Origin of the sequence: Helicobacter pylori (genome assembly GCF_006439795.1) — a bacterium.
GTDB classification, from domain to species: Bacteria; Campylobacterota; Campylobacteria; order Campylobacterales; family Helicobacteraceae; genus Helicobacter; species Helicobacter pylori_CR.
Genome location: NZ_VEYL01000004.1, coordinates 1 through 114,636, shown reverse-complemented (window position 1 = coordinate 114,636; position 114,636 = coordinate 1). Strand labels below are relative to the sequence as shown.

The window sequence follows — 114,636 nt, the reverse complement described above, 5'->3', positions numbered from 1 at the left end:
AAATACAACCCCCCTTTAGCGATCCCCCCACCCAAAACAATATCCAATTCGCTTTGAGTGGAAGAAAATTTCACCACTTCTTCATGCTCAATTTCAGCGATAGAAACGCTTTTTTGCGCTTTTTGAAGCGGGTTTTTAAGCGTGCTTAAAACTTCCTTTTGGGTTTGGTTCAATTCTATAAAACTCTCCCATGCGTTGCATTGAACGCACTTGCCCAACCACTTAGGGCTTGTAAAACCGCAATGCTGACACTCAAATAAAGAAGTTTTTTTAGCCAAAATACCACTCTTTTTTAAAATCACACAGCTAAAGACTAGATAAAAACAAGGTTTCGGTTTTGCTCTATAGCAAAACTCGTAAAGCTACACTAAAAACAAGTTAAAAAATTATCAAGCGCCATTTTGCTCTATTTTTCTTAAAGCCTTCAAAATATAGCGTTTGATATAAGATCCCACGCTTTCTTCTTCTTCGTTAGCCATTTTTTCTAGTTTTTGGTATTGCTCATCAGAAAAATACAAGCTTACAGCGCGAGTTTTTTTATTAGCGTCTGCTTTTGGTTTGCGTCCTAGTTTATTTTTAGTTCCCCTCAAGCGAGTTTCATCTGTGTTTTCTGTCTTTTCCATCAAGTTCCTTCAATCATCATCGCAAATCGCTTCAAAATAGCATGTTAGCATAAAAGTAGCGTATAATGAATAATGTTGCAAGCGCTAATCATTCCTCATTTTGAGTTTATTAGCGTTCGCTTGAAAAAAGCCTCCACCCCTTAAAAAGTTCAAAACAAATCAAATCGGTAACACCCTGATACTGCGATCCAATAATTCCTGCAAGGCGTTTTCAATGGCAAATAAAGTCCCGGTAGTCGCGCTCATGCACCCATCGCATGCCCCCATGTAGCGGATATACACATCAATGTAATCATCGCTTTCTTTAATGTCTAAAATCTCTAAATCCCCCCCGTCCATCATAAGCATCGGGCGGATATTTTCATCAATGACTTTATCCACCGCTTTAATCTTTTGAACCATAGTCATTTCCCTGAAAGCCAATTCCCCATTTTGAGATTTATCAGCGGTGGCTTTAAGTTTTTCAGCTTCCATTTCTTCGCGCACTTCTTTAAGAATATCCACCAAGTAATAATCCCTTTTTTCATGCCCTCCAGGCCTCACACAGCTTTTACAAAAAGCGCCGGCTTTGGTGTAGTTAGTGATTTCTTCAACGCTTTTTAAATCATTGAGCCTGATCACTTCTTTAATCGTGCCTAAACTCACCCTAGCGCACTCGCACACGATGATTTCTTCTTCAAAATCTTCAGCGTTTTTGCCTAAATACATGCCGGCGGCTTTTTTGATCACATCATACGCCATCACGGAGCAGTGCATTTTTTGCCCAGGGACAGCCGGCGTGTCCGGATCGTCTCTCAAGCCTCTTTCCACATCTAAATTCGTGATTTTTACCGCCTCTTGGACTCTTTTATTCAAACACAATTCCACCATCATGTCCGAGCTTGCGATCGCTGTTCCGCAACCAAAGCTTTTAAACTTCGCATCAACAATCTTATCCGTGCTTTCATCTACAAGCCAATACAGCCTCACCGCATCACCGCATGCCTCTGCGCCATAATCCGCCACAATGAGCTTAGCGTTTTTGGCTTTAGCCTGCTCTTCGGTGATGACCCCTAAATGCGTAGGGTTATCCATGCGCCTTTGAACTTCTTTAGAATACGCGTCCCAAAGGACTGATCCCACTAAATCATGTTTTGCCATTTTGATTCCTTTATCTTCTTTTTAATAAGAGCTTGAAATGTTTCTCAATCTTGTAGCCGCTTGAGAGAAAACTTCAATCGTTTTATCAATTTCAGCTTCCGTGTTAAAACGACTCAATGAAAGCCTGATAGCGGTATGAGCTAATTCCTTACTCGCTCCAATCGCCACCATAACAGGATTAGCCTCTAAATCCTCACTCGCGCATGCGCTCCCTGTGGAAGCGGCGATATTAGAGCGGTTTAAATCCCACAGCATGGCCTCTCCTTCAATCCCTCTCACGCTGATTAAAGTCGTGTTAGGCACACGATGGATTCGATCCCCCACCACCATCACATCAGGGATTTTCAAAAGCGCTTCTTCTAATTTATCGCGCAATTTCCCTACCACTTCTTTTTCATAGTCTAAATGCTCTACGGCTAATTTCATCGCTTCGCCCATGCCCACAATATAAGGCACATTCAAAGTCCCGCTGCGCCTGCCATTCATATGCTCCCCGCCATGAAAAAGAGGGGTCAATCCCACCCCACTTCTAATATACAACCCCCCAATGCCTTTAGGCCCATGAAACTTGTGCGCGCTAAAAGAAAGAAAATCCGCATTCGCTTTTAACACATCTACAGGGATTTTACCAATCGCTTGCACCGCATCGGTATGGAACAACACGCCCTTTTCTTTACAAATAGCCCCAATTTCTTCAATAGGGAAAATGAGACCGGTTTCATTATTCGCCCACATCACGCTCACCAGAGCGGTTTTTTCTGTGATCGCTTCTTTGACTTGATCTGCGGTGATGCTCCCATGCTCATTAATGGGCAAGTAAGTAACTTCCACCCCCAAGCTTTCTAAAAAATTACAAGTGGATCGCACCGCCGGATGCTCTGCAACCGTAGTTATAATGTGGTTTTTGCCTTTTTTCAAGCATTCATCAAAATACACGCCCTTTAAAACCCAATTATTGCTTTCTGTCGCGCAAGAAGTGATGATCACATCATCTACATCCCTAGCGTTAATGCCCTTATAAAGCTTATCCAGCGCTTCTGCAATGGCCGGGTGGGTTTCTGTGCCAAACTGGTGCAACGAGCTAGGGTTCCCGTAATGATCCCTTAAAAAAGGATCCATGATCTCTTTAACTTTAGGGTCAATCCTCGTTGTAGCGTTATTGTCTAAATAAATTCGTTGTAACAAGGTTAATATTCTCCTTAAAAATTTTACATAGATTTTCTTATCTAAGTCTAAATTATGATTAAATACAAGATATTTTCTTAATTTTAACTTAAAATAAGATGAATTTTTGAAAACATTTTGAGAAATGCGAACATCCTCCTATCAAAAACCAACAACAGCCGCTACCAACCCGCTTAAGGTTTTTTAAGGGGTCTCCCACGCCTGTCTTTTAAAGCGTCTATCCCCCCTTGTTGGTAACGCTTCTCCCACACATAGAGTTTTTGCAATTGCTTCGCTACTTCTTTTTTAGTGGGCTTAATGCCCCTAAGGTTATAAAGAGCGGTAATGATAATGGGCTTTGGGACATTAAACCTTTGGATAAATTCCAAACAATCTTTTTTGAGCTGGGAGTCTTGCTTGTTTTTAGTAATATCCACATGGCTTAAATATTGCAACACGTAAAGGCGTTTTTCTTCATCTTCTTGTGCGATTTCTGGGGCTAACTCCATCCCTTGACTAACGCCTTTAAAAAACTTATTGGAAGCCTCTTGGGTGGGATAAACGCTCAAATAAGTTTCTAGTAAAGAAATCACTCTTTTTTGCTGTTCCAATAGCGCGTCTATTTTGGCGCTCAAACGATTTATTTTACTTTCCATGCGTTCAATGGTAACTAGTAAAAATAAATAACTATTTAATCATTAAAAAGGATTATTCTAATACCATGCTCCAAATTAAGATGTATTTTGATGATCATGCTACAATAAGAAAACGCAAAACGATTTCAAAGAAAAAAGGCTTAAAATGAAAACTTTTGAAGTGATGATTCAAACCGATTCGAAAGGGTATTTGGACGCTAAATTTGGCGGTAACGCCCCTAAAGCGTTTCTCAACCCAAACGGCTTACCCACTTATTCGCCTAAAATCTCATGGCAAAAAGTGGAAGGCGCTCAAAGCTATGCGTTAGAACTCATCGATCATGACGCTCAAAAAGTGTGTGGCATGCCGTTTGTCCATTGGGTCGTAGGCAATATCTCTCATAATGTTTTAGAAGAAAACGCTTCCATGATGGATAAAAGGATTACTCAAGGGGTCAATTCGCTCACTCAAGGCTTTATCCGTTCACCGCTCAATGAAAGCGAAAAACAACAATCCAACCTCAATAACAGCGTCTATATCGGCCCCATGCCCCCTAATAGCGATCACCATTACTTAATTCAGGTGTATGCCCTAGACATTCCTAAACTCGCCTTAAAAGCCCCTTTTTTCTTAGGCGATTTGCATGACAAGATGCGCAACCATATCATCGCCATAGGGAGAAAGGAATTTTTATACAAGCAGTTTGTGAGGAAATAAACTGCTTGTTTGTAGGTTTAATTCAATGAACCTAGTAAATAGAGCATGGAAGCAAAAATGATGATTGGTTACAAGCGGAATTTTTGATACATCTCTAAAATCCTCTTTTCATCTAGCATGCTTTCTTCAATCCTTGTGCCTATCAAGTCGGCATGGTGCTTTTTAAATTCTTGTAAAGGGATCAAATCGTCATAAACGATAGCGTTTCGTCTCTTTTTAGCTAAAGGGAAGTGCCATTGCACCATTTCCTTATCTCTAATATGGTGTTTGTCTTTAAGCTTTAGGACTTCATAACTTTCATCATTGTAGCGCCAAATTTCAAAAGGCTCGCAATCGTTATACAATAACCAATGATCCCCCCATGCGTCTAAAAAACCAAAATCCCCATCATTACGAACAAACACTTCAAAATCTTGCACCACAAAATTAATGCGCGAATACATCACAACCTCTTTAATATTCTTAGGGATATAAAAACTTTCATAAAGCTTTTTAGCGTCATAGATATGATCAACATCAATTTTTACTACCCACTCATTTTTAGGGATAAAAGAAAGCGTATAATTATAGTAATGATAAAGTTGGTGCCACAAACTCGGGCAATCCTTTAGTATGACTTCATAAGGATAGCTGATAGGGATAAATGAGGGGAACTTTTGACAAAACTCTAAAACCACTTCTTTAGAGCCATCATCGCAATCATTAAAACCAATGACCCCCCCTTTGAATGGCAGGAAGCATAGAAAACAAACTCTCTTCTAAAGTAACGATTTCATTTTTGACTCTAATAAAAGCCCATGGGTTTAGAGGGCTTTTAGGGTTTTGACTTTTTTTATCATAGTCAAAATAACCCGAATGCGTGGGATTGGGTAAAGTTAAAGTGGGATGGATAACCCTATCTTCTAAATGCCCCCCATAATTATAATTAAGAGAACTATTTTTATAAATACTCCTATTGCGTTCCATGAAGCTTTCATTATTTAAAGAAGCGATAGCTAAAAACACGCTTTCTTGATAATCATGGTTGAATAAAGCTTCTTCTTGAAGAGAACGAAGTTTTTTAGCCTCTAACATTTCCTTAATTTCATGATTGATTCCACAATAAGCGTCCCTATCATGGGCGTTTTCATGGGTGTTTTTTGCCTCTTTTAAACCACGAACGCACCTCATTACAAAAGGCATTCTCTCTTTAACAAAACCCTTGATTTTATTTTTTAACCCCATAAAAACTCCTAATTGAAATAAAACGCTATTAAAAAGCGAAATCTTATTATACTACACTCTCGCTACACTTCCAAAACGCTCCCTAACTTCTTTGTCTAATTCTAGCACTTCATCTAAAGTAGAGAGCTTGAAAGATTTTTTAGCGTACAATTCTAAGGCTTGAGAAATGATTTGAATAAAGCCACCAAAGGCGATTTCTTGATTTAAAAACTTCTTCATCGCCACTTCATTGCTCGCATTCAGCACCACGCCAAGCTTGGGGTTTTCTAATAACAAGTCTTTATAGCGCCACAAAGTGTAGCGCTCCATGCTAACGGGTTCAAATTTAATCGCGCTTAAAGCGTATAGATCTAGTGGCTTGATAGACGCGCTCAAAGAGGCCAACTTCGGATCGATCGCATAGCTTATGGGCAATTGCATGTCCGCGCTCGCTAAATGCGCGATGACAGAGTTGTCTTCAAACTCCACCAAAGCATGCACGATAGAGCTTCTTTCAATCAGCGCATCAATCTTTAAAGACGCCCCAAAAAGCCAATAAGTTTCTAAAATTTCAAAAAGCTTATTGACCATGCTCGCTGAATCAATGGTGATTTTAGATCCCATGCTCCAGTTAGGGTGCTTGAGCGCGTTTTGCGCGTTTTGAATAGGAATGAGTTCTAAAGGCGTGTCCCTGAAAGCCCCCCCACTCGCGCTAATGATTAAAGATTTAGGCTTTAAAGTCTTGTTTTGCAACAACGCCCACAAACCAAAATGCTCGCTATCAATGGGCGTGATTTTGGAAATGTCTAATAAATGCCCCGCGCTCACTAAGCTTTCTTTATTCGCTAGGGCTAGTTTTTTGTTCCTTTGTAAGCTTTTAAAGCTCGCTTTCAATCCTGCCACGCCCACAATGGCGTTAAGGACTAAATTGGAAACGCACTCTTCTATCATCGCATCAATGCCCTCTAACCCTACAAACACTTTCGCACCCAAAGGCTCTAAATTATTCAAATCGTTAGGATCTAAAATCGCTACTTTTTTGGGTTTGAAAACTTGGATTTGCTCATTGATTAAAGCGATATTTTTCCCACAGCTTAAGGCTTCTATTTCTACACCAAATTTTTTTGCGATTTTTAAGGCGTTTTTCCCAATAGAGCCGGTGCTTCCTAAAACAACCATTCAATCCCCTAAAAACACCGCCGTTTCTTTCCAAACTTCTAAAAAATACAACAACGCATGCAAGCCTAAAGCCCCAAAAAGCATGGAATCCAATCTATCTAAAACGCCCCCATGCCCAGGTAAAATCTTACCGCTATCTTTGATCCCGGCCTTTCTTTTCAAATAGCTTTCATACAAATCCCCAAACACCGCCATAAGAGCGATTAAAAAACTAAATAGAAGCGCCATAAGAAAGCCTCCGCTCAATTTCCCCATGCCCACAAACGATCCTAAAACGCTCGCCAAAACAACGCCAATCAACGCACCCTCTAAGGTTTTATTCGGCGAAGTGGGCGTGAAAGGGGTTTTGCCTAAAAGCTTGCCTCCAAAAAACGCCCCCACATCGCTTGCGACCACCACGACTAAAAGCCAAATGATCGCTACTGCACCAAAATCCTTATAAACCCCAAAAAGTGCAAAAAACCCAACGCCCGGGTATAAAAAGGGTAAAATGGCTTCGCTATGGTGCGCTTTTTGATAAGCAATGACGCTAGCCATAACCATCGCGCTGATAAGAGCACATTCTATGGGGCGCCCGTTAAAATACGCCGCTACCCATGACAACACTAAAATAAGATACAGACTAAAGCTCGCTTTAACTTGAAACAACCTTAACGCTTCAGAAAACCCTACCGCATAAATCCCCCCTAAAACCGCCCAAAACAACAACAAATTGTCCGCATACAAAATCAAGCCTGCTACAATGATTAAAACAAACCCTGTAATGTAACGAGACTTTTCTTTAAATAACTCTTCTTTCACTTTTTTCCTTAATCAATTAAATACCAGCGGAACTAAAAAATAGCTGAACACGCTAATCAAAACAACGCCCACCAAATTAAGCCACAAACCGGCTTTAATCATGTCCGTTATTTTAACATACCCAGAGCCATAAGCTATTGCATTCGGTGGGGTGGCCACAGGGAGCATGAACGCGCAAGTCGCGCTCAAGGCTACAGGAATGGTCAATAACAAGCTCTGATAATTTTCATAACCCATGCCCATCGCCACTCCCCCAATCACCGGTAAAAACGCGGCAGCAGTAGCGGTGTTAGAAGTGATTTCGGTTAAGAAAATGACCATTAAAGTGACCATGACAATGATGAATAAAATCGGTAAATGCGAAAAGCCAGAGACTAAATGCCCGATCCACAAACTCAACCCGGTTTTAGAAAATTGCGCGCTCAAGGCTAACCCGCCGCCAAATAAAAGCAACACATCCCAAGGGAGTCTTTTAGCAACACCCCAATCAATGAGCCTATCGCCCTGATGGTTAGCGGGCAAAATGAATAAAAGCACAGAAACCCCCATAGCGATCACTGAATCAATTTTATCTATCTTAACACCCCAAGATTTTAAAATCGTATCTAAAAAAATCCACCCTAAAGACGCCAAGATAAAAATAACGCCCACAGAGATTTCCGCCTGACTCAAACGGCCTAATTTTTTTAACTCTACCCTAATGACTTCCTTACCCCCTGGGATTTCTTTAATCTTTAAAGGGAAGATCACATAAGTGAGCAAGAGCCACGCTAAAATGAGCATGATGAAAGCTAACGGCGTCCCAAACACCATCCACTGAGCGAAATCAATTTCAATATTGAAAGCGGTTTTCATATAGCCGGCTAATAAAGCGTTAGGCGGCGTGCCAATAAGAGTGCCTAAAGAGCCAATAGAAGCCGCATAAGCGATGCCAAGCATCAAGCAAATACTGAAATTCGTGCGATAAATGATGGTCTTTTCTTGAATGACTTGGGTAATATCTTTGCCCTTATGCACGATATTTCCCATAATACCCCCATGCGCTTTGGTGATTTCTTCTTTTTGATGCCATGAATTAGAGGCGTTTTCTTTGCCCACAAGTTTAGCGACTAATTGCAAAACGCTCATGCCAATAGGGAGCATCATCACCGCCGTTGCGGTATTACTCACCCACATAGACAGAAAGCCTGTAGCTATCATGAAACCTAAAATCAACCTCCTAGGGCTTGTGCCTACTAATAAAATAATGCTTAAAGCGATGCGCGTGTGCAAGTTCCATTTTTGCATGCTTAAAGCTAAAATAAACCCTCCCATAAAAAGAAAGATAATCGGCGATGCGTAAGAAGAGCTGATATTAGCGAATTGATCCACGCTAAAGACGCTAAAAAGCACCAAAGGTAAAAGCGCGGTTGCAGGCAAGTCAATGGCTTCAGTCATCCACCATACCCCCATTAAAACAGCCACCCCAGCCACAACAGGCATCGCCTTATAATTTAAGGAACTAATCTTGGGGATTTCTTCTACAATATGAGGCAGTTGGGAATTGAGCACATAATAGATAATAAGCGCGATTAACGCTCCCCCTATTAACCCCAACAAGCGCACGATCTTAGTGCTTTTATCATCGGTGCGCGTATCTGTATGCGTATTGGCATGCGAATGATTTTCCATTTTATTTTACCCTTTAAAATTATTAACCTCCATGCTACAATAAAACTTTTTCAAAACTAAGGTTTTAGAAAAATCATATCAAAACAGGAAAAAGAGTGGTAAAAGAAAGTGATATTTTAGTGATTGGTGGGGGGCATGCAGGCATTGAAGCGAGCTTGATTGCGGCTAAAATGGGGGCTAGGGTGCATTTAATCACCATGCTCATAGACACGATCGGTTTAGCGAGCTGTAATCCGGCCATTGGGGGCTTGGGTAAAGGGCATTTGACTAAAGAAGTGGATGTTTTAGGGGGGGCTATGGGGATTATTACGGATCATAGCGGTTTGCAATATCGTGTGTTAAACGCTTCTAAAGGGCCGGCGGTTAGGGGGACTAGAGCGCAAATTGATATGGATACTTACCGCATTTTTGCAAGAAATCTCGTTTTAAACACCCCTAATTTGAGCGTCTCTCAAGAAATGACCGAAAGTTTAATCCTTGAAAACGATGAGGTAGTGGGCGTAACCACGAACATTAACAACACTTATAGAGCTAAAAAAGTGATCATCACCACAGGCACTTTTTTAAAAGGGGTGGTGCATATTGGCGAGCACCAAAACCAAAACGGGCGCTTTGGGGAAAACGCCTCTAATTCTTTAGCCTTGAATTTAAGGGAGCTTGGCTTTAAGGTGGAGAGGTTAAAAACCGGCACTTGCCCAAGAGTGGCGGGCAATAGCATTGATTTTGAAGGCTTAGAAGAGCATTTTGGGGACACAAACCCTCCCTATTTCAGCTATAAAACCAAAGATTTTAACCCCACCCAACTCTCATGCTTTATCACTTACACCAACCCCATTACCCACCAAATCATTAGGGATAATTTCCACCGAGCCCCCCTTTTTAGCGGTCAAATTGAAGGCATAGGCCCAAGGTATTGCCCTAGCATTGAAGATAAAATCAACCGCTTCAGCGAAAAAGAACGCCACCAGCTGTTTTTAGAGCCTCAAACCATTAACAAAAGCGAATATTATATCAACGGCTTAAGCACCTCTTTGCCCCTAGATGTGCAAGAAAAGGTCATTCACTCTATCAAAGGCTTAGAAAACGCCCTCATCACGCGCTATGGCTATGCGATAGAGTATGATTTTATCCAGCCCACAGAATTGACCCACACTTTAGAAACCAAAAAAATCAAAGGGCTTTATTTGGCCGGGCAAATCAATGGGACTACCGGCTATGAAGAAGCGGCGGCTCAAGGGCTTATAGCTGGGATTAATGCGGTATTAGCCCTAAAGAATCAAGCCCCCTTTATTTTAAAGCGCAATGAAGCCTATATCGGTGTTTTGATTGATGATTTGGTTACTAAAGGCACGAATGAGCCTTACAGAATGTTTACCAGCCGAGCCGAATACCGCTTGCTTTTAAGAGAGGACAACACGCTTTTTAGGTTAGGCGAACATGCCTATCGTTTAGGGCTTATGGAACAGGATTTTTATAAGGAATTAAAAAAAGACCAACAAGAGATACAAGACAATCTCAAACGCCTTAAAGAATGCGTCCTTACCCCTAGCAAAGAAATGTTAAAACGCTTGAATGAATTAGGCGAAAACCCTATCAATGATAAGGTTAATGGTATTAGCCTTTTAGCGCGCGATAGTTTTAATTCAGAAAAAATGCGCTCCTTTTTCAGCTTTTTAGCCCCCTTGAGTGAGCGGGTTTTAGAGCAGATTAAAATTGAATGCAAGTATAATATTTATATTGAAAAGCAACACGAAAATATCGCTAAAATGGATAGCATGCTCAAAGTTTCTATCCCTAAAGATTTTGTGTTTAAAGGCATTCCAGGCCTAAGCCTAGAAGCGGTAGAAAAGTTAGAAAAATTCCGCCCCAAAAGCCTTTTTGAAGCCTCAGAAATCAGCGGGATCACTCCAACGAATTTAGACGTTTTGCATTTATACATCCATTTGCGAAAAAACTCTTAAAGGATTTTTAATGAACGCTTTAGAAATCACCCAAAAACTCATCAGTTACCCCACCATTACGCCCAAAGAATGCGGTATTTTTGAATACATCAAATCGCTTTTTCCTGCTTTTAAAACCCTAGAATGTGGGGAAAATGGCGTGAAAAACCTTTTTTTATACCGCATTTTTAACCCCCTCCAAAAGCATGCAGAAGAAAAGCATATAAAGGGAAAGCATGCAAAAGAAAAGGTTAAGCCCTTGCATTTTTGCTTTGCAGGGCATATTGATGTCGTGCCTCCTGGAGATAATTGGCAAAGCGATCCCTTTAAACCCATTATTAAAGAGGGGTTTTTATACGGCCGTGGGGCGCAAGACATGAAAGGGGGCGTGGGGGCGTTTTTGAGCGCAAGTTTAAATTTTAACCCTAAAACCCCTTTTTTGCTTTCTATTTTACTCACAAGCGATGAAGAAGGGCCAGGGATTTTTGGCACTAGGCTCATGTTAGAAAAACTCAAAGAAAAAGATTTGTTGCCCCATATGGCCATTGTGGCTGAACCCACTTGCGAAAAAGTCCTAGGCGATAGCATCAAAATTGGCCGAAGAGGCTCTATTAATGGCAAACTCATTTTAAAAGGCGTTCAAGGGCATGTAGCTTACCCGCAAAAATGCCAAAACCCCATTGACGCGCTCGCTTCTGTTTTGCCCTTGATTTCAGGAGTTAATTTAAACGATGGCGATGAGTATTTTGACCCTTCAAAATTGGTTATCACTAACTTGCATGCAGGGTTAGGGGCGAATAATGTTACTCCCGCAAGCGTAGAAATCATCTTTAATGCGCGCCATTCTTTAAAAACCACCAAAGAAAGTTTGAAAGAATATTTAGAAAAAGTTTTAAAAAGCGTGCCTCACACTTTAGAATTAGAATCAAGCAGTTCGCCTTTCATCACGGCTTCTCATTCAAAGCTTATTAGCGTTTTAAAAGAAAATATTTTAAAGGCATGCCATGCCACCCCCCTTTTAAACACCAAAGGCGGCACGAGCGATGCGCGGTTTTTTAGCGCTCATGGTATAGAAGTGGTGGAATTTGGCGTGATTAATGACAGGATCCATGCCATTGATGAAAGGGTGAGCTTGAAAGAATTAGAGCTTTTAGAAAAAGTGTTTTTAGGGGTTTTAGAGGATTTGAGCGAGAAATAAATGGGTATAACAATAGTTTTGGCGTGAGGGATTTTTCTTTTAATACCAACGCCTTTTTCGCTGATACAAACCACCAAAACAGCTCAAGCCTTAGCGTGCTTGCAATCCATTTGTTGTAGCCTTTATAAGAGCGCATGCAATGCTTGACAAAATAACCAAAGCTTGCTACAATTCTTTCGCCCCTTTGTTAAAGATTTTTAATGCTCCTTTTGTTTTTAGTTAAAATTCTTAAGGCTCTTACCAAAGCCGCTCTTAAAAGGGTGGCGGTTCAATCAACTTTTTAAGACAAACTCTTTTAAGCCTTATCTTTAGAAGTATCCCTTTTAGCATAGCAATTAAGCTCAAACAACACGCAGTTAAAAGAAAAATAATTTTTTCTTTATCTCATCAATAAAGGTTCAATAAGGCTTTAATCGTCAATATTTGGTTACAATTATAAGGGATCACATTTTTTTAATAGGAGATATACCATGCTAGGAAGCGTTAAAAAAACCCTTTTTGGGGTCTTGTGTTTGGGTGCGTTGTGTTTGAAAGGTTTAATGGCAGAGCCAGACGCTAAAGAGCTTGTAAATTTAGGCATAGAGAGCGCGAAGAAGCAAGATTTCGCTCAAGCTAAAGTGCATTTTGAAAAAGCGTGTGAGTTAAAAGAGGGTTTTGGGTGTGTTTTTTTAGGGGCGTTCTATGAAGAAGGGAAAGGAGTGGGAAAAGACTTGAAAAAAGCCATTCAATTTTACACTAAAGGTTGTGAATTAAATGATAGTTATGGGTGCCGCCTGCTAGGCAATTTATACTATAACGGACAAGGCGTTTCTAAAGACGCCAAAAAAGCCTCACAATATTACTCTAAATCTTGTGAATTGAACCATGCTGAAGGGTGCACGGTATTAGGGACCTTATACCATCATGGCGTAGGCACGCCTAAGGATTTAAGAAAGGCTCTTGATTTGTATGAAAAAGCTTGCGATTTAAAAGACAGCCCAGGGTGTATTAATGCAGGATATATATATAGTGTAACAAAGAATTTTAAGGAAACTATCGCTCGTTATTCTAATGCATGCGAGTTGAATGATGGTAGAGGGTGTTATAATTTAGGGGTTATGCAATATAATGGACAAGGCACAGCAAAGGATGAAAAACAAGCGGTAGAAAACTTTAAAAAAGGTTGTAAATCAGGCGTTAAAGAAGCATGCGACGCTCTCAAGGAATTGAAAATAGAACTTTAGTTTCAATAAAGTTAAGCCAAACGCCGTGTTTAGCTGGCTTCTACGCTTTTTAATGTTTTAATGGAAGCATAAACCCCACGAACTAATCTTTTAATCATGATAAAGTTTTTATCGCACCCATTCATTGCCGTTTTTAGATTGGTATTTGAAGGGTTTAAAGCATTTTTATTCAAACCCTTAAAAAGGGTTTTTTCCTACAACGCTTTTAACAGCACGCTATTTAAACGCTCATTAAAACTTTTAGCGTCTTTCAAAGCCCCTTTTTCTAAAAGCTTCGCCCCATCATAAAGCAACCAGATAAAAGCGCTCAACTGCTCTTTATCTTCGCATTTTAAGAGTTTTTGTAAAATCGCATGGTTAGGGTTTAATTCTAAAGTTTTCTTGCTTTCAGGCACGCTTTGGCCCATTTGACGCATAAAATTAGCCATCATCGCATTTTGTTCATCGCCTATTAAAGCCACCGCTGAAGTGAGATGACTAGAAAGCTCTACGCCTTTAATCTCATCTTTAAGATTTTCTTCAAACGCTTTCATCAAATCTTTAAACTGATCTTTTACCTCATCATTGATTTCTTCCAAACCAAGCTCTTTCAAACTCTCGCTATGGCTAGCGTCTCTAAAGGGCGTTTTATCGTATTCATTCACGCCTGGCATCACAAACGCATCAATTTCATCGCTCAATAACAAAACATCATAGCCTTTTTGAGCGTATTTTTCCAAAATGGGGGACGCCTTTAATAAGTCTAAATTTTCGCCTAAAAGGTAGTAAATGCTTTTTTGATTTTCTTTTAAACTTTCTTTGTATTCTTTTAAAGAAACTAATTTTTCTTTGTCTTTAGAATAGAATCTTAACAATTCTAAAAGTTTTTCTTTGTTTTCAAAATCCCCATACAAGCCTTCTTTCAACACTTTCCCGAAAGGCTCATAGAATTTATGGTAATTCTTATTATCCTTGCTCAAGCGTTCAATCTCGCCTAAAATCTTTTTCACTGAAGCCGAACGGATATTGGCTAAAATCTTATTCTGTTGCAAGATTTCACGGCTCACGTTCAAGGGTAAATCTTCGCTGTCAATCACGCCTTTAACAAACCTCAAATAAGAGGGCAACAATTCTTTGTCATCATCAGTGATAAACACCCTTTTAACATAAAGTTTGACCCCGCTTTTATAATCCACCCTAAACAAATCAAAGGGCGCTTTGCTAGGGATGTAAAAAAGCGTTGTGTATTCTAAAGAGCCTTCCACTTTATTATGGATATAGCTCAAAGGCTCGCTGTTATCATGCGCAAACGATTGGTAAAACTCTTTGTAATCTTTGTCTTTTAACTCGCTCTTATTCATTTTCCATAAAGCGCTCGCTTGATTGATCTGCTCGCATTTTTCTTCTTTAATTTCTTTTTGATTATCCCCTTCGCCCTCATATTTCGTATCGGTGTAAGTTAAAAAAATAGGGAAAGGGATATGCTCAGAATACTTTTTAACAACGCCATCAATCTCCCAACGGCTCGCAAAATGAGAATCTTCATCTTTTAAAAAGAGGGTGATTTCTGTGCCTTGCTCCTCTTTGACGCATTCGCTGATTTCAAACTTGCCCTTACCATCGCTCACCCATGCATAAGCTTGATTGTTATTTACCTTTTTGGTTTGAACGACAATCTTACTCGCTACCATGAACGCCGAATAAAAACCCACGCCAAACTGACCAATCAGTGCACTATCTTTTTTCTTATCCCCGCTCAAAGCGCTTAAAAAACTCTTCGTGCCTGATTTAGCGATCGTGCCTAAATGCTCAATGAGATCGTTTTTATCCATGCCTATACCATTATCTTTAATCGTTAAGGTCTTTTTCTGGCTATCAAAACTCAAATGAATGCTGGGCGTGGTGTTCAGCCCTTTTAATTTCTCATCGGTCAGCATCAAATAATTCAGCTTGTCCAAAGCGTCGCTCGCGTTAGAAATCAACTCTCTTAAAAAAATCTCTTTATTGGAATACAAAGAGTGGATCATCAAATCCAAAAGCTGGTTGATTTCGGTTTGGAAGGTGTATTCTTGATTAGACATTGATCTTTTCCTTTAATAAAATTTTTAAGATTATACAATAAAAGCACGCTTAAAAGGGGTATGCTATGGCTTAAAAAAATAACATGAAAGAATGTTTAATTTTTTAAAAACGATAACTCATAGAACTCATCAAATAGCTTCTGTTTTGAATGGTTTGAGCGAAATCAGGGTTGTAACCGCTTGTAAAAAACCCTACCTTATAACCCTTATGCATCGTAACTTGATAGCCATTAAACATGAGCATTAAATAGATATGTTTTTTAAAGTTATATTTAAAAGTAACCCCTAAACTTTGCGAATCAGCCCTTGGGGAATAGGTCAATTTCCCATACAATTGCACCAAAAGATTCTTAACGCTCTTTCCTATAAAAGCGTTAATGGTTATGGAATTAGCGTTGTAAAAATTGGAATAAGCGTCTTCATAAGGGGTGTCATCTTTAGTGTCATAAAAAGGATCCACTGGTGAGCCGTTCCAGCCTAATTGAACGCTCCCGTTCCCAAAATTCTTATACACGCTCCAGCCAAAACGATAAGAGCGGAAATTGATTCTTTGAAACACAAACAAACTCGCTGCTTTTTTACCCACTAAAGCGGCTCTGTAATAATCTTTAGACAAATAATCGCTATAAAGGGGGAACCATGCGTAAAAAGTCGTTTGGATGCGCCAACCAGATTTCCAATAAGACTTTGTATCATGGGTGATTTCAAATCCGGGAGCGTTAAAATTCTTAGGGTAAAACCAAATAAAAGGCGCGACCCTAATGTATTTATTTTCGTAAATGAGATTGAAATTGTGCATGCCGTAGTTGGTTTTTTGCTTGTAATTGACAGGGGCGTAAAAATCCCTAATGTATTGTTCATTAGCTAAAGCCCTTCCAAAGGTGCTAAACCACTCTATCTTAAACTTTTTCCACCGGTAAAAAAGCTCAAACCCTTGATTAAACCCGCTCAAAAACAAAGCCTTAGAGGGGTAACGCCCTAATTTAATCCCAAAAATATCCTTATATTGATAATCTAAATACAAATTGTATAACACATAAGGCCTGGCGTTTTGAGCCTTTTGCTCTCTGGTCCAATTTTGGCTGTGTTGCATCAAATAGCCCTCCCATCGCCCCATGTAATACCAGTTCGCCGGCTGAAACCCTGCCTTAGGATTGGCTTCATCAATCAAAAATTTCGTAGAATCATAAGCCAACGCCCCGATCTCACCCCCCACCCCAAAACCCAATTTGTGGTTTTCAATCCCTTTAGGGAGCAAACTAGAATCAACTTGTAAAGCCCCGGTAGTGGTTACATAACTCCCTGTAGGGTAAATCCCTTTTTTGGAATTGATAACCGATTGATTCAAAGCGATGCGCGAAAACGATCCCACTCTCGCACTCACTTGATACTCAAAAGCGTTGAGAAAAACCCCATGCAAAGCTAAAAGCCCTAGCCAAACTTTTTGATTAAGCACTCTTTTATTAAGCACCTTTTTTATTGAATTCTGATATTATACAATAAAACAAACTCGCTCGCTCATTATAGTTTTGAAAAAAAAAAAACGATAAAATCACAGATATCCCCCCCTTTTTTACAAAAAGCGGGTTCAATTTAAAGATTTAAGGATTGTGCATGCAAGAGATTATCCCCATTGTGGTGGCTTTTGATAATAATTATTGTATCCCTGCTGGCGTGAGCTTGTATTCCATGTTAGCCAACGCCAAACGAGAGAGAGAGAGAGAGAGAGAGAGTAAAACTCTTTTATCAAATCCATTGTTTAGTGGAGGGTTTAAGCCTAGAGGATATAGCCACATTAGAAGAAACGATCGCTCCTTTTAGCGCTTTTTCTAGTATAGAGTTTTTGGATATTTCTGATGAAGAATCAAAACCACGCCATAATTATTACAAACTTGATCCTTTAATAGCTGGTGGAATTAAAAAATTGTATTTAAAACTCAATTCTTTTTCGCAAAAACGCTTTTCTAAAATGATCATGTGCCGCTTCTTTTTTACCTCCCTTTTCCCCCAATACGATAAGATGATCATGTTTGATGTGGATACTTTGTTTGTGGGCGATATTAGCGAGAGTTTTTTTATCCCCCTTGGTGATCATTATTTTGGGGCTGTGAGAGAAAAAGATTTGATCGCTATGAACAGGAATTCGGCTAAGGATTTATACGAATTACGCCAAATGCGCGCAAAAACGATTGGCGTCGCTGACGCTTTCCCTGATTTAAAAGAAGCTCAAATCCTTTTTGACAACTACTTTAATGCTGGGTTTTTAGCCTTAAATTTAAAATTATGGCGTAAAGAAAATTTGGAAAACCAATTGATTGCATTTTTCCTTTTGAAAAATGAAAAACTTTTATTTAGCGATCAAGATACTTTGTGTTTTGTGTGCCGTGGTAGGATTTTAGAATTACCTTATTCATACAACGCCCACCCTAGTTTCCTTGATACGCCCTCATTCCCTAGCATCAAAGAAGTGCGCATGTTGCATTTTTGGGGCAATAAACCCTGGAAACTCTTCAGTGTCATTGGCGCGAAAAAATGGCATGAAGCGTTGGTTCAAACGCCTTTTAAAGACGCCTATTTTAACGCTCCCTTTTTAGATCATCTCTTTGAATCCCTTCAAAACAAGGATAAAGAAACCCAAGAAATCCACGCTCTTAATAAAATCCTGTCTTTTTCAGACAAACGGCATTCTTTTGAATTTCTTCTGCCCAGGCTTTCTTCTAAACTCCTTATAGAATTTTTGCTTTTTAAAGCCAAACAAAAAGCGAAACGATTGATTAAAAGGGTTTTTTAAAACCCCTTTCAAAACTAATGCGAGCAGGCATGCGTTTGTGTGGGCTGAATGTCCTTATTATCGGCTAATTTCTCTTTTTCCACTTTGTCTAAAAAAGCGTTCAAATCCTTTGCCATTTTTTCAAAAATCTTAGCGCTCACGCTATCAGGGTGAGAAATCACAATCGGTTCGCCCTTATCCCCCCCTAAACGCACTTTAGGCTCTAAAGGGAGCTTGGCTAAAATCTGCGTGTTATAAGCCTCTAATAATCCACTCATGGAGTTTGAGCCAAAAATCTCACTCTCTTTCTTGCAATGCTCACACACAAAACTCCCCATATTTTCCACAATCCCTGCAATAGGAATGTGTAATTTCTTAAACATGTCCAAACTCCGTTTAGCGTCATCTAAACTCACTATTTGAGGCGTCGTAACGGTGATTCCTGCGCTGAGTGGCACGGCTTGGGCTAGCGTGAGTTGCGCATCGCCTGTTCCTGGGGGCATATCCACCACCAGCACGTCTAAATCCCCCCAAATAATATCGCTTAGCATCTGCTCAATCGCTCGCATAAGCATAGGCCCTCTCCAAATGAGACTCTGCCCTTCATCATACAAAAGCCCCATGCTCATCACAGAAACGCCAAAAGCCTTTAAAGGAATGAGTTTTTTACCGCTAGGATCCATGATCACATCAGCGTTTTGCAAGCCCATCATTCTAGGGATATTAGGGCCATACACATCAGCGTCCAATAACCCCACTTTTTGGTTTAAATTCGCTAAAGCGATGCTTAAATTCACGCTGGTGGTGCTTTTACCCACACCGCCCTTACCTGAGCTTATCATGACCACATGCTTGATATTTTTAGCCAAATTTTTAGTGGTGGGCTTTGGGGCTTGGGGCTTTGGCGGGGTTTTAATATCCAAATTCAAAGCTTTTACGCCCTTTTCTTGCATCGCTTTGGAGATTTTCTCTCTCAAAATTTCGCTCGTTTCTTCAGAGCTTGAGGGGATTTCTATTAAAAGCCCTAACTGATCGTCATGCAAGGTGATGTTTTTAACAAAACCAAAGCTGACAATATCCTTTTCAAAATTAGGGTAGATGATCGTTTTTAACGCGTTTAAGACGTCTTCTTGGGTGAGCATTTTAATCCTTAAAATGATAGTATTTGAATTTTCTTTATAGCATGTTTTGTTTAATTTTGCATTATAAATTAAATTTGCGTTTTTAAAGGATAAGGCATGGAATTTTATAAGCGTGTTTTGAAATTGCACCATTTTAGGAATTTGGGTAGAAAATCGCCCACAGAATTGCCTTTAAATTCAAGTTTTGAAAAACATGGGGGGTTGGTGATCTTAGTGGGGGAAAATAATGTCGGCAAAAGCAATGTTTTAGAAGCTTTAAAAATCTTTAATGATGCGGATGTTAAACTTTGTAGTGAAGAATATTATTTTAAAAACCATAAAAAAGATTCCCTTTTAAGCTTGGAAGAAGAAACAATCCTTGATCACAAAATCACAGATTTTTCTTGCGTGGATTTGAGGATCCAAACTAAAGGAGTTAGCGAAGAATTAAAAGAATTATCAAAAATATTAATCAGCTATCCTTTTGAAAAACATGTAGAAGCTTTAGGGGAACAATGTAACAACAGCGTTTATATTCCCACTAACAATAACGACTATTCAAATATTTGCACTCTTGTGAGTAATTTTATAAATCTTATAACTTCTTACAATTCATTAGGATTATTTTTACATTTTTACAAAGAAAAATTAAAATTGAGCGAGTTTGTAACTGAATATGCCAACGCAACCAACAATCTGTTTTTCAAAGAATTAATCAAACATGTAAGCGGTAATAGCGAAGGGATTAAAAATTTTTGTCAGTGCATCAAAGAAATCATAAAGTGCAATACGCCTAATAAAAGATACAACACAGATGAATTTTTTGTCATGGGGCAACACAAACAAAATCAATTGGAAAAAATTTATTCTCATTTTAAAAAACTTAGTGAAAAAGAAATCAAACCAAAAGATGTGGAATATATCTTAAAAAAGCTAGAAGCTTTAGATGAAATTTTTAAGACTACCGACTTTACAAAATTCACACCAGAAACTGAAGTGAAAGACATTATTAAAGAAATTGAAGTGAAAGACATTATTAAAGAAATAGATGAAAAATACCCTATCAATGAAAATTTTAAACAGCAATTTAGAACATTCCGGTTAAATATAGGCAACCTTAAAAAGAAAATTAAAAATTCTTTAAAAGACCTTGAAAAAACAAGAGAGGATTTTGAGCGAAAAAAAGAGCGATTGATCCGAGAAATTGAAAATTACTGCAAAAATCAAAAAACGCTAGAGTTTAATGATGATGTTTTGTTGGATAATATCCAACAAATATGCAAAAATTATATAGCAAGTCATGCTGTTAATGATGCGTCTAAAGATGTGAAATACATGATGTGCCAGTTTTATTTGGAAAAAATGGAATTGTTATCAAATTCAAAAATTAGGCGATACCAATACGATAATCTTTTGAAATCAGCAAGAATATCTCTGTGGGAAGACATAAAGATTTTAGACAATGAGAGTGGCGCTCGTTTGTTCCCTAAAATTGATGAAATCAAGCAAAAATTTGAAGCGAACAAGGAAAAATTCAAACAAAGCAAAAACTATTCTGAGTTCGCAGAATATTGCCGAGAGTGTAACCCTTATACAGCGTTTCAAAACTTAAGAAATAAAGTTCAATTCCCTTTAAGCGGTGGTTTATCTTATAAGTCTTACAAACTCGTGCCAACCATGAAAGAATACAAAGAGCCAAAAATCACAGACAATGACCTTAAGACTGCATTATTTACTTGCATTGATTATTCTTCCCCTTCTGAATTTGACCAATGGGATTGGTTCTTTAGAAATTCATTGTTTAGGAAAATGGACTTTCACCCTAATGCAATTTGGAATTTTTTTGGGAGCATTTTAAAAGATGGTCAAGCGTTACAAATAATAATGTTTGATAAAAATAATGATTTAGTAATCTATGATTCTGAAAAATCGTTCAATATCCCTGAAAAATACTTGCAAGAAATAGACCAAGAATTACTAAAAGAGATCAGACAATCAAAACATCTTTTTCCAATTGAAGTAAAACGCAAATACAATAATAATGTATGTCAATTTGAATTTTTTAAAAAAGACACAAGCCATCTTTTATTTAAGGTAAATTTTACAGAAATATTAGAAAATCTTGCAGAAATCTTGGAATACAACATGCAATTAAAAATAGATTCTTTGATTACAAAAGAATTTAACAGGCTTTTAGCGATCGCTGAAGATAGCCCTCAAGATAGTTACCAATTAAAAATTCATGTCCGACACAATAATAAGCTTTCTGAAGAGAAGGAATATACGGCATATGAAATAAAACTTGAAATTCATGATTGCAGAAAATCTGATAATCAAAATGAGCCAATTATCTTAAGCCAGCAAAGCACCGGCTTCCAATGGGCGTTTAATTTCATGTTTGGTTTTCTTTATAATTGGGGATCATATTTTAGCCTTAACAAGAATATTATCTATATCATGGACGAGCCAGCCACTCATTTGAGCGTGCCAGCCAGAAAGGAATTCAGGAAGTTTTTAAAAGAATACGCTCATAAAAATCATGTTACTTTTGTTTTAGCCACCCATGACCCCTTTTTAGTGGATACGGATCATTTAGATGAAATAAGGATTGTAGAAAAAGAAACAGAAGACTCTGTAATTAAGAATCACTTTAACTATCCCCTAAATAATGCGGGCAAAGACTCCGACGCCCTAGATAAAATCAAACGCTCTTTAGGGGTGGGTCAGCATGTTTTCCATAACCCTCAAAAACACCGAATCATTTTTGTAGAAGGCATCACGGATTATTGTTATTTGAGCACTTTTAAATTGTATTTCAATGAGCGAGAATACAAAGACAACCCCATTCCTTTCACTTTCTTACCCATTTCAGGGCTTAAAAACAATCCAAACGATATGAAAGAAACCATTCAAAAACTTTGCGAGTTAGACAATAACCCTATTGTTTTGATAGACGATGACAGAAAATGCGTTTTCAACCAAAAAGCAACGAGCGAACGATTTAAAAGAGCTAATAAGTATTTGGGTAATCCTATCACCATCTTGCAACTCTCAGATTGTGATAGGCATTTCAAACAAATTGAAGATTGTTTCAGCGCAAACGATAGAAACAAATACGCTAAAAATAAGCGAATGGAATTGGCCATGGCGTTCAAAACAAGGCTTTTGTATGGCGGAGAAGATGCGATAGAAAAACAAACAAAAAGAAATTTTTTAAAATTATTCAAATGGATTGCATGGGCTACAAACTTGATCAAAAACTAAACGCAACAAACGATTAAAAAAGAATATATCAAATTTGATTATAATACCCTACAAATACTATTATTGAAAGGATTTTGATGTTTAAAAAAATGTGTTTGAGCTTGCTAGTTATAAGCGGTGTTTGTGTGGGGGCAAAGGATTTGGATTTCAAGCTGGATTATCGCGCGACTGGGGGGAAATTCATGGGGAAAATGACGGACTCTAGTCTTTTAAGCATCACTTCTATGAACGATGAACCGGTGGTGATTAAAAACCTGATTGTCAATAGGGGAAATTCATGCGAAGCGACTAAAAAAGTAGAACCCAAATTTGGCGATAAGTTTAAAAAAGAAAAACTCTTTGATCATGAGTTAAAGTATTCGCAACAGATATTTTACCGCCTGGATTGCAAGCCTAACCAATTGTTAGAAGTTAAAATCATCACGGACAAGGGCGAGTATTACCATAAATTTTCCAAATAAAATTTGGTTTTTGTTCTAATGGGGTGTTGGGGATAAAATTTAAAAACGCTAAAAGTATTTTTTAATATAAAAGTTTTCGTAGCAAACGATAGCTTCTTGTAATGCGGTATTATGGGGTTAGGGGGGATTTAGTTGGGGGTTAAAGGGATATTAAAGTGCAAAATATCCCCCTATCCCTTTAAAAGTTTGCCATAAAATAAAGCAACCAAAACCCCCTTTTTTAAAAAAACAGACTAAAGAATATTAATTTCTATATTAGGTTCTCAATTGGTTGTTGGTTGAGTTTTTGGTTGAGACGCTACTAATCACTGGAAGAATTGGATTCAAAAAAATAAAAAATAATAAAATCATAGATATAACTAATTATAACAATAGTAATATTATGACAATAACTAGACCAATTATATAAGGAAAAAATATTATTATAGTAACTAGAATAGAGCCGAGATATTCAACGAATTATATTCTACTAAAAAACCCATCACTCTCAACGCTGTTAATACTAACCCAATAATAACTATGGGCATCAAAATAACTACGATACTTCTAAAGATTATTTGTCTTTTATTTTAAAAATAATTTCTGCTATAAGAAATAAAATCCCTAAAGAAACACCTTTTATGGAGTCCCTTTTTGAGCTTGCTCTAAAGCCATTTGCGCATGCTTGCAATCCTTTTTAAAAGACTTCGTAATAAAATTAACCTTAAGCGTCGAGTCAAAGGCTTTGTGGCATTTTTCAAGCTTGTGATCGCGCTCTTGCGGATCTTGCAAGTAATATTTCACTGAATGCACAAAACTGAAATGAAACCCCATAGGAGGGATACGGCTATCTGGCGTGCCTTCGCAATGATCGCTGCAATAATCGCTTTGCGACTTTAACCCCCCCAACACCACTAAGAATAAAAAAATCATCTTTTTCATCAATACTCCTTCAATCCTTTTTATCCTCCAAAATACACCAACGCTGAACCCCAAGTCAATCCCCCACCAAAAGCGTCTAAAAGCATTAAATCGCCCTTTTTCAAACGCCCCTCTTCATAAGCTTCGCACATGGCCATAGGGATACTGGCTGCTGAAGTGTTGCCGTATTTATGGACGGTTAAAACCACTTGCTCATCTTTAAAATCCAAATGCTCCCGCACCGCTTGAATGATCCTAAAATTAGCTTGATGCGGGATAAACAAACGCACATCTTCAGGTTTGAGAGCGTTTTTTTCTAAGATCATTTCCACATCTTTTAAAAGCGTTTTCACCGCTAGTTTAAACACTTCATTGCCTTTCATGCACAAAAAAGGCTCTAAAGCTTCTTCTTTAGAGTTAAAGGGCGTGGGTTTTAGAGTCCTTGGCGTATAAAGATAATTAGAAAAATTCCCGTTCGCTGAAATTTGCACGTCTAAAACGCTCTCTTTTAAACGCTTGGTCCTGCCTATCACGCACGCCCCAGCCCCATCGCCAAATAAAATACAAGTCCCCCTATCTTTAAAATCTAACACGCTGCTCGTTTTTTCTGCCCCCACAATCAGCACATTTTCATACATCCCGCTCTCAACATAAGCCTTAGCCACCGATAATAAATAAATAAAACCCGTGCAAGCGGCTGAAATATCAAACGCCGGCTTGTTTTCAATGCCTAATTTCGCGCTCAACACGCAAGCGGTTGAAGGCATGGCCAAAAAATCAGGGCTTAAAGTCGCCACGACCACCAAATCAATGTCTTGTGGGGTTAAATGCGCTCTCTCTATGGCCTGTTTAGCCGCTATTACCCCTAAATCGCTGCTTTTTTCTTCATCGTTAGCGAAACGGCGCTCTTTGATACCAGTCCTTTTTTCTATCCATTCATCGCTAGTATCCAAAAATTGCTGAAACTCTGCATTTTTCACACGCTCGCTTGGAACATGCATCGCAATGGATTTAAGAGAGGCGTAAAATTCCATTCAATCCCCTTAACATAGTCATCTTTAAGCGTCTTGCTGATCACTTTGATGCGCAGAAACGCTAGGCTTCAAACTCTCAAACGCTTGAGTAATCCTCAAACAAACCTGACTTTCAACAGCGCTAATAGCCTGATAAATCGCGCATTCAACCGCTCTAGCGTTGCTCTTGCCATGGCTGATGATCACGCTTTTATTCACGCCTAAAAGCGGTGCTCCCCCATATTCAGCGTAATCGGTTTTTTGTTTTAAAATACCAAACGCGTTCTTAAGCATCAAAGCCCCCATTTTAGATTTAAAAGAGCTTTTAATTTCATCTCTAAAAATAGAGCCTATCGCACTAGCGACCCCTTCAGTTGTCTTTAAGACCACATTCCCCATAAAGCCATCGCAAACCACTACATCCACAACCCCTTTGAAAATATCGCTCCCCTCCACATTGCCATAAAAGAAGTCATAAGCTTTCAGCATTTTATGCGTTTCTTTAACGAGCATATTCCCTTTAATATCTTCTTCGCCATTACTCAAAAGACCCACTTTAGGGCTGTCATAATGCAACACGCTTTTAGCGTATTCATACCCCATAAGAGCAAAATCAATCAAATATTCAGGCTTGCAATCCGTGTTCGCTCCTGCGTCTAACAGCACGCTAGGGCGTTTGCCAACGCTAGGCATTAAAGTGCAAATAGCAGGCCTTTCAACCCCCTTGATACGCCCTAAACGCAAGGTCGCTAAACCCATAGTCGCTCCGCTATGCCCCGCTGAAATCAAAGCGTCAGCCCCATTTTTTAGAATATCCATGCCCAAGTAAATGGAAGATTCCTTACGCTTAATCGCCTCAGTGGCGGCTTCTTCCATTTTAATATAATCTTGCGTGTGGATCATTTCCACTTTGCTGGCTAACTCTTTAGAAATAAAAGGGGTCGCTTTGTCTTTATCCCCCACTAAAACCGCACTAAAACTCTTATTCTCTAAAGCCCTTGAAACTCCCTCAATAATGGGTAAAACCCCATGGTCAGCCCCCATTAAGTCTATTACAATTTTCATCATGCGTCCTTAAAAGGCTTGTTGCAATCCTTTAAATACTTTCTATCACTAAAGATAGCTTTTATATTAGTATTCTTTAGTAAATTTGTTAATATGGTGGGGAAGCTTCCAAGTGCCATCTTTGGCTTTCACAGGTTTAGCTAACTTAACGTTATAATGCGTGCGCCTTTTTGCCGCTCTTGTCTTACTCACTCTTCTATCAGGTACTGCCATAAATTCTCCTTCATTTCAATCTGCATAATGGTAGTCTAATTTAATAGACTCCACTTCAGAGCGTAAAATTTCGCTCAAATCAATAAAACCATTGAAAGATTCAATAACATCTAAATTATCAAAATCCAAACTTTGGCTTTGCGTATCCCACAACCCGTCTGAAATATGCAAAACCAACGACTCATCAAGGCTTTTTTTAAACTCTTTACCGCTTGTATCGCAAATAAGCATCAATTCACCCTTAAGGCACGCTTCCAAACGAAACAATTTCGCCCCCACCCGCACAACTTCGCCCTCTAAAACCACTCCCTCATGCTCTAAAGAAAACGCTTTAGGTGCATTAAAAGCGATTTTACGCATTTCAAATTGCATGCTTACTTAAAAACGCCCTTAAACCTTAAAGATCTCTAGCGGCAAAAAAGAAAGCGATTTCATTGTGCGCATTTTCCAAGCTATCGCTCCCATGCACCGCATTAGCGTCAATGCTTTCAGCAAAATCCGCTCTGATAGTGCCTTTTTGGGCGAGTTTGGGATCAGTCGCTCCCATAAGATCTCTGTTTTTAGCCACGGCATCTTCGCCCTCTAAAACCATAACCACCACCGGACCACTGACCATAAATTCTATTAAATCTTTAAAAAAAGATCTCTCTCTGTGGATCGCATAAAAGTTTTCAGCGTCTTTAACGCTTAAATGCAAGCGTTTCATAGCAATCACTTCCAAGCCGTTACTCTCAAAGCGATCAATGATTTTGCCTACCACTTTTTTCTTAAGTGCATCCGGTTTAATAATAGACAGCGTTCTTTGTTTCAATTTAAACTCCTTGTGAATTGTTGATTATACAAAAATTTTTTAAAATATTACCCTTAAAATATTTTTTAACGCTTAAAGAACGCTTTAATCTCCTCAGCTTTGTTGGTTTTTTCCCAAGTGAATTCCTCTAATTCGCGCCCAAAATGCCCATAAACTGAAGTGAGCGAATAAATGGGTCTTAATAAATCCAAGCTTTCAATAATGCCTTTTGGCGTGAGTTTGAAAACCGATTTCACGCATTTTTCCAACTCCGTGCTTGAATACTTGCTCGTGTTATGCGTGTTCACATAAATAGACACTGGCTCTATCACCCCAATCGCATAAGCAAGCTGCACGGTCGCTTTATCGCAAACCCCACTCGCTACCAAATTTTTAGCCACATAGCGGGCCGCATAAGCCGCACTCCTATCCACTTTGCTAGGGTCTTTCCCGCTAAACGCTCCCCCACCATGCGGGCAACTCCCCCCATAAGTGTCCACGATGATTTTTCTGCCCGTCAAACCCGCATCGCCTTGCGGCCCACCGATAACGAATTTTCCTGTGGGATTGACAAAAAACTTGATATTGTCATGCAAATATTCTTTAGGTAAAACCTTATACACGATCTCTTCAATCACGGCCTCTTTTAAATGTTTTTGCGAAACTTCTGGGGAGTGTTGGGTAGAAACAACAATCGTATCAACGCTTACAGGCTTGTTGTTTTCATAACGCACGCTCACTTGAGACTTGCCATCGGGCCTTAAAAAAGGCAGAGTGTTGTCTTTTCTTTTTTGAGCCAGAGCGAAAGTGAGTTGGTGCGCTAAATGAATGGGTAAGGGCATGAGCGTTTCAGTCTCTTTGCACGCATAACCAAACATAAGCCCTTGATCCCCTGCCCCAATCTCGCCATCTTCTCTATCCACGCCTTGATTAATATCAGGGCTTTGCTCGCCAACGCCATTCAAAACCGCCGCGCTCCTGTAATCAAAGCCATAAAGAGCGTCTGTATAGCCAATCTTTTTAACCACTTCTCTTGCAATCTCTTGCATAGGGGCATAAACAGAAGTTTTTAACTCGCCAGTGATCATGCAAAACCCGTTAGAAACTAAAGTCTCGCATGCGACTTTGGCTTTTTGATCGCGCTCAATGATGTAATCTAAAACCGCATCGCTGATTTGATCAGCCATTTTATCAGGATGCCCCTCGGTTACTGATTCAGAAGTGAAAAGAAAACTATCTTTCATTGATTGTCCTTATTAAAATAATCATTCGTATTCAAAATGGGCTTATTATAGCTTATTTCATTCTTTAAGACTTGAAAAACCCTTTAGCTTTTTGCAACAAACTCGTTTTTTGCTGTTTCCTGAAATTCGTTCGTAAATGAGCCAGGAAATGGTGCCATTCATGGATTTCCATAGCAGGGATCGCTCCGGCAAAATTAGTGTTAGGGGGCAAGTCTTTGCCCACCGCACTTTTACCCCCAATTTGAGTGAATTCACCCACATGCAAATGCCCCCCAATGCCCACTTGACCGCCAAAAACCACATTACGGCCTGTGGTTGTAGAGCCGCTCAAGCCCACTTGAGAAACGACGATGCTGTGCTCGCCTAAAACGCAATTATGCCCGATTTGAACCAGGTTATCAATCTTAACGCCCTCTTTAATCAAAGTCTCGCCAAACACCGCCCTATCAATCGCCGTGTTAGCACCAATTTCTACATTTTTTTGAATCCTAACAATCCCCACATGCTCAATTTTGACATGCTCTCCTAAAGCGGTGTGCGCATAACCAAAGCCATCGCCTCCGATCACGCTGCCCGCATGGATAGTAACATTGTCCTCTAAAATCGTGTTTTGATACAAAATCACACGAGGATACAAAACGCAATTTTTACCGATTTTGACTCCATCAGCGATCACCACACCCGGATAAATCAAAGAGTTTTCGCCAATTTCTACGCCCTCTCCAATCATCACATTAGGCATGATCGTTACTCTTTCAAAATGTTTAGGCTCATTGACGCTTTCTGGGTTTTTAAAAAAAGGGATTTTAAAGGCATGCGAAGCTTTAGCAAAGGCTAAATGCGGGTTATCCACGATTAAAGCTTGCATGCGTTTTGGCACTTTAGAAGATTCTTTTTTGCGGATAAACACCGCCCCGGCTTTGGAATCTTTTAAAAGTTTAAGGTAACGCGCTTGATCAACATAGCTAATATCATTAGGCGTAGCCTTATCTAATTCCGCTAAGGCATGCACTTCAAAGTCGTTTGAAAATTCCGTTTCAATAGAATAGGCGCTTAACAATTCGCTTAATTTCATCAATACCCCTTATTGTTCTGCAAATCCCACAACAGCGTAGCTTTATTATCTTTTTCTTCCACAGCCCCCATGCCCATCACATGATAGCCAGCATCCACAAAATGCACTTCCCCACTCACGCCACTAGACAAGCTAGAAAGCAAATACATCCCGGCATTGCCCACTTCTTCTAAACTCACATTTTTTCTTAAAGGGGCGTTGATTTCATTCCATTTTAAAATCATTCTAAAATCAGCGATCCCGCTAGAAGCGAGAGTCCTAATGGGCCCGGCTGATAGGGCATTCACCCTTATATGGTGTTTGCCTAAATCCACCGCTAAATAACGCACCGCGCTCTCTAGGGCCGCTTTAGCCAACCCCATCACGTTGTAATGCGCCATGTATTTGGTGCTGCCCAAATAGCTTAGAGTCAAAACAGACGCTCCGTTATTCAATAAAGGTTTTAGGGTGTTTGTCAGCTCTATTAAAGAATAAACAGAAATTTCCATAGCGGTGTTAAACGCGCTTTTAGAAGTTTCTAACAAGCTCCCCTCTAAAGCCTCTTTAGGGGCAAAGGCCACGCTATGAACGATAAAATCCAATGAGCCTAAATCCTCTTTAACGCTATTGTATAGCGACTTGAAATGCTCTTCTTTACTCACATCCAATTCATACACATAGGGGCTATTCAATTCCTGCGCGATAGGCCTCACGCGCTTTTCTAAGTTCTCATTCAAATAAGTGAAAGCCAAAGTAGCCCCTTGATTGAAGCAAGATTGAGCGATCCCATAAGCGATGGATTTATTGTTTGCCACCCCCACAATAAGCCCTTTTTTACCTTTTAAAAATCCCATGATTTTCCTTTATAAAAATGAAATGATTGTTTTAAAATTTTCTAATTCCAAAGACGCACTCCCAATCAACAAGCCATCCACGCTATCAATCCCTAAAATTTCTTTAGCGTTTTGTATATTCACGCTCCCCCCATACAATAAAGGCGTTCTTTGATTTAAGATTTGCTTTAAAAAACCATGCGTGAGGTAAATATCTTCTAAAGAAGCGCTTTTTTTGGTGCCAATCGCCCAAATAGGCTCATAAGCCACAATCAAATTGGAATAACTGAGATCGATAGTCTCTAATTGCTCGCTTAAAAATTCCTTTACAGCCCTAAAACCCTTTTCTCTGGTCGTTAAATCTTCGCCAATACAATAGACAATTTTAAAATTTTTATCTTTAAAAAAATCAAACTTTTCTTTCAAAAAGCTAGGGCTTTCCTTTAAAAGCACTCGCCTCTCGCTATGCCCTATTAAAAGCGTGTGGATTTTGAGTTCTTCTAAATGCTTTGAAGTGATTTCACCGGTAAAAGCCCCACAATCTCTAGGGTAAGCGTTTTGTGCTCCTAAAGTGAAATGCAAAAACGCATTAGGCAATAACCCCAAAAAATCAGGGAATACAAACACCCTATCAAAATGCTGCGGTTTTAAAGTTTTTTCTAATTCTTTTAAATACGCATGGCTTTTAAAAATAGGCATAGCGGATTTAAAATTAGCCATGGCAATTTTTGTCATTGAATGATCCTTATTTTTAGGTGGTCTATCCCTTAATTATAGCATTCAAAAAATGTAAATTTTAAACAATAGCCCCTTTGAATTGAATTTTTCCTCAATTTAGGTTTTGTTTATAAGAAAAATTATTTCAAATGTAGTAAAATTAAGGCAGTGTTTTTGCGTCAAGCGATTCAGGTTAAATTTGAGTTTTTAGGAGCAGTTTTTATGCAACAAGAAGAGATTATAGAGGGTTATTATGGCGCTAGTAAAGGGCTTAAAAAGAGCGGTATTTATGCTAAGCTGGATTTTTTACAGAGCGCTACGGGCTTGGTTTTAGCACTCTTTATGATAGCACACATGTTTTTGGTCTCAAGCATCTTGATTAGCGATGAAGCCATGTATAAAGTGGCGAAATTTTTTGAAGGGAGCTTGTTTTTAAAAGCGGGCGAGCCGGCTATTGTGAGCGTGGTTGCAGCAGGAGTTATTCTTATTTTAGTCGTGCATGCGTTTTTAGCGTTGAGAAAATTCCCTATCAATTACAGGCAATACAAGGTTTTTAAAACCCACAAGCATTTGATGAAACATGGCGATACGAGTTTGTGGTTTATTCAAGCCTTAACCGGGTTTGCGATGTTTTTCTTAGCGAGTATCCACCTATTTGTCATGCTCACAGAGCCTGAAAGCATCGGGCCTCATGGCTCAAGCTATCGTTTTGTAACGCAAAACTTTTGGCTTTTGTATATTTTCTTATTGTTTGCCGTAGAACTGCATGGCTCTATTGGGTTGTATCGCTTAGTGATTAAATGGGGGTGGTTTAAGAATGTGAGCATTCAAGGTTTGAGAAAAGTCAAATGGGCGATGAGCGTGTTTTTCATTGTTTTAGGGCTTTGCACCTATGGGGCTTACATTAAAAAAGGTTTAGAAAATAAGGACAATGGCATTAAAACCATGCAAGAAGCCATAGAAGCTGATGGGAAATTCCACAAAGAATAAAGGTAGAAAATGAAAATAACATATTGTGATGCGCTAATTATTGGAGGCGGACTGGCCGGGTTAAGGGCTAGTATCGCATGCAAACAAAAGGGTTTAAACACCATCGTTTTAAGCCTAGTGCCTGTCAGGCGTTCGCACTCTGCAGCCGCTCAAGGGGGCATGCAAGCGAGCCTTGCGAACGCTAAAAAAAGCGAAGGCGATAATGAAGATTTGCACTTTTTAGACACGGTTAAGGGGAGCGATTGGGGGTGCGATCAGCAAGTGGCTAGAATGTTTGTAACCACTGCTCCTAAAGCCATTAGGGAATTGGCCAGTTGGGGGGTGCCTTGGACTAGGATTAAAAAAGGCGATAGGCCTGCGGTCGTCAATGGTGAGCATGTAACTATCACTGAAAGAGACGATAGGCATGGTTATATCTTAAGCCGTGATTTTGGCGGCACTAAAAAATGGCGCACATGCTTTACGGCTGACGCCACAGGGCATACCATGCTTTATGCGGTCGCTAATGAAGCCTTACACCACAAGGTGGATATTCAAGACAGAAAGGACATGCTCGCTTTCATTCATCATGATAATAAATGCTACGGAGCGGTGGTAAGGGATTTGATCACCGGCGAAATTTCAGCGTATGTTTCTAAAGGCACGCTTTTAGCTACTGGAGGTTATGGGCGCGTGTATAAACACACCACTAACGCCGTGATTTGCGACGGAGCCGGGGCTGCAAGTGCGTTAGAAACCGGCGTAGCTAAATTAGGCAACATGGAAGCGGTGCAATTCCACCCTACCGCTTTAGTGCCTAGCGGGATTTTAATGACCGAAGGTTGTAGGGGTGATGGCGGGGTTTTAAGAGACAAGTTTGGCAGACGCTTCATGCCCGCTTATGAGCCGGAAAAAAAAGAGCTTGCGAGTAGGGATGTGGTCTCAAGGCGGATTTTAGAGCATATCCAAAAAGGCTATGGAGCCAAATCGCCCTATGGGGATCATGTGTGGTTGGATATTGCTATTTTAGGGCGTAACCATGTGGAAAAAAACTTAAGAGATGTGCGCGATATTGCCATGACTTTTGCCGGCATTGATCCGGCTGATAGCGAAGAGCAAACCAAAGACAACATGCAAGGAGTGCCCGCCAATGAGCCTGAATACGGCCAAGCAATGGCTAAGCAAAAAGGCTGGATCCCCATAAAGCCCATGCAACACTATTCTATGGGTGGGGTTAGGACAAACCCTAAAGGCGAAACCCATTTAAAAGGCTTGTTTTGCGCGGGTGAAGCGGCATGCTGGGATTTGCATGGGTTTAACCGCTTGGGGGGTAATTCCGTGAGTGAAGCGGTGGTCGCTGGCATGATCATAGGGGATTATTTCGCCTCGCATTGTTTGGAAGCGCAAATTGAAATCAACACGCAAAAGGTTGAAGCTTTCATTAAAGAAAGCCAGGATTATATGCATTTTTTATTGCATAATGAAGGCAAGGAAGATGTGTATGAGATTAGAGAACGCATGAAAGAAGTCATGGATGAAAAGGTGGGCGTTTTTAGGGAAGGCAAAAAATTAGAAGAAGCCCTTAAAGAATTGCAAGAGCTTTATGCGTGCTCCAAAAACATTTGCGTGAAAAACAAGGTTTTACACAATAACCCTGAATTAGAAGACGCTTACCGCACCAAAAAAATGCTCAAACTCGCGCTTTGTATCACTCAAGGGGCGTTACTGCGCACCGAAAGCAGAGGGGCTCACACAAGGATTGATTACCCTAAAAGAGATGATGAAAAATGGCTTAATCGGACTTTAGCGAGCTGGCCTAGCACTGAGCAAGACATGCCCACGATTGAATACGAAGAATTAGATGTGATGAAAATGGAAATCAGCCCTGATTTTAGGGGCTATGGCAAAAAGGGCAATTTCATCCCCCACCCCAAAAAAGAAGAACGCGACGCTGAGATTTTGAAAACGATTTTAGAACTAGAAAAGCTTGGAAAAGACAGGATAGAAGTCCAGCATGCGCTCATGCCTTTTGAATTGCAGGAAAAATACAAAGCCAGGAACATGCGTTTAGAAGATGAAGAAGTGAGGGCTAGGGGGGAACATTTGTATTCTTTCAATGTCCATGATTTATTAGACAAACACAACGCTAACCTAAAAGGAGAACACCATGAGTGATAATGAACGAACGATTGTAGTTAGAGTGCTAAAATTTGACCCTCAAAGCGCGGTGAGTAAGCCGCATTTTAAAGAGTATCAATTGAAAGAAACGCCATCCATGACGCTCTTTATCGCTTTAAACCTCATTAGAGAGCATCAAGATCCGGATTTGAGCTTTGATTTTGTGTGCCGTGCTGGGATTTGTGGCTCTTGCGCGATGATGGTTAATGGGAGACCGAGATTGGCTTGTAAAACCCTAACTTCTAGCTTTGAAAGTGGGGTGATCACGCTCATGCCCATGCCCAGTTTTACGCTCATTAAAGATTTAAGCGTGAACACCGGCGATTGGTTTTTAGATATGACTAAAAGGGTGGAGAGTTGGGCACATTCTAAAGAAGAAGTGGACATTACCCAGCCAGAAAAAAGGATTGAGCCTGATGAAGCCCAAGAAGTCTTTGAACTAGACAGGTGTATTGAATGCGGGTGCTGTATCGCTTCTTGCGGGACTAAACTCATGCGCCCTAATTTCATTGGAGCTGCTGGCATGAACAGAGCCATGCGTTTCATGATTGACAGCCACGATGAAAGAAGCGATGACGATTTTTATGAATTAGTCGGCGATGATGATGGCGTTTTTGGGTGCATGAGCTTGATTGCTTGCCATGATACTTGCCCTAAAGAATTACCCTTGCAAAGCAGTATCGCTACTTTGCGTAATAGGATGTTGAAAGTGGGTAAAAGCCGCTAATTTCTTTTTAGTGGGTCGTTTTTGAAAATCTTTTTAGTTTTTTTAAGCGTCTTTTTTTTTAATGGGTGTTTTGGGTTAGTCTATAAGACTCCCATTTCAAGCCCACCTATCTCTTATGATCCCTACACTACCACCATTGGGAGCTTATACGCCAAAAATTTAAAAGAAAACCCTAACCATAGTGCAGCCATTCTTTTAGAAGACGGCTTTGATGCCTTATTGCATAGAGTGGGTCTTATTAGAATGAGCCAAAAAAGCATTGACATGCAAACTTATATTTATAAGAACGATCTTTCCTCTCAAGTGATCGCTAAAGAACTTTTAAATGCGGCCAATCGTGGGGTGAAAGTGCGCATCCTTTTAGATGATAACGGGTTGGATTCAGATTTTTCAGATATCATGCTCTTAAATTTCCATAAAAACATTGAAGTGAAAATTTTTAACCCCTACTATATCCGCAATAAAGGCCTGCGTTATTTTGAAATGCTTGCGGATTATGAGCGCATTAAAAAACGCATGCACAACAAGCTTTTCATCGTGGATAATTTCGCTGTCATTATAGGAGGGCGCAATATTGGGGACAATTATTTTGATAACGATTTAGACACGAATTTTTTAGATTTAGACGCTTTGTTTTTTGGGGGGGTTGCTTCAAAAGCCAAAGAAAGCTTTGAACGCTATTGGAGGTTCCACCGCTCTATCCCTGTTTCATTACTAAGAACCCATAAAAGACTCAAAAACAACGCTAAAGAAATCGCTAAACTCCATGAAAAAATCCCTATCAGCGCTGAAGACAAAAACCAGTTTGAAAAAAAAGTCAATGATTTTATAGAACGCTTCCAAAAATACCAATACCCCATTTATTATGGGAATGCCATTTTTTTAGCCGATTCACCCAAAAAAATTGACACGCCCTTGTATTCGCCTATCAAAATCGCTTTTGAGAAAGCCCTTAAAGACGCTAAAGACTCCGTTTTTATCGCTTCATCGTATTTTATTCCAGGCAAAAAGATGATGAAAATCTTTAAAAATCAAATTTCTAAGGGGATTGAATTGAATATCCTTACCAATTCCCTTTCATCAACGGACGCCATCGTGGTCTATGGGGCGTGGGAAAGGTATCGCAACCAATTAGTGCGAATGGGCGCGAATGTCTATGAAATACGAAACGATTTTTTCAACCGCCAGATTAAAGGGCGCTTTAGCACCAAACATTCCTTGCATGGCAAGACGATTGTTTTTGATGACAATTTAACGCTTCTAGGGAGTTTCAATATTGATCCGCGCTCTGCATACATCAACACTGAAAGCGCGGTTTTGTTTGACAACCCGTCTTTTGCTAAAAGGGTGCGCTTGTCGCTTAAAGATCATGCCCAACAAGCATGGCATTTGGTGGTGTATCGGCATAGAGTGATTTGGGAAGCGGTGGAAGAAGGGATTTTAATCCATGAAAAAACTTCGCCTGACACTTCCTTCTTTTTGCGCTTGATTAAAGAATGGTCTAAAGTCCTTCCTGAAAGAGAGCTTTAAAACTTTTAATGCCCTTTATTTTGCGAAAAAGCGATGTTATTGGTAACAGCGGCTAACAGCGCTGAACACACAAACACCAAATGGATCACCACTTGCCAAAAAATAGGGTTATGCGATAAGGGCGTGTCTTTAGGAATGCTGGATAGAACGTCTTCTAAACTCATGTAGCGTTTGAGCAAAAAAATCGCCGAAATGGCTACAATGGAGAGCGAAACCTTTAATTTTAAAGCGTTAAAATCCGTGTGTTTTAGCCAAGTGATTTCGCTGGCATCCACCTTGTCTAATTTAGAAACAAAGCTTTCATAACTGGCGAGCAACACCATTAAAACAAGTCCGGCCATAAACAACAAATCCACTAAACCTAAGGCTGATAAAACCAAATCCGTTTCACTAATGGTGTCTAAATGGCTGAGCATGTGCCACAATTCTTTCATGAACACATAGCCTAAAACCACCAACACTAACGACATGGCAATGCACAAAGGGGCTAGCAACCAACGAGTGGCAAACAACACTCTTTCAATCAACTTTTCTAGCATGTTCAAACTCTTTTAATTATGGCTTTTTGAAGCCTTGATTATAGCTAATAAAACGCCCCGAGTGGCTAACAGAACGCCTTGATGGAGTGAAACCTCAGATCATTCTTATGATATTTATGGTATAAATTTGACTACTGCATGCAACAAAGGAGAAGTGAATGAAAACCACTATAAAAGAGATCTTTCAAGAGGAAGGATACAGCATCCCCAACTATCAGAGGGATTACGCTTGGAAGGACAAGAATTTTAGGGATCTGTGGGAAGATCTAGAAGAAGCGATAGAATACAACAAAAATGGTTATGCACATTTTATAGGCACCATGGTTGTCGCTAAGAATGAAGACAACAAAAAATTGTATGACATCATTGACAGCCAACAACGAACGACCACCATCTTCATGCTCTTGCATGTCTTGGCAAGCAAACAAAACGAGAAAGACAAGCAAGAGACAAGAAAATATCTATACCAAAAGGGGGAATTAAAATTAGAAGTCGCCCCTCAAAACCAAAGATTCTTCAAAACGCTCTTGGAAGCGGCAGAAAAAGGGAGTATTAGCCATTGCGAAAAAGATGCAGACACCGAGGGCAAGCAAAATCTTTTTGAGGTTTTGAAGGCCATCTTGGATAATGTCAGCAAATTGAGTGAAGAAGAAGTGAATGAGCGTTTGGAGGCACTGTTGAAAATGGTTTTGATGCGGTTTGAAGAGCCTAATCCTGGAAACACCATCAGAACCTTTCAAAGCGTGAATGACAGAGGCGTGCCTCTTCTTTTACTAGACAAATTAAAATCCCTTTTAATTTATTACTCCAACACTTTTTGCGATGGGAAAGGGGGGCTAGACCAATTTATCAACGATCATTTTGGGGAGATCTTTAAGATCTTTGCAAAGATCAAAAAGAGCGACCATATCTCTAGCGTTGTAGCCACAAAGTTTGATGAAGGCGATATCTTCCGCTACCACGCAAGGGAGCCAAAGATTTGATGGAATCGAGTTTTTAGGGCAATACAAAGCAAGCACGGACAAAACCTACGAGAAACTCAAAGATGAACTAAAAAAAATCAAAAGCACCAAAAGCACATTGGAAAGTTTCATCCGATCCTATGTCAGCGATTTGAAAAATTTCTATCAGGCTTTCCTTGATCTATTGATCGAGATTGACACCAACCCAACCACCCTTAAGGTCATGCTCATCAACAGAATCAACCCGCTTTTTTTCAATTCGCTCATCCGCCTGAAAATCAACAACGAACTAGACGCTGAAACGCTGAAACTCTTTGCCAAAACCGATATTGTGTTTTTCAAAGCTACTAGAGATAGGAAATCAGCGGTCTACAACCTGATTAATGCGTATCTTGAAAAGGGCAAAGAGAGATTGAAGAGCGAGATGATTGCTCAATGCAGAAATGATATAGAGCTGGCTTCTTTGAAGCTTGTAAAGAACGCGTCCAACCCATCATGCTTCCACTATGTCTTCTTTGAAAAGAACTGCCAGGAGATGAGTCTTGCCGATCTCAAAAAATTGATCCCTGGGAAGCGATTCTCCCAAGACATAGAACACATCATCCCCATCAATTTATTAAAATTAGATAATGAAATTGAGATCCAAAAACTTGGTTTTGAAGACAAGAAAGATCTTGAAAACTACATTGACACATACGGCAACCTCATCTCCTTAGAAAGTTCGCTCAAGTCTAAGGCAAGCGATAAGGATCTGTATGAAAAAGATGAAATCTACAAAAGTAGTGAGATTCCTTTCAACAGGCACTTTAATGTAAAAGATTTCAACAAAGAGGTTTTGATAGAAAGGAATGATGAAATGCGAGAATGGCTGATCGACACCTTTTTTAAGGATTTCGCCACCCACTAAAGAGAGTGAAGCTTAAAAGAGCGTGAGCGTACCTACTCTCTTGCTTCTAGCCCCACAACCACACCCATAAAGCTAGTTCCAAAACGCTCTCTTCTTTGGAGGGTTAGGGGTTATCAAACAGCAAGCAATAACTTCATAAAATTTAAATGCACCGTAGTTTTCAAACAACAAACAAATACTTTTAACAAATGAATGCTCTTTAAGGCTGAATTCAAACGCAAGAATTATCTGAATTTCTCAAAGACCAAATAGGTATATTGATCAAAAAAATCTGTTTATCTTCATTCTCTGTTAAAATTATCCGAGCCGATGGAGTAAAGCTACCCCATCGTTTTAGAGCTTGGGCGATCCACTAAAAACGCCCAAGAAAAAAATAAGAATTTTTAGCCCAAACCCCTACCGCGCTTCTATAACAACCGGTTTAGTCATTTTTTTACTGACTTCATCGGTATGCATTAAGGCTTCTTGCTTGCTCTTATAAGGGCCTATGAGATAGCGCTTCGTTGCTCCCCTATCTTCAATCTTATGGGGGAATTGGTTAAACGCTTGCAAAAAGGCTTTATTGGGCGTGTGCACAAAAACCCCCACTTGCAAATAATGCCCCTTAGTAAGATTGGTTTTAGAATTGGCTTTTTTAGGGACTTCTTTATGAGCTTCTTTTTTGACTTTTGGCTCTTTAGCCACATGCTTAGTTTTATGTGCTTCTTTATCTTTAGGCGTTGCTTTAGGCTTTTTATGAGGGGTTTCTTTTTTAGTCGCAGCTTGAGATTCTTTTTGAGTGCTAGTGTGCTCAACAGCTTTTAATTCTTTTTTAGCTTCTTGCGTTTCTTCTGCTGTTTTCATCTCCGTTTGAGTTTGATCGGTTTGAGTGGGCATGTTAAACGCATCATTTTCTTGTTTTTTAACATTATCCGCCACTTTGTCTAGCTTGTCTTCTTGCTTGGAAGGATCTAAATTCAAGCTTTCAAACTCATCGTCTTTTTTCTCATCTTTAGTGTTGCCTATTTTTTGCATGCCACTATCGGTTTGTAAAAAAGTCTCTTTAGGAGCGACTCTCGTGCTTTTCCAAAACACCATTAAAAGCACCGCTAAAATGATAATGGCTATAGCCACGATCAAAAACACCTTTTTAGTGCCGCCCCCATTATTTTCTTCTTCTAAGATCACTTCATTCAGTCTTTCTTTTTCTGACATCAAAAATCCTTTCAAAAATGGTTATAAATGCTTCGCCCAAGAGCTCCCTCGCTCTTTTGCAAACACCTCATAAGGTAAGGCTAAAATATTAAATTCCTTAGGCCATTCATTGCTAGGGAAGACCTTCCATTCTTTAGGCAACCCTTGCGCTAATTTCATGGACAAAGTTTTAACTAGCCTTTCACCCTCGCCTAATTCCGTATGCCCCTTATGCACATACAAATGCAAATGCCCTGGCGTCTTCGTGTTATAAGCGGTAAAATTCATAAAACCTTCCTCACGAAGCAATAACTGCGCCTTATGGTAAAAACGCTCTGGGTTCCTCCCGTTATAATCAAACACAATGTTTTCCACCTTATCGTTACGCAAGATGAGGTTGTGCGCAATTTCTATTTCTTTTTTCAAATGCTTTTGAATGAGCGAGCTTGTGAGCATGGCATTCACTCTCTGGAATTTATTATAATAGCAACGCCCCGCATAATCCACCCTCTCCCCCAAGCCTGGTTTTTTTTCAAAATAATGGCTTGTGTCTATCTTAATGAGCTTTAATTCCATTTCTGTCATCTTGACTCCCTTAAAAAATGGGTTGGTGGTACACAGGGAATTGATTAGCCATCGCCTTCAATTCTTCTTTCACATGCAATTGCAAACTAACATTATTAATATCATTCAAAATATCTGATATTTTATTCCCTATGATTTCAAATTCCTTAGCTCCCATGCCCCTTGCGCTCAATGCTGCTGAGCCAATCCTTATCCCGCTCGTTACAAAAGGGCTGCGCGTTTCGCCAGGAATGGTGTTTTTATTCACAGTGATTCCAGCATTCCCTAATGCAATATCAGCGTCTTTCCCGCTATAAGGCTTATCTAAGAAATCCATTAAAAGCAAATGGTTAGAAGTGCCACCGCTCACTAACTTGTGGTTTTTTTCTTTTAATGTTTTAGCGAGAACTTGCATGTTAGATTTCACCAATTTTGCGTAAGCTTTAAATTCTGGTTTTAAGTTCTCTTTAAACCCCACCGCTTTAGCAGCAATCGCATGCATCAAAGGCCCGCCTTGAGTCCCTGGAAAAATCGCTTTATCAATCTTAGCCGCTATTTCTTCGTCATTGGTTAAAATAAGCCCCCCTCTAGGCCCTCTTAAAGTCTTATGAGTGGTGCTTGAAACCACATGGCAATGCGGGAAAGGATGGGCATGCTCATTAGCGACCACAAGCCCTGCCACATGGGCTATATCGCCTAATAATAACGCCCCCACTTCATCAGCGATTTCTCTAAATTTCTTAAAATCAATCTCCCTTGGATAGGCTGAAAACCCGCACACAATGATTTCTGGTTTAACGCTCTGAGCGATTTTTAGCGCTTCTTCATAATCAATATAGCCATCCAAATTCACGCCATAAGAAAAGCTCTGATAATGCTTGCCGGTCAAACTCACTTTAGCGCCATGCGTTAAATGCCCTCCACAGCTTAAATCCATGCCTAAAATCTTGTCATAAGGCTTTAAAAGAGCGTGATAGACAGCGTTATTGGCTTGTGAGCCTGAATGCGCTTGCACGTTAGCGAACTGGCAATTGAAAAGCTTTTTAACCCTTTCTATGGCCAAGCTTTCTATTTTATCCACCACTTCACAGCCCCCATAGTAGCGTTTGTTAGGATAGCCCTCAGCGTATTTATTCGTTAAAATACTCCCCATAGCCTCCATGACACTGGGAAAAGTGTAATTCTCGCTCGCTATCATTTCTAAATGTTCATTTTGGCGTTTAAATTCCTCAACAATAAACTCAAAGATTTCACTATCCGTTTGTTCTAAAAAATAAGCCATTACTCTTCACCCTCAACATTAAAATCGTTTTTAACAGGACGCATCGCTGGGAATAAAATCACATCTTTAATGCTTTTAGCCCCAGTGAGCAGCATCACTAATCGGTCAATGCCTATGCCTTGCCCTGCAGTGGGGGGCATTCCATGGGCTAGGGCCCACACGTAATCTTCATCCATGTATTGGGCTTCTTCATCGCCTTTTTCTTTCTCAGCCACTTGGTTTTTAAAGCGCTCTAATTGATCTAATGGGTCATTCAATTCGCTAAAGCCATTAGCGATTTCTTTACCTGCAATGAACAATTCAAACCTGTCAGCAATATTAGGGTTACTATCGTTGCGTCTGGCTAAGGGGCTAATCTCAATGGGGTATTGGGTTACAAAAGTGGGGTTAATGAGTTGGTGCTCTACAAAATGATCAAACGCTTCAGCGAGCAATTTATCATAAGTGAGATTTGGCTCTACTTTGATGCCCTGCTCTAACAAATAAGCCAAAAGCCTGTCTTCTTTTTCTAAAATATCCTTACTAATGCCCCCTATTGTTTCTAACGCGTCCAAATAGGAAATCACGCTCGTTTGATTGAAATCCACTTCCATATCGTTATAAATGATTTTTGAATCTAAATTTAAAGTCTTTAGCAAGTAGTCAAACAGCCTCTTACTGAGTTCAATCAAATCTTCATAAGTGTGATACGCCCAATAAAACTCAATCATCGTGAATTCGGGATTATGGCTGTGATCCATGCCCTCATTCCTGAAATTACGATTGATTTCAAACACCGCTTCAAACCCCCCTACAATCAAGCGTTTGAGGTATAATTCTGGGGCAATTCTTAAATACCTCTCCACCTCCAAAGCGTTATGATAAGTGATGAAAGGCCTTGCGTTCGCCCCGCCAGGAATGGGGTGCATCATAGGGGTTTCCACTTCTAAAAACCCTTCCATTTCAAAGAATTTCCGCACGCTAGAGACAATCAAACTGCGCTTTTTAAACACGTCTTTAACGCTAGGATTGACGATCAAATCCAAGTAGCGTTGGCGGTAACGCAATTCTATATCGCTCAGTCCATGAAACTTTTCAGGTAAAGGCACAATGGTCTTGCTTAAAATATGAAATTCTAGGGCATGAATGCTTAATTCACCGGTTTTGGTAGCAAAAGGGAAGCCTTTCACCAACACAATATCGCCCACTTCTAAATGCTTTTTCAAGCTTTTAAATTCATCATTCAATTCATTTTGCGAAACATAAGCTTGCAAAATCGCGCTTTCATCTTCAACTTTAATAAAACATGCCTTACCCATTAAGCGCAAAAGCTTGACCCTCCCTACAATACTCTCGCGTTTTTCTTTGTCTTTAGGCTCTTCTAAATCCTTAACATAAGCGTATTTTTCTAAAAAAGCGGCGTTGGTGAGGCTTCGTTTCAAGCCATTTTTATAAGGGTTTTTCCCTTCTTCTCTCAAGCTATTGGCTTTATGGATGCGTTGTTGGATGTATTGGTTAGAAAACATGTGATGCCTTTATAGGGGTTCTTTATTAGATGGTATGGAGTTTGGTGGGGTTTGGTTGGATTTATTGTGTTTTGGCTCTAGCATGTTTTTAGGCAAATCTTTAGCCTTTTCTTTTAAAGATTCCACGCCCTTATCCGTAGCCTTATTAAAAGATTCTTTGGCGTTATCAACAGATCCTTTATTTTTAACTTCATCGCTCATTTCTTCAAGGTTGTCTTTAAGGTTTTTCTCCACATGTTTGACGCCATCAAGGCGCATGATCTTACTAGCGATGCTTTTCATGGTAGAAAAAAAAGTGCTCTTTTCTTGCAAATAGGCGTTAGCGTCTTTCATGACTTCCATTTTAGAGAGCACATAAAGGATGAAAGAAAGCACTAAAAAAGTCTTTAAACATGAAAAAATAAACCCTAACGCTTTGTCTATAATGCCTAACCCACTAAAGACTAACACCTTGCCTAGCAACACTCCAAAAGCTAAAAAAAACACCCAAATAGACGCTAACACCAATAAAAAACCGATGAGATTCGTCATGGTTTCATTTCTTAAATCATACAAATGCTCTGAGAATAAATTCCCAACAGCCACAGAATAGCGAGACGCTAAATACACGCCAAGCACAATCCCTAAAGTCCCCGCCACTTCACTCACGAAGCCATGATAAAATCCTCTAATCCCAAAGGCTACCACCACCACAAGTAACGCCAAATCAATATAATTCAAACCCTAAACCCAAACCTTTCTCTCATATATCTCGCATAAAGATAGTCATAGCGTCTTAAAACAAACACCCATTACTCTTAAATCATGCCAATTCACGCTCTTTAGACTTGAAATTTGAAAATAATAACACAACTTAAAAAAAACTACCCTTAAAAAAATCAATCTAAAATCTTAAATTAAAATATAGCTATAATACACTAAAACAATCTCAAGGTTTCAAAATTTAGCCATGCGTCTTCTTCTATTCAATCAAAACGCTTTTTTATTAGCGTGCATGTTTGTTTCAAGCGTGTATGTGAACGCTGTTTTGGACGCTTATGCAATTGAAAACCCCTATATCACTATCACACTCACAAGCCTATTAGCCCCTTTAAGCATGCTGGCGTTTTTAAAAACCCCTAGAAATAGCGCTTTTGCTTTGGGGTTTTTTGTGGGGGCGTTATTGTTTTATTGGTGCGCTTTAAGCTTTCGCTACTCGGATTTCACTTATTTATTACCCTTAATCATTATTTTAATAGCGTTAGTTTATGGGGTTTTATTTTATTTGTTGCTCTATTTTGAAAACCCCTATTTCAGGCTTTTGAGTTTTTTAGGCTCTAGTTTTATCCACCCTTTTGGATTTGATTGGTTAGTCCCGGATAGCTTTTTTTCTTATAGCGTGTTTAGGGTGGATAAATTATCGCTAGGGCTTGTTTTTTTGGCTTGCATTTTTTTGAGCGCTAAACCCTTTAAAAAATATAGGATCATAGGGGTTTTATTGTTACTTGGCGCGTTGGATTTTAATGGTTTCAAAACAAGCGATTTAAAAAAGGTTGGAAATATTGAATTAGTCTCTACAAAAACGCCCCAAGATGTGAAATTTGACTCAAATTACCTTAATAATATTGAAAACAACATCCTTAAAGAAATCAAGCTCGCTCAAAGCAAGCAAAAAACCTTGATTGTTTTTCCAGAGACCGCCTACCCCATCGCTTTAGAAAACTCCCCCTTTAAAGCTAAACTAGAAGATTTAAGCGATAATATTGCTATTTTAATAGGGACATTGCACACCCAAGGCTATAGCCTTTATAACAGCTCGTTTTTATTTTCTAAAGAGAGCGTTCAGATCGCTGATAAAGTGATCTTAGCCCCCTTTGGCGAGATAATGCCTTTACCCAAGTTTCTTCAAAAACCCCTTGAAAAGCTCTTTTTTGGCGAGAGCGCTTATTTATACCGCAACGCTTCTAGTTTCAGCGATTTTACATTAGACGATTTTACTTTCCGCCCCCTGATTTGCTATGAAGGCACTTCCAAAGCCGCTTATTCAAACAGCCCTTCAAAAATTTTTATCGTGATGAGCAATAACGCATGGTTTATCCCAAGCATTGAACCCACCTTACAAAGAACGCTTTTAAAATACTACGCAAGGCGTTATGATAAAATCATCTTGCACAGCGCGAATTTTTCAACTTCTTACATTTTAAGCCCTAGCTTATTGGGCGATATTCTTTTTAGGAAACGATCATGATTAAAGCCGTTAATATTTCTCATGCTTTTGAAAAACCTCTTTATAATGGCGTGAATTTGCACATTAAACCCAAAGAAAGCCTAGCGATTTTAGGCGTGAGCGGGAGCGGTAAAAGCACACTTTTAAGCCATCTAGCCACCATGCTAAAACCGGATAGCGGAACAGTTAGCTTGTTAGAACACCAGGATATTTATGCCTTAAACTCCAAAAAGCTTTTGGAATTACGGCGCTTAAAAGTGGGCATCGTTTTTCAATCGCATTACCTTTTTAAGGGTTTTAGCGCTTTAGAAAACTTGCAAGTCGCTTCCATCCTAGCCAAGCAAGAAATAAATCATTCCCTTTTAGAACAATTAGGCATAGCCCACACCCTAAAACAAGGCGTGGGTGAATTGAGCGGTGGCCAGCAACAACGCTTAAGCATCGCCAGAGTGCTTTCTAAAAAACCCCAAATCATTATCGCTGATGAACCCACCGGGAATTTAGACACCATTAGCGCTAATCAAGTCATCAGCATGCTGCAAAATTACATCACAGAAAACGAAGGGGCATTAGTTTTAGCCACGCATGATGAGCATTTAGCCTTCACTTGCTCTCAAGTCTATCGCTTAGAAAAAGAAGTTTTGATTAAGGAAAAATAAGAAATGTTACAACGCCCTAAAATTGTCGCTGAATTGAGCGCTAACCATAACCAGGATTTAAACCTAGCCAAAGAAAGCCTTCATGCCATTAAGGAAAGCGGCGCGGATTTTGTCAAGCTCCAAACCTACACGCCAAGCTGCATGACTTTAGATTCTAAAGAAGATCCTTTCATCATTCAAGGCACTTTATGGGATAAAGAAAATCTGTATGGATTGTATCAAAAGGCTTCTACCCCCCTAGAATGGCATGCTGAATTGTTTGAGTTGGCTAGAAAGCTTGATTTAGGCATTTTTAGCTCGCCCTTTAGCTCAAAAGCTTTAGAGCTTTTGGAGAGCCTAAATTGCCCCATGTATAAAATCGCTAGTTTTGAAATCGTTGATTTAGACTTGATTGAAAAGGCCGCTCGCACACAAAAGCCCATTATCCTTTCTAGCGGTATCGCCACACACGCCGAATTACAAGACGCTATTTCTTTGTGCAGAGGAGTGAATAATTTTGACATCACCCTTTTAAAATGCGTGAGCGCTTATCCCAGTAAAATAGAAGACGCTAATTTATTGAGCATGGTTAAATTAGGCGAAACCTTTGGCGTTAAATTTGGCTTGAGCGATCACACGATTGGCTCTCTTTGCCCCATTCTAGCCACCACTTTAGGAGCGAGCATGATAGAAAAGCATTTCATTTTAAACAAATCCTTACAAACCCCAGACAGCGCTTTTAGCATGGATTTTAACGAATTTAAAAGCATGGTTGAAGCCATCAAGCAAAGCGTTTTAGCCTTAGGCGAAGAAGAGCCAAAAATCAATCCAAAGACTTTAGGGGAGCGAAGATTTTTTGCGCGCTCTTTATTCGTCATTAAGGACATTCAAAAAGGCGAAGCATTGACTGAAAACAATATCAAAGCCTTACGCCCCAACCTTGGCTTACACCCTAAATTCTATAAAGAAATTTTAGGTCAAAAGGCATCAAAATTTTTAAAAGCCAACACCCCTTTAAGCGCTGATGATATAGAACGCTCACTGTAGGTTTGTTTCGATTAAAAAATGGGGGTTTTTTAATTTTGTTTTATGGTTTTAGATTTTGTTTTAGATTAAAATTTTTAAAAATTATATTTTAGTTTCTTCCACATTTTTTGCTAGTAACTTTAAAAGATCATTAGATTTCTTATTATAATTTTGCATTAAAAATTTAGTGTCTATTAAAATTTCTTGTATCTTTTCATATTGCTTTAGATTGTCTTTCCACTCTCCATTTGCAAAGCCTATATTTTCAAAAATATTACTCAATTTTAGTGGGTTGTTAAAACTGTTGAATGGCATTAGAAAGATATTGTAAATCTCTTTTTCTGGTTCTCGTTTTGCCGCATATTCGCCATAAACAATCTGTTTTATGATGGATGTGCTATTGGGTAAATCGCTTGCAACCCCACTTATACCATATTTGTAATATTTTGCATCTAATATGTAAATTTTATCGTCAAACAGCATTACACTATCTGGTTGCAATAAATAATCAGGTTTTTGATTGGAACAGCACAAATTCCATTTTGTTTTAGGAAAATAAACTTCTTTATTTTTTATACCAAATGCTCTGTCTATCATTCTTTCCCAAACAACATAAAAATTATATGTTCCAAATTTAAAATCAGTCTTGTCTAAAATATTATCATCTTGTAAAAGAATATTTTTCATAGATTGAAAAAGGATTTTCTTGTCATCATTAAATGTGCTGTTTAGCCTGTTTTCAAGCAGATAAATGCAATAATTTTTATCAGTAGATAGTTTGAATTTTGGTGGCATAAACGAGCTAAACACAAAACCAAATTTAGAAAACGCTTCATGCACACAATATTTGTTTATCGTTGTTATCAATTCATTTTCATTAATCATTTCCTTTTTAACTTGAAAACGAGTGTAGATAAAAGAGTTTTTATTGTTAAGATTTTGAATAATGGGTCTATTGTTCTTAATCGTTTTGGAAAAATTTATCTTACCTTTTGCACTGTTTTCATAATAGCTTTTATTTTCTGTATAATAACCATGCGATAAAAAATATTCTATGACATTTTTATACGCTGTGAGTGGAAAATTTGATCTTATAATCTCATTTTTATTATTTAAAAAATTTTCACATGCAATTGTTTTACTATATTCTAAAAGAATAGAAATAAGCTTTTTTATATCTGCTCTAATATTCTTATCATCGCTTGTACCAAATCCTAGCGGAAAACAAATTTGTAAATCATTATTGATACTTCTAATACCTACAAAATTGTCGTTCAATTCATTGTCTGTAAAACAGCACTCTTTTAAATTAAGCATAGAATAAAAGTTCTTTTATATCATCGCTAAAAATATCAAATTGGGTTCTACCTTTTTCTTTGGTAAAATTCTTTACAATAGCTTCAAGTGTATTAAATTTTGTAGTATCAAATATTATATTTCTATCAAATTTAAAGACATCGTCCCAAAGGTATTTGATGACTTTATGCGCAAAATTTTCTTTGCTCTTTAGATCATCAATATTTACAAAATAAACGCCAAATCGCTTATCCTCCATAGAACTCAACCCCTCGTTATTTTGAGCTATTTTTTCATTGATGGTGGTGCAAAATTTTTGCCAAGTAATATCAGTATCTAAAATTTTCATATTTTTAAACTCATCATCAACATTTTCAAAGGAATTTTCAATAAGTTGCATAGAAAATCTACGCTGAAAAGCAGTATCTAGCGTGAATACATTTTGATCGCTCGTATTCATTGTAGCGATTATCCATAAATTTGATGGGATTCTTATACTTGCATTTTTATCATTATGGATAATATTTGCAATATCCACATTATTGATAGCATACTCACTAGAACCTTTCTTAAAGCCATCCTTGTCATGTTTAAGCCTATCAAGAAGTTGAAAAATTTCTCCAAATATGGCAGGCGCGTTACCACGATTGATCTCATCAATCACTAGAACATGCTTAGTTTGTGGGTTATGATACGCTTTTTTTAGGATGTTTGTGAAAGGTCCAGGATTAAATTTATAACTAACTACACCGCTCTCATCTACACTTGGCATAATCTGTCCCACAAAATCACTATAAGAATAATCAGGATGGAACACTATCTTTTCTACCACGCTATTATCATTGCAATAATCTCTTTGTAAAGCGTAGCTTTTGCCACTACCAGGAACGCCATAAAGGATGATATTTTTTCCCCCATCTATTCTAACGCTTTCATCTATTTTACCCTCATCTAAAGAACTCGTTTCATTCTCACTAAAAACCAATAAATGCTTGCTATTACTGATTAAGCCATTTAAAACATTGTATCTTGTATCAATGGGTAAGATGATTTCTAATGTGTATTCTTTATAAGATATATAAGTAAAAAGCAGAATATCATCAATTTTTAACTCATAACCCGATCGGTTTTCTTTTATTTTATCAACTTCTGCACTGATGATTTTCTTAATTCCTCCACCAAGTCTAGGGTCTGTTGCTAAGAGAATACTAACTTTATCGTTATAATTAGATAAAATACCCCTCATATCTACTTCATCTTGGTTGTTAGCTTTATCAAAAAAATGTTCTAAAATACCTCTTGTAATACTAATTTGTTTGTTGATGCATTGATTATCAATTTTCCTCAAATAAACTTTCATTTTTCACCTTTTTAAACACCTCATTTTTTACAAACTCCCCCCACTGCTCTGCCATTGCCTTTGCAAACCCTGGAAATGTTTTGCTCCTCCAAATTTGACGCTCTTTGGCTGATTTTGTTTTAGTCAGTCCATCGCTATACCATTTTGCTATTTTTTTACCGCTTTTAAATTCTATAAACTCGCCAGGATCAACGATGTTTGTATATTTTAATGGTGGTAAGTTTTTAAGCCACAAACAAGTCTTTTTTGATGCGCTATCGCCAAAGTGGTAAGGTTGGACTATTTGATTGGGTTTTTTGTATCTTGTATTCATTATGCCAATGGGGTTTTCTATTGCAATATAAGGGATTTTTGCATCCGCTAAGTCCATAAAGAATTTTAAAGCTTCTTCTCTATCTTTTGCGCGGTTTGGGAATTTGGGGTGGGGTCTTTTTTGTTCTATGGGCAAATCTTTATCTTTAGGGTGGTAATACCACTTTGCTCCACTAACAGCTAAAAAAGTGCAAGGTGGGTGCGCTATCATCATATCCCATTGCGAAACTTTTGCATGTTTGCCATTTTGCAAAACACCGCCTTTATTTTCAATCACTTCAAAAACATCGCAATTAAAATGCCACTCAGGATGCCCGCCACTACACTCTAATAAATCACAACTATAAGCGTTGAAACCAAGCTTTCTAAACTCGTTACACACTCTTTGGCTTTCTTCACAAGCCACTAAAATATTTATATTAGTTTTTTTCATCTAAAACCTTTGCCACTGCTAAAGCTATATTTTTGGCAAAATTGACTGGCACTGCATTGCCTATCATTTTAAAACAAGCCGCTTGCGATCCGATAAATTCAAAATCATTAGGGAAAGTCTGTAAAATCGCTGCTTCTCTTATGGTGATTGAGCGGCTTTGATGGGCTTCTGGGTGTATAAACATAAAACCATCTTTTTGCAAATGCGCCACTAAGGTTGGCGATGGCTTATCCCATTCTAAATTTCTGTATTTGTTATGGTTTGAGACTTTTCCCGTAATCTTAGTGTAAAAGTCAAGCTTTTCTTTTGTGGAAGCGTTATTCATATTGTTTTCAATCCAAAATTCCATCGCTTTTAAATCTCGTAAATTATTATATCGTGGAAAATTTTGTGTCAAATTATTTGTGCCAATAAGTTCGTGAGAAATGTTTTTATTGTTGATCTTTAAGGGCGTTTTGAGCGGTCTAAACTTGGGTAAATGACCAATAGCGTCTTTAACGGTAAGCGGTGGTTTTTTTGATTTGAGATTGTCTAGGTTTTGATAAAATTTGAATAACCACTCTTTATTGCCTTTACGAACGCCAAATACGATCACTCGTTTTCTGGTTTGTGGGACTTCATAATCATCGCTAGAATAGATTATCTCTTTCATTTCATTTGGTTTTTTAATTTCATACCCTATTTTTGAAAAAGCTTCATAAATCCTATTCTTTACAAATTGATTACCCGGTTTTGCGCTAAGCATGCCAGGAACATTTTCAAACACAAAGCATTGTGGTTGGTAGTAATCAACTATCTTAACAAAACTTTCAAAAAGATAATTCCTATAATCATATTTCATAGAGTGTCTATCTTGTGCTCTACCTGCAAGAGAATAAGCTTGACAAGGAGGACCGCCAAAGATAACATCTATTTTTTTACCACTAATTACGCCATTTAGTCCAAATTGGCTAACGCTTTCATCATTATCAGATCCATAAATTTTAAGAGTTTCATCACTCCAAGAGCCATTTATCAATTCATCAGTTTTTTGAATATCAAATTTGATAACTCTTTTTTTTGTTTCTTTTTCACTAATCTTGAAGCGTTTAATTAAAGCATTTCTCAGTGTAGTAACCATAGGTTCTTCCCACTCAATGTGGGCTAAAATATTAAATCTATTTATATCCGCAAAACCCAATGATAAACCGCCAGCCCCACTAAATAAATCTATGCAATTATATTTGTTCATTCAAGTTCTTAATACCATTAGTAGCGTTGTAAAGTCTGTTTGATAATTTATTCCTTGTTTCATTTTACCCACCAACCATCTTCTGCTTTAAAAGCGATTGCAACAAAATAAAAAGCTCAAGATAAATCAAGCGTATTTTTTCGTATCCATTTCAATAAAGCTTGGTGCAAGTTCTTCTTATACCTAAACTCACACTCTTCTAAATGGGGTAAATTCTCTCTCTTTTATTTCCTAACCCCAAAAGACAACTTTATTTAAGAGATTATTGGCTTGGTTAAATCAAGCTCTTTTTAGATTGTAAAAAATACTAAAGCATTTTTTACATTTTATAATCAATTCCAAACGAGAACAGAGAAAAGAAATTCTAAATAATTTTTAACCACAGATTCCACATGCACTTTAAACAAAGCTCAAATAAGGGGGCTGATAATACCCCTTATGACAAAAAAGCTGTGTCTAAAGCACTAGATCAATAAAAAGATAATCTCATTTCACCTTTTCAAGATACTCTTCTGTTTCCGTATTGACTTTAATCACCTCACCTTCTAAAACATGGAAAGGCACTTGCACGACCGCACCGGTTTCTAAAGTCGCTGGTTTTTTGCTCGCACTTGAAGTATCGCCCTTAAAATTAGGGGCTGTTTCTACAATCTTTAGAGCCACAACTTGCGGCACATCCACTGAAATCGCCTTGTCATTATGCAATAAAACCTGCACTTGCATGCCGTCTAGCATCCATTTAGAAGCCTCACCCACTTGAGAGTCGTTTAAAGCGATTTGCTCATAGCTCTCTATGTCCATGAATTGGTATGTGTCGCCATCATGATAAAGGTATTGCATCGTTTTTTCAACCAAATTAGGCTCTTCGCACTTATCCCCCGCATGGAAAGTCTTTTCAATCACCTTACCATCTAAAAACGACTTGATTTTCGCGCGTACAAAAGCCGCACCCTTGCCGGGCTTGACATGTTGGTATTCTACGATCCTATAAGGCACACCACCCAATTCAATTTTCAAGCCCTTTTTGAGCTCACTCATCCCAATTGCCATGTTACACTCTTTTCCTTGTTGATTAAATTTTATTAGCACTACCCAAAAGTTTCATGCGCTCTTTGACCACATTTTTAAGCGCTAATTGGGCCGGAGAAAAAAACTTCCTCAAATCAAATTGGCTCTTATCTTCATTAGCCACCTTGCGCACTTCTGCGATGAAAGCGATCCTTAAATCCGTGTCAGTATTGACCTTATTGATCCCCCCTTTTACGGATTCTTGCAAAAATTCAAAAGGCACACCCTTAGAGCCTTTCAAATCGCCTCCAGCGTCCAAATAAGATTTCCTCACATTATCTGGTATCGCGCTCGCTCCATGCAAGACTAAAGGGATATTAGTGAGCCTTTTGACTTCTTGCAAGCGTTCAAAATCCAATTTGGGCTCGCCCTTAAACTTAAACGCTCCATGGCTTGTGCCAATGGCTGGGGCTAAGTAATCCACTTGAGATTCTTTGACAAACCGCTCCGCTTCTTTAGGATTCACCAACACAGCATCTTTTTCATCCACCGAAATATTGTCTTCAATCCCCATTAAACGCCCCAACTCCGCTTCCACGCTCACTCCAGCGTTATGCGCCATTTTAACCACTTTAGAAGTCAATTCCAAATTTTCTTCAAAAGCATGGTGAGACGCATCAATCATCACAGAAGTGAAACCCGCTTTCACGGCTTTTTCGCAGCTTTCAAAAGTCGTGCCATGATCTAGGTGTAAGGCTACAGGAATGTGCGGGTAGCGTTCGCACATGATTTTCACCATGCCTACCGCCATATCAATCCCCATGTATTTGATCGCTCCTTCACTCGCTTGAATGAAAAGCGGGGAATTTTCCTCGTTTCCTGCTTCAAAAATAGCGTTTAGCATTTCAAAATTCACGAAATTAAACGCCCCTACCCCATAACCTTCTTTATGGGCTTTCAATAAGATTTCATTGCCTTTAACTAACATGATAACACCTCATCAATTACTTGTTGATAACAATTTTAGCGTGCTTCCTTAATTCCTCGATTCGTTGATTCATGCGTTCTTGGAAAAGCTTTTCTTGTAACATCCCCTTAATGGTGGGTTTAGCTTGCTCATAAGTATAAGTTACAGGGCTATCTTTAGAAATCAAATAGATAATATGATAACCAAACTCTGTTTTAACAGGGGTTTTAGTGTAATTCCCAGGAGTTAAAGCGAAAGCGGCTTTAGAAAAATCCGGAGCCATTTGGTTTTTTTGGAATTTCCCCAAATCACCGCCATTTTGCGCGTTCTTGCTGTTAGGATCAATCGTATCCCGATTGGCTAACTCAATGAATTTGGCTTCTTTTTTAGTCTTTGGCTGTTTGTCAATCTCAGAAATAATCCGTTTAGCTTCATCTTCGGTTTTCACTAAAATATGCCTAGCATGGGCTTCTTGCTTGACAAAAAGCTGATCTTTATTAGCGTTGTAAAAATCCTGCATTTCTTTTTCTGGGATTTGGATTTTTTTCACTTCTTCAGCCTGTTTTTTAGCCCAAAATTCCACTAAAGCCTGTTTTTTAACCGCTTCCATCATCGCTTTAAATTCTGGAGTCTGATTAAGCTTTTCTGCCTTAGCCTCATTTTCTACAAGTGCGGTGCGGATAGCTTGCTCAATCAAGGCTTCTTTTTCTTTCTCTTTAAGCTTGTCAAAATCAAAATTGGGGTTTCGTTGCTTAATCATGTCAAAATCGCTTTTGGTGATGGGTCTGCCATCCACTGTCGCTAACACGCCTGCTGAAGCATCAGTCGTTTCTTTCGTGTTATGCGTAGAGTTATTCGCATTATGAGCCGGCTTAGCCATCAAAAACGACGCGCTCAACGCGCCAACTAACGCTAAATTTAAGATATTTTTTTTCATTGTGTGTTCTCCACTCTAAACTAATTTTCATCATTAAATCTACATTATAGCAAATTTAAAACAAAATCAGCTATCATGATTGTAGAAAACTCACATTGAGGGGTAAGAAATGCTTAAAGTTATTCATTCCATTCAAAGCGGGTAAAAATGTTTTCTTCCGCAGGTGTTACAATATTTATTATCTTTTGTTTTGTTGTTTTATCCTTTTTTGGAGGTGTTGTTTTATTCTTTTTTGGAAAGGAAAAGACAATCCTCGATGCAATGATGAATATAATATTCGTAATTATTGTTGTATGTATTCTCTTTCCTTGGTTACCAGGGTTACTATTCTATGTATTTGGTTTTTTAGCATTGCATGTTATTCCATATTAAGTAACTTCTACACTCCTTTAATCAATCTCATATTGATAAGCTTACTATATAAGTATATAAGATTAAGGGACTTTGCGCTTAAATTACCCTATCAAAGTGAGAAGGATTTCAGGCTATGGTTTTGTCTTTATCTATCCTTAAAAAAAGCTTTAATGATTTTTTAAGCGCTAGAATGATTTTAATCAATCTTGGCCCTATCCTTTTGAGTTTGGCGTTTTTTGGAGCTATCTTTTATTACAATGGCGGGAGTATTGTGGGTTATTGCCAAACTTTATTACCGCAATCTTTAAGCGATTACTCTCATTCTCAAGGCTTTTTTGCTGGTGTGTTCGCATGGGTTTTTAAGGCGTTAGTGTATTTTTTTATTTTTTGGATTGTGATTCTTTTGAGTTTAGTCATCAATATTTTTGCGTCCATTTTTTACACCCCTTTAGTGGTCTCTTATTTGCACCAAAAATATTATCCCCATGTCGTTTTAGAAGAATTTGGCTCTATTCTTTTTTCTATTAAATATTTTTTAAAAGCGCTCCTTTTTATGCTTGTATTCTTAGCGCTTTTAACACCCTTTTATTTCATTCCCTTTATAGGGGTCTTTGGGGTCTTTTTTTCTATAATTCCGCATTTCCTTTTTTTCAAAAACACCATGAGTTTGGATATAGCTAGCATGATTTTTAATCATCAAAGCTATCAAAACCTACTCAAACAACACCGATTGAAGCATTATCGTTTTTCGTTTTTTTGCTATCTTTTTTCCTTAATCCCTTTTTTTAATTTTTTTGCCACCTTATTGCAAACCCTCATGCTAGCGCACTACTTTTTTATCCTTAAAGAAAAAGAATGCTAGATTTTATTCAAGAGCTTAGCACCCCCCATGTTAGGGATTTTTTCTTGTTGTTTTTAAGGGTTAGTGGGGTGTTATCTTTTTTCCCTTTTTTTGAAAACCATTTAGTGCCTTTGTCGGTGCGTGGGGCTTTGAGCTTGTATGTGAGCGTGATTTTTTACCCCACTTTAGAATTTTCAAACGCTGCTTACACGCCAGAGGGTTTTATCATCGCATGCTTATGCGAATTGTTTTTAGGGGTGTGCGCGTCTGTCTTTTTACAAATCGTCTTTGCAAGCTTAGTGTTTGCCACCGATAGCATCAGCTTTTCTATGGGGCTTACGATGGCGAGTGCGTATGATCCCATTTCAGGATCGCAAAAACCCATTGTGGGGCAAGCCCTTTTATTGTTAGCGATTTTAATTTTATTGGATTTATCATTCCACCATCAAATCATTTTGTTTGTGGATCACAGCTTAAAAGCCGTCCCTTTAGGGCAATTTGTCTTTGAGCCAGCGTTAGCTAAAAACATTGTCAAAGCCTTTTCGCATTTGTTTGTCATAGGGTTTTCTATGGCGTTCCCTATTTTATGCTTGGTGTTATTGAGCGATATTATTTTTGGCATGATCATGAAAACCCACCCTCAATTCAACCTGCTCGCTATCGGGTTTCCGGTTAAAATTGCGATCGGGTTTGTGGGCATTATTTTAATCGCTTCGGCTATCATGGGGCGTTTTAAAGAAGAAATCAGCCTGGCCTTTAGCGCCATTAGCAAAATCTTTTAAAGGATAAACATGATTAGTTTTAAAGAAGCTCTAAAAATCCATTCTAGCATTCCCTTAAAACCCTTAGAAATAGAGGTTGTCTCTTTGTTTGAAAGCATAGGGCGCATTCTGGCAGAAGATATTGTTTGCATTCACGCCTTGCCTAAATTCAATCAAAGCGCAATGGATGGCTATGGGTTTAAAATGTAAGATTTAGGCCAAAAAACTCAAGTCATCCAACACATTTTTGCCGGAGATGATGTGAGCGCTTTAGAAGTTAGAGAAAATGAATGCGTTAAAATCATGACTGGAGCGATGGTACCAAAAGGAATAGAAACGATTGTCCCTATAGAGTGCATGCTAGAAAGCCATAAAAATTCCGCCCTAGCTCCCAAAGATTTTAAAATAAACGCCAATATCCGTCAAAAGGGCGAAAACGCTTCTTTAAACAGCGTGTTAGTCCCTAAAAATACCCGTTTGAATTACGGACATATCGCGCTCATTGCCTCTCAAGGGTTAAAAGAAATCAAAGCGTTTAGGAAATTAAAAATCGCTCTCTTTAGCAGCGGCGATGAATTAGTGCCTTTAGGGCAGAACGCCCTAGAATGCCAGGTTTATGATGTGAATTCAGTGGGTGTTTTTAACATGCTTAAAAACTACAACACGCATTTTCTAGGGGTTTTAAAAGATGATAAAAATTTACAGCTTAAAATATTTGAATTGCAAGACTATGATGTCATCCTTTCAAGTGCGGGGGTGAGCGTGGGGGATAAAGACTTTTTTAAAGACGCCTTGAAAGAAAAAAACGCCCTTTTTTATTATGAAAAAGTCAATCTCAAACCGGGAAAACCGGTAACTTTAGCCCAACTCGATCAAAGTATTATTATAGGTTTGCCGGGTAATCCTTTAAGTTGCTTATTGGTTTTACGGGTTTTGATTCTACCCTTACTAGAGCGCTTATCTTTAAATAAAGATTTTAAACCAAAACCCTTTAAGGCTCAAATCAATGCCCCCTTAAAGCTTAAAGACAAACGCGCGCATTTAATTTTGGGCAACTATTCAAACCACCAATTCATTCCTTATAATAACAACCGCTATGAATCAGGAGCGATTCAAGCCCTTGCGCGAGTGGATTCTATCGCTTTAATTGATGAAGGAGTGGGATTGGTTCAGGGCGAAATTGAAATTTTAAGGTTTGAAAATTAAAATGGCTTTCAACAATGCTATAATGACAAGTTCAAAACCCCACTCATAAAGGTTCTGTTTGTGGATAACTACACCTATAGCGAATTGTTAAAAAGCTTGCAAAACAAATGCGATAATATCGCTTTAATCATCAAGCCTGAAAAGATCAAGCAAGAATTAGAACGCATTGAAAAAGAGCAAGAAGATCCTAATTTTTGGCAAGATGTCTTAAAGGCTAGAGACACCAATAAAGAAAAAGTGCGCCTAAACCGCTTGCTAGAAACCTATCAAAAAACGAAAAATTCTTTAGATGAAAGCGTGGAATTGTTTGAACTCGCTCAAAACGATAACGATGAGGTTACTTTATCCTTACTCTATGAAGAGGCTCCTACTTTAGAACACAGCGTGCAAAAAGTGGAAATTGAAATCATGTTAAGCGGTGAGAATGATGCCTCAAACGCTATTATCACCATTCAGCCTGGAGCTGGAGGGACTGAAAGCCAGGATTGGGCGAGTATTTTGTATCGCATGTATTTGAGATGGGCGGAAAGAAGAGGCTTTAAAAGCGAGATTTTAGACTATCAAGATGGCGAAGAAGCGGGCATTAAAGGGGCCGCCTTTATCATTAAGGGCGAAAACGCTTATGGCTATTTGAAAAATGAAAACGGGGTGCATAGGCTTGTAAGGATTTCGCCCTTTGATGCGAACGCCAAACGGCACACGAGTTTTGCGAGCGTGCAAATTAGCCCTGAATTAGACGATGATATTGATATAGAAATTGATGAAAAAGATGTCCGTTATGATTATTACAGAGCCAGTGGGGCAGGCGGTCAGCATGTCAATAAAACAGAAAGCGCGGTCAGGATCACGCATTTCCCTACCGGTATTGTGGTGCAATGCCAAAACGACAGGAGCCAGCATAAAAACAAAGCGAGCGCGTTAAAAATGCTTAAATCCAAACTTTATGAATTGGAATTAGAAAAGCAGCAAAGCAGTGCCAAAAATGAAGAAAAAAGCGAGATCGGCTGGGGGCATCAAATAAGAAGTTATGTCCTAGCCCCCTACCAGCAAGTCAAAGACGCACGCTCCAACACCGCTTATAGCAATGTGGAAGCGATACTAGACGGCGATATTGATGCGATTTTAGAGGGCGTTTTGATTGCTAAAGCTTAAGTGCGCTAAAATGACAGCTAGGAATTATGGTTAAAAACGCTTTTTAAAACCAATTGGCAAGGAACAACAATGACACAAGAAGAATTAGACGCTTTGATGAATGGTGGCGATTTAGAAAATTTGGAAGCCTTAGAGGCTAAAGAAGAAACTAATGAAGAGCCTAAAGAGGGTAAAGAAAATTCCAGTTATAATGAAAAAATGACCGTCAAAAAAGAAGACGCTGAAAAATACGGCAAAATTAGCCCCAATGAATGGCCTCCCCCTCCCCCCACTGAAGAGCATAAAGTCGTGCATCAATTAGATGATGTTACAAGAGATTCTGAAGTGAAAGCCACGCAAATTTTTGATCAATTGGATTTGATCGGAGCTAGTGCTGAAAAAATCTCTAAAATGGTTAAAAAAATCCAAGAACCTTTACAAAAACACCAAGAAATTTTTGACAATTTGCATGGCCATTTCCCCCATGTTGAATCTTTTAAAACCGCGCTCAATGAGCAACAAGAAATCCTAAACGCCCTTAAAAGCATTGAAGAAGAAGCCGCTAATTGCTCTGATAGCTCCATGCAAGCGATGGATATTATGCAGTTTCAAGACATCCACCGCCAAAAAATTGAACGAGTGGTCAATGTCATGCGAGCGCTCAGCCAATACATGAATTCGCTTTTTGAAGGCAAAATTGATGATTCTAAGCGCGTGAGTTCAGCGACTTTTATCACCGGCGATGACGATAAAGATTTAGCCAGCGCTGATGATATTGAAGCCTTGATCGCTTCTTTTGGAGCCAAGTAGTTTTGAACCAAGTTGAATTACTCTCTCCAGCTGGTAATTTAAAAAAACTTAAAATCGCTCTCAACTATGGGGCTGATGCAGTTTATGGGGGGGTGAGCCATTTTTCTTTACGCAATCGTGCAGGCAAGGAATTCACTCTAAAAACCTTTAAAGAAGGGATTGACTACGCCCATGCGCTAAATAAAAAAGTCTATGCCACGATCAATGGTTTCCCTTTCAATTCACAGCTCAAACTTTTAGAAGAACATATTAATAAAATGGCAGAATTAGAGCCAGACGCTTTTATTATCGCTGCGCCTGGGGTGGTGAAACTCGCTTCAAAAATCGCCCCGCATATCCCTGTCCATTTATCCACGCAAGCGAATGTCTTAAATTTGCTAGATGCGCAAGTGTTTTATGATTTAGGGGTTAAACGCATTGTGTGCGCTAGGGAATTGAGCCTGAATGATGCGATTGAAATTAAAAAAGCCTTACCCGATTTGGAATTAGAAATCTTTGTGCATGGGAGCATGTGCTTTGCCTTTTCAGGGCGTTGCTTGATTTCGGCTTTACAAAAGGGGCGCGTGCCTAATAGAGGGAGTTGCGCGAACGATTGCCGGTTTGATTATGAATATTATGTGAAAAACCCTGATAATGGCGTGATGATGAGGTTGGTTGAAGAAGAGGGCGTAGGCACGCATATTTTTAACGCTAAAGATTTGAACCTTTCTGGCCATATCGCTGAAATTTTAAGTTCAAACGCCATTAGTGCACTCAAGATTGAAGGGCGCACCAAGTCCAGTTATTATGCCGCGCAAACCACGCGCATCTATCGTTTAGCGGTTGATGATTTTTACCATAACACCTTAAAGCCGAGTTTTTATGCTAGCGAATTGAACACGCTTAAAAATAGGGGTTTTACGGACGGCTATTTGATGCGAAGGCCTTTTGAAAGATTGGATACTCAAAACCACCAAACAGCCATTAGCGAAGGGGATTTTCAAGTCAATGGTGAAATAACAGAAGACGGGCGTTTTTTTGCATGCAAATTCACCACCACCACTAACATAGCTTATGAAATCATCGCCCCCAAAAATGCCGCTATCACGCCCATAGTCAATGAAATTGGCAAGATTTATACTTTTGACAAACGCTCTTATTTAGTGCTGTATAAAATCCTTTTAGAAAATAACACCGAATTAGAAACTATCCATAGCGGGAACGTGAATTTGGTGCGGCTGCCCGCACCCTTACCGGCTTTTAGTTTTTTACGCACTCAAGTAGAGTCTAAAAATGGCGTTTAGAGATTAGGTATTAAAAATAATTAAGAGAAACGCATGCCCTTAGAAACCATCACGCTCGCTCATATTTACGAAGAACAAGGGTTTTTTGAAGAAGCGTTGCAAATTTATACTAATATTTTAAACAAAACCCCTGACCATGCAGAGGCGTTAAAACAAATAAAACGTTTGGAAAAAATCCAAAAAAATGGCACTCTTTTCAAGCACGACGCAATACTAGAGCGGCACTATTTGAATTTTATCAAAGGGGATTTTTTGAGCGTTGAAAATTTAGAACAATGGCTGGTAGAATGGAATTGAAAAACATTATTTCAGAAACCCTTAATGAAATTGAAAAAATGGCTAAAACGATTGACAATGGCTTTGATGTGGCGCAAAAAACGCCCTCTTTTTTCAAAACGCCTCCCTATTTGCAAAACACCCCTTTAGGGCCAAAAAACGCTGCTAAAATAGAAACCCAAGAAAAAATCGCAGAAGAAAATACAGAAGAAAAAGAAGAAGAAGCAAAAGGAATCACTATAGAAGAAATCACGCCAAAAACCCCCACGCAAGCGCCAATTTCAAGCGAGAGGGTTTTTTTAAAAAACTTACTGGAAAGAACTTTAGTGTTATTGAAAGGCATGCAGGCTTTAGAAGAAAAGGAAGCCCTAGAGCGATTGGATTTAGTGGCGCGTTTCTTGCAATACCAATTGAGCGTGCTTGAAAAACGATTGGAATCTTTGGAGCGAGAAAACACAAAGTAGCATGCAAAAATAAAGTTTTGTTTTAATTAAATACTGACGCTGAAATTTTATTTTAATTTTAAAAAATGGGGTTTTAGTTACTTTATTTTAAACCCATTTCCTTAAGGGAATAGGGGTATTTTGAAATCATTCTCCCCCTTTTAACCCCTTAAAATAAGAAATTGTCGCTTGCTTACGCAGGCTCTTTTGAGGGTAAAAAACACTCAAAGCGCTTTTTAATTTTCAATATTCCATGAAAACAAAGCCTTAAATTCCCATTAATAACTATGATAATGTTTTGAATTTTTATTTTTAAGACATCTTTAAGGTATCTTTAGTAATAAAATGCTAAAATCAAGCCCTTAAAACATTAACAGAGTTAATCGTTTTTAAAGTTGCAGAAATCATTGAAGGAGTTAATTGAAGTATGATAGAAGTTTTAATGATAGAAGATGATATAGAATTAGCCGAGTTTTTGAGCGAGTTTTTGCTCCAACATGGCATTCATGTAACCAATTACGATGAGCCATATACCGGCATTAGTGCGGCTAACACACAAAATTATGATTTGTTGTTGTTGGATTTGACTTTGCCTAATTTAGACGGGCTTGAAGTGTGTAGGCGCATTTCCAAACAAAAACATATCCCTATTATTATTTCTTCAGCAAGAAGCGATGTGGAAGATAAGATTAAAGCACTGGATTATGGGGCTGATGACTACCTCCCTAAACCCTATGATCCTAAGGAATTGTTAGCTCGTATCCAATCCTTGCTCAGGCGTTCTCATAAAAAAGAAGAAGTGAGTGAGCCAGGCGATGCGAATATCTTTAGGGTAGATAAGGATAGCCGAGAAGTGTATATGCATGAAAAAAAGCTAGACTTAACTAGGGCTGAATATGAAATCCTTTCGCTTCTCATTAGCAAAAAAGGTTATGTGTTTAGCCGTGAAAGCATTGCGATTGAGAGCGAGAGCATCAACCCTGAAAGCTCTAATAAAAGCATTGATGTGATCATTGGCCGTTTGCGATCTAAGATTGAAAAAAATCCTAAACAACCGCAATATATCATCTCTGTTAGAGGGATTGGTTATAAATTAAAATACTGATATTCTAATAAGGAGTTAAGGGGTTTTGCGTTTCTCTATCTTTTTTAAAGTTGTCGCTTTGTTTATGATAACGCTCTTTAGTTTTGGAGCGTTCGCTTACTATTTCATGTATTCTCAAATCAGTCACGAAAACTATCAAAACGAAATGCGCCATTATCAGTTTGTTACCACCATCAATGAAATTTTAAACAACTACTCTGATTATAGAGCCATAGAAGATTACCTCTATAAAATTGGTTTTAGAGAAACCACAATAGAAAATTTAGAAAAGGTTTTAGCCAAAAGACGCCACCAGTTGCACCACAGGAATATTGGGTATGCTGAAGTGTTTAAATTCAGCGATATGGTTTTTATCCTTTTAAAAAAGGATGAGCATTTTGTGCTTTATAAAGATTTGCATTCGGTTTCTTATAGGAACTATTTCTTAGCTATTACGGTGGGTTTATTATTGATTTTATTCCTTTTTTTATTTGTTTTGCAGAGTTTATTGCCCTTAAGAGAGTTAAGATTTCAAGTGAAACGCTTCGCTCAAGGGGATAAAAGCGTGAGCTGTAAAAGCAAGCAAAAAGATGAAATAGGGGATCTGGCTAACGAATTTGACAATTGCATCCAAAAAATCAATGCGATGAATGAATCTCGGATTTTATTTTTGCGCTCTATCATGCATGAATTACGCACCCCTATCACTAAGGGCAAGATACTAAGCTCCATGCTCAAAGAAGAGCTGTCTTACAAACGCTTTTCATCTATATTTGATCACTTGAACATGTTGATTGAGCAATTTGCCCGCATTGAGCAGCTCGCTTCCAAAAATTACGGGAGCAATAAAGAAAAATTTTTAATGAGCGATCTGATAGACAAGATTGAAAAAATGCTTTTGATTGATGAGAATAAAAAAAGCCCTATCCATGTATCCTCTTTAAATTACATTATTGAAGCGGATTTTGAATTGTTTGCTATAGCGTTAAAAAACATGGTAGATAATGCGATCAAATACAGCGATGACAAACAGGTGTTTTTGGATTTCATAGGCAAGAATTTAGTGGTGTCCAATAAAAGCAAACCTTTAAAAGAAGATTTTGAAAAATATTTGCAACCCTACTTTAAATATTCTAACCCCAGCCAAGCCCATGGCTTTGGGTTAGGCATGTATATCATTAAAAACGCTTTAGAGGCTATGGGATTGAATTTGAGTTATCATTACAGCAATGGAAGAATTTATTTCACTATCCATGATTGCGTTTTTAATAGTTTTTACGATTTAGAAGAGGATAATGAAGAGCTACCCCCCGAAAATTTGAGAGAAATGAGCGGGATGAAGGGGATAGAAAAAGCCAATTGTGGGGTTAAAGAAAAACAATAAAGAGAGAACATGTTCAAACGATTGAGAAGATTACGAAGCAGCGAAAACTTAAGGGCGATGGTAAGAGAAACGCATTTAAATATTGATGATTTCATCGCTCCCTTATTTGTCATAGAAAGCGATAGCTATATTAAAAATGAAATCAGTTCCATGCCTGGCGTTTATCAAATGAGTATAGAGCCTCTTTTAAAAGAATGCAAAGAATTAGTGGGTTTAGGCATCAAAGCCGTTTTATTGTTTGGCATTCCTAAACATAAGGACGCTACAGGAAGCCATGCGTTAAATAAAAATCACATTGTCGCAAAAGCCACTAGAGAGGTTAAAAAACGATTCAAGGATTTAATCGTTATAGCGGATTTGTGTTTTTGTGAATACACCGACCATGGGCATTGCGGGATTTTAGAAAACGCTTCTGTGTCTAACGATAAAACGCTAGAGATTTTAAATCTTCAAGGGCTTATTTTAGCTGAAAGCGGTGTGGATATTCTAGCCCCAAGCAACATGATGGATGGGAATGTTTTAAGCTTGAGAAAAACGCTAGATAAGGCCGGCTATACCCACACGCCCATCATGAGCTATTCCACTAAATTTGCGAGCAGTTACTATGGACCTTTTAGAGATGCGGCAAATTCTGCGCCGAGTTTTGGCGATCGCAAAAGCTATCAAATGGATTACGCTAATCAAAAAGAAGCGCTTTTAGAAAGTTTAGAAGATGAAAAACAGGGTGCGGATATTTTAATGGTGAAACCGGCTTTGGCGTATTTGGATATTGTTAAAGAAATCAGAGATCACACTTTGCTCCCTTTAGCGCTCTATAATGTGAGCGGGGAATACGCCATGCTCAAACTCGCTCAAAAACACAACCTGATCAACTATGATAGCGTTTTATTAGAAACGATGATTTGTTTTAAAAGAGCGGGAGCGGATATGATTATCAGCTATCATGCTAAAGAAGTGGCTAACTTATTACAAAGGAATTGAATGGGACGAGCGTTTGAATACAGAAGAGCGGCTAAAGAAAAACGATGGGATAAGATGAGTAAGGTTTTCCCCAAGCTCGCCAAAGCGATCACTCTAGCGGCAAAAGATGGCGGGAGCGAGCCGGACACGAACGCCAAACTACGAACAGCGATTTTAAACGCTAAAGCGCAAAACATGCCTAAAGACAATATTGACGCAGCGATTAAAAGAGCGAGCAGTAAAGAGGGGAATTTGAGTGAAATCACTTATGAGGGTAAGGCGAATTTTGGCGTGTTAATCATTATGGAATGCATGACTGATAACCCCACCAGAACCATTGCTAACCTTAAAAGCTATTTCAATAAAACGCCAGGGGCAAGCATCGTGCCTAATGGCTCTTTAGAGTTTATGTTTAACCGAAAAAGCGTGTTTGAATGCTTGAAAAATGAAGTGGAAAATTTAAAACTCAGCCTAGAAGATTTGGAATTCGCTCTCATTGATTATGGTTTGGAAGAATTAGAAGAAGTGGAAGACAAGATTATTATTAGGGGGGATTATAACAGCTTCAAACTCTTAAATGAGGGGTTTGAAAGCTTGAAATTACCCATTTTAAAAGCGAGTTTGCAACGCATCGCCACAACGCCCATTGAATTGAATGACGAACAAATGGAGCTTACCGAAAAATTATTGGATAGGATTGAAGACGATGATGATGTGGTCGCGCTTTATACGAATATTGAATGAAATGCAAAAAGGATCAAAGCATTTTTAACCATGGAAACCAACAAAAAGTTTTGTTGCTATAAGCTTGTAAAATCCTATAAAGAGTTATAAAAACTCCGTTTTTATTGGATTTTTAATTTTATTTTGATCAGTTTTTGTTTTTGTCAAATAGGAAGCTTTATTCAATATTCTTTTTTAAAAAACTTGTTTTTAAGCTTTTTTATAGTTAATTTTTATTTTGTGGTAAAGTTATTTTTTAAAGCGGATAGGGGATTTTGAAATAACACCCCTTTTTTTAACCCCATTAAACCCCCTAAGAAGCGCTTTAAAAAATTACCGCTATCTGTGTGAGCTCTTTTATATTTTTATTTTAAAACGCCTTTGAGTGTTTTTCAATATGAGAATAAATCCAAACCCTAGATTTAATAGATTTTTATCTCAATACCCATCAATAGAAACGCTTAATCCCTATTTGAAGCAAGAGAATAGAAAGATTTTCTATAAGATGAGTTTTAATCATTAACCCCTAAGCTTTAGCTTATTGCGTATCATCTTGCGTATCGTTTTGCGCATCATCTTGCAAATCATCAGACTTCTTGCCAATCACTTCTAATATTTTACAGCTACCACTAAAGCCTAGAGTGCAACCTTTCTTATAATATGAAACGGCTTTATCTAAATCTTTTGGAGTGCCCTTACCCGTGTAATACATCACCGCCATATTATGACAGCCACTCCCATCTTTTAAAGAACAACCCTTTTTATAAAGATTCAAGGCTTGCTCTCCATTTTGTTTGACATTCATACCGACTTCATACATGTATCCCAAGCTCACACAACTCGCCCCGTCTTTTAAATGGCACCCTCTTTTAAAATTCGCAAGGGCTTTTTTCAAATCCTTCTGTACGCCTTTGGCGTTCCTATACATATACCCTGCAAAGTTACAACTAATGCCGTAATTCAAACTGCAAGCGTATTTAGAAAGAGAAAGGGCTTTGGCATAATTTTGCTTAACGCCCGTGCCATTAAAATACATAAAACCTAAACTCCCGCAGCTCACCCCACCCTTTAAGTGGCACCCTCTCCTATAATAATAGAGAGCCTTTGGAAGGTTTTTTTGAACGCCATCACCATCTTCATACATAGAGCCTAGACTCGCACAAGCGAGATGATTCCTTAAATTACACCCTCTTCTGTAATAAAAAACGGCTTTTGGAATATCCTGATCCACGCTATCGCCATCTTCATACATAGAGCCTAAACTCACGCAACCAACCCCCACCCTTAAATTACAGCTCCTCTTATAAAAAGCCACCGCCTTATGGTAATCCCCTCTCTTAAGGGCTTGATTGGCCATCTTAAAATATTTCTCACCGGCTGTAGCCACCAAATAACTGAAACAACTTGCCATTAAAAATAAAATCAAAAACCACTTTTTAGTCCAACTCTTTATCATCTCATTCCTTACAAAACTAAGCCAAAGCTCACACAAAGAAAAATCAGTAAAACCCCAATCTAATTGGTTATTATAGTATAATATTCAAAAAAATAAATTCAACTTTTGGATTAAATTTAATTAAAAACCTATTTTAGGAAAACCACTTAAAATGAGTATTATTATTCCTATTGTCATCGCTTTTGACAACAACTATGCCATGCCGGCTGGCGTGAGCTTGTATTCCATGCTAGCTTGCGCTAAAACAGAACACCATGATAAAAAACTTTTTTATAAAATCCACTGCCTGGTGGATAACTTAAGCCTTGAAAACCAACAAAAATTGAAAGAGACTCTAGCCCCCTTTAGCGCTTTTATTAGCGTGGATTTTTTAGACATTTCAACCCCTAATCTTTGCACCACTTCAATAGAACCCTCTGCGATTGATAAAATCCATGAAGCTTTTTTGCAACTCAATATTTACGCTAAGACTCGCTTTTCTAAAATGGTCATGTGCCGCTTGTTTTTGGCTTCTTTATTCCCGCAATACGACAAAATCATCATGTTTGATGCAGACACTTTGTTTTTAAACGATGTGAGCGAGAGCTTTTTCATCCCACTAGATGACTATTATTTTGGAGCGGCTAAAGATTTTTCTTCTCCTAAAAGCCCTAAACATTTTCAAACAGAAAGGGAGAGAGAGCCTCGCCAAAAATTTTCTCTCTATGAGCATTACCTTAAAGAAAAAGACATGAAAATCATTTGTGAAAACCACTATAATGTTGGGTTTTTAATCGTGAATCTAAAACTATGGCGCATGGATCATTTAGAGAAGCGCTTACTCAATTTAGCCCATCAAAAAGGCCAGTGCGTGTTTTGCCCTGAACAGGATCTTTTAACGCTCGCATGCTATCAAAAAGTTTTAATCCTACCTTATATTTATAACACCCACCCTTTCATGGCCAATCAAAAACGCTTCATCCCTAACAAAAAAGAAATCGTCATGCTGCATTTTTATTTTGCAGGAAAACCTTGGATTTCACCCACTGCTTTATATTCTAAAGAATGGCATGAGATTCTTTTAAAAACCCCTTTTTATGCTGAATATTCCGTGAAATTCCTCAAACAAATGACAGAATGTTTAAGCCTTAAAGACAAACAAAAAACCTTTGAATTTCTTGCCCCCCTACTCAATCCAAAAACCCTTTTAGAATATGTTTTTTTTAGATTGAATAGGATTTTCAAGCACTTAAAAGAAAATTTTTAAACTCTTAGCGTTCTCGTTTGGGCAACACGCTATAAGCGAATTTAACATAGATCGCTAAACTGATCAAAAGCACTGCCACGCCGACAGCCAAATACACCGCATAAGTGATTTTATCCGGTTCGCTCACGCTGAATTTAAACACTAACATTAACGCTTCAATGGCTAATGCGATAATGATAGAGCCTAAAAACCTGATCATCGTGCGGTGGATCGCATGGTGGTTATCCCCGCTATTTTTACCCAAAACTTCCTCTTCAAAAATCGCCTTGACTAGATCAAAGGTGGCTAAGGCTAGGGTTAAAAGCACAATGGGGTGGAACACTTCTTTAATGTCAAAACTGCTAAAATTGACAATCGCTGTCCAAAAGCTAGAAATGCATTTCACAAACAAAAGCAACGACACTAAAGTGAGCATGATAGAAATCATAAAATACATGACCATGCTCCCTTCGCTAAAGGTCCTGAAATACTTTGAAGGCGAGCTGATTTCAATCGCTACCCTCAAAGGGATTTGCAAGCACACCACAAACGCTAGATCGTTATTCTGATCATACACCGGGTAAGATGCGCTCACTACCAAATGGTTTCCTTTTTTAGAAGGATAGGGGTCGGTTAAAATACAACGCTTTTCACTCACGGCTTGATAAAAATAATACTTATCGCTAAAACTGGCATGCGATTCCAATTCAATCCCTTCCGTTAAATCATGCTCTAATATCCTCTCCTTATACCCTTCCTCTTTAAGTTGGCTTGGCTTAAGAATTAGCATGCCCTTAGCGTCTAACACAAAAAAACTTTTTGCCATTTTGATTTCAGCGTGCATTTTTCTGATCTGTTTGTTTAAATAATCCAAAGTGATTTCAGGGAGGTGGTTGCGGATATTGTGCGAAAACAAATAGGTAAGATAAGCGTATAACTCGGTGCGGATCTTGGAATATTGGACAATGTCTCTACTTAACATCAAAAGGCCTTTAAAAAAAATTTATGCGATGAATTGTAGCACTTGTTTTAAAGAATTATTTAAACCACCCCTTGCATCAATGATAAAGGAGGCGTTTTTTTCATAGAGGGCTTGGCGTTTTTCAAAAAGCTCTTTGGCTTGAGTGAGATCATTCAAAAGGGGGCGTTTTTCCCTTTCTTTTTGATTCAAACGCTTAATCAAGGTCTCAAAATCAATCTTGAGGTAAAAAGTTGTGCCTAAACCCTTAAGGTTATCATGCATCACAATGCCCCCACCGGTAGAAATAACATGGGGGGTTTTGAGCGTTTTTAATTCATCAATCAAATTTTTTTCAAACATCCTGAAATTGTCTTCGCCAAGCTCTTCAAAAATCTCCCTCACGCTCAAGCCCACCCTCTCGCTAATGATCATATCCGTATCCAACACTTCTAATTTCAAAGCCAAACCCAATTCTTGTGCTAAAGAGCTTTTACCGCTCCCCATAAAACCGATTAAGACTAAATGCTGCATGCTTTTATTTCAATTTCAATTCATACGCTCCGTTTTTTTCTTCCAAAAGATAGCGGTATTTCCCGTCTAAAATGAGCGTGATGCGGTAATAATCTTTGTGCGCGCCGACTTTAATGTGAGAAAAAAACTTCTGGTTTAAATCCATGTTTTGATAAATATCCAAAGGGCCTTTTTGCGTGTCTAACACGATTCTATAAGGATTGACTAGCACAAAAGAGCGCAAAACTTTATAAGGGGAACGCAAGATCATCGTGTTGTTTGCCATTAAAAAATCAAAATCTTGAATCTGGTAGCGTTTTTCAAAAGCGGCTTGATTAAGGGTGTGTTGGGAGAGCTTTAAGGGGTAATGCCAATCAATGCTTTTATCAATACCCACAACTTTAGAATGGATAGAGCCATCAATATCCTGGTAAGTGAGCGTGATTTGTTTTAAAATCCTAGCGCTCGTGGGCAAATCCACATGGATTTCTTTAAAATAGCTATCATAAATCCCATTAAAGCCCCCTTGCAAATTCTTGGAATTGATTTCAGGCTCAAAAGGGTTATCTCTGGCTAATAAGACGCTTAAAACCACCACCAAACCTATCATCTTTTTTAACACTGCCATTCCCTTAAATCTAATCTCTAGGCCGTAATTCCTTCAACTCAAACAAACGCTTTTGCAAGTGCACATTCTTGCTTTGCAATTCGGTGATTTCTTGTTGCAATCGTTCATGCTTATCTCTCAAATCCAAATAAACTTCCAAAGAAGAACCCCCAAAAAGCAACTTCCCTAAATAATACCCAAACCCAAGCAGTAAAAGGAAAAAGACAATAAGGGAGCTATGGCTATAGAAAAAATCTCGCACCTTGTTGTCTTTGATTTCATCGTTTTCAAAAAGGCCACTAGCCATGCTTAAACAACTCTTTGCCGATATAAATCCCCCCTTTTAATTCATGCTCAATCTCTAAAAGGCGGTTGTATTTAGCGATCCTTTCACTCCTTGCGGTGGATCCGGTTTTAATTTCTCCCGTATTCAATGCGACAGCAAAATCAGCGATAAAGCTGTCCTCGCTCTCCCCGCTTCTATGGCTCATCACGCATTGATAGGCATGGTGTTTGGCTAATCTTATGGTCTCTAAAGTCTCACTAATGGTGCCGATTTGATTGGGTTTGATTAAAATGGCGTTCGCAATGTTTTTTTCAATGCCTTTTTGCAAGATGCTTGCGTTCGTTACAAACAAATCATCGCCCACTAACTGGATTTGACGCCCTAATTCCTTGCTCAAAAACGCCCAACCCTCCCAATCGTCTTCGCTCAAACCATCTTCAATGGACACGATCGGGTATTTTGCCACCAACTCTTTATAATAAGCCACTAATTCATGCGAATCTAAAATCTTATTTTCACCCTTTAAATGGTAATTGAAATGTTCATCCACCAATTCGCTGCTCGCTACATCTAAAGCGAGCGCGATTTCTTCGCCTAATTTATAGCCGGCTTTTTCAATGGCTTGAGAAATGACTTCAAGGGGTTCTACATTGTTGTTAAAATTAGGCGCAAAACCCCCCTCATCGCCCACGCTTGTGAGCTGATTCTTTTCATCTAGGAGTTTTTTAAGCGTGTGATAGACTTCCGCGCTCGCTCTTAAGGCTTCTTTAAAACTTTCAAACCCTAAAGGCATGATCATGTATTCTTGAAAGTCTATGGAATTATTCGCATGCGTCCCGCCGTTGATGATATTGAGCATCGGCACAGGCAAAGTCAGAGCGTTAGCCCCCCCTAAATAGCGGTATAATGGCAGATTTAAAGCCTTCGCACTAGCCCTTGCTAACGCCATAGAAACGCCCAAAACAGCGTTCGCCCCTAAATTAGCGTAATTAGGCGTTCCGTCTAAAGCCCTTAACCTCTCATCCACAAAGGCTTGATTGATCGCTTCAAGCCCTATTAAATGGTGTTTGATCACGCTATTGACATTTTCGCATGCCCTTAAAACCCCTTTACCCAAAAAACGGGTTTTGTCATTATCCCTTAATTCTAACGCTTCTCTTTTACCGGTGCTCGCCCCGCTAGGCACAATCGCGCTCGCCTTAGTGTTATCGCTTAAAATCACGCTGGCTTGAATGGTAGGATTGCCCCTACTATCCATCACTTCTAAAGCATGAATGTCTTTAATGGTTAGCATCAAAATCCTTTTTTATTCCATTTCTTCTAAAGGCTCATCCGGTAAGGGCATGATCTCTTCATTAGAGCCAATGCTCTCTTTAATCTTAAGAGTGATTTCATTCGCTAGGGCTTTATCTTCTTTCAGCAAGGCTTTAGCGTTTTCTCTGCCTTGCCCTAGCTTTTTATCCTGGTAGCTAAGCCATGCCCCACTCTTATCCACAATGTCTAATTTCACGCCATAGTCAATGATTTCGCCCTCTTTAGAAATCCCCTCCCCAAACATGATGTCAAATTCCGCTTCTCTAAAAGGCGGAGCGACTTTATTTTTAACCACTTTGGCTTTAGCTCTGTTACCGATATGCTGTTCGTTTTGTTTTAAAGCAGCGATTCTTCTAATATCAATCCTAACGCTCGCATAGAATTTTAAGGCGTTACCTCCGGTTGTGGTCTCTGGACTCCCATAACCCATCATGCCAATCTTCATTCTGATTTGATTGATAAAAATGAGCGTGGTGTTCATCTTATGCAAAACACCGGTGATTTTCCTTAACGCATGGCTCATAAGCCTTGCTTGCAAGCCCACATGCTGATCACCCATATCCCCATCAATCTCTGCTTTAGGCGTAAGAGCCGCCACCGAATCCACCACCACTAAATCAATCCCTCCGCTTCTGGCGATCGTTTCTAAAATCTCTAAGGCTTCTTCTCCCGTGCTTGGTTGGGAAACGAGTAAATTTTCCGTATCCACGCCCAACCTCTTGGCATAATACACGTCTAGGGCATGCTCAGCGTCAATGAACGCGCACACGCCGCCATTTTTTTGGCATTCTGCGATAATGTGCAAGCTTAAAGTGGTCTTCCCACTTGACTCTGGCCCATAAATTTCAATGATCCTGCCCTTTGGAACGCCCCCAATCCCTAAAGCCAGATCCAATCCTAACGAGCCTGTAGAAATAGCGTCAATCTTTTCTACTTGCTTATCCCCAAGGCGCACCAACGCCCCCTTACCAAAAACCTTATCAATTTGTTTGATCGCTAAAGAAATCGCTTTTTGTTTGTCTTCATCTATTGCCATTAAATCACCTTATTGAATTTGATTTGTTTATTCTATCAAATCCTAGCCTAAAATCTATTATAATAAAAGGACTTACCCTATCACAAAAGGATTTTACTTTGATTAGTGTCGCTCATAGCCCTGATGCTGATGATATTTTCATGTATTATGCGATTAAGTTTGGCTGGATAGATTGCCCCATTAAAAACAAAACATTCCATAACATTGCTTTGGATATTGAAACCCTAAACCAAGAAGCCCTAAAAAACACTTATGATGTGAGCGCGATTAGTTTCGGGCTATACCCTAAAATTGCGAACGACTACGCCCTACTCCCTACAGCGACAAGCTTTGGGAATGGCTATGGGCCTAAATTAGTGAAAAAAAAGGGCGTGAAATTGAAAAAAGATTTTAGAGTCGCATTAAGCGGGGAGCACACCACAAACGCCCTCTTGTTTAAGATCTATTACAAACACGCGCGCATCGCTTACATGAATTTTTTAGACATTGAAAAAGCGGTTTTGGAAGAAAAAGTGCATGCAGGCGTATTGATCCATGAAAATATTTTGGATTTCCATGATGAATTAGAAGTGGAAAAAGAATTGTGGGATGTTTGGAAAGAACTCATTAAAGTGGATTTACCTTTGCCTTTAGGGGGCATGGCGATTAGGCGCTCTATCCCTTTGTATCGCGCGATCTTGATTAAAAAGGCTTTGATTAAAGCGGTTGAAGCCGCTTTAAAACACCAAAATTTGCTCTCTGGCATGCTGTTAGAGCGCTCGCTCATTCGTGTCAATAAAGAGCGGTTACAAACTTATTTAAGCTTGTATGCGAATGAAACTTCAACGCGCTTAAGCGAGATTCAAGTTCTCGCCATAGACAAGCTTTTTGAATTGGGCTATCAGCATGGGTTTTACGCTAACTTGTTAAAGACTAAAGATTGCTTGCTCACTGATGAATATTTAAAATACCGCTTTTCTTAATCCAATTCTAGTTTATGCATAAGCAAGTAACGGATCACCCCATACAATAAAAGGATTTTTAAAAAATCCACCCCCCATAAAAGATAGTATTGTTTTTCTTGCAATTCTTGTTGTTGCAAGAAATAATAAAACCCCTCATTGATGCTTAAATGAGAATGCATCAAGGGCAGTAACGAATTGAACGCTAATTCTAAAACAACCCCCACAAGGATGAATAACAGCCCTCCTAGTAAAAAACGCGCTTTTTTGATCCTAGCAGCGTTTAAAACGCTCAAAACAAATAAAAATTTCATTAAAACAAGCCCTAAAAACAGCGCGACACCTAAAGTTTTAGTGGGTTTTAACACAAAGGTTTTTAAAGCGGTGTGTAAGATAAACAGCACGCTGGATTGTGCGTTAAAAAGATAATAGCCCAAACGCACGCTCGCCACAAACCAGAACAAACTGAAGATAAAAAACACCATGGGGAGCAAGATTTTAGGGAGCAATAAAGACTCTAAACTAACGGGTAAAGAAAAGCTTAAAACCCCCCTTTTAGAAAAAAGCGCGTTGAGGTTTTTGATCGCTCCCACACTGATTGCAATCAGTAAAAACGCCCCCAAGACAAAAAAGAGCGTGTAGCTTAGGGTGAGCATGGTCGTTTCTTCAGCGCTTTGAGAGGAAAAACAAACCGCTAAAACAGTGAGCGTTATTAAAAAATTCCCCACAACAACATTCCCTACTTGCCCCAAGGCGTCATGTTTAAAAATTTTTAAAAAACCCATAGCCTTATTATACCCATTTGGACAGAAAATTTAGGCTTTTTAATGATTGCGTGTTAATAAAAAACGCTAAAGGCATTTTTTAAATGCGCTACTTGAAAAAAGCCAGTTGCTCTAAAATCAATTCTTCTTGATTTTTAAAAACAAATTTAAAAAGGATCTTATAACGCCCCATTTTATCGTTCTCCAACAAATCAAATTTTAAAGGTTCGCATGCGTTTCTACAATCAAGCGTTCCTAACCATCTGGGCTGTGATTGGCTGGGATAAAACGCTAAATACACTTGAATATTTGGCGGATCTAAAGCGGGTTTGAGCGGTTGCAATTGTGCATAAAGCGTGTTGGATTTTTCCAAAATCAAAGCGTTGTTTAAAAGGGTTTCTTGGAGTTTTTTATCCCCATGCGTGCCTTTAGAAAAATATGGTAAAATGGGGGTTTTAGGGCTTTTATCAAGGGGCTTTAAACCCACTAAAAAACGATAATTGGATTTAAAGTTTTCATAGGTTTTAAGCATAGCGTTAAAGTTCAAATCCACTTCGTTATGACCCTTGAAATACACTAAATCGTTTTTAGGCGAATTTTTTAGGGCAAACACCACCAAAAACACCACGATCCCAAGCCCAAGAATGAGCACGCTCATGATCCCTAAAGGCCAAAAGTTTTTTTCTTTCATTAATTTTCTCTCTTAAGATTTTTTAAAAAAATAAAGCCCCAAAAACGCGCCTAAAAGCGTCAATAATAAAATATAAATAACCACCTTTACAAAAGTTACTCCCTTAGGAGCGTTAAAATTTTGTGCGATATTCACATGATATTTTTCCGCTAAAGCATCTACTGCGACCGAATAGCCGTTAATGAGCATGGCTGAAATCCTTTGGGGCGTGTATTCTTTAGCGTTTGTGGGGAGTAAGGGAGCGATTTTTTCAAAAAAGATTTTATCAGTGTCTAGCAAATCTTTAGGGTTAGCCACTAATTCTATTTTTTGAGCGTCATGGTAAAAAAAGAATACCACAAAAGGGGGTTTGAGCTGTTTTAAAAAGCCCTCTTGATACTTTTGGCGTTCCTTTTTAGCCGCCAAAGCGATAGGATTTTTTTCAAAATCCGTCATATCAATCACAAAACACACGCCTGTTTTAAGATAAAGCTCTTTAGAAACGCCCTCTACAAACACAACGCTTTTTTCTACCAAACGCCCCTTAGAATTATTCAAAACATAATCATTAGCCCCCAAACAACAAACAAAGGCTATTACAAGCCATAAGATCCTCATGTGCTAAACAAAAACAAGTTAGGCACAAAAGAAATAACAATTGTCATTAAAATGGTCGCTACTACCATTAAGGCTAAGATTTTTTCTAAAGTCGTGAATTTCATTTTTTACTCCCTTGATTGACTAATTCATAATTGGCCCGGTTTTGGGTGTTTTTTGTCTCTAAAGCGTTAATATCCTTATAACGGTAATAATTGGTGGCTTGCTCTTTTTGGATATGGATCGCTTTGAGCGTAAAAAAAACGGCCACACACAACAAAATAACCACAATCAGTAAATTCCCTGCTAATCCGTTTAAAAATTTCATCTCTTTTCCTTTAATCCTCTAAGGGTTTTAGCGATTGGATAAATTCGGCTAACGCTTTAACTTGCAAATCGCTAAAGTTTTTATAATTGAACGATGGCATATGCCCTATATTGCCCTTTTTGCCATGCGTTAAGATATTTCTCAAAAAATTCTCTGTGCCGTAAGCGGTCAAATCGGCCGCAAACACTTGATTTTCTTGCAAGCCCTTACCATCATTGCCATGACAGCCTGTGCAACCCATGCTTTCAAACAGCTCTTTGCCTTTATCAATGAGTTGAGGGTTTTTCGTCTTTTTAACGCCAGAAATTTCTGCCATCACATAGCTCGCAATCGCTTTAGCGTCTTTTTCGTCCAATTCCATAGCAGGCATTTCCCCAGCGAGATAATCCATGCCTTTAGAGCCATGCTTAATGGTGTCCATAATGCCCTCTTCTTTACCCCAGCGCACCAGATTTTGAGCGCTCCCATGCAAGCCCTCAGCGGTGATGCCATGGCATTGCGAACAATGGACTAAAAAGATGCCTTGACCCATATCCACCAATTCCTTTTGACCCAAATGCTTCCATTTGGCTTCAAATTTTTGGTTGTGCGCTTTAACCTCTTCATTGTATTGCCCGATTTGAGAAAAGCTATTCAGCGGATACCCAAAGAAAAAATACCAAAAAGCCCACACAATCGTGCACATAAAGCTTGCGATCCAGCCTACTGGCACATTATTGGCAAACTCCCCTATCCCATCAATCAAATGCCCGTTTCCTATAAGCTCACCTTGAGATTTGCTGTCGCGCATTTCTTTAATGAGCGAGCTGGATTCATAGATGGTTAAAACTAAAATCACAAGCGCTGCAATCAATCCAAAAACATTTATATGGTCGTTTAAAAAATCCATTTCAACTTTCCTTTATGCCATTATCATGAACTTTTTTATGGCGTGGTTCAATCAACTCATCTTCTAAAGCATCATTTAACGCTAAATACCCGTATCGCTCATAATCCACGACACCCTTTTTTTGCTTTCTATACATGCTAAAAATATAAGCGTACAAAAAGAGCGTAAAAAGAATGGTGAAAAACGCATACGCAAAACCTCTCAAACTTTCTAAATCCATCATTCACCCCTTATTTAGCGTTTTGATTGGCGTTGATCCTGGAATTACCCAAGCTATTCAAATAAGCGATCAAAGCCACAATTTCTAACACTTCACCTCTTTGAATGGCGTCTAGCACCCTCTTGTCTTTCATGTCGGCTGTGATTTTTTTCGCTTCTTCTAAATAGGCTTTTTTCGCTTCTTCTACGCTCCCTAATTTCACGCCGTTTTCGGTGTCATAAGGCACGCCAAAAACCTTTTTTTGCGTCAAAGCTTCTGCATAAGCGGTGTCAAAGTCGCTCTTTTTGATGAATAAATGCTTATAAGCGGGCATGATGCTGTGCGGCACAACGCTTTTAGGATCAAACATGTGCTTTTCATGCCAATCGGTTGTGCGGTAATCCCCCACCCTGTGCAAATCAGGGCCAATCCTTTTAGATCCCCACAAAAATGGCCTATCATACGCATATTCCCCGCTCAAACTATATGCACCGTATCGATCCACCTCAGCTTGGAAAGGGCGGATGAGTTGGGAATGGCAATGATAGCAACCTTCTTGGATATAAATTTGCCTCCCCGCTGTCTCTAAAACCGTATAAGGCCGTAAGCCTTCAATCGGGCGAGCGGATTTAAAGAAGTTGGGCAAAATCTCCACCAAGCCCGCAATCGCAAACACAAAAATAAACGCAAGAGTGAAAAAGAACGGGTTTTTCTCTAAAAAACTAAACATTTCCAACCTCCCCTATCTGGCCATAGGCGTGGCGTAATTGGGCTCACGCTCTAATTTTTTGCCTGCTGTGATGGTCATAAAAATATTGTAAGCAAAAATAATAAATCCGGTAAAATACATAAGACCCCCAACGCCTCTAATATTGTAATAAGGGATTAGCACCTTAACCGTGTCAATGAACTGGTAAGTGAGATTCCCATACTGATCCACATCCCTCCACATCATCCCTTGCGTGATCCCTGCAATCCACATGGACGAAAAGTAAAGCACAATCCCTAAAGTCATGATCCAGAATTGGAAATCCACAAGCCTGCCTGAATAAATCTCTCTTTTGAAAAGCCTAGGCGTCATGTGATACATGCTCGCAATCAAAGTGAAGCCTACCCACCCAAGCACGCCGTCATGCACATGCCCTATAATCCAATCGGTGAAGTGGGCTAAGGCGTTCACGCTTTTGATAGCTTGAATAGAGCCTTCTAAAGTGGAAAGCATGTAGAAAGTTGAAGCTAAAACTAAGAATTTAATCAAAGGGCTTTCTTTGAGCTGGTGCCACTGGCCTCGCATCGTTAAAAGCATGTTAATGGCTGTCCCCCACGAAGGCAAGATCAACACCACGGAAAACACGCTAGAAAGGGTTTGCACCCAATCAGGCACGGTGGAATAAACCAAATGGTGCCCGCCTGCCCAAATATAAACAAACATCAAGCTCCAGAAAGAAAACAAAGTGAGTTTGTAAGAAAAGATAGGCTGGCCGCTCTCTTTAGGCAAGAAATAATAAATCGTGCCAATCACCCCACTCGTAAAGACAAAAGCGACCGCATTATGCCCCCACCACCATTGAATGAGCGCATCATTACTGCCTGAATACATAGAAATAGAATGCCAAACGCTCCCCATATCAGCGACAAAATAGGTGGGAACAGAAAGGTTATTGAAGATATACATCACCGCTATACCCACATAAGTAGCGATGTAATACCATAAAGACACATAAATGGTATTCTCTCTCCTAACGCTCATGCTCCCAAACATATTAACCCCCCATAGCACCCATGCCACAACCACAATAATATCTAAAGGCCACATCAATTCAGCGTATTCTTTAGATTGAGTAAGACCAGCAAACAAGCTAATAACCCCTAGAATTAAAAGAAGAATCCAAAGCCAAAAATGCAATAACCCTACAATTTTCAAAAAGGGGTGTTGGTGGTAAGTGATTTTAAGCACCCTTTGACCGATGTAATACCAACTCGCCCAAACCCCCCCAAGAGTGAAACCATAGATCACCGCATTCGTGTGTAAAGGGCGTAAGCGGCCAAAAATACCATACTCCCCTGCAATGTAATTCAAGTTAGGGAAAGACAATTCAAAGGCTAACACAATCCCTATTAACATGCCTATTATCCCAAAGGCAATCATCGCATAAAGAAACAATTTGCTAATGGAATAATCATAACTCAAAGGCACATTTTCTTGCATGCAATACTCCTATTTGTAGTAAATTCAACAAAGATAAACACAATTATAAAATTTTATCTTTTTCAAAAAGCTTAATTTTTAATCTTTTTCTGTAACATTGTAATAACTTAATTCCATTTGAATGGCATTTTTAAGCCAAATTGCTACTATCTTTGGCTAAAGGTTAAACATGATTAAACAAACCCTCATCATTCTTGCCCCTTTTTTTATCGCAACGCTGTTGTATTTTTTGGGTGCACCAAATGGGTTAAACCCTAACGCATGGCTTTATTTTTGTATTTTCATGGGCATGATTATAGGGCTAATTTTAGAGCCAGTGCCAGCAGGTTTGATAGCGTTGAGCGCGTTAGTGCTGTGTATAGCGTTAAAAATTGGGGCGAGCGGTGAGGTAGCGAGCGCTAATAAGGCCATTTCGTGGGGTTTGAGCGGGTATGCGAATAAAACGGTGTGGCTTGTGTTTGTCGCTTTTATTTTGGGTTTAGGGTATGAAAAAAGCTTATTAGGGAAACGGATCGCTCTTTTATTGATTAGGTTTTTAGGGCAAACCCCTTTAGGTTTGGGCTATGCGATTGGTTTGAGCGAATTGTGTCTAGCCCCCTTTATCCCTAGCAATTCCGCTAGAAGTGGGGGTATACTCTATCCCATCGTTTCTTCTATCCCACCTTTAATGGGTTCTACTCCCAATAATAACCCTGACAAAATCGGTGCGTATTTGATGTGGGTCGCTTTGGCTTCAACTTGCATCACTTCGTCCATGTTTTTAACCGCGCTCGCTCCTAACCCCCTAGCAATGGAAATCGCTGCCAAAATGGGCGTGAATGAAATCTCATGGTTTTCGTGGTTTTTAGCGTTCTTGCCTTGTGGGGTGGTTTTGATCTTGCTTGCGCCTTTATTAGCGTATAAAACCTGCAAACCCACCTTAAAAGGCTCAAAAGAAGTGAGTTTGTGGGCTAAAAAAGAATTAGAGGGCATGGGGAGGTTTTCTTTAAAAGAAATTTTAATGCTCAGCCTCACTTTATTGGCTTTATTGGGTTGGATTTTTGGCAAACCTTTAGGCTTGCATGCGAGCGCGACGGCTTTGATTGTCATGGTTTTAATGGCGTTTTGTAAGATTGTAAGCTATGAATACATCATTAAAAACAAGAGCGCGTTCAATATTTTTTTATTGCTTGGATCGCTGCTCACGATGGCTGGCGGGCTTAAAAATGTAGGGTTTTTAAATTTTATCGGCAATGCGGCTAAAAATTTTTTAGAGCATGCTCACTTGGATCCGTTAATAGCGGTATTGTTTATTGTAGCCCTCTTTTATCTGTCGCATTATTTTTTCGCAAGCATCACCGCTCATGTGAGCGCGTTATTCGCGCTTTTTGTAGGGATTGGTTCACACATTCAAGGGATCAATTTGCAAGAACTAAGCTTGTTTTTAATGCTTTCTTTAGGGATTATGGGGATTTTAACCCCCTATGGCACAGGCCCATCCACCATTTATTACGGGAGCGGGTATATTCCAAGCAAGGATTTTTGGAAATGGGGGTTTATTTTTGGCGTGGTATATTTGATCGTGTTTTTAAGCGTGTGCACACCTTGGGTCAAATTCATCGCTTATAGGTGGTTGTAGCTGGAAACTTTACACAACGCCCTTTTAAAATGGTATGAAGAATGTGGGCGCAAAGGTTTACCTTTTAGGAATTTAAAGGGCATTAACGCTCCTTATGAAGTCTATATCAGCGAAGTGATGAGCCAACAAACCCAAATCAACACGGTGGTTGAGCGTTTTTATTCCCCTTTTTTAGAAGCTTTCCCCACTTTAAAAGACTTAGCGAACGCTCAATTAGAAGAGGTTTTATTGCTCTGGCGAGGGCTTGGTTATTATTCAAGGGCTAAAAATTTAAAAAAAAGCGCTGAAATTTGCGTGAAAGAACATAACTCACAATTACCTAATGACTATCAAAGCCTGTTAAAACTCCCTGGGATTGGTGCATACACGGCTAATGCGATTTTATGTTTTGGCTTTAGAGAAAAGAGCGCATGCGTGGATGCTAATATCAAGCGCGTGCTTTTAAGGCTTTTTGGTTTGGATCCTAATATCACGGCTAAAGACTTACAAATTAAAGCGAATGACTTTCTTAATCCTAATGAAAGCTTTAATCATAACCAAGCCCTAATTGATCTAGGGGCTTTAATCTGCTCTCCTAAACCCAAATGCGTAATTTGCCCTTTAAATCCTTATTGTTTAGGTAAAAACAACCCAGAAAAACACACGCTCAAGAAAAAACAAGAAACCATTCAAGAAGAGCGTTACTTGGGCGTTGTGATCCAAAATAACCAAATCGCTTTAGAAAAAATAGAGCAAAAACTCTATTTGGGGATGCACCATTTCCCTAATCTAAAAGAAAATCTAGAATACAAACTCCCCTTTTTAGGCGCAATCAAACACAGCCACACTAAATTCAAACTCAATTTAAACCTCTATCTCGCTGCGATAAAAGATTTAAAAAACCCTATTCGTTTTTATAGCCTTAAAGACTTAGAAACCTTACCCATAAGCTCTATGACGCTTAAAATTTTGAATTTTTTAAAACAAAAAAATTTATTTGGGGGTTAAAGTTTGCCAAATCTAAAATGGCTCTACTTTATCGCAGGCACCACTTCAGGGATCAAATACGCAATCGCGCTGATCACGACTCCCATGATCGCTACAAAAATAAGGGAGTATTTAACGGTGAATTTGAATAAATCGCTCTCTTTCCCGGCTAACCCCACTGCCGCGCAAGCGATAGCGATGCTTTGAGGGCTTATCATCTTACCCAAAGTGCCACCCACGGTATTAGCCGTTAGGGTTAAAATCTCAGGGAGGTGCAATCGTTGGGCGGTGAGTTGCTGTAAAGAGCCAAATAAAAGATTAGAACTCGTATCGCTCCCGGTTAAAAACACGCCCACCCACCCGATCAAGGGCGAGAAAAAAGTAAAAGCCAAACCCGTATGCGTGAGTGCTAAGGCTAGAGTGGAAGAAATCCCGCTGTAATTAGACACATAAGCAAAGCTTAAGACTAAACCAATGGTAAGAATGGGGTAGCGCATTTCTTTTAAAGTCTCGCCAAAGACGCTCACTGCATCGCTCACTCGCACCCTTAAAACGAGCATGCTAACAAGAGCGGCCAAAAAAATGGAAGTGCCAACCGTGTTGATTAAGAAAAATTTAAACACCACCGGAAAACTCACGCTTTGATTGGCTTCTACAAAAGGCGGGCTTTTAAAGATGTGGTTACTGATGTTATTGAATTCAAAATAAAAATTAGAAAAAGCTAACAAGCCGTCTTTTTCAAACAAAGCCTTAAAAAAAGGCTGTATCCATAGCACAATCACTAAAACCAAGATCACAAAAGGAGACCAAGCGACATAAACCTTACAGATATGATGGTTACTCTTAGTGAATGAAGCCGCTTTGCCATCGCTTCTAAAAATCGCTTTAGGCTGCCAAAATTTCAAAAAGAACGCCGTTGCAACGAGCGAAACAAGGGCTGAAATAATGCCGGGCAATTCTGGTCCCAAATAATTAGAGCTTAAAAATTGCGTGCCAGCGAAAGAAAAAGCCGCGATAAAAACGGCCGGAAAAGTTTCTTTAATCCCCTTAAAGCCATCCATTAAAAACACAATGAAAAACGGCACTAACAAGCTCACAAAAAAGAGGATTTTACCCGTCATGGCTGAAATTAAAATCGCTGGCACCCCTACCGCGCTCGCCATCGCACTTATAGGGATACCCACCGCGCCAAAGGCTACAGGAGCGGTATTAGCGATCAAACATAACCCGGCAGAATACAAAGGGCTTAACCCTAAGCCCACTAAAATCGCTGCGGTAATGGCAATAGGCCCTCCAAAACCGATCGCTCCTTCTAAAAACGAGCCAAAACAAAAGCCAATCAAAATCACTAAAATGCGGTGATCTAAAGTGATGGACTGGACGCTTTCTTTTAAGATTTCAAAATAGCCGGATTTAACGCTGAGTTTGTATAAAAAAATCGCCGCAATAATAATCCATGCGATCGGCCATAAGCCATAGAGGAAGCCATAAAGAAAGCTTGAACCCACCATGCTAACAGGCATTTTATACACTAAAACCGCAATAATGGCTGATAAGGCCACGCTCAAAAAGGCCGCTGTATAACCTTTGAGTTTAAAAACCATTAAAGATAAGAAAAACAATAAAATCGGCAATAAAGCTACAAGAGCACTCAGCCAAATATTACCCAAAGGGTCATAAATTTGATGAAATTCTAGCACTAAAAAATCCCTTTTAAAAATATTCTCTTAGCGCTAGTTCTCTTTAAAAACCCCCTTATTTAGGAATGATGGGGATAATAAAGGGGAAGACATAAGCAATAAGAGTGAAGACAATCCCCATAATGATTGCCAAAGCGATAGAGTATTTTACTGTAAATCTGAACAATTCGCTCTCTTTCCCCACTAACCCCACCGCCGCGCAAGCGATAGCGATACTTTGAGGGCTTATCATTTTACCCACAACGCCCCCTGAAGTGTTGGCCGCTAAGAAAAGCACTTCAGGCAAGCCAAGCTGTGTAGCGATAAGCATTTGCAAAGAGCCAAATAAAAGATTAGAGCTCGTATCGCTTCCGGTTAAAAACACCCCAAGCCAGCCTACCACAGGCGAAAAGAAAGTGAAAACATGCCCAGTATCCGCTAACGCTAAAGCGAGCGTGGCGCTCATGCCGCTATAATTAGCCACATACGCGAACGCTAAAACCACGCCAATGGTTAAAATCGGCAAACGCATTTCTTTTAAAGTGGCCCCAAACACCCCTATCGCATCGCTGATCTTCACGCGCAACAAAAACACGCTTAAAAGAGCGGCTAAAAAAATGGAAGTGCCTGTCGTTAAAATCAAAGGGAGTTTGAACACCACAGGAAAATTAGTCGCTTCAGTAACAATAGGAACGGTTTTAAAAATCTTTTGACTGATAGAATCAAAATCAAACGCAAAGCTAGAAAACGCCAAAGCCCCGCCTTCTTTAAAGAGCGCTTTAAACCAGGGTTGCGTCCATATGATAATCGTAATAGTGAGCAACACAAAAGGCATCCATGCTACAATCACCTTACAAATATGGTGTTTTTCTGTGCTGATCGTGGGCTCTTTGCCATTGCTGGTGAAAATATGCTTGGGCTGCCAGAATTTTAAAAATAAAGTGGTAGCGATCAATGACACTAAAGCTGAAATAATATCCGGGAGTTGCGGCCCCAGATAATTAGAGCTTAAAAATTGCGCAATAGCGAAACTAAACCCGGTAACAGCCACTGCAGGAAAAGTTTCTCTAATCCCTCTAAAACCATCCATTAAAAACACGATGAAAAAAGGAATACCAATGGAAAAAATGGGTAACACCCTGCCCACCATTTGAGAAATCTCTAACTCAGGGATACCCACCACGCTAGCCATAGCCGTAATAGGAATACCCACTGCGCCAAAAGCTACAGGAGCGGTGTTAGCGATTAGGCACAATCCGGCAGCGTATAAGGGGTTTAGCCCAAGGCCGACTAAAATCGCCGCTGTGATCGCTACCGGGCCTCCAAAGCCGATCGCTCCTTCTAAAAACGAGCCAAAACAAAAGCCAATCAAAATCACTAAAATCCGGTGATCCGGCGTTAGGGTTAAAATACTTTCTTTTAAAATCTCAAAATACCCAGATTTCACTGAAAGGTTGTAAAGAAAAATCGCAGCGATCACAATCCATGCGATCGGCCATAAGCCATAAAGAAAGCCATAGAAAAAACTCGCGCTCACCATTTGAGCAGGCATTTTATACACAAATAACGCAATAATGATTGAAAGCACTAAGCTTAAAAACCCAGCACTATACCCTTTAAGTTTGAAGACAATAAGAGAAATAAAAAAGAGCGCAATAGGCGATAGTGCCACTAAAGCGCTCAGCCAAATATGGCCTAATGGGTCATAGACTTGATAAAATTCCATAAATTTTCCTTGAATAATTAAAAGTATTTTTTTATCTTACTTAAAAGAAAAAACTAATTTTAAGTAGCATTTAATATTAAGTCAAATTTAATGGGTTTGTGGTTTATTTTAGTAACAATGTTTGAGCGAGTGGGTTTATCAATTGTGGTTACAATCTTACCAAATTTTGAGTATTATATTGTTTGTGTTTGAAACTCTTAATTTGGAATTTTAAGGAGCCTTCTTTGAAAGTCAATTTCTTTGCTACTTGTCTAGGAGCAGCCATATACAGCAACGCATCGCTTAACGCTATCAAATTACTCCGTAAGGAAAATTTGGAAGTGGTTTTCAAAAAAGACCAGACATGTTGCGGCCAGCCAAGCTATAACTCAGGATACTATGAAGAGACGAAAAAAGTCGTTTTATACAATATCAAACTTTATTCCAATAACGACTACCCTATTATCTTGCCTAGCGGTTCATGCACAGGGATGATGCGGCATGATTATTTGGAATTGTTTGAAGGGCATGCGGAATTTAACATGGTTAAAGATTTTTGCTCTAGGGTGTATGAATTGAGCGAATTTTTGGATAAAAAATTGCAAGTCAAATATGAAGATAAGGGCGAACCCCTTAAAATCACATGGCATTCTAATTGCCATGCCTTAAGGGTGGCTAAGGTGATTGACTCGGCGAAAAATCTCATCAGACAGCTTAAAAATGTGGAACTCATTGAATTGGAAAAAGAAGAAGAATGCTGCGGGTTTGGGGGGACTTTTTCAGTCAAAGAGCCTGAAATTTCAGCGGTTATGGTCAAAGAAAAGATCAAAGACATAGAAAGCCGTCAAGTGGATGTGATTGTTTCAGCGGATGCGGGGTGTTTGATGAATATCAGCACCGCTATGCAAAAAATGGGCTCTTTGACAAAACCCATGCATTTTTATGACTTTTTAGCCTCAAGGCTTGGGCTTTAACATTAAAGAATTGTTTTAAGGAATAATCATGGAAAAATATCATAGCGACCAAGAATACGAAGAAATCATCACCGACCAATTAGGCGATATGCAATTAAGGGAAAATTTGCGTTCTGCAATGGATACCTTAAGGGCTAATCGCAAGAATCTGATTAAAAATCGTTACAGCGAGTGGGAAAATTTAAGGGAATTAGGCAAAGAAGTCAAGCTTAAAATTTTATCCAGGCTTGATGAATATTTGGAATTGTTTGAAAAAAACGCCACTCAAAACGGCTTTAAAATCCATTACGCTAAAGACGGCGATGAAGCTAATGAAATCATTTACAACCTCGCTAAAGAAAAGAATATCAAGCACATTTTAAAGCAAAAATCCATGGCGAGCGAAGAAATTGGCTTGAATCATTATCTCAAAGAAAAGGGCATTCAAGCGCAAGAAACGGATTTGGGCGAATTGATTATCCAGCTCATTAATGAACACCCTGTGCATATTGTCGTGCCGGCTATCCATAAAAACCGCAAACAAATCGGTAAGATTTTTGAAGAAAAACTCAACGCCGCCTATGAAGAAGAGCCTGAAAAGCTTAATGCGATCGCCAGAAAACACATGCGCAAAGAATTTGAAAGCTTTAAAATGGGGATCAGTGGGGTTAATTTCGCTATCGCTAATGAAGGAGCGATCTGGTTAGTGGAAAATGAAGGCAATGGCCGCATGAGCACCACCGCATGCGATGTGCATGTCGCAATTTGTGGGATTGAAAAATTAGTAGAAAGCTTTGATGATGCGGCGATTTTAAACAATCTGCTCGCTCCAAGTGCTGTGGGTGTGCCTATCACTTGTTATCAAAACATCATCACAGGCCCCAGAAAAGAGGGCGATTTAGACGGCCCTAAAGAAGCCCACATTATTTTATTAGACAACAACCGCTCCAATATTTTGGCTGATGAAAAGTATTACCGCGCTCTTTCATGCATTCGTTGCGGGACTTGTTTGAACCACTGCCCTGTGTATGATAAAATCGGTGGGCATGCCTATCTTTCTACTTATCCTGGCCCTATAGGCGTGGTGGTATCCCCCCAACTCTTTGGCCTGAATAATTACGGGCATATCCCTAATTTGTGCAGTCTTTGCGGGCGTTGCACTGAAGTATGCCCCGTAGAAATCCCATTAGCAGAACTTATTAGAGATTTACGAGCCGATAAAGTGGGCGAGGGTAGGGGTGTAGTCAAGGGGGCTAAAAGCACCCAACACAGCGGGATGGAAAAATTCTCTATGAAAATGTTTGCCAAAATGGCAAGCGATGGGGCCAAGTGGCGTTTCCAATTGAAAATGGCTCAATTTTTCTCGCCTTTAGGCAAGCTTTTAGCGCCTATACTGCCTTTAGTCAAAGAGTGGGCGAGCGTGAGGACCTTACCCAATATGGACACGAGCTTGCATGCCAAAGTCCAACACTTAGAAGGGGTGATTTATGAGTAAAGAGCTTATTTTAAAGCGCATTAAAGAAGCCAGAGCCAAGCATGCCATTCAGGGAGCAAACCCTATTTATAGAAATATCATTAAAGTGGAGTTTGAAGACTTGGTGGAAGAATACAAGCATTTCCAGGTGTTGAATAAAGCTGAAGTCATTGAAAGCGCTAAAGAGAATTTAGAGCAAGCCATTTTAAAGGCTTTAGAAAATTTTCAAAGCAAAAAAGTCTTACATTCTACGGATTTAAATTTGAATTTTGAAGCGTTTAAGGATTTTACTTTACAGCCTTATGATAAAGAAATTGAAGCGATGCGTGAAGAGTTGTTTGAGATTGATACGGCTTTATTGCATGGGGTTTGTGGGATTTCAAGCTTGGGCATGATTGGGGCGGTTTCTTCGCATGCAAGCCCACGATTGCTTTCGCTCATCACCCTTAATTGCATCATTTTATTGAAAAAAGAATCCATTGTGCGCAATTTAAGCGAGGGCGTGCAAGCTTTAAAAAATCAAGGCCAAAACGGTGCATTACCCACAAACATGCTCCTTATTGGCGGGCCTAGCCGGACAGCCGATATTGAATTAAAAACCGTTTTTGGGGTGCATGGGCCTCAAAAAGTCGCTGTCATTCTCTATTAAAGGATAAGAATGGAAAAATTAGAAGTAGGGCAATTAGCCCCTGATTTTAGATTGAAAAACAGCGATGGCGTAGAAATTTCTTTAAAAGATTTGCTCCATAAAAAAGTGGTGCTGTATTTCTACCCTAAAGACAACACCCCCGGATGCACTCTAGAAGCCAAAGATTTTAGCGCTCTGTTTAGTGAATTTGAAAAGAAAAACGCTGTTGTCGTAGGCGTAAGCCCTGATAACGCGCAATCGCATCAAAAATTTATCAGCCAATGCTCTTTGAATGTGATTTTACTCTGCGATGAAGATAAAAAAGTGGCCAATCTTTACAAAGCTTATGGCAAACGCATGCTTTATGGGAAGGAGCATTTGGGGATTATCCGCTCCACTTTCATTATCAACACGCAAGGCGTTTTAGAAAAATGCTTCTACAATGTCAAAGCCAAAGGCCATGCTCAAAAGGTTTTAGAGAGTTTGTAATTTAACTCTCTAGCTTTCGCCCATCTTAATTTGAGACTTTTTAATTTTAGGCTTTTTGGCCATTCTCTTATTTTTAAAAACTTGTTTTTTAAACTTCGTTTTAGTTTTATAATAAAACTCATAAGGGATAGGGAATGTTTTGAAATCATTCCCCTACAACCCTAAGATCGTGCTACAAGAAACCGCCACTCGCTAACTTTTTGATTGTGTTATTTTAAAAACGCTTTTGAGTATTTTTACAATTTTTATTTTTGTTCAGGCTGCCAAATGGTTTTTTCTGAAGGGGTGCTATCGGCTTCGTTTTGTAAAATTTGTTTTTTAGTTTCATGGCAAGCCACAAACAATAACGCTAAAATTACAGCTAAAAGAGAAATTCTCATTTCAAGCTCCTTTAAATATTAAAATGCTTACGATAATTATAAAGAAAAAGAGTTAAAAAAAGATTAATCTCTTTTTAACTAAGATCGTTGTTTTTTAAGCATGTCAGCGATTAAAAAAGCGAGTTCTAGGGCTTGAGTGGCGTTTAATCTTGGATCGCATTGCGTATAGTAATGGCAACTCAAACCCTCTTCAGTGATCGCTTGCGAGCCACCGATACATTCTGTAACATTCTCACCTGTCATTTCCAAATGAACCCCTGAAGCCAAACTCCCTTCAGCCCTATGGATTTCAAAAAAGCTTTTCACTTCATCCAACACGCTATCAAAAGCCCTTGTTTTAACCCCCAAACTGGTTTTAACCGTGTTGCCATGCATGGGATCAATGCTCCATAGAATATGGCGTTTTTCTTTCAACACCCCTTGTAAAAGTTTAGGCAAACGCTCTTTAATCATCTTAGAACCCATGCGCACGATCAAATTCAAACGCCCTTTAAGGTTGTGCGGGTTTAAAACATCGCACAATTCTAACACTTCGCTCACGCTCGCATTAGGCCCGATTTTCACGCCAATAGGGTTACAAACCCCCCTTAAAAACTCCACATGCGCGCCCTTAGGATCTCTTGTCCTTTCGCCAATCCACAGCATGTGTGCGGAGCAATCATAAAACTGGTTAGTCAAACTATCCTTACGCACCAAAGGCTCTTCATAATGGAGCAGTAACGCTTCGTGGCTGGTGTAAAATTCCACTTCCCTAAGAATAGGCGTTTTTTCTATCTCCACCCCGCATGCTCGCATAAACCCTAAAGCTTGCGTGATTCGGTCAGCGATTTGCTGGTATTTTTGCCCAAAGTCGTTGTTTTTGACAAAATCCAAATTGAAACGATGCACTTGCTCTAAATTGGCTAACCCGCCTTGAGCAAAAGCTCTGATAAGGTTTAAAGTCGCTACGCTTTGATGATAAGCTTTAAGCATTCTCTCAGGCTTTGGCTCTCTTTCTTTTTTGGAAATCCCATTGATAATATCCCCTCTGTAACTCAACACTTCTTCATTATCTAGCATTTCAGTCGCATTAGAGCGAGGCTTGGCAAATTGCCCGGCAATGCGCCCCACTTTCACGATCGGTATAGAGCCAGCAAAAGTTAAGACAATCGCCATTTGCATCATCACTTTAAACATGTCTCTAATCCGATTAGCGCTAAATTGAGAAAACGACTCCGCGCAATCGCCCCCTTGCAACAAAAACGCCTTATTGTCAATGACTTGGGCTAAACGCTCTTGCAAGTTCCTCGCTTCGCCAGCAAACACTAAAGGAGGGTAGGAGTGCAATTCTTTTTTGACCCTTTCTAATTCTTGCTTATCTTTGTAAGTGGGGTGTTGCTCTATCTTAAAAGAATGCCATGAAGTGGGCGACCAAGTTGTGTTTGACATTTCTACAATCCTTTATTAATCTTTTTTTAAGCGTTATTATAGCTTGTGCGGGTTAAATCGTGGATTTTAGAAAATAAATGCGTGCTAAAAACCACCCCCTAATCTCAAAAAACCCCAATCATAAAAAGCTTTATGCTACAATGAAAGCTCTTTAACACGATAAAAGGGCGGTTTAATAGCATGGCACAAGAAAAAGCGGTTCCAAGCGATCTCAAAAAGATCAATGCGTTTGATTTGCGTTGGATGGCGTCCTTATTTGGCACGGCGGTGGGGGCTGGGATTTTATTTTTGCCTATTAGAGCCGGTGGGCATGGGATATGGGCTATTGTGGTGATGAGCACGATCATTTTCCCTTTGACTTATCTAGGGCATAGGGCTTTGGCTTATTTCATAGGATCTAAAGATAGAGAAGACATTACCATGGTCGTTCGCTCTCATTTTGGCGCTCAATGGGGTTTTCTTATCACTTTGCTTTATTTCTTGGCGATTTATCCTATTTGCTTGGCTTATGGGGTGGGTATCACTAATGTGTTTGATCATTTTTTCACTAACCAGTTGCATTTAGCGCCTTTTCATCGGGGCTTACTGGCTGTGGTATTAGTCTCTTTAATGATGTTGGTGATGGTTTTTAACGCTACGATTGTTACACGCATTTGTAACGCTTTAGTGTATCCTTTATGCTTGATTTTATTGCTTTTTTCTTTGTATCTTATCCCTTATTGGCAAGGCGCTAATCTTTTTGTGGTGCCGAGCTTTAAAGAATTTGTGTTAGCGATTTGGCTAACCTTACCGGTGCTTGTGTTTTCGTTCAACCATAGCCCCATTATTTCAACCTTCACCCAAAATGTGGGAAAAGAATACGGCGCTTTCAAAGAGTATAAACTCAATCAAATTGAATTAGGGACATCGCTGATGCTTTTAGGGTTTGTGATGTTTTTTGTGTTTTCGTGCGTCATGTGCTTGAGTGCTGATGATTTTGCGAAAGCAAGGGAACAAAATATCCCCATTTTAAGCTATTTTGCTAACACTTTAAACAACCCTTTAATCAACTATGCGGGGCCTGTGGTGGCTTTTTTAGCGATTTTTTCATCTTTTTTTGGGCATTATTATGGGGCTAAGGAGGGTTTAGAAGGCATTATTATTCAAAGTTTAAAATTGAAAAAAGCTTCTAAAACCTTGAGCGTTAGCGTAACGATTTTTTTATGGCTGACTATCACGCTTGTGGCTTATATTAACCCTAATATCTTGGATTTTATTGAAAATTTAGGCGGCCCCATTATCGCGCTCATTCTGTTTGTGATGCCTATGATAGCTTTTTATAGCGTTTCTAGTTTGAAGCGTTTTAGAAATTTCAAAGTGGATATTTTTGTGTTTGTCTTTGGGAGCTTGACGGCTTTGAGCGTGTTTTTGGGACTATTTTAATGGCTAGTTTTTCTATTTTATCCATTTTTAAAATCGGCGTGGGACCTAGCTCTTCACACACTATAGGGCCTATGGAAGCGGGAGCGAGATTTTGCGAGTCATTAAAAGGCGTTTTAGAGCAGGTTGTGCGCGTTCAAATCACCTTGCATGGCTCATTAGCTTTAACCGGTAAAGGGCATTTGAGCGATGAGGCGGTTTTAATTGGCTTGCATGGTATTTACGCTAACGAATTGGAGGCAGCAACCAAAAAAGCCTTATTGCATGAAGCGCTTGAAAACAAAGTTTTAAAACTCGCTAACCAGCATCGCATTCATTTTGATTATTCTAAAGATTTGATTTTTGACAATAAACCTTTAGCCAGACACCAAAACGCCCTCATTTTAAAAGCTTTTAACGCTAAAAATGAGGTTTTAAAAGAAGAGACTTACTATTCTGTCGGTGGAGGGTTTGTCTATACTGAAAAAGAATTAGACAACTTGTCTGAAGAGGGTGGGAATGGAAGTATTGCCTATGATTTTTCAAGCGCTAAGGAATTGCTAGAATTATGCCAAAAACACCAAAAAAACATCGCTGAAATCGTGCGTTTGAGAGAAAACGCCCTCAAAAACCGCCCTGATGCAACGATGGCTAAAATTTATCATGCGATGCTTGAGTGTTATGATAATGGGGCTAATTCTAAAGAAATGTATCTGCCCGGTTCTTTGAGGGTAACACGATTGGCCCCAAGCATCAAGGCGCGCCTAGAAAAACACCCCACAAGCGGGAAAGACCCCTTAGCATTGATTGATTACATTTCGCTTTACGCTCGCGCCATTGCTGAAGAAAACGCTAGCGGAGGAAAGGTGGTAACCGCCCCCACTAATGGAGCGTGCGCGGTGGTGCCAAGCGTGCTTTTATACGCCAAAAACCATTTGTTTGAAAATTTATCGCAAAAGGCTATTAATGATTTTTTACTCACCAGTGCGGCGATTGGCTATCTTTACAAAAAAAACGCTTCCTTGAGCGGAGCAGAAGCGGGGTGTCAGGCTGAAATTGGTGTGGCAAGCTCTATGGCTGCGGGGGGGTTAGCCTATTTGTGCCAAGCGACCACGCAACAGGTTTTGATCGCTAGTGAAATCGCTATGGAGCACCATTTAGGATTGACATGCGATCCGGTGGGGGGCTTGGTGCAAATCCCTTGCATTGAACGCAATGTTTTAGGGGCGATTAAAGCGATCAGCGCTTCTAAATTAGCCTTAGAAGATGAATACAAGCCTAAAGTGAGCCTAGATGAAGTGATTGCTACGATGTATGCGACCGGAAAAGACATGAATGAAAAATACAAAGAGACTTCGTTAGGGGGGTTAGCCAAAACCTTAAAATGCTAAGGGATAGCCCTCAACTTTTAGGGCTTTAAATTCAAAATAAAAAGGCTTTGTTTTTAACAAACACAAATAAGTCTCTTCCAACTTTAATGTCCTTCAAAAATTTTTAAAAAATAGGGTTTTAAAGCGTTATTGCATCGTTTTGGATTTCATTTTGTAGTAAAAAGTTTATTTAAAACTCATAAGGGGATAGGAGGCCTTTTGAAATAACTCTCCCCAACCCCAAAACTCCCCATAACCCTATAAAAGCGTGTCATGAGAAACTATCGCTTGGCTTACGCAGGTTCTTTTATTTTGATGGCAAAAACACTCAAAGGCATCAATTTGATTACCGATACTCCATTAAAATTTTTATAGGCTTTATAAAATGCGTTGGAATGTCTTAAGGTTATGATTAACTCTATCAACCGCTGTATTTCAAAGATTTTTGCGTAACAATACCTTAAGCTTACCGCAAAAAAGCCAAAAAGCTTAAAGTCTAAAGATTTTAAAAAAGCGGTGGTTTTTAAAAAAGATAGTCCTAACACAAGACGGAGTGATAGGGAGCTAAAAGCCTAAAAAGGAGTGTTTAAGAAACTTATTTAAAGCCCCCTACTCAAAGGTAAGCTAAATATTTTACTATTTTTCAGACTTATTAGAGTCGCTAATTTGTTTTTCAAACTCTTGTTGCAAGGCTTATTGTTGTTTTTCTTTCTTTGAAAGGCGGCGTTTTTTCTTGGGCTTTTTCTCTTTTTTTGAAGAAGCCTCTGGCTCTTTTGAAGCTGTTTCTTTGAGCACGTTAGCGTTAGTCGTAGGATCTAGATCCGGATTAGAAGCATCCTGTGTTTTTTTAGAAGAGCTTATAAATTCAGGGCTATCAGTATGGTTTTGAATCTCCCCACTGCTCCTCTTTTGAAACGCTGCCTTAGTTTCTTTCTCAGCTTGATCTTCCATTTTCTTAAAAGTGGCTGCATCCAGTTTTCTAGCCTTTTCTTTTTGACTCACCCTAACCATGCTGATCAAATATTTGATATACCCATCATACATATCCCCAAACTGCTCATGCAAAGCCCCAAAATCCGAGCCTTTGTAAAGCCAGTTAAACAAAGGGAGTGAAAGCTCTGTCCCTAAGTCTTTAAGCACATGTTTATAAAACTTCTCCCTGTCATTCACCACAAAAGAAACCTTGCCATTTCTATGTTCATAATAACAAATCTTTTGATCCACACAACTTTCCAAACTCCCCTTAAAGAAAGCTCCAAAAGCGGATAAGTCGCCCTTACTCATCTTGGTTTCAGAATACTGGTTAAAATTCTTCACGCGCTCTTTTTCCAAATTAACCATGCTCTTTAAAACCCTCTTGCGGTCTTTTTTCACATTCCCTGTGGAGCTTTCAGAAAACATAACATTGGGATCAATCGTAGTGTCAATAGTGGCAGAATCCGTTTCTGCTCTCAACAAAAAAGTCGTAGCTACTAAAAAAAATAAAATCCGTTTCACACCAAACTCCTAATTAATATACAGTCGCAACAAAAATAGACATTGTTCTTCATAAAAGCTCTCTTTTGAAATTTTCTTCTATTGATAAAAACCACCTAGAGTTCAAGCTGTTTTGGCCGTCTTAAAATACAGACTTTCAAAGGGTCTTTACTATTGGGTATGATACCATAGATATCCAAAAAATACAAACACTCCAAAAACTTTAACTCTAAAAAATTGGTATGCCTTTCACGGCTAAAGGGTTTTAAGAGTAGCAAAGCCCACCCACCAAGCAATAGCCTCTATTTTAAGTGCCCAAACGCTATGGTAGAATTATAACAAAAAACGCCTTATATCCCCATAGCCAAAAGCTAGGGACTTACGGCGTGGTTTTACAAAAATCAAAAAGTTAGCACACCCTAAGCGTTAATGCTCATGATGGCTTGGTTTTTTGCCTTTTTTTTCCTTTTTTTCATGATCATGAAAAGGACCTTCACATGCGCAATCGTGCAAATCTAGCCCCTCTTCACGATATTCTTTCATGGTCATTGTTTTCTTTTTGTTAGCAATCACTTCAAGAATTTCTTTTTTACGCTTGTTGCGATCTTCTTGGCTTAAAGAAGCTAAATTTTTATCCATCGCTTTCTTAAAATCCGCTTTATATTTTTTACGCTCTTCTTCTTTCATCACTGCTAATCGCTTATTGATTTCTGTGCGAAACTCTGGAACTTCGCTAGGAGCAACTTTCCCTGCTTGCTCTAATAGTTGCTTGTCATCCATGCTCTTAAAATCGCTCGCATTCAAAAAAAGCCCCAAAAAAGTCCCTGTAAATAATAAAGAAAACGCCAATTTTTTCATCAAATGCTCCCAATTCAAAAATAAAAGACAAATTCTATCATTTGATTGATTAAAGATAACTTATAGCGCTTTAACAGCGAATTGATTTTTAGATTTTATGATCAGCGCTCCGTTAAAACAGCCAACCTAATATCCCCTATCATCATTTTCAAAAATAATCAATTCATTTTTGATTTTTCAAAGACTTGTTTGCGTGCTATTGCCGGTAAGTTCAATTGCTTGTAAGGATTGCGCTTTAATTTTTAGCAAGCAGCCATATTGATTTTTTAAAGCCTTTGATACAAGAAAACTATAAAAGGCCATAAAGAGCAAAAGCCCTTTTCTATGCCCCCATAAGATTAGCCCTAAAACACCTTAAAAGCTCACAATGTAACGCCAATAAAAGGCATAGGGGCGGTGAAAGGTGAATCTATAAGTAGTCCCTTCAGGCACATTATCCGCACTAGCGGTATAATAATTGTTGCGAATAGTTTGGATTTTCAAGCCAATTTCAAAACCTTGGTGTTTAGTGCCTAAGCGGATCCCACCATTAACTAAGACCTGGAAATTTGATGGGTGGAAACTCCCTTGGTATTCATTCGCTAAGTCCTTAAAATAATAGTTTGTTGGACCCCAAGAGGTACCACCAATCGCAACGCCCAAGAAAAACCCAAAATGCAAGTTCTCACGATTGAAAATAGCCGGGTTAAACAACACATCTGTGCCAGCCCCATAGCCAAACATGAAACTTTGAGAACCCTTGCGAGCGTCTCTCATGCCATAATCGTTATAAGTGTAATACTTATAATAAGAGCTTGCAAAATCAAAGAATCCGTAATAACGCATTCCAAACTGTGGGGCTTTCTTAAAAAAATGCTTATACCCCACAACAAATCCAAAACCATTGATAGCGTATTGTTGGTTGCTTAAGCCTTTATACCCACGAGTCCCTAGAGCGCCATGAGTAAGCCCTCCTGTAGGGTTTGACGCTGTAGGCATGTTAGGCGTGTTAGAGCCATAAGCCCCACTTTGATTACCATTACAATTCCCATGGGAACAATTTTGAGCGGTAGTGCTAAGCATACCCAACTGGTAATCAATCCCTATAAAAGCAGCATTTCTTTCACCTTTTTTTGTAGGGCTAGTCTTAATAGCTTTTTCTTGCTTAGGGGTCTCTGCTGACAACAAGCTCGTCATTGCTAGAGAGATAGCACCTACTATAACAGATTTCTTCATGTATTCCTTCCTTCTACATTTTCTCTACTTGAGTTCTAAATGCTACATTCTACTATAAAATTGCTTTCTTTTTGATTAAATATAGCGATTGAATGAGAATAAATTGAAACAAAAATCAATTTTAGGAACTTTTTAGTAAAAATTCCTAAATCCTCTCACCTTTTTTAGGCTAAAACTAAAACCTAACAGCCAATAGAGATTAAAGATGCTCTTTCACGCTCTCTAACACGCTCTTAAAGGCTTGCATGTCATTCATCGCCATGTCCGCTAAAACCTTGCGGTCTAATTCAATGTTAGCCACTTTTAGGGCATGCATGAAGCGCGAATAACTTGTATTGTGCATTCTGCAAGCCGCATTGATCCTTACCACCCACAAACTCCTGAATTCTCTTTTCTTTTGTTTGCGATCCCTAAAGGCGTAATACATGCTTCTTTCAAGCTGTTCTTTAGCCTTTCTAAAATGCTTTCTTCTGCCACTATAAAACCCTCTAGCGAGTTTTAAGACTTTTTTATGGCGCCTTCTGCGCACAACGCCTGTTTTAACTCTCATTTCTTTACCTTTCTTTTTAAAATATTTTTAGGTGCGTTTTTAAAACGACTTTCCCTTAAACAAGGGGATTAACTCCACTTTCTAATCAGCATTCTTAAGCCCTGCAAAGCAACGACATGACAGAATGCGCGTTAGTGTGATGCACATGTTTTGGCGCGTTTAGATTGGCTTTACGCTTAGGGCTTTTTTTAGTCAAAATATGGCTTTTAAAAGCACTGCCGCGCTTAATCAAGTTTTTTTTAACTTTGAAACGCTTAGACGCGCCACGATTAGTCTTCATTTTTGGCATGATTTTCTCCTTTCATAAGGTTAATACGATTAAAAGGCGGGTTATTTTCTTTGGTTTTCTTTTCGTTTTTGGGGGCTTCTTTAGCCTTAGGCACAAACATCCACGAAACAAAACGCCCCTCGGTTTTTGGCTCTTTTTCAGGGTTGGCTAAATCTTGCATCATCGTTTGGACTCTAAAAAGCACATCAAGCCCAGCTTTTGAGTTTTGACTCTCCCTACCCTTTAAAACCACTTTGAATTTGACATGCTTGTTGGATTCAATAAATTCTCTCGCATGCTTGACTTTGTAGTTAATATCGTTTTGCGCGATTTGAGTGGAAAGCTTGATCTCTTTGATTTCAATTTGCTTTTGCTTTTTCTTGGCTTCCTTGATTTTCTTTTCATTTTGGTAGCGGAATTTATTATAATCCATCACCTTACACACGGGAGGTTTCGCGCTCGCTGAAATCAAAACCAAATCCAAACCTAAATTTTGAGCGATATTGAGCGCTTCTTTGGAAGAAATGATCCCATACACTTCGCCATTATCGCCCACGCAACGCACTTCTTTAAAATTAATGTCTCCGTTTAACAACACTTCGTTTCTACTCAAAAACTAACCTCTTGCATCTTAGATTCAACCATGTTTAAAAACTCCTTTAAGGGCATTTTATATTGAGCTTGTTTTTCTCTGTCTCTAATGGATAGAATTTCGGTCTCCACTTCCTCATTCCCTAACACTAAAATCATAGGGATTTTTTGCTTTTCGGCTAATCGCACCTTTTTATTCAAGCTGTCGTTTTTATCCAGCACTTCTACAAAAATATCGCGCTTTTTTAATTCCTCTTTTAATTTCAAAGCAAAAACATGATGCTCTTCGTTAATGGGGATGAGAGCGATTTGAGTGGGCGCGACAAAGAAAGGGAAATTCCCCCCAAAATGCTCGCTCAAAATCGCAATAAACCTTTCAAACGAGCCTAAAATCGCTCTGTGGATCATCACAGGCTGTTCAGCATGATTACGCTCATTAGTGAAAGCGAGCTTGAAGCGTTCAGGCAAATTCATATCCACTTGAATCGTGCCGCACTGCCATTTACGCTTTAAAGCGTCAGTGATTTTAATGTCAATCTTAGGCCCATAGAAAGCCCCTCCCCCCTCATCAATCTTGTAATCAATGCGGTGCTCTTTTAGGGCTTCTTTTAAAGCGTTAGTGGCCTTTTCCCAAACTTTATCATCGCCTATGGATTTAGCCGGCCTTGTGGATAATTCCATTTCATAGCTAAAATCAAACGCTTGCATGATTTTATGCGTAAAATCTAAAATCGCACTCACTTCGCTTTGGATCTGTTCAAAAGAGCAAAAAATATGTGCATCATCTTGGGTAAATTCCCTCACCCTTAAAAGCCCATGCAACACGCCGCTTTTTTCATGCCGATGCACCACGCCGTATTCATAAAACCTTAAAGGCAAATCTCTGTAGCTGTGTAAAGCGTTCTGATAGACTTTAATATGCCCCACGCAATTCATAGGCTTTATGCCGTATTCTTGCTCATCAATCGTGGTGAAATACATGTTTTCTTTATAGTTGTCATAATGCCCGCTGATTTTCCACACATCGCTCTTTAAAATCTCAGGACCTTTAACCGGCTCATAACCTCTTAAAAGTAACGCTTTGCTCAATAAATCTTCAATGCGTTTTCTGAGCCTTGCCCCTTTAGGCAGCCATAAAGGTAAGCCTGCCCCTATCTCATCATCAAAGCTAAAAAGCCCTAGCTCCACACCTAGCTTTCTGTGATCTCGTTTTTTCGCTTCTTCTATTTGGAAAAGATAGTCTTTTAAACCCTCTTTGGTGGCAAAAGCGATGCCATAGATTCTAATGAGCATTTCATTGTTTTCATCGCCACCCAAATAAGCCCCGGCCAATTTAGTGAGCTTGAAATGGTTTAAAAAACGGGTGTTTGGGAGGTGAGGCCCCTTACACAAATCTTCAAACTCGCCTTGTTGGTACACGCCAAATATATCGCCACTGATTTTACTCATCACCGCATGCTTTAATTCATCACCCTTAAAACGCTCCAAGGCTTGCTCTCTGGTTAAAACCTCTTTAGTGATAGCGAGCTTTGACTTCGCAAATTCTTTCATTTTCGCTTCAATTTTAGGCAAATCCTCTTCGCTGATTTTTGAAGCGGTTTTGAAATCGTAATAAAACCCCTCTTCTACCACAGGGCCTACAAAAAATTTCGCATCCGGATAAAGGGCTTTCAAGCTTTGCGCGAGCAAATGTGCGCATGAATGCCTGATCACTTCTAAAGCCAAAGGCGAATCATCAAAATATATCGGCTCTGTCCCTTTTAACGCTTTAACCCCATCGCTCAGCCCTAAGACTTTCGCGCTCTCTAAATCTATTATTTGCTCGTCTTTATAAACAGCAATCAGTTCCGCACTCATTTTTTAAAACTTATGTTTCCTTTCTTTGAATACTTTTTCAATATTTTTTCAATGCTTTTAGCAATCCTTTGAGCCAAACCCGCATTGCACTTGCGAATCCACTTTCTCAGCCTTAGGGTCGTTCATAGGCTTTAAACACGCTTGTAAAAACACCATACAAAACAAATTCAACAATAACCGCCTATACAAAACCACCCTTTCTATTCAAAAATACCTAACTAACCGCTTATTATACAATAAAATCATAAACCAAAAAAATACACCCCTTATTAACAAAGCTTAGAATACAAACTGGCTAAAACTAAAGCTCTATCATGCTATCATTATTATATTTTTGTTTTAAGAGACTTAATGATCATTTTAAGGGAGTTTTGTGCGATATATCAAGTTTTTCAAAGAGTTGAACAATAAGAATGTGAATCTGGTTGGGGGCAAGAACGCTAGCATTGGCGAGATGTTTCAAGAATTAGTGCCAATTGGGATTAAAGTGCCTGATGGCTTTGCGATCACCAGCGAAGCGTATTGGTATCTTTTAGAGCAAGGGGGGGCTAAACAAAAAATCATAGAACTTTTAGAAAATGTAGATGCCACCGAAATTGATGTGTTAAAAATCCGCTCCAAACAAATCAGAGAGCTTATTTTTGGCACGCCTTTTCCTAGCGATTTGAGAGATGAGATTTTTCAAGCTTATGAGATTTTAAGCCAGCAATACCACATGAAAGAAGCCGATGTGGCGGTAAGGAGTTCCGCTACTGCAGAAGATTTGCCGGACGCTTCTTTTGCCGGGCAGCAAGACACTTATTTAAACATTAAGGGTAAAACAGAATTGATCCACTATATCAAATCCTGTTTAGCGTCGCTTTTTACCGATAGGGCGATTAGTTATAGAGCGAGTCGTGGGTTTGATCATTTAAAAGTCGCGCTGAGCGTGGGGGTGCAAAAAATGGTGCGAGCGGATAAAGGCAGCGCGGGCGTGATGTTTTCTATTGACACTGAAACCGGTTTTAAAGACGCGGTGTTTATCACTTCAGCGTGGGGGTTGGGCGAAAATGTGGTGGGCGGCACGATAAACCCTGATGAATTTTATGTGTTTAAGCCCACTTTAGAACAAAACAAACGCCCCATTATCAAGCGGCAGCTCGGCAATAAAACGCAAAAAATGGTCTATGCCCCAAGGGGTAGCGAACACCCCACTAGAAACATTAAAACCACCAAAAAAGAATGGCAATCCTTTTCATTGAGCGATGAAGATGTGCTGATTTTAGCCAAATACGCCGTTGAAATTGAAAAACATTACTCTAAAGAAGCCAAACAATACCGCCCCATGGATATAGAATGGGCTAAAGATGGCGAGAGCGGGGAAATCTTTATCGTTCAAGCGCGCCCAGAAACCGTTCAAAGCCAAAAAACCAAAGAAGAAAGTCAAGTCTTTGAAAAATTCAAATTCAAAAACCCTAACGAAAAAAAAGAAATTATCTTACAAGGCAGAGCGATTGGGAGTAAAATTGGCTCAGGGAAAGTGCGCATTATCAATGATTTGGAGCACATGAATTCTTTTAAAGAGGGCGAAATTTTAGTTACGGATAACACCGACCCAGATTGGGAGCCTTGCATGAAAAAAGCGAGCGCGGTTATCACTAATCGTGGAGGGCGCACTTGCCATGCCGCTATTGTGGCGAGAGAAATTGGCGTGCCAGCCATTGTTGGGGTGAGCGGGGCGACTGATAGCCTTTATACCGGCATGGAAATCACGGTTTCTTGCGCTGAGGGTGAAGAGGGCTATGTGTATGCAGGCATTTATGAGCATGAAATTGAAAGGGTGGAGCTTTCTAACATGCAAGAAACGCAAACAAAAATTTACATTAACATTGGAAACCCTGAAAAAGCCTTTGGCTTTTCTCAGCTCCCTAATCACGGCGTAGGGCTAGCCAGAATGGAAATGATTATTTTAAATCAAATCAAAGCCCACCCTTTAGCCTTAGTGGATTTGCACCACAAAAAAAGCGTGAAAGAAAAAAATGAAATTGAAAACCTCATGGCAGGCTATGCTAACCCTAAAGATTTTTTTGTGAAAAAAATCGCTGAAGGCATTGGCATGATCAGCGCAGCGTTTTACCCTAAACCTGTGATTGTGAGAACGAGCGATTTCAAATCCAATGAATATATGCGCATGCTTGGCGGCTCTAGCTATGAGCCTAATGAAGAAAACCCCATGCTTGGCTATAGGGGGGCTAGTCGGTATTATTCAGAGAGCTATAATGAAGCGTTTTCGTGGGAGTGTGAAGCCTTAGCGTTAGTGAGGGAAGAAATGGGCTTGACAAATATGAAAGTGATGATCCCCTTTTTGCGAACCATTGAAGAGGGTAAAAAAGTCCTAGAAATCTTAAGAAAAAACAATTTAGAATCCGGTAAAAACGGGCTTGAAATTTATATCATGTGCGAATTACCGGTGAATGTCATTTTGGCTGATGATTTCTTAAGCTTGTTTGATGGCTTTTCTATTGGCTCTAATGATTTAACCCAGCTCACTTTAGGCGTGGATAGAGACAGCGAATTAGTCAGCCACGTCTTTGATGAAAGGAATGAAGCGATGCTAAAAATGTTTAAAAAAGCGATTGAAGCTTGTAAAAGGCACAACAAATATTGCGGGATTTGCGGGCAAGCCCCAAGTGATTACCCTGAAGTAACAGAGTTTTTAGTCAAAGAGGGCATCACTTCCATTTCTTTAAACCCTGATAGCGTAATCCCCACTTGGAACGCTGTAGCCAAGTTAGAAAAAGAATTGAAAGACCATGGCTTAACTGCGCATTGATAATAATAAAGGGGTTGATCTAACTTGAGTGGATTTTTTCGTATTAGTTTCTATGATATAGTTTTGATGTCTAGGATTGTTTTTTGAAAAAAGGTTGGTAATGGAATCAGTAAAAACAGGAAAAACAAATAAAGTTGGCAAAAACACAGAGATGGCTAACACAAAGACAAATAAAGGGACTCATTTTAAGCAAGTGAGTGCCATTACAAATACGCTCCGATCAATTGGTGGGATTTTTACAAAAATTGCAAAGAAAGTTAGAGAACTTGTGAAAAAACATCCCAAGAAAAGCAAGGTAGCGTTAGTAATATTAACCCATGTTGCTTGCAAGAGAGCAAAAGAATTAGACGATAAAGTCCAAGATAAATCCAAACAAGCTGAAAAAGAGAATCAAATCAATTGGTGGAAATATTCAGGATTAACCATAGCGACAAGTTTATTATTAGCCGCTTGTAATGCTGGTGATATTGATAAACAAATAGAACTAGAACAAGAAAAACAAAAGGCAAATAAGAGTGGGATAGAACTCGCTAATAGTCAAATAAAAGCAGAACAAGAAAGACAGAAAACAGAACAAGAAAGGCAAAAGACAAATAAGAGTGGGATAGAACTCGCTAATAGTCAAATAAAAGCAGAACAAGAAAGACAGAAAACAGAACAAGAAAGGCAAAAGACAAATAAGAGTGGGATAGAGTTAGAACAGCAAAGACAGAAAACAGAACAAGAAAAACAAAAGACAATTAATACACAAAGAGATTTAATTAAAGAACAGAAAGATTTCATTAAAGAAACAGAACAAAATTGCCAAGAAAAACATGGTCAATTATTTATTAAAAGAACAAGAATTAAGACCGGTATTACTACCGGTATTGCTATAGAAATAGAAGCTGAATGCAAAACCCCTAAACCTGCAAAAACAAACCAAACCCCTACCCAGCCAAAACACCTTCCAAACTCCAAACAACCCCACTCTCAAAGAGAATCAAAAACGCAAGAGCTTGTAGCTTATTTGCAAAAAGAATTAGAATCTCTTCCCTATTCACAAAAAGCTATCGCTAAACAAGTGAATTTCTATAAACCAAGTTCTATCGCTTATTTAGAACTAGACCCTAGAGATTTTAAGGTTACAGAAGAATGGCAAAACGAAAACCTGAAAATACGCTCTAAAGCTCAAGCTAAAATGCTTGAAATGAGAAACCCACAAGCCCACCCTTCAACCTCTCAAAGCTTTTCAATCCTTCAAAACATCGTTGCTGATATTAGTAAAGAAATAGAAGCGTCTGCTAACACTACAAAAAAAGCAGAAAAAGTGGGTTATGGTTATAGTAAAAGGATGTAGCACTTAAAAACATTAAGTTTTTAATTATCTGTCGGCTTTTGAGATCATTTTTATGGTATTTTACAAATGGAGGTTAAAACGCACAATAAAACTCCAAAGAGCCGACTTCTTTAATCGTAATTTGCTTATGGTTTAATAAAGTTTCTAAATGCTTAAAGGTGTTAGGATCTAGTATTAGGGGAGCTTCTTCTGCGCTTAAAGGGCGCCTGGAAATTAAAGCGAGCAATTCGTCTATACCGCAAGAAATCAATTTTTTGGCTTGGGCAATAGATCGTTTAGGCAAACTCACGCAAAGCCCTTCAAAAAATAAAGAGCATTTTAATAATTCGTCTTCGCTTAATTTAGGGGCTTTAAAGCTTGAGGGCCTGTCTATGGTGCTTAAATCCACTCTAGAGACATTGATTTTTTTTAAAAAGTCAGCGATGAGTTTTAAGTTGTTCGCGCTATCATTCACGCCCTTAATTAACAGCACTTCAGCCACCAGTTGCCCTTGATAAATTTGAGAAAAGCACAAAATCCCCTCTAAAATCTTGTTAATGTCTTTAGAATAGGGCTTATCCACTCTTTCAAAGGCTTTCAAATCAATAGCGTCTAAAGAAAATTTAACGATGTCAAATTCCTTTAAGGCTTGCTGGACTTTTGGCTCATAAAAGAGTGAGCCGTTGCTTAAAATCAAAGTTTTAACGCCCTTTAAAAAAGGCTTGACGCTTTGGATAAGCTCTAATAAATGAGGGTATAGAGTGGGTTCGCCATTAGCGGTAATGGTTAAAACATCAATGGGGGTGGTGAGGTTGTTTAGGGCGTTTTGAATGGCGTTAATCAAGGTTTCTACTTTTATCACTTCTTCCATGCACTCAATGGGCTTGGCTTTACCCAACTCGCAATAAATGCAATTGTAATTGCATTGTTTTTTAGAGGGCGATAGATCCACGCCCAAAGACTTCCCAAAACGCCTAGATAAAATGGGTCCAAAAACGACAGGAAGATTTTCTTTAGCCATCATCTTCCTCTAAAAACACGCGCTCTTTGCATTGGATGCATTCATGCGCCTTTTTTTTGCGATAGATTCTTTCACTCATTAAATAATGGCATTTTTCACAACGCTTGTTGATGGGCTTATGGTTGGATAAAAAATTGCATTTAGGGTAGTTGTTACAGCCATAAAACGAGCCTTTCTTGCTCCTTTTTAAGGCAATATCCCCCCCGCATTCTGGGCATTTCACGCCTTCTATGATTTCTTTTGCGTTAGGGGTGTTTTTTAACGATTTGGTGTTTTTGCATTCTGGGTAGTTGTTGCAAGCTAAAAACGCCCCTTTTCTGCTGAATTTTTGCACCATTTCCCCTCCGCATTTTTCGCACGATTCTTGCTTGGCTCCATCGTTGGCGTTTTCAGTTTGTTTGACATATTTGCATTTAGGGTAATTGTTGCAAGCGATAAACTCCCCATAACGGCTATTTTTTTTGACCAATTCCCCACCGCATTTAGGGCATGATTGGCCGGTTTTTTCATGCACTTTTTGAGAGATGATATTCTTTTTCCCGGCTTCAATTTTATCCATAAAAGGGTAGTAAAAGTCCTTTAAGACTTGCTGATAGTCGGCTTTATTTTGAGCGATATTGTCCAGTTCCTCTTCTAAAGAAGCGCTGAATTTGGAATCCACGATTTCTTCAAAATGCTTTTCTAAAATTTCTATCACCTTAAAAGCGCTCTCTAAAGCACTGATTTGCTTTTTTTCTACCTTGATGTAGTCTCTGTGTTGTAAGAGGGAAATCGTTGGGGCGTAGGTGCTGGGCCTGCCTATGCCTAAACTTTCTAAAACTTTAATCAAGCTTGCTTCTGAATAGCGCACTGGAGGTTCTGTAACATGGGCGTTGCTCTCTAGTTTTTCTAATTTAATGGGGTCATTTTCTTTCAAACTGGGGAGCAATTTGTCCTTATCGTCATTGCCTAAAATTTTATAATAGCCATCAAAAAGGAGTTTTCTGCCACTCGCTTTAAACTCGCCTTTTTCGCAAGCCACAACCACGCTTTGGCTTTCAAAAAGAGCGTCTTGCATTTGAGAAGCTAAGAAGCGTTTGTAAATTAAAGTATAGAGCTTTAATTCTTCAGGCTTAAGGTAGTCTTTTAAAGCGTTTGGCTCTAAAATAATAGAAGTGGGCCTGATCGCTTCATGGGCTTCTTGGGCGTTTTTATTCTTGCTGGAATAGACTTTGGCTTTAGGGGGTAAGTAGTCTTTGCCATAGTCTTTTAAAATCTTATTCCTCGCTTCTTCTAAAGCTTCTTTAGCGATATTCAAGCTATCGGTCCTCATGTAAGTGATCACCCCCATAACCCCTTGCGGGGTGGCTACGCCCTCATACAATTTTTGAGCGATACTCATGGTTTTTGTGGGCGAAAAGCCTAAAAGACTGGAAGCGCTTTGCTGTAAAGTGGAAGTCATGAAAGGGGGCGGTGTGGGGGATTTTTTAGATTTTTTAATAATACTAGAAATAGCGTAGCTTTCTTTTTCTAATTCGTTTTTAATCTCTTGAGCTTTTTTTTCATCAATGAGTTCTTGAGCTTTGAGTTTGTTGCCTTTATAACTAATGAGTTGCGCTTCTAAATGCGACTCAAAATAAGCGTCTAGCGTGAAGTAGGTTAAAGGCTTAAAGGCTTTGATCTCCCTTTCTTTATCAACCACAAGCTTTAAAGCCGCGCTCTGCACCCGCCCAGCGCTCAAACCTTTAATGATTTTTGATGAAATCAACGAGCTGAGCTTAAAACCCACGATCCGATCTAAAAAGCGTCTGGCTTGTTGGGCATTGACCTTAGACATGTCAATTTGTCGTGGGGTTTTTAGAGCGTTTAAAATCGCATTTTGCGTGATCTCATGAAAAACAATCCTAGGATAGCTCTCCAATTTCCCCCCAATCAAGCATGCCACATGATAGCCTATCGCTTCCCCTTCTCTGTCTTCATCGGTAGCGATGTAGGTGGTAGATGCCTTTTTAGAAAGCTCTATGATCTGTTTGACAAGCTCTTTATGGTCTTTATCCACGACATAGTTAGGAGTGAAGCCTGTTTCATCAATCTTAATGCCTAAAGCGAATTTGGATAAATCCCTAACATGCCCTTTAGAGGCGATGACTTCGTAATTTTTATCCAAAAAATTTTTAATGGTTTTGGCTTTTGCAGGGGATTCTACAATAATAAGGTGCTTCATTGAACGCCTTTAATGAAATGTTTATACCTATTAGGAATGATTGTAGCATAGAATTTTGACTGAACGCCCTATTAAACCATAAAAACGATAACAGCACTAAAAATCAAAGAGTTGGAACACCCTTTGCTTGATTAACAGCAAATATCTATGCAAAGGATGCAAACATGAGTTTTAGGATAAATACCAATATCGCCGCTTTAACTTCTCATGCGGTAGGGGTTCAAAACAACAGAGACCTTTCAAGCTCGCTTGAAAAGTTAAGCTCAGGGCTTAGGATCAATAAAGCCGCTGATGATTCTAGCGGGATGGCGATCGCTGATAGCTTAAGGAGTCAAAGCGCGAATTTGGGTCAAGCGATCCGCAACGCTAATGACGCTATTGGTATGGTTCAAACCGCTGATAAAGCGATGGATGAGCAAATCAAAATCTTAGACACCATTAAAACCAAAGCCGTTCAAGCCGCTCAAGACGGGCAAACTTTAGAAAGCCGAAGAGCGCTCCAGAGCGATATTCAAAGGTTGTTAGAAGAACTAGACAATATCGCTAACACCACAAGCTTTAACGGCCAACAAATGCTTTCAGGAAGTTTTTCTAACAAAGAATTCCAAATTGGTGCGTATTCTAACACCACGGTTAAAGCGTCTATTGGCTCAACGAGTTCGGATAAAATTGGGCATGTGCGCATGGAAACTTCTTCTTTTAGCGGTGCAGGCATGCTCGCTAGCGCGGCGGCGCAAAACTTGACTGAAGTGGGATTGAATTTCAAACAAGTCAATGGCGTGAATGATTATAAGATTGAAACCGTGCGCATTTCTACGAGCGCTGGCACAGGGATTGGAGCGTTAAGCGAAATCATCAATCGTTTTTCTAACACCTTAGGCGTTAGGGCGTCTTATAATGTCATGGCCACCGGCGGCACTCCCGTGCAATCAGGAACTGTTAGGGAGCTTACCATTAATGGCGTAGAAATTGGAACCGTGAATGATGTGCATAAAAACGACGCTGACGGGAGGTTGACTAATGCCATTAACTCTGTCAAAGATCGCACCGGCGTGGAAGCGAGCTTGGATATTCAAGGGCGCATTAATTTGCACTCCATTGATGGGCGCGCGATTTCTGTGCATGCAACGAGCGCGAGCGGTCAGGTTTTTGGGGGAGGGAATTTTGCAGGGATTTCTGGGACACAGCATGCGGTGATTGGGCGCTTAACCTTGACCAGAACCGACGCTAGAGACATCATTGTGAGCGGTGTGAATTTTAGCCATGTGGGCTTTCATTCCGCTCAAGGGGTGGCAGAATACACCGTGAATTTGAGAGCGGTTAGGGGTATTTTTGATGCGAATGTGGCTTCAGCAGCCGGAGCGAACGCTAATGGCGCGCAAGCGGAGACCAATTCTCAAGGTATAGGGGCTGGGGTAACAAGCCTTAAAGGGGCGATGATTGTGATGGATATGGCAGATTCTGCGCGCACGCAATTAGACAAGATCCGCTCGGATATGGGTTCGGTGCAAATGGAATTGGTTACAACCATTAATAATATTTCTGTAACCCAAGTGAATGTTAAAGCGGCTGAATCTCAAATCAGAGATGTGGATTTTGCTGAAGAGAGCGCAAACTTTTCTAAATACAATATTTTGGCGCAAAGCGGGAGTTTTGCTATGGCGCAAGCGAATGCGGTGCAACAAAATGTCTTAAGGCTTTTACAATAACAGCCCTTTTAATTCAAAGGGGCGTTAGCCCTTTTTTATAAGCTATTTTTATAAGTTAGAATGATGGATATTTATCAAAAAAACTTACAAGCTCTTTTCAAAAAAGACCCTCTTTTGTTCGCAAAGCTCAAAGCCGTTAAAGAAAACAAAAAATACGAAGTGTTTTTAGGGAATGATAGCGCGAATTTCAACCTCTTAGATAAAGAAACAAACACGCCCTTATTTGAAAAAAGCCCGCTAGATTCAAGCTTAGAGCTATACAAAAATAGCGAAATTTACATGCTTTATCCTTATTTGTATTATTTTGGCTTGGGTAATGGGGTGTTTTATCGCTTGCTTTTAGGTAATGGCAATTTAAAACGCTTGGTGGTCATTGAGCCTGAAATAGAAATTATTTTCATTGTGCTGAATCTCTTGGATTTTTCCACTGAGATTTTAGAAAATCGTTTGATTTTATTGCATGCAAGTTTTTGCAATTACAACATGATCGCTTCATTGTTTGATATGGATAAAAAGTCTCGTTTATACGCAAGAATGTATGATTTAAAACTTTTTAACGCTTATTATGAACGATACTCTAATCAAATGATAGAAATCAACCAGCATTTCATCCGCGCTTTAGAGCATGGCGCTATTAGCGTAGGCAATGATGCTAAAGACGCGCTCATAGGCATCAAACAGCATGCCGCTAATTTGCCTGAAGTCATCAAAAGCCCTAGTTTAGTGGATTTTGTGAACGCTTTAAAAAACAGAGACACCGCCATTATTGTTTCAACCGGGCCCAGTTTGAACAAACAACTCCCCCTTTTAAAAGAAATCGCTCCTTACGCCACGCTTTTTTGCATAGACGCTTCTTTCCCTATTTTGGCTAAAGCCGGTATCAAGCCTGATATTGTGCTGTCTTTAGAAAGGGTGGATTTAACGGCGAAATTTTACGAAGAAACCCCCTTAGATTTTCAAGAAGGCGTTATTTTTGCTCTGACTTCCATTGTGCATAAACGATTGATTCAAGCGATTCAAAAAGGGGTTAAGCAATTCAGTTTCCGCCCCTTTGGTTACACCAACCTTTTTGATTTGCACCAGTATGGTTATGTGGGCATAGGCATGAGTGCAGCGAACATGGCGTATGAATTAGTGGTGCATTCTCGTTTCAAAAGGTGCGTGTTTATCGGGCAAGATTTGAGCTTTTCACAAAGCGGTAACAGCCATGCCAATGGGGCGATTTATGGCGATAGGGAGATTAAGCCTAAAAAGGATAAAGACAAGATTTTTATAGAAAAATACGGAGGTAACGGGGAAGTAGAAACCACTTTAGTGTGGAAACTTTTCTTAGAATTTTTTGAAAAAGATATTTTTAACACGCCCTATAAATTAGAAGTCATTAACGCTACTGAAGGGGGGGCTAGGATTAAAGGGACTAAAGAAATGCCCTTTAAAGAAGTGTGCGAAAAAATAGACAAATCCAAGCCAAAGCCTCCTATCAATCTTATTTATCCCACTCAATCAGAACAGGCTAAAAATTTAAAGATCGCCAAGCAAAAATGCGAAGAGATCATCAAATACGCCAATGAGAAAAAAACACAAGTTGAAGAAGTGTTTTTGAAAGTGGCGCCATTTTTAGAAGAAGTGGAAAAGCTTCATGAAAAAAACAAATTAGAAGAGCTAGATTTTAAAGAATTAGAGCATTTGAGCGCTGAAATTGACAACGTTAAAGAACTTTTTGATGACAAGCGATTCAATTCGTATTTCATGGATGCGATACAATCTTACATTTTCCACCAGGAATTGCATATCGCTGAAATCGTGTGTAAAAAAACGAATAATGAAGACGAATTAAGGGCTAAGCAATTAGAATACATTTACGCGCATAAATACTGGCTTTTTAGTTTAGCGGGTGGGATTGATTGCGTGATAGAAGCGATCAAAATGGCTTTGAAAGAATGGTAAAACACCCCTTTTTAAGCGTATGTGTCTAGGCTGGAATAAATTTCAGGGGTATTTTCGCCATCAATAAGGCTTTTTTCAACTTGAGATCTATCTTTAATCTCGCCGTCGTTATTGATAGCGTTTAAAGCTTGTAGTCGGTCAAAATCAGGGGCGTTTGGCGTGTTATCTTGGCTGAAACCATCTTGAATACTGCTTTGTTGTAAATCCTGCTCTGCTTGATTCCTGTCCTTTATGGTTGCATCATTATTGATATTGTTTAAGGTTTGGAGCTGTGTGAAATTAGGGGTGTAATGGGTGTTGATGGTCATGTTTTATCCTTTTTAGCTTTTTACACGCTCAATCGTGGATCGTCATTATAGCAATAATCCATTAAATCGCCCAATCGTAAAACCTTGCATGAGTTTTCAATCAAATCAAAAACTTCCATGAGTTTAGAAAGCTCTCTGTGGTAGGCAAAAATCCCACACCCCTTAATGAAAACAAAATATTTTTTGCTCTCTTGTAATTGGCGTAAAATTTCTGTATCCGCTCTTTCTTGCCAGCTGTCATAATCTTTGGGGTTAAAAATAACGATTTCTTCGCCCAAAGAACGATACCCTAAATAATCCCTAGGGAGCAATCGGTTGTGGCGCAAGGAATACGCCAAACTATAAGGAGGGCGCGCGTAAGCGATGAATTTAGCGTCCAAAAACTCCCGATACACGCTCGCATGAATGGGCGAATCCAGGCTCGCTTCTTTCCAGCGGTAATCTATCTTGTCATGCAAGACCAGTAAGGTGTTTTCATTCAATTGATCAAAAACAGCGTTTCTTTTATTGATCACAAACTGATTTGCACCAATGCGTGCCGAAATGGAGCCTTGATAAAGCCCAAAAAAACCCTTTCTAAACATGGATAATGAAATGCTTTGGAGCGAATGAATCAGATTGCTGTCAATGCCTCTTGTGTGTGTGTTCATGTTTAGCATGATAACAAGTTTTTTTAATAAAAGATAGATAATAAAATAGTAAAGAGCTTGCGTCAAGCAAGCGATAACTTTACTAAAAAAGCGGTCTTGGGGGGTTAGGGGGATTTTAAGGGGGTTAAGGGGAATATTATTTTAAAATACCCCCTTAAGAGTTTTACAACTAAATCTAAAACGATCCCACCAAGTAACCAAAACCCCATTTTATCGCTATCTTTGATTAAAACAAATTTTAACCCTTTCTAATCATTTAAAATAGTTCCAAAATACCCCAAAAACCCTTTTTTTTTTTTTGAAACAACAAAACGCCCCATTAGCGCAAAAATCTTATCAATTCATGCTATATTAACGAAATCTTGTGATAAAATCTCATGCTTTACAAGACTTACCTAAACTATTTTATTTCAAGGAGAATGCGATGAAAAAAACCCTTTTACTCTCTCTCTCTCTCTCGTTTTTGCTCCACGCTGAAGACGACGGCTTTTACATGAGCGCAGGCTATCAGATCGGTGAAGCCGCTCAAATGGCAACAAACACCAAAGGCATTCAAGAGCTTTCAGACAATTATGAAAAGCTGAACAATCTTTTGAATAATTACAGCACCCTAAACACCCTTATTAGGTTATCCGCTGATCCGAGCGCGATTAATGACGCAAGGGATAATCTAGGCTCAAGCTCTAGGAATTTGCTTGATGTCAAAACCAATTCCCCAGCGTATCAAGCCGTGCTTTTAGCGTTGAATGCAGCGGTGGGGTTGTGGCAAGTTACAAGCTATGCTTTTACGGCTTGTGGGCCTGGCAGTAAAGAGAGCGCGAATGGAGGTATCCAAACTTTTAATAATGTGCCAGGGCAAAATACGACTACCATCACTTGTAATTCGTATTATGAGCCAGGATTTGGCGGGCCTATATCCACTGAAAATTATGCGAAAATCAATCAAGCCTATCAAATCATTCAAAAGGCTTTGACAGCCAATGGAGCTAATGGGGATGGGATCCCGGTTTTAAGCGACACCACTACAAAACTTGATTTCACTATTAGTGGAGACAAAAGAACGGGTGGTAAACCCAATGAACCTTTAATATACTCATGGAGTCATGGGAAAGCTATTTCAACCTCGTGGAATGACACAACACCAACACCAACAACAGAAAATATCAGTACAGAAAATAACGCTCAAGAGCTTTTAAAGCAAGCGAGCATCATCATCACTACCCTAAATAGCGCATGCCCAAACTTTCAAAATGGCGGTAAAGGGTATTGGGCAGGGATAAGCGGCAATGGGACAATGTGCGGGATGTTTGCTAATGAAATCAGTGCTATCCAAAACATGATCGCTAACGCCCAAGAAGCTGTCGTGCAAGCCAAAATCGTTAGTGAAAACGCGCAAAATCAAAACAACTTGAACACTGGAAAACCATTCAACCCTTACACAGACGCCAGCTTTGCGCAAAGCATGCTCGCTAATGCGCAAGCCCAAGCAGAGATTTTAAACCAAGCCGAACAAGTGGTGAAAAACTTTGAAAAAATCCCTAAAGACTTTGTATCAGACTCTTTAGGGGTGTGTTATGCAGTGCAAGGGGGTGAGCGTAGGGGCACCAATCCAGGTCAAGTAACTTCTAACACTTGGGGAGCCGGTTGCGCGTATGTGCAAGAAACCATAACGAATTTAACCAACAGCATCGCTCATTTTGGCACTCAAGCGCAGCAAATAGAGCAAGCGGAAAATATCGCTGACACTCTAGTGCATTTCAAATCTAG

The 114,636-nt window shown here is 39.1% G+C and carries 104 protein-coding genes and 7 pseudogenes; 45 read left to right on the top strand and 66 right to left on the bottom strand.

The genetic code is table 11. The features are described from left to right. The 5 genes and pseudogenes from FIM66_RS03115 to FIM66_RS03095 form a co-directional block, all read right to left on the bottom strand. Positions 1-278, bottom strand: a pseudogene (locus tag FIM66_RS03115) (DNA repair protein RadA); the annotation flags it as partial. A 111-nt stretch (positions 279-389) separates the two neighbouring features. Beyond that, a complete protein-coding gene (locus tag FIM66_RS03110; protein ID WP_000415833.1) occupies positions 390-623 on the bottom strand; it encodes a ribbon-helix-helix domain-containing protein in 234 nt (77 codons plus the stop codon). A 159-nt stretch (positions 624-782) separates the two neighbouring features. Then, positions 783-1,763: an iron-sulfur cluster assembly scaffold protein gene (locus FIM66_RS03105; protein WP_140547969.1), complete on the bottom strand. Its 981-nt coding sequence runs from the start codon at positions 1,761-1,763 to the stop codon at positions 783-785. A gap of 21 nt (positions 1,764-1,784) precedes the next feature. Beyond that, positions 1,785-2,948 carry a NifS family cysteine desulfurase gene (locus FIM66_RS03100; RefSeq protein ID WP_140599955.1) on the bottom strand — a complete coding sequence of 388 codons (1,164 nt, stop codon included), beginning with the start codon at positions 2,946-2,948 and terminating at the stop codon, positions 1,785-1,787. A 173-nt stretch (positions 2,949-3,121) separates the two neighbouring features. Next, complete coding sequence (locus FIM66_RS03095) at positions 3,122-3,583, bottom strand: helix-turn-helix domain-containing protein (RefSeq protein WP_000444105.1); 462 nt, start codon at positions 3,581-3,583, stop codon at positions 3,122-3,124. A gap of 65 nt (positions 3,584-3,648) precedes the next feature. On the opposite strand from FIM66_RS03095, the pseudogene FIM66_RS03090 reads away from it, so the two are divergent. Then, a pseudogene (locus FIM66_RS03090) lies at positions 3,649-4,280 on the top strand (YbhB/YbcL family Raf kinase inhibitor-like protein). A 68-nt stretch (positions 4,281-4,348) separates the two neighbouring features. Here the strand turns inward: FIM66_RS03090 and FIM66_RS03085 are convergent. From FIM66_RS03085 to FIM66_RS03070, 4 genes and pseudogenes are all read right to left on the bottom strand, one after another. Continuing rightward, positions 4,349-5,257: pseudogene (locus tag FIM66_RS03085) on the bottom strand (beta-1,4-N-acetylgalactosamyltransferase). Positions 5,258-5,555: 298 nt separating this feature from the next. Further along, entirely contained in the window at positions 5,556-6,662 is a 1,107-nt protein-coding gene (gene dxr, locus FIM66_RS03080; RefSeq protein WP_140599952.1) for a 1-deoxy-D-xylulose-5-phosphate reductoisomerase, read from the bottom strand. Further along, positions 6,663-7,463, bottom strand: coding sequence for a phosphatidate cytidylyltransferase (locus FIM66_RS03075; protein WP_140547974.1), 801 nt, complete (start codon positions 7,461-7,463; stop codon positions 6,663-6,665). A 12-nt stretch (positions 7,464-7,475) separates the two neighbouring features. Next, complete coding sequence (locus tag FIM66_RS03070; RefSeq protein ID WP_140547975.1) at positions 7,476-9,134, bottom strand: SLC13 family permease; 1,659 nt, start codon at positions 9,132-9,134, stop codon at positions 7,476-7,478. A 95-nt stretch (positions 9,135-9,229) separates the two neighbouring features. Here FIM66_RS03070 and mnmG point away from each other — a divergent pair, with 95 nt between their 5' ends. From mnmG to hcpA, 3 genes are all read left to right on the top strand, one after another. Continuing rightward, positions 9,230-11,095 (top strand): tRNA uridine-5-carboxymethylaminomethyl(34) synthesis enzyme MnmG, encoded by a 1,866-nt coding sequence (mnmG, locus tag FIM66_RS03065; protein ID WP_140599950.1) that lies wholly within the window; start codon positions 9,230-9,232, stop codon positions 11,093-11,095. A gap of 10 nt (positions 11,096-11,105) precedes the next feature. Further along, positions 11,106-12,272: a succinyl-diaminopimelate desuccinylase gene (gene dapE, locus FIM66_RS03060; RefSeq protein ID WP_140478221.1), complete on the top strand. Its 1,167-nt coding sequence runs from the start codon at positions 11,106-11,108 to the stop codon at positions 12,270-12,272. A gap of 470 nt (positions 12,273-12,742) precedes the next feature. Then, positions 12,743-13,495 carry a Sel1-like repeat protein HcpA gene (hcpA, locus tag FIM66_RS03055; protein WP_140478219.1) on the top strand — a complete coding sequence of 251 codons (753 nt, stop codon included), beginning with the start codon at positions 12,743-12,745 and terminating at the stop codon, positions 13,493-13,495. Between the two features lie 194 nt (positions 13,496-13,689). Here hcpA and htpG read toward each other — a convergent pair whose 3' ends face one another. Together htpG and hofA are read right to left on the bottom strand one after the other, a co-directional pair. Beyond that, positions 13,690-15,555: a molecular chaperone HtpG gene (htpG, locus tag FIM66_RS03050; RefSeq protein WP_140599949.1), complete on the bottom strand. Its 1,866-nt coding sequence runs from the start codon at positions 15,553-15,555 to the stop codon at positions 13,690-13,692. Positions 15,556-15,658: 103 nt separating this feature from the next. Then, the gene (gene hofA, locus FIM66_RS03045; protein ID WP_140599947.1) at positions 15,659-17,011 is read right to left on the bottom strand and encodes an outer membrane beta-barrel protein HofA; all 1,353 of its coding nucleotides are present in this window, start codon (positions 17,009-17,011) and stop codon (positions 15,659-15,661) included. 158 nt (positions 17,012-17,169) lie between these two features. On the opposite strand from hofA, the pseudogene FIM66_RS08315 reads away from it, so the two are divergent. Beyond that, positions 17,170-17,334, top strand: a pseudogene (locus FIM66_RS08315) (glycosyltransferase family 8 protein); the annotation flags it as partial. Next, positions 17,318-18,346, top strand: a complete 1,029-nt coding sequence (locus FIM66_RS03035) for a glycosyltransferase family 8 protein (protein WP_341472524.1) — start codon at positions 17,318-17,320, stop codon at positions 18,344-18,346. The pseudogene FIM66_RS08315 and the gene FIM66_RS03035, both read left to right, overlap by 17 nt. Before the next feature lie 14 nt (positions 18,347-18,360). On the opposite strand, the gene FIM66_RS03030 is transcribed toward FIM66_RS03035, so the two are convergent. Further along, positions 18,361-19,599, bottom strand: a complete 1,239-nt coding sequence (locus FIM66_RS03030) for an Mrp/NBP35 family ATP-binding protein (protein ID WP_140478211.1) — start codon at positions 19,597-19,599, stop codon at positions 18,361-18,363. Between FIM66_RS03030 and FIM66_RS03025 the strand changes: the two genes are divergently transcribed. Next, a complete protein-coding gene (locus tag FIM66_RS03025) occupies positions 19,564-22,710 on the top strand; it encodes an ATP-binding protein (protein WP_140501205.1) in 3,147 nt (1,048 codons plus the stop codon). The two genes, FIM66_RS03030 and FIM66_RS03025, sit on opposite strands and share 36 nt — an antisense overlap. Positions 22,711-22,787: 77 nt before the next feature. Further along, positions 22,788-23,171, top strand: coding sequence for a hypothetical protein (locus FIM66_RS03020; protein WP_140478207.1), 384 nt, complete (start codon positions 22,788-22,790; stop codon positions 23,169-23,171). Positions 23,172-23,789: 618 nt separating this feature from the next. On the opposite strand, the gene FIM66_RS03015 is transcribed toward FIM66_RS03020, so the two are convergent. The 10 genes from FIM66_RS03015 to FIM66_RS02970 all read right to left on the bottom strand — a co-directional run bounded on the left by FIM66_RS03015 (position 23,790) and on the right by FIM66_RS02970 (position 31,018). After that, positions 23,790-24,092: a hypothetical protein gene (locus FIM66_RS03015; protein WP_140498677.1), complete on the bottom strand. Its 303-nt coding sequence runs from the start codon at positions 24,090-24,092 to the stop codon at positions 23,790-23,792. A gap of 20 nt (positions 24,093-24,112) precedes the next feature. Continuing rightward, positions 24,113-25,105, bottom strand: a complete 993-nt coding sequence (locus FIM66_RS03010) for a ketoacyl-ACP synthase III (protein ID WP_140478202.1) — start codon at positions 25,103-25,105, stop codon at positions 24,113-24,115. Between the two features lie 24 nt (positions 25,106-25,129). Then, positions 25,130-26,149 (bottom strand): phosphate acyltransferase PlsX, encoded by a 1,020-nt coding sequence (gene plsX, locus FIM66_RS03005; protein ID WP_194146363.1) that lies wholly within the window; start codon positions 26,147-26,149, stop codon positions 25,130-25,132. A 66-nt stretch (positions 26,150-26,215) separates the two neighbouring features. Then, complete coding sequence (gene rpmF, locus FIM66_RS03000) at positions 26,216-26,362, bottom strand: 50S ribosomal protein L32 (RefSeq protein ID WP_140489723.1); 147 nt, start codon at positions 26,360-26,362, stop codon at positions 26,216-26,218. 15 nt (positions 26,363-26,377) lie between these two features. Next, the gene (locus FIM66_RS02995) at positions 26,378-26,734 is read right to left on the bottom strand and encodes a hypothetical protein (RefSeq protein ID WP_001159178.1); all 357 of its coding nucleotides are present in this window, start codon (positions 26,732-26,734) and stop codon (positions 26,378-26,380) included. Positions 26,735-26,759: 25 nt separating this feature from the next. After that, entirely contained in the window at positions 26,760-27,173 is a 414-nt protein-coding gene (gene ndk, locus FIM66_RS02990; RefSeq protein WP_140488319.1) for a nucleoside-diphosphate kinase, read from the bottom strand. Between the two features lie 65 nt (positions 27,174-27,238). After that, positions 27,239-28,396: a methionine adenosyltransferase gene (gene metK / locus FIM66_RS02985; RefSeq protein WP_140547981.1), complete on the bottom strand. Its 1,158-nt coding sequence runs from the start codon at positions 28,394-28,396 to the stop codon at positions 27,239-27,241. Between the two features lie 64 nt (positions 28,397-28,460). Next, a complete protein-coding gene (gene lpxD, locus FIM66_RS02980) occupies positions 28,461-29,471 on the bottom strand; it encodes a UDP-3-O-(3-hydroxymyristoyl)glucosamine N-acyltransferase (protein ID WP_140547982.1) in 1,011 nt (336 codons plus the stop codon). Beyond that, positions 29,471-30,304 carry an enoyl-ACP reductase FabI gene (gene fabI, locus FIM66_RS02975; protein ID WP_140547983.1) on the bottom strand — a complete coding sequence of 278 codons (834 nt, stop codon included), beginning with the start codon at positions 30,302-30,304 and terminating at the stop codon, positions 29,471-29,473. The genes lpxD and fabI overlap by 1 nt, the downstream gene beginning before the upstream one ends. Before the next feature lie 9 nt (positions 30,305-30,313). After that, positions 30,314-31,018: a triose-phosphate isomerase gene (locus tag FIM66_RS02970; RefSeq protein WP_140599942.1), complete on the bottom strand. Its 705-nt coding sequence runs from the start codon at positions 31,016-31,018 to the stop codon at positions 30,314-30,316. Positions 31,019-31,222: 204 nt separating this feature from the next. Here FIM66_RS02970 and FIM66_RS02965 point away from each other — a divergent pair, with 204 nt between their 5' ends. Genes FIM66_RS02965 through clsC form a run of 4 tightly spaced genes read left to right on the top strand, consistent with a single transcriptional unit; the run spans position 31,223 to position 36,404 of the window. Then, the gene (locus FIM66_RS02965; RefSeq protein ID WP_140547984.1) at positions 31,223-31,990 is read left to right on the top strand and encodes a fumarate reductase cytochrome b subunit; all 768 of its coding nucleotides are present in this window, start codon (positions 31,223-31,225) and stop codon (positions 31,988-31,990) included. A gap of 9 nt (positions 31,991-31,999) precedes the next feature. Further along, positions 32,000-34,144, top strand: a complete 2,145-nt coding sequence (locus FIM66_RS02960; RefSeq protein WP_140599941.1) for a fumarate reductase flavoprotein subunit — start codon at positions 32,000-32,002, stop codon at positions 34,142-34,144. Next, the gene (locus tag FIM66_RS02955) at positions 34,137-34,874 is read left to right on the top strand and encodes a fumarate reductase iron-sulfur subunit (RefSeq protein ID WP_001282436.1); all 738 of its coding nucleotides are present in this window, start codon (positions 34,137-34,139) and stop codon (positions 34,872-34,874) included. Before FIM66_RS02960 ends, FIM66_RS02955 begins: the two co-directional genes overlap by 8 nt. Positions 34,875-34,895: 21 nt before the next feature. Beyond that, positions 34,896-36,404 carry a cardiolipin synthase ClsC gene (clsC, locus tag FIM66_RS02950; protein WP_140498695.1) on the top strand — a complete coding sequence of 503 codons (1,509 nt, stop codon included), beginning with the start codon at positions 34,896-34,898 and terminating at the stop codon, positions 36,402-36,404. Between the two features lie 5 nt (positions 36,405-36,409). Here clsC and FIM66_RS02945 read toward each other — a convergent pair whose 3' ends face one another. Further along, a complete protein-coding gene (locus FIM66_RS02945) occupies positions 36,410-36,943 on the bottom strand; it encodes a TIGR00645 family protein (RefSeq protein WP_000890445.1) in 534 nt (177 codons plus the stop codon). A gap of 158 nt (positions 36,944-37,101) precedes the next feature. Between FIM66_RS02945 and FIM66_RS02940 the strand changes: the two are divergent. After that, a pseudogene (locus FIM66_RS02940) lies at positions 37,102-38,812 on the top strand (DUF262 domain-containing protein). Positions 38,813-39,208: 396 nt separating this feature from the next. Here FIM66_RS02940 and FIM66_RS02935 read toward each other — a convergent pair. Genes FIM66_RS02935 through FIM66_RS02915 form a run of 5 tightly spaced genes read right to left on the bottom strand, consistent with a single transcriptional unit; the run spans position 39,209 to position 44,056 of the window. Continuing rightward, entirely contained in the window at positions 39,209-40,006 is a 798-nt protein-coding gene (locus FIM66_RS02935) for an SPOR domain-containing protein (protein WP_140478188.1), read from the bottom strand. 21 nt (positions 40,007-40,027) lie between these two features. Beyond that, positions 40,028-40,570 carry a DUF1882 domain-containing protein gene (locus FIM66_RS02930; RefSeq protein WP_000138093.1) on the bottom strand — a complete coding sequence of 181 codons (543 nt, stop codon included), beginning with the start codon at positions 40,568-40,570 and terminating at the stop codon, positions 40,028-40,030. A 10-nt stretch (positions 40,571-40,580) separates the two neighbouring features. Beyond that, entirely contained in the window at positions 40,581-41,831 is a 1,251-nt protein-coding gene (locus tag FIM66_RS02925; RefSeq protein ID WP_120926998.1) for a serine hydroxymethyltransferase, read from the bottom strand. Then, positions 41,831-43,336, bottom strand: a complete 1,506-nt coding sequence (gene lysS / locus FIM66_RS02920; RefSeq protein WP_140599939.1) for a lysine--tRNA ligase — start codon at positions 43,334-43,336, stop codon at positions 41,831-41,833. Before lysS ends, FIM66_RS02925 begins: the two co-directional genes overlap by 1 nt. Positions 43,337-43,345: 9 nt before the next feature. After that, entirely contained in the window at positions 43,346-44,056 is a 711-nt protein-coding gene (locus tag FIM66_RS02915) for a CvpA family protein (RefSeq protein WP_140599937.1), read from the bottom strand. 229 nt (positions 44,057-44,285) lie between these two features. On the opposite strand from FIM66_RS02915, the gene FIM66_RS02910 reads away from it, so the two are divergent. From FIM66_RS02910 to pseI, 3 genes are read left to right on the top strand one after another with little or no spacing between them, the layout of a single operon-like run. Next, positions 44,286-45,563 carry an apolipoprotein N-acyltransferase gene (locus FIM66_RS02910; protein WP_140599935.1) on the top strand — a complete coding sequence of 426 codons (1,278 nt, stop codon included), beginning with the start codon at positions 44,286-44,288 and terminating at the stop codon, positions 45,561-45,563. Continuing rightward, positions 45,560-46,201 (top strand): ABC transporter ATP-binding protein, encoded by a 642-nt coding sequence (locus tag FIM66_RS02905; RefSeq protein ID WP_121288648.1) that lies wholly within the window; start codon positions 45,560-45,562, stop codon positions 46,199-46,201. The genes FIM66_RS02910 and FIM66_RS02905 overlap by 4 nt, the downstream gene beginning before the upstream one ends. Positions 46,202-46,204: 3 nt before the next feature. Continuing rightward, the gene (gene pseI, locus FIM66_RS02900; protein WP_140547990.1) at positions 46,205-47,227 is read left to right on the top strand and encodes a pseudaminic acid synthase; all 1,023 of its coding nucleotides are present in this window, start codon (positions 46,205-46,207) and stop codon (positions 47,225-47,227) included. Positions 47,228-47,308: 81 nt separating this feature from the next. On the opposite strand, the gene FIM66_RS02895 is transcribed toward pseI, so the two are convergent. The 7 genes from FIM66_RS02895 to cbf2 form a co-directional block, all read right to left on the bottom strand. Continuing rightward, positions 47,309-48,523, bottom strand: a complete 1,215-nt coding sequence (locus FIM66_RS02895; protein ID WP_140599933.1) for an LlaJI family restriction endonuclease — start codon at positions 48,521-48,523, stop codon at positions 47,309-47,311. After that, on the bottom strand, positions 48,516-49,862 hold the full coding sequence (locus FIM66_RS02890) for an McrB family protein (RefSeq protein WP_140547992.1): 1,347 nt from the start codon (positions 49,860-49,862) through the stop codon (positions 48,516-48,518). Before FIM66_RS02890 ends, FIM66_RS02895 begins: the two co-directional genes overlap by 8 nt. Beyond that, entirely contained in the window at positions 49,837-50,607 is a 771-nt protein-coding gene (locus tag FIM66_RS02885) for a hypothetical protein (RefSeq protein ID WP_140478173.1), read from the bottom strand. Before FIM66_RS02885 ends, FIM66_RS02890 begins: the two co-directional genes overlap by 26 nt. Beyond that, positions 50,594-51,838, bottom strand: a complete 1,245-nt coding sequence (locus tag FIM66_RS02880) for a DNA cytosine methyltransferase (protein WP_140547993.1) — start codon at positions 51,836-51,838, stop codon at positions 50,594-50,596. Before FIM66_RS02880 ends, FIM66_RS02885 begins: the two co-directional genes overlap by 14 nt. A 486-nt stretch (positions 51,839-52,324) precedes the next feature. Beyond that, positions 52,325-52,888, bottom strand: coding sequence for an elongation factor P (efp, locus tag FIM66_RS02875; protein ID WP_000974267.1), 564 nt, complete (start codon positions 52,886-52,888; stop codon positions 52,325-52,327). Positions 52,889-52,910: 22 nt separating this feature from the next. Beyond that, a complete protein-coding gene (locus FIM66_RS02870) occupies positions 52,911-53,834 on the bottom strand; it encodes a class II fructose-bisphosphate aldolase (RefSeq protein ID WP_033756133.1) in 924 nt (307 codons plus the stop codon). A 16-nt stretch (positions 53,835-53,850) separates the two neighbouring features. Next, positions 53,851-54,750 (bottom strand): peptidylprolyl isomerase CBF2, encoded by a 900-nt coding sequence (gene cbf2 / locus FIM66_RS02865; RefSeq protein ID WP_000739445.1) that lies wholly within the window; start codon positions 54,748-54,750, stop codon positions 53,851-53,853. 171 nt (positions 54,751-54,921) lie between these two features. Between cbf2 and FIM66_RS02860 the strand changes: the two genes are divergently transcribed. The 13 genes and pseudogenes from FIM66_RS02860 (at position 54,922) to FIM66_RS02800 (ending at position 66,027) form a co-directional block, all read left to right on the top strand. Beyond that, positions 54,922-55,122 carry a hypothetical protein gene (locus tag FIM66_RS02860; protein WP_423752422.1) on the top strand — a complete coding sequence of 67 codons (201 nt, stop codon included), beginning with the start codon at positions 54,922-54,924 and terminating at the stop codon, positions 55,120-55,122. 115 nt (positions 55,123-55,237) lie between these two features. Further along, positions 55,238-55,966 carry an EI24 domain-containing protein gene (locus FIM66_RS02855; protein WP_140489745.1) on the top strand — a complete coding sequence of 243 codons (729 nt, stop codon included), beginning with the start codon at positions 55,238-55,240 and terminating at the stop codon, positions 55,964-55,966. After that, positions 55,960-56,727 (top strand): flagellar biosynthetic protein FliR, encoded by a 768-nt coding sequence (gene fliR / locus FIM66_RS02850; RefSeq protein WP_140547994.1) that lies wholly within the window; start codon positions 55,960-55,962, stop codon positions 56,725-56,727. Before FIM66_RS02855 ends, fliR begins: the two co-directional genes overlap by 7 nt. 9 nt (positions 56,728-56,736) lie before the next feature. Further along, positions 56,737-57,912, top strand: a pseudogene (locus tag FIM66_RS02845) (molybdopterin molybdotransferase MoeA). A gap of 60 nt (positions 57,913-57,972) precedes the next feature. Beyond that, entirely contained in the window at positions 57,973-59,064 is a 1,092-nt protein-coding gene (gene prfB, locus FIM66_RS02840; RefSeq protein ID WP_140498711.1) for a peptide chain release factor 2, read from the top strand. Positions 59,065-59,133: 69 nt separating this feature from the next. Then, a complete protein-coding gene (cheZ, locus tag FIM66_RS02835; RefSeq protein ID WP_140491374.1) occupies positions 59,134-59,853 on the top strand; it encodes a protein phosphatase CheZ in 720 nt (239 codons plus the stop codon). 2 nt (positions 59,854-59,855) lie between these two features. Further along, positions 59,856-61,136: a peptidase U32 family protein gene (locus FIM66_RS02830; protein WP_140547995.1), complete on the top strand. Its 1,281-nt coding sequence runs from the start codon at positions 59,856-59,858 to the stop codon at positions 61,134-61,136. 33 nt (positions 61,137-61,169) lie between these two features. After that, positions 61,170-61,433, top strand: coding sequence for a hypothetical protein (locus tag FIM66_RS02825; protein ID WP_140547996.1), 264 nt, complete (start codon positions 61,170-61,172; stop codon positions 61,431-61,433). Further along, a complete protein-coding gene (locus FIM66_RS02820) occupies positions 61,424-61,876 on the top strand; it encodes a CiaD-like domain-containing protein (protein WP_033599132.1) in 453 nt (150 codons plus the stop codon). Before FIM66_RS02825 ends, FIM66_RS02820 begins: the two co-directional genes overlap by 10 nt. A 406-nt stretch (positions 61,877-62,282) precedes the next feature. Further along, positions 62,283-62,960, top strand: a complete 678-nt coding sequence (gene arsR, locus FIM66_RS02815) for an acid response regulator transcription factor ArsR (protein WP_140599932.1) — start codon at positions 62,283-62,285, stop codon at positions 62,958-62,960. 25 nt (positions 62,961-62,985) lie between these two features. Beyond that, on the top strand, positions 62,986-64,323 hold the full coding sequence (gene arsS, locus FIM66_RS02810; RefSeq protein WP_238700915.1) for an acid-sensing histidine kinase ArsS: 1,338 nt from the start codon (positions 62,986-62,988) through the stop codon (positions 64,321-64,323). Positions 64,324-64,332: 9 nt separating this feature from the next. Beyond that, a complete protein-coding gene (hemB, locus tag FIM66_RS02805; protein ID WP_140599930.1) occupies positions 64,333-65,304 on the top strand; it encodes a porphobilinogen synthase in 972 nt (323 codons plus the stop codon). After that, positions 65,305-66,027, top strand: a complete 723-nt coding sequence (locus FIM66_RS02800) for a YebC/PmpR family DNA-binding transcriptional regulator (protein ID WP_140547999.1) — start codon at positions 65,305-65,307, stop codon at positions 66,025-66,027. Positions 66,028-66,544: 517 nt separating this feature from the next. Here FIM66_RS02800 and FIM66_RS02795 read toward each other — a convergent pair. Beyond that, on the bottom strand, positions 66,545-67,462 hold the full coding sequence (locus FIM66_RS02795; protein WP_140599928.1) for a tetratricopeptide repeat protein: 918 nt from the start codon (positions 67,460-67,462) through the stop codon (positions 66,545-66,547). 151 nt (positions 67,463-67,613) lie between these two features. On the opposite strand from FIM66_RS02795, the gene rfaJ reads away from it, so the two are divergent. Beyond that, entirely contained in the window at positions 67,614-68,708 is a 1,095-nt protein-coding gene (rfaJ, locus tag FIM66_RS02790; protein WP_140548001.1) for an HP0159 family lipopolysaccharide 1,6-glucosyltransferase, read from the top strand. Between the two features lie 4 nt (positions 68,709-68,712). Here rfaJ and FIM66_RS02785 read toward each other — a convergent pair whose 3' ends face one another. From FIM66_RS02785 to recA, 6 genes are read right to left on the bottom strand one after another with little or no spacing between them, the layout of a single operon-like run. Beyond that, a complete protein-coding gene (locus FIM66_RS02785; RefSeq protein WP_140548002.1) occupies positions 68,713-69,669 on the bottom strand; it encodes a PDC sensor domain-containing protein in 957 nt (318 codons plus the stop codon). 21 nt (positions 69,670-69,690) lie between these two features. Then, positions 69,691-70,179, bottom strand: a complete 489-nt coding sequence (locus tag FIM66_RS02780; RefSeq protein WP_001164284.1) for a shikimate kinase — start codon at positions 70,177-70,179, stop codon at positions 69,691-69,693. Between the two features lie 4 nt (positions 70,180-70,183). Continuing rightward, positions 70,184-70,780 carry an AMIN domain-containing protein gene (locus FIM66_RS02775; RefSeq protein WP_194149243.1) on the bottom strand — a complete coding sequence of 199 codons (597 nt, stop codon included), beginning with the start codon at positions 70,778-70,780 and terminating at the stop codon, positions 70,184-70,186. A gap of 16 nt (positions 70,781-70,796) precedes the next feature. Next, complete coding sequence (locus FIM66_RS02770) at positions 70,797-71,072, bottom strand: hypothetical protein (RefSeq protein ID WP_120887513.1); 276 nt, start codon at positions 71,070-71,072, stop codon at positions 70,797-70,799. Continuing rightward, a complete protein-coding gene (gene eno, locus FIM66_RS02765; RefSeq protein ID WP_100977330.1) occupies positions 71,065-72,345 on the bottom strand; it encodes a phosphopyruvate hydratase in 1,281 nt (426 codons plus the stop codon). The genes FIM66_RS02770 and eno overlap by 8 nt, the downstream gene beginning before the upstream one ends. A gap of 12 nt (positions 72,346-72,357) precedes the next feature. After that, complete coding sequence (gene recA, locus FIM66_RS02760; RefSeq protein ID WP_140548004.1) at positions 72,358-73,401, bottom strand: recombinase RecA; 1,044 nt, start codon at positions 73,399-73,401, stop codon at positions 72,358-72,360. Between the two features lie 98 nt (positions 73,402-73,499). On the opposite strand from recA, the gene FIM66_RS02755 reads away from it, so the two are divergent. Beyond that, positions 73,500-74,363, top strand: a complete 864-nt coding sequence (locus FIM66_RS02755; protein ID WP_140498737.1) for a menaquinone biosynthesis family protein — start codon at positions 73,500-73,502, stop codon at positions 74,361-74,363. Here FIM66_RS02755 and FIM66_RS02750 read toward each other — a convergent pair. The 8 genes from FIM66_RS02750 to ccoN form a co-directional block, all read right to left on the bottom strand. Further along, positions 74,360-75,127, bottom strand: coding sequence for a hypothetical protein (locus FIM66_RS02750; protein ID WP_140548005.1), 768 nt, complete (start codon positions 75,125-75,127; stop codon positions 74,360-74,362). The genes FIM66_RS02755 and FIM66_RS02750 overlap by 4 nt on opposite strands. An 88-nt stretch (positions 75,128-75,215) precedes the next feature. Continuing rightward, on the bottom strand, positions 75,216-75,797 hold the full coding sequence (locus FIM66_RS02745) for a hypothetical protein (RefSeq protein WP_140548006.1): 582 nt from the start codon (positions 75,795-75,797) through the stop codon (positions 75,216-75,218). Positions 75,798-75,809: 12 nt separating this feature from the next. Next, positions 75,810-76,394: a hypothetical protein gene (locus tag FIM66_RS02740; protein WP_140478135.1), complete on the bottom strand. Its 585-nt coding sequence runs from the start codon at positions 76,392-76,394 to the stop codon at positions 75,810-75,812. Between the two features lie 100 nt (positions 76,395-76,494). Continuing rightward, complete coding sequence (locus FIM66_RS02735) at positions 76,495-76,701, bottom strand: DUF4006 family protein (RefSeq protein ID WP_000670506.1); 207 nt, start codon at positions 76,699-76,701, stop codon at positions 76,495-76,497. Between the two features lie 10 nt (positions 76,702-76,711). Beyond that, positions 76,712-77,590, bottom strand: a complete 879-nt coding sequence (gene ccoP, locus FIM66_RS02730; RefSeq protein WP_100958425.1) for a cytochrome-c oxidase, cbb3-type subunit III — start codon at positions 77,588-77,590, stop codon at positions 76,712-76,714. Position 77,591: 1 nt separating this feature from the next. Further along, the gene (locus tag FIM66_RS02725; RefSeq protein WP_001864632.1) at positions 77,592-77,810 is read right to left on the bottom strand and encodes a cytochrome c oxidase, cbb3-type, CcoQ subunit; all 219 of its coding nucleotides are present in this window, start codon (positions 77,808-77,810) and stop codon (positions 77,592-77,594) included. 10 nt (positions 77,811-77,820) lie between these two features. Further along, positions 77,821-78,519 carry a cytochrome-c oxidase, cbb3-type subunit II gene (gene ccoO / locus FIM66_RS02720; RefSeq protein ID WP_000490777.1) on the bottom strand — a complete coding sequence of 233 codons (699 nt, stop codon included), beginning with the start codon at positions 78,517-78,519 and terminating at the stop codon, positions 77,821-77,823. A 12-nt stretch (positions 78,520-78,531) separates the two neighbouring features. After that, positions 78,532-79,998 (bottom strand): cytochrome-c oxidase, cbb3-type subunit I, encoded by a 1,467-nt coding sequence (ccoN, locus tag FIM66_RS02715; RefSeq protein WP_140599925.1) that lies wholly within the window; start codon positions 79,996-79,998, stop codon positions 78,532-78,534. A 169-nt stretch (positions 79,999-80,167) separates the two neighbouring features. On the opposite strand from ccoN, the gene FIM66_RS02710 reads away from it, so the two are divergent. Beyond that, the gene (locus FIM66_RS02710; RefSeq protein WP_140599924.1) at positions 80,168-81,616 is read left to right on the top strand and encodes a DASS family sodium-coupled anion symporter; all 1,449 of its coding nucleotides are present in this window, start codon (positions 80,168-80,170) and stop codon (positions 81,614-81,616) included. Then, the gene (locus tag FIM66_RS02705) at positions 81,617-82,603 is read left to right on the top strand and encodes an adenine-specific DNA glycosylase (protein ID WP_140599922.1); all 987 of its coding nucleotides are present in this window, start codon (positions 81,617-81,619) and stop codon (positions 82,601-82,603) included. Positions 82,604-82,626: 23 nt separating this feature from the next. Here FIM66_RS02705 and FIM66_RS02700 read toward each other — a convergent pair whose 3' ends face one another. Further along, positions 82,627-84,282: an L-lactate permease gene (locus FIM66_RS02700; protein WP_140548008.1), complete on the bottom strand. Its 1,656-nt coding sequence runs from the start codon at positions 84,280-84,282 to the stop codon at positions 82,627-82,629. 55 nt (positions 84,283-84,337) lie between these two features. Beyond that, positions 84,338-85,987, bottom strand: coding sequence for an L-lactate permease (locus FIM66_RS02695; RefSeq protein WP_140548009.1), 1,650 nt, complete (start codon positions 85,985-85,987; stop codon positions 84,338-84,340). Between the two features lie 224 nt (positions 85,988-86,211). Between FIM66_RS02695 and FIM66_RS02690 the strand changes: the two genes are divergently transcribed. The 4 genes from FIM66_RS02690 to FIM66_RS02675 are packed head-to-tail and all read left to right on the top strand — an operon-like array spanning position 86,212 to position 89,510. Beyond that, on the top strand, positions 86,212-86,940 hold the full coding sequence (locus FIM66_RS02690) for a (Fe-S)-binding protein (RefSeq protein ID WP_000867258.1): 729 nt from the start codon (positions 86,212-86,214) through the stop codon (positions 86,938-86,940). Positions 86,941-86,968: 28 nt separating this feature from the next. Next, a complete protein-coding gene (locus tag FIM66_RS02685) occupies positions 86,969-88,414 on the top strand; it encodes a LutB/LldF family L-lactate oxidation iron-sulfur protein (protein WP_140482766.1) in 1,446 nt (481 codons plus the stop codon). Then, the gene (locus tag FIM66_RS02680; RefSeq protein WP_053574858.1) at positions 88,407-89,042 is read left to right on the top strand and encodes a LutC/YkgG family protein; all 636 of its coding nucleotides are present in this window, start codon (positions 88,407-88,409) and stop codon (positions 89,040-89,042) included. Before FIM66_RS02685 ends, FIM66_RS02680 begins: the two co-directional genes overlap by 8 nt. A 9-nt stretch (positions 89,043-89,051) precedes the next feature. Next, positions 89,052-89,510 carry a peroxiredoxin gene (locus FIM66_RS02675; RefSeq protein ID WP_000412959.1) on the top strand — a complete coding sequence of 153 codons (459 nt, stop codon included), beginning with the start codon at positions 89,052-89,054 and terminating at the stop codon, positions 89,508-89,510. 245 nt (positions 89,511-89,755) lie between these two features. Here FIM66_RS02675 and FIM66_RS08225 read toward each other — a convergent pair whose 3' ends face one another. Both FIM66_RS08225 and FIM66_RS02665 read right to left on the bottom strand, forming a co-directional pair. After that, positions 89,756-89,890, bottom strand: a complete 135-nt coding sequence (locus FIM66_RS08225; RefSeq protein WP_001222899.1) for an HP0135 family lipoprotein — start codon at positions 89,888-89,890, stop codon at positions 89,756-89,758. 78 nt (positions 89,891-89,968) lie between these two features. Continuing rightward, positions 89,969-91,318, bottom strand: coding sequence for a class II 3-deoxy-7-phosphoheptulonate synthase (locus FIM66_RS02665; protein WP_140528165.1), 1,350 nt, complete (start codon positions 91,316-91,318; stop codon positions 89,969-89,971). 180 nt (positions 91,319-91,498) lie between these two features. Between FIM66_RS02665 and FIM66_RS02660 the strand changes: the two genes are divergently transcribed. Both FIM66_RS02660 and FIM66_RS02655 read left to right on the top strand, forming a co-directional pair. Further along, on the top strand, positions 91,499-92,740 hold the full coding sequence (locus FIM66_RS02660) for a serine/threonine transporter (RefSeq protein WP_140548011.1): 1,242 nt from the start codon (positions 91,499-91,501) through the stop codon (positions 92,738-92,740). Beyond that, complete coding sequence (locus tag FIM66_RS02655) at positions 92,740-94,107, top strand: L-serine ammonia-lyase (protein ID WP_131129434.1); 1,368 nt, start codon at positions 92,740-92,742, stop codon at positions 94,105-94,107. The genes FIM66_RS02660 and FIM66_RS02655 overlap by 1 nt, the downstream gene beginning before the upstream one ends. Positions 94,108-94,779: 672 nt before the next feature. Here the strand turns inward: FIM66_RS02655 and FIM66_RS02650 are convergent. After that, entirely contained in the window at positions 94,780-95,583 is an 804-nt protein-coding gene (locus tag FIM66_RS02650; RefSeq protein WP_140599921.1) for a hypothetical protein, read from the bottom strand. Here FIM66_RS02650 and FIM66_RS08310 point away from each other — a divergent pair. Next, a pseudogene (locus FIM66_RS08310) lies at positions 95,507-95,708 on the top strand (hypothetical protein). The gene FIM66_RS02650 and the pseudogene FIM66_RS08310 overlap by 77 nt on opposite strands. Here the strand turns inward: FIM66_RS08310 and FIM66_RS08130 are convergent. The 7 genes from FIM66_RS08130 to thrS form a co-directional block, all read right to left on the bottom strand. After that, the gene (locus FIM66_RS08130; RefSeq protein ID WP_140599919.1) at positions 95,679-95,858 is read right to left on the bottom strand and encodes a hypothetical protein; all 180 of its coding nucleotides are present in this window, start codon (positions 95,856-95,858) and stop codon (positions 95,679-95,681) included. The pseudogene FIM66_RS08310 and the gene FIM66_RS08130 sit on opposite strands and share 30 nt — an antisense overlap. A gap of 130 nt (positions 95,859-95,988) precedes the next feature. After that, positions 95,989-96,420 carry a DUF1104 domain-containing protein gene (locus FIM66_RS02635; RefSeq protein WP_140548014.1) on the bottom strand — a complete coding sequence of 144 codons (432 nt, stop codon included), beginning with the start codon at positions 96,418-96,420 and terminating at the stop codon, positions 95,989-95,991. Between the two features lie 354 nt (positions 96,421-96,774). Next, positions 96,775-97,635 carry an outer membrane protein gene (locus FIM66_RS02625; RefSeq protein ID WP_140548015.1) on the bottom strand — a complete coding sequence of 287 codons (861 nt, stop codon included), beginning with the start codon at positions 97,633-97,635 and terminating at the stop codon, positions 96,775-96,777. A 199-nt stretch (positions 97,636-97,834) separates the two neighbouring features. Continuing rightward, positions 97,835-98,185 (bottom strand): 50S ribosomal protein L20, encoded by a 351-nt coding sequence (gene rplT, locus FIM66_RS02620; RefSeq protein ID WP_001264175.1) that lies wholly within the window; start codon positions 98,183-98,185, stop codon positions 97,835-97,837. 94 nt (positions 98,186-98,279) lie between these two features. Beyond that, positions 98,280-98,474: a 50S ribosomal protein L35 gene (rpmI, locus tag FIM66_RS02615; RefSeq protein ID WP_001125542.1), complete on the bottom strand. Its 195-nt coding sequence runs from the start codon at positions 98,472-98,474 to the stop codon at positions 98,280-98,282. Further along, positions 98,455-99,066, bottom strand: a complete 612-nt coding sequence (gene infC, locus FIM66_RS02610; protein WP_000089219.1) for a translation initiation factor IF-3 — start codon at positions 99,064-99,066, stop codon at positions 98,455-98,457. The genes rpmI and infC overlap by 20 nt, the downstream gene beginning before the upstream one ends. After that, the gene (gene thrS, locus FIM66_RS02605) at positions 99,063-100,901 is read right to left on the bottom strand and encodes a threonine--tRNA ligase (protein WP_140478111.1); all 1,839 of its coding nucleotides are present in this window, start codon (positions 100,899-100,901) and stop codon (positions 99,063-99,065) included. The genes infC and thrS overlap by 4 nt, the downstream gene beginning before the upstream one ends. Positions 100,902-101,274: 373 nt before the next feature. Between thrS and ppsA the strand changes: the two genes are divergently transcribed. Both ppsA and FIM66_RS02590 read left to right on the top strand, forming a co-directional pair. Beyond that, positions 101,275-103,713: a pyruvate, water dikinase gene (ppsA, locus tag FIM66_RS02595; RefSeq protein WP_140498772.1), complete on the top strand. Its 2,439-nt coding sequence runs from the start codon at positions 101,275-101,277 to the stop codon at positions 103,711-103,713. A 100-nt stretch (positions 103,714-103,813) separates the two neighbouring features. Beyond that, positions 103,814-105,052 (top strand): DUF874 family protein, encoded by a 1,239-nt coding sequence (locus FIM66_RS02590; RefSeq protein WP_140599918.1) that lies wholly within the window; start codon positions 103,814-103,816, stop codon positions 105,050-105,052. Between the two features lie 73 nt (positions 105,053-105,125). Here FIM66_RS02590 and FIM66_RS02585 read toward each other — a convergent pair whose 3' ends face one another. Next, a complete protein-coding gene (locus FIM66_RS02585; protein ID WP_140473076.1) occupies positions 105,126-106,052 on the bottom strand; it encodes a radical SAM protein in 927 nt (308 codons plus the stop codon). Next, a complete protein-coding gene (gene topA, locus FIM66_RS02580; protein ID WP_140599916.1) occupies positions 106,045-108,255 on the bottom strand; it encodes a type I DNA topoisomerase in 2,211 nt (736 codons plus the stop codon). Before topA ends, FIM66_RS02585 begins: the two co-directional genes overlap by 8 nt. Positions 108,256-108,419: 164 nt before the next feature. On the opposite strand from topA, the gene FIM66_RS02575 reads away from it, so the two are divergent. After that, positions 108,420-109,964, top strand: a complete 1,545-nt coding sequence (locus tag FIM66_RS02575) for a flagellin B (protein WP_137296877.1) — start codon at positions 108,420-108,422, stop codon at positions 109,962-109,964. 63 nt (positions 109,965-110,027) lie between these two features. Then, entirely contained in the window at positions 110,028-111,911 is a 1,884-nt protein-coding gene (locus FIM66_RS02570) for a motility associated factor glycosyltransferase family protein (RefSeq protein ID WP_194149242.1), read from the top strand. Between the two features lie 11 nt (positions 111,912-111,922). Here the strand turns inward: FIM66_RS02570 and FIM66_RS02565 are convergent, their stop codons facing one another. Together FIM66_RS02565 and FIM66_RS02560 are read right to left on the bottom strand one after the other, a co-directional pair. After that, the gene (locus FIM66_RS02565) at positions 111,923-112,219 is read right to left on the bottom strand and encodes a hypothetical protein (RefSeq protein WP_140548827.1); all 297 of its coding nucleotides are present in this window, start codon (positions 112,217-112,219) and stop codon (positions 111,923-111,925) included. A 20-nt stretch (positions 112,220-112,239) separates the two neighbouring features. Further along, positions 112,240-112,878, bottom strand: a complete 639-nt coding sequence (locus FIM66_RS02560; RefSeq protein WP_097552123.1) for a class II aldolase and adducin N-terminal domain-containing protein — start codon at positions 112,876-112,878, stop codon at positions 112,240-112,242. 415 nt (positions 112,879-113,293) lie between these two features. Between FIM66_RS02560 and FIM66_RS02555 the strand changes: the two genes are divergently transcribed. Then, positions 113,294-114,636, top strand: a 1,343-nt coding sequence (locus tag FIM66_RS02555; protein WP_341472523.1) for a SabA family sialic acid-binding adhesin, incomplete at its 3' end; no start/stop codon positions are given.

Excerpts from the sequence above, each read along its gene's own strand:
- FIM66_RS03110 (WP_000415833.1), bottom strand. The coding sequence starts at position 623 with ATGGAAAAGACAGAAAACACAGATGAAACTCGCTTGAGGGGAACTAAA.
- FIM66_RS03105 (WP_140547969.1), bottom strand. The coding sequence starts at position 1,763 with ATGGCAAAACATGATTTAGTGGGATCAGTCCTTTGGGACGCGTATTCT.
- FIM66_RS03095 (WP_000444105.1), bottom strand. The coding sequence starts at position 3,583 with ATGGAAAGTAAAATAAATCGTTTGAGCGCCAAAATAGACGCGCTATTG.
- dxr (WP_140599952.1), bottom strand. The coding sequence starts at position 6,662 with ATGGTTGTTTTAGGAAGCACCGGCTCTATTGGGAAAAACGCCTTAAAA.
- FIM66_RS03070 (WP_140547975.1), bottom strand. The coding sequence starts at position 9,134 with ATGGAAAATCATTCGCATGCCAATACGCATACAGATACGCGCACCGAT.
- dapE (WP_140478221.1), top strand. The coding sequence starts at position 11,106 with ATGAACGCTTTAGAAATCACCCAAAAACTCATCAGTTACCCCACCATT.
- hcpA (WP_140478219.1), top strand. The coding sequence starts at position 12,743 with ATGCTAGGAAGCGTTAAAAAAACCCTTTTTGGGGTCTTGTGTTTGGGT.
- htpG (WP_140599949.1), bottom strand. The coding sequence starts at position 15,555 with ATGTCTAATCAAGAATACACCTTCCAAACCGAAATCAACCAGCTTTTG.
- FIM66_RS03025 (WP_140501205.1), top strand. The coding sequence starts at position 19,564 with ATGGAATTTTATAAGCGTGTTTTGAAATTGCACCATTTTAGGAATTTG.
- FIM66_RS03030 (WP_140478211.1), bottom strand. The coding sequence starts at position 19,599 with ATGGTGCAATTTCAAAACACGCTTATAAAATTCCATGCCTTATCCTTT.
- FIM66_RS03020 (WP_140478207.1), top strand. The coding sequence starts at position 22,788 with ATGTTTAAAAAAATGTGTTTGAGCTTGCTAGTTATAAGCGGTGTTTGT.
- FIM66_RS03015 (WP_140498677.1), bottom strand. The coding sequence starts at position 24,092 with ATGAAAAAGATGATTTTTTTATTCTTAGTGGTGTTGGGGGGGTTAAAG.
- FIM66_RS03010 (WP_140478202.1), bottom strand. The coding sequence starts at position 25,105 with ATGGAATTTTACGCCTCTCTTAAATCCATTGCGATGCATGTTCCAAGC.
- plsX (WP_194146363.1), bottom strand. The coding sequence starts at position 26,149 with ATGAAAATTGTAATAGACTTAATGGGGGCTGACCATGGGGTTTTACCC.
- rpmF (WP_140489723.1), bottom strand. The coding sequence starts at position 26,362 with ATGGCAGTACCTGATAGAAGAGTGAGTAAGACAAGAGCGGCAAAAAGG.
- FIM66_RS02995 (WP_001159178.1), bottom strand. The coding sequence starts at position 26,734 with ATGCAATTTGAAATGCGTAAAATCGCTTTTAATGCACCTAAAGCGTTT.
- metK (WP_140547981.1), bottom strand. The coding sequence starts at position 28,396 with ATGAAAGATAGTTTTCTTTTCACTTCTGAATCAGTAACCGAGGGGCAT.
- lpxD (WP_140547982.1), bottom strand. The coding sequence starts at position 29,471 with ATGAAATTAAGCGAATTGTTAAGCGCCTATTCTATTGAAACGGAATTT.
- fabI (WP_140547983.1), bottom strand. The coding sequence starts at position 30,304 with ATGGGATTTTTAAAAGGTAAAAAAGGGCTTATTGTGGGGGTGGCAAAC.
- FIM66_RS02970 (WP_140599942.1), bottom strand. The coding sequence starts at position 31,018 with ATGACAAAAATTGCCATGGCTAATTTTAAATCCGCTATGCCTATTTTT.
- FIM66_RS02965 (WP_140547984.1), top strand. The coding sequence starts at position 31,223 with ATGCAACAAGAAGAGATTATAGAGGGTTATTATGGCGCTAGTAAAGGG.
- FIM66_RS02960 (WP_140599941.1), top strand. The coding sequence starts at position 32,000 with ATGAAAATAACATATTGTGATGCGCTAATTATTGGAGGCGGACTGGCC.
- FIM66_RS02955 (WP_001282436.1), top strand. The coding sequence starts at position 34,137 with ATGAGTGATAATGAACGAACGATTGTAGTTAGAGTGCTAAAATTTGAC.
- FIM66_RS02945 (WP_000890445.1), bottom strand. The coding sequence starts at position 36,943 with ATGCTAGAAAAGTTGATTGAAAGAGTGTTGTTTGCCACTCGTTGGTTG.
- FIM66_RS02935 (WP_140478188.1), bottom strand. The coding sequence starts at position 40,006 with ATGTCAGAAAAAGAAAGACTGAATGAAGTGATCTTAGAAGAAGAAAAT.
- FIM66_RS02930 (WP_000138093.1), bottom strand. The coding sequence starts at position 40,570 with ATGACAGAAATGGAATTAAAGCTCATTAAGATAGACACAAGCCATTAT.
- FIM66_RS02925 (WP_120926998.1), bottom strand. The coding sequence starts at position 41,831 with ATGGCTTATTTTTTAGAACAAACGGATAGTGAAATCTTTGAGTTTATT.
- lysS (WP_140599939.1), bottom strand. The coding sequence starts at position 43,336 with ATGTTTTCTAACCAATACATCCAACAACGCATCCATAAAGCCAATAGC.
- FIM66_RS02910 (WP_140599935.1), top strand. The coding sequence starts at position 44,286 with ATGCGTCTTCTTCTATTCAATCAAAACGCTTTTTTATTAGCGTGCATG.
- FIM66_RS02905 (WP_121288648.1), top strand. The coding sequence starts at position 45,560 with ATGATTAAAGCCGTTAATATTTCTCATGCTTTTGAAAAACCTCTTTAT.
- pseI (WP_140547990.1), top strand. The coding sequence starts at position 46,205 with ATGTTACAACGCCCTAAAATTGTCGCTGAATTGAGCGCTAACCATAAC.
- FIM66_RS02895 (WP_140599933.1), bottom strand. The coding sequence starts at position 48,523 with ATGCTTAATTTAAAAGAGTGCTGTTTTACAGACAATGAATTGAACGAC.
- FIM66_RS02890 (WP_140547992.1), bottom strand. The coding sequence starts at position 49,862 with ATGAAAGTTTATTTGAGGAAAATTGATAATCAATGCATCAACAAACAA.
- FIM66_RS02885 (WP_140478173.1), bottom strand. The coding sequence starts at position 50,607 with ATGAAAAAAACTAATATAAATATTTTAGTGGCTTGTGAAGAAAGCCAA.
- FIM66_RS02880 (WP_140547993.1), bottom strand. The coding sequence starts at position 51,838 with ATGAACAAATATAATTGCATAGATTTATTTAGTGGGGCTGGCGGTTTA.
- efp (WP_000974267.1), bottom strand. The coding sequence starts at position 52,888 with ATGGCAATTGGGATGAGTGAGCTCAAAAAGGGCTTGAAAATTGAATTG.
- FIM66_RS02870 (WP_033756133.1), bottom strand. The coding sequence starts at position 53,834 with ATGTTAGTTAAAGGCAATGAAATCTTATTGAAAGCCCATAAAGAAGGT.
- cbf2 (WP_000739445.1), bottom strand. The coding sequence starts at position 54,750 with ATGAAAAAAAATATCTTAAATTTAGCGTTAGTTGGCGCGTTGAGCGCG.
- FIM66_RS02855 (WP_140489745.1), top strand. The coding sequence starts at position 55,238 with ATGGTTTTGTCTTTATCTATCCTTAAAAAAAGCTTTAATGATTTTTTA.
- fliR (WP_140547994.1), top strand. The coding sequence starts at position 55,960 with ATGCTAGATTTTATTCAAGAGCTTAGCACCCCCCATGTTAGGGATTTT.
- cheZ (WP_140491374.1), top strand. The coding sequence starts at position 59,134 with ATGACACAAGAAGAATTAGACGCTTTGATGAATGGTGGCGATTTAGAA.
- FIM66_RS02825 (WP_140547996.1), top strand. The coding sequence starts at position 61,170 with ATGCCCTTAGAAACCATCACGCTCGCTCATATTTACGAAGAACAAGGG.
- FIM66_RS02820 (WP_033599132.1), top strand. The coding sequence starts at position 61,424 with ATGGAATTGAAAAACATTATTTCAGAAACCCTTAATGAAATTGAAAAA.
- arsR (WP_140599932.1), top strand. The coding sequence starts at position 62,283 with ATGATAGAAGTTTTAATGATAGAAGATGATATAGAATTAGCCGAGTTT.
- hemB (WP_140599930.1), top strand. The coding sequence starts at position 64,333 with ATGTTCAAACGATTGAGAAGATTACGAAGCAGCGAAAACTTAAGGGCG.
- FIM66_RS02800 (WP_140547999.1), top strand. The coding sequence starts at position 65,305 with ATGGGACGAGCGTTTGAATACAGAAGAGCGGCTAAAGAAAAACGATGG.
- FIM66_RS02795 (WP_140599928.1), bottom strand. The coding sequence starts at position 67,462 with ATGATAAAGAGTTGGACTAAAAAGTGGTTTTTGATTTTATTTTTAATG.
- rfaJ (WP_140548001.1), top strand. The coding sequence starts at position 67,614 with ATGAGTATTATTATTCCTATTGTCATCGCTTTTGACAACAACTATGCC.
- FIM66_RS02785 (WP_140548002.1), bottom strand. The coding sequence starts at position 69,669 with ATGTTAAGTAGAGACATTGTCCAATATTCCAAGATCCGCACCGAGTTA.
- FIM66_RS02780 (WP_001164284.1), bottom strand. The coding sequence starts at position 70,179 with ATGCAGCATTTAGTCTTAATCGGTTTTATGGGGAGCGGTAAAAGCTCT.
- FIM66_RS02770 (WP_120887513.1), bottom strand. The coding sequence starts at position 71,072 with ATGGCTAGTGGCCTTTTTGAAAACGATGAAATCAAAGACAACAAGGTG.
- eno (WP_100977330.1), bottom strand. The coding sequence starts at position 72,345 with ATGCTAACCATTAAAGACATTCATGCTTTAGAAGTGATGGATAGTAGG.
- recA (WP_140548004.1), bottom strand. The coding sequence starts at position 73,401 with ATGGCAATAGATGAAGACAAACAAAAAGCGATTTCTTTAGCGATCAAA.
- FIM66_RS02750 (WP_140548005.1), bottom strand. The coding sequence starts at position 75,127 with ATGGGTTTTTTAAAAATTTTTAAACATGACGCCTTGGGGCAAGTAGGG.
- FIM66_RS02745 (WP_140548006.1), bottom strand. The coding sequence starts at position 75,797 with ATGAAAGAAAAAAACTTTTGGCCTTTAGGGATCATGAGCGTGCTCATT.
- FIM66_RS02740 (WP_140478135.1), bottom strand. The coding sequence starts at position 76,394 with ATGAGGATCTTATGGCTTGTAATAGCCTTTGTTTGTTGTTTGGGGGCT.
- FIM66_RS02735 (WP_000670506.1), bottom strand. The coding sequence starts at position 76,701 with ATGAAATTTTTAAACGGATTAGCAGGGAATTTACTGATTGTGGTTATT.
- ccoP (WP_100958425.1), bottom strand. The coding sequence starts at position 77,590 with ATGGATTTTTTAAACGACCATATAAATGTTTTTGGATTGATTGCAGCG.
- FIM66_RS02725 (WP_001864632.1), bottom strand. The coding sequence starts at position 77,810 with ATGGATTTAGAAAGTTTGAGAGGTTTTGCGTATGCGTTTTTCACCATT.
- ccoO (WP_000490777.1), bottom strand. The coding sequence starts at position 78,519 with ATGTTTAGTTTTTTAGAGAAAAACCCGTTCTTTTTCACTCTTGCGTTT.
- ccoN (WP_140599925.1), bottom strand. The coding sequence starts at position 79,998 with ATGCAAGAAAATGTGCCTTTGAGTTATGATTATTCCATTAGCAAATTG.
- FIM66_RS02710 (WP_140599924.1), top strand. The coding sequence starts at position 80,168 with ATGATTAAACAAACCCTCATCATTCTTGCCCCTTTTTTTATCGCAACG.
- FIM66_RS02695 (WP_140548009.1), bottom strand. The coding sequence starts at position 85,987 with ATGGAATTTTATCAAGTCTATGACCCATTAGGCCATATTTGGCTGAGC.
- FIM66_RS02685 (WP_140482766.1), top strand. The coding sequence starts at position 86,969 with ATGGAAAAATATCATAGCGACCAAGAATACGAAGAAATCATCACCGAC.
- FIM66_RS02680 (WP_053574858.1), top strand. The coding sequence starts at position 88,407 with ATGAGTAAAGAGCTTATTTTAAAGCGCATTAAAGAAGCCAGAGCCAAG.
- FIM66_RS02675 (WP_000412959.1), top strand. The coding sequence starts at position 89,052 with ATGGAAAAATTAGAAGTAGGGCAATTAGCCCCTGATTTTAGATTGAAA.
- FIM66_RS08225 (WP_001222899.1), bottom strand. The coding sequence starts at position 89,890 with ATGAGAATTTCTCTTTTAGCTGTAATTTTAGCGTTATTGTTTGTGGCT.
- FIM66_RS02665 (WP_140528165.1), bottom strand. The coding sequence starts at position 91,318 with ATGTCAAACACAACTTGGTCGCCCACTTCATGGCATTCTTTTAAGATA.
- FIM66_RS02660 (WP_140548011.1), top strand. The coding sequence starts at position 91,499 with ATGGCACAAGAAAAAGCGGTTCCAAGCGATCTCAAAAAGATCAATGCG.
- FIM66_RS02655 (WP_131129434.1), top strand. The coding sequence starts at position 92,740 with ATGGCTAGTTTTTCTATTTTATCCATTTTTAAAATCGGCGTGGGACCT.
- FIM66_RS02635 (WP_140548014.1), bottom strand. The coding sequence starts at position 96,420 with ATGAAAAAATTGGCGTTTTCTTTATTATTTACAGGGACTTTTTTGGGG.
- FIM66_RS02625 (WP_140548015.1), bottom strand. The coding sequence starts at position 97,635 with ATGAAGAAATCTGTTATAGTAGGTGCTATCTCTCTAGCAATGACGAGC.
- rplT (WP_001264175.1), bottom strand. The coding sequence starts at position 98,185 with ATGAGAGTTAAAACAGGCGTTGTGCGCAGAAGGCGCCATAAAAAAGTC.
- rpmI (WP_001125542.1), bottom strand. The coding sequence starts at position 98,474 with ATGCCAAAAATGAAGACTAATCGTGGCGCGTCTAAGCGTTTCAAAGTT.
- thrS (WP_140478111.1), bottom strand. The coding sequence starts at position 100,901 with ATGAGTGCGGAACTGATTGCTGTTTATAAAGACGAGCAAATAATAGAT.
- FIM66_RS02590 (WP_140599918.1), top strand. The coding sequence starts at position 103,814 with ATGGAATCAGTAAAAACAGGAAAAACAAATAAAGTTGGCAAAAACACA.
- FIM66_RS02585 (WP_140473076.1), bottom strand. The coding sequence starts at position 106,052 with ATGGCTAAAGAAAATCTTCCTGTCGTTTTTGGACCCATTTTATCTAGG.
- topA (WP_140599916.1), bottom strand. The coding sequence starts at position 108,255 with ATGAAGCACCTTATTATTGTAGAATCCCCTGCAAAAGCCAAAACCATT.
- FIM66_RS02575 (WP_137296877.1), top strand. The coding sequence starts at position 108,420 with ATGAGTTTTAGGATAAATACCAATATCGCCGCTTTAACTTCTCATGCG.
- FIM66_RS02570 (WP_194149242.1), top strand. The coding sequence starts at position 110,028 with ATGGATATTTATCAAAAAAACTTACAAGCTCTTTTCAAAAAAGACCCT.
- FIM66_RS02565 (WP_140548827.1), bottom strand. The coding sequence starts at position 112,219 with ATGACCATCAACACCCATTACACCCCTAATTTCACACAGCTCCAAACC.
- FIM66_RS02560 (WP_097552123.1), bottom strand. The coding sequence starts at position 112,878 with ATGCTAAACATGAACACACACACAAGAGGCATTGACAGCAATCTGATT.